The following is a 112,797-nucleotide window of genomic DNA, read 5'->3' as shown; positions in this document are numbered from 1 at the left end:
GCGCGCTTCTCGCAGCCGGAGCTGATGAAGAGCCCCGAAAAGGTCGCCGAATGGATCAAGGCGATGATCGTCGAGGGTCTGACCATCGTCACCGACATGCCCGACAGCAATGAAGGCCTGACCGAAACCGTCAAGCTGATGGGGCACGTGCGCTCGACCTTCTTCGGCGAGTTCTTCGACGTCAGGACCTATATCAACCCGACAAACACCGCCTACACGGCCAAGGCGCTCGAACTGCACACCGACACGCCGGCGGAGGAGCATGCCCCGGGCATCCAGTTCCTGCACTGCCGCGCCAATTCGGTCGAGGGCGGTCTCAGCATCTATTCCGACGGCGTGGCGGTCGCCAACGACTTCCGCAAGATCGACCCGGAAGGCTTCCGGCTCCTGTCGGAAATCGACATTCCCTTCTATTGCGAACACGACACCTATGACATGCGCTCGCGCCAGCGGGTGATCGAACTCGACAAGCATGGGGAAGTGTCCGGCCTGACGATCAGCCAGCACATGGCCGACATCTTCGACCTGCCGCAGACCGTGCTCGACGACTACTATCCGGCGTTTTGCCGCTTCGGGAAGATGCTGCAGGACGACAAGTACATGATGCGCTTCCTGATGAAGGCCGGTGAATGCATGGTGTTCGACAATCACCGCATCGTGCACGGGCGCCTCGCCTACTCCGCCACCAGCGGCGACCGCTACCTGCGCGGCTGCTATGCCGACCGCGAGGAAATGCGGTCGACCTATCGGGCCCTGACGACCGAAGGACGGTTCAAATGAACATGCAGGTGCATTCCCGCGACCTCACCGGCGACGAGGTGCAGCAGCTCCGCGTCGACCTCGCGGCCGCCTTCCGGCTGACCGTCGAGTTCGGATGGCACGAATCGGTCAGCAACCACTTCAGCGCCGCCATATCGGCCGACGGCAAGAAGTTCCTGATGAACCCGAAGTGGAAGCATTTCGGCTCGATCAAGGCGAGCGACCTGCTGCTCCTCGACGCGGACGATCCGGACGTGATGAAGCGGCCGGATGCGCCCGATCCGTCGGCCTGGACCGTGCACGGCACGATCCATCGCGAGCGGCCGTCCGTGCGGGTCCTGCTGCATTGCCATCCGCCCTATTCGACGGCGCTGTCGACACTGAAGGATCCGTCGCTCAAGCCGCTCGACAACAACACGGCCCGCTTCTACGGCGGCGTCGGCATCGACCTCGGCTTCGGAGGGATTGCCGACGAGGCCGAGGAAGGCCTGCGCCTCGCCCGGTCTCTCGGCAACCACAAGACCCTGCTCATGGGCAATCACGGCGTCTCGTGCTCTGGCGACACAGTGGCGGAAGCCTTCGAGGATCTCTACTTCTTCGAGAAGGCGGCGACCACCATGATGCTCGCCTATGCCTCCGGCCAGCCGCTCAACGTGCTTTCCGACGAAGTCGCACAGAAGACGGCGGAAGGCTGGCACGCCTATCGCGGCATGTCCTACGCCCATTTCGACTATCTGAAATCAACACTCGACAAGAAGGACCCGTCCTACAGGGACTGACGGGACAACCGTTGACGGCACATGTTCGCGTCGGAAGCGTGGCCCCCAGAGGACGCCTAAAGATCTGAAAAGACCCGCCGATCCCCTCGGCGGGTTTTATGATTCGGGACTCCAAACGCTCTGGCGGAGCGGAGCCATTGCGTGTTCAATCCCGCCGACACTATCAAAGGCGAAAGGGTTGGAGGCAGAAAGACGATGAGAATCCTATCACTCAATGTCTGGGGCGGCATGCTGCATGCGGCGCTGATGGATTATCTCGTGAAGGCCGATGCCGACATCTACTGCCTTCAGGAGGTACCGCGCGCACCGTCCAGCCGGTCGGAATGGCTCGTCTATCGCGACCACGGCGTGGAACTTCAGCAGCGTGCCAATCTGTTCGATGAGATCGGGGCCGCTTTGCCCGGACATGACGGCTTCTTCTGTCCCACCGCGCGCGGCGAACTGTTCGACGGAGAGGCCCGTTGCTGGCAGGAATTCGGGCTGGCGACCTTCGTGCGGAGTTCCCTGCCGGTCATCGGCCAGGCGATGGATTTCGTCCACGGCTCCTTCTCTTCCGACGGATTCGGGGCCCATCCGCGATCACGCAATGCCCATTGCATCCGGCTGTTCGACTACGAGGCCGGCCGCCCGTTCAGCGTTGCCCAGATCCACGGCTTACGCGACACAGTCGGAAAGGACGACACGCCTGCCCGGGCGCATCAGGCGGCGGCCTTCAAGACGTTGATCGAACGCGTCTGGCGACCCGACGAACCGCTCGTCGTCTGCGGCGACTTCAATGTCCTGCCGGGGAGCGCGACGTTCCAGACGCTGGGCACACTCGGCCTGGTGGACCTGATCACGTCGCGCGGCCACCGGGATACCCGTACCTCGTTCTACAAGAAGGAGGGCCGTTTCGCCGACTACATGCTGGTGACGGCGGATATCGACGTGAAGCGCTTCGACGTGGTCCGGACGCCCGAAGTCTCCGACCACTGCCCGCTGCTTATGGAATTCTGAGGCGCCGCCGGCAGGCCATCACGCAAAAAGGCCGCCCGGTGGGCGGCCTTATCGTATGCGATCTTCCTTCGAAGATTATTCGGCGTCGCCTTCGGCGGCCTTCTTCTTCGGAGCAGCCTTCTTCTTCGGTGCGGCCTCTTCGCCTTCAGCAGCGGCCTTCTTCTTGGCGGATGCCTTCTTCGCCGGCTTGTCTTCGCCGTCCTCGTCGTCAGCGAGCAGCTCGTCCTTGGAGACCTTCTTGTCGGTCACGGAGATTTCGGAGAGCAGCTTGTCGATGACCTTCTCTTCGAAGATCGGAGCGCGGAGCGAAGCGGAAGCGCCGGGGGTGTTGCGGAAGAAGTCGAGGATCTGCTTCTCCTGGCCCGGGAACTGCTGCAGCTGGGCGAAGAGCGCGCGCTGCATTTCGTCGTCCGACACTTCGACGCCGGCCTTTTCGCCGATTTCCGAGAGGACGAGGCCGAGACGGACGCGGCGCTCGGCGAGCGTGCGGTACTCGTTGCGGGCTTCTTCTTCGGTGGTGTCTTCGTCAGCGAAGGTCTTGCCGGACTGGGCGAGATCGGTGTTGATCTGGCGCCAGATGTTGTCGAACTCGGCATCGACGAGCTTGGACGGGCTATCGAACTTGTAGAGAGCGTCCAGCTGGTCGAGGATCTGACGCTTGACCTTCTGGCGGGTGACGTTGCCGTACTGGCTTTCGATCTGGCCGCGAACGATTTCCTTCAGCTTCTCGACCGATTCGACGCCGAGCTTCGAAGCGAGTTCGTCGTTGATTTCAACGGCAGCCGGGGCTGCAACGTCCTTGACGGTGATGTCGAAGGTGGCTTCCTTGCCGGCCAGGTTTGCAGCCGGGTAGTCAGCCGGGAAGGTCACGGTGATGACCTTTTCGTCGCCAGCCTTGAGGCCGACCAGCTGGTCTTCGAAGCCCGGGATGAAGCGGTTCGAACCGATGACCAGTTCGGCATCCTCGTCCTTGCCGCCGTCGAAGGCGACGCCGTCGACCTTGCCGAGGTAGTCCATGGTGACGCGGTCGCCTTCAGCGGCCTTGCCCTTCTTCGTTTCGTAGGAACGGGCGCTTTCGGCGATCTTCTCGATCTGCTCGTTGACTTCCTCGTCCGACACTTCGACGACTTCGCGGACGACCTTGATGCCGTCGACCGGCTTCAGTTCGATCGCCGGAATGATCTCGTAGGAGAAGCTGAATTCGAGGTCAGCCTGCGCGGACAGGATCTTCTCGGCTTCGGCCTCGTCCTCGGTCATGGCGATTTCCGGCTGGGTCGCCGACTTTTCGCCGCGCTCCGACAGGATCGCGCTCGGCTTTTCGCGGATGATCTCGTTGACCAGCTCGGCCATGATGGACTTGCCATACATCTTCTTCAGGTGGCCGACCGGCACCTTGCCCGGACGGAAACCGTTGATGCGGACCTTGTCCTTGGCGTCGGCCAGGCGCTCGTTCATGCGAGCTTCCATGTCCTTGGCCGGAATGACGACCTTGATTTCGCGCTTCAGCCCTTCAGCGAGCGTTTCGATAACCTGCATCTTCTTACCTTCATGTCGTGGCGGCCGTGCTCGGACAGCCGGTTGTTTCACTGAGCACGACGCCGGAATCTCAATTGTTCCCGGACGTGGCTGCGTCGCAATCCTCAAGCATTCTGCCTGGCAAAACGGTGAAAGGAGTGGCGGGATGGTCACCCGGTCCGTCTCGCACCGACCCGCTCGGCAATCTGGTGCGGGTAGAGAGACTTGAACTCCCACGCCTTGCGGCACCAGAACCTAAATCTGGCGTGTCTACCAATTTCACCATACCCGCGTCCCAAGAAAACGCATGCAGCCCTTGCGCATGCCCCCTCCGGAGCGCGCGTCTCTATATCACCCGTTTTCCCTCACGCAAAGGAAAAATGACAGCCATCCCGCGCCGTCCGGCGGGAATCTCCGAGTGACTTGTCGCCGCGCTTCGGCATTGCGGCCAAGGCTTCAGTAGAGCGGTTCCGCATAGAGGGCCTTGCCGTCCATCCGGAGTTCACGGATCTGAGCCTTGCCGTTCGAACCGACCCGGGCCGCGACCGTCAGCGCGCCTTCGTTGCGGGCCATCTCGATGTCGCGGCCCTCGCCTTCCGGCACGTAATAGCGCTCGATTCCGTAGTCGACACGCAGCTCGCCGTTGTCGGCGGCATCCGGCATCGCGTAGTAGCGAAAGCGCTGGGTGGTGAGAACGACGCTACCCTCGGCGGGCGCCAACTCGCCGAAGGACGCTTCCGCCACGGTCCAGAATCCGTCCGTGCCGGGCTTTAGCCGGACCTGCATGGTCTGCCAGCCGCTCTCGGCCGGACGTTGCCCGGTCACCAGCGCCGCGGGGATCGCCGACACGTCATAGGACAGGATCACATAGTCGCCTCGGAACAGATCACGCGGGTCGACCGGTGCGGTCTTGAGCAAGATCTCAGTGCCGGAGCGCAGGACGCTTGCCCGCGACTCGATCATCCAGCCGAGAATACCCGTCTGAAGGATGACAAGCCCAAGAGCGATGGCCAGATAACGAAGGGCGCCGGGTCGGGCAGCTTGATTGGTCATGGCGTCGTCTCCCCTGCACGCTTGGCAAACAGTTTCTCGAGCTTGACGACAATGCCCGCCAGTACGGCCACGACGAGGCCGGCCAGCAGGAAGAAGGTCGACGTGCCGAGAATGGAATCGATGGTCACGTAGGACAGATAGAGAACCTCGACGGCAAAGGCGCCATAGGCCAGGAAGCGCACGGCGCCGTTGTCCCGCCCCTCGAGCGCCAGCGCGACGAGGGAAAGCGCAATGGTCGTCACCGCCAGAACGGCGAGCGGCAGACCTTCCTGCCACTCCGTGTGGAGGAGTGCGAGACCGATCAGGGCGAGCACCAAAGCATAGAAGGCGAAGGCGGGTTCATGACGGCGCAGGAACACGGCGACCGGAGAGACCGGCAGAGTCGCAACAACGAAGGCAAACGAACCGGCAATGACGAAGGCAATCGCCACCTCGATGTCGGTCGACAGCGAATAGATCCAGCAGAACCAGCCGATGAACAACAGATAGATGCAATGGCGGGCGCGGTCGGCGCCCGTCCAGACGCTGAGCGCGCCAATCACCACGCCGGCCAGGATAGGCCACCAAGAATAGAGCCCGTGCCACTCCGCGTCGAACTGGTCAAGGAAAGCAGCAGCAACCGCGAAGGAAAGCAGCCCGGCCATGATGGTCAGCGCCTGCGAGCGGAAGGCGGCGGCAGAGAGCGCCGTCATGGCGAACCACAGCAGCATGGCGTCAAAGGCATCGCCCGAGAGGTGGTAGAGTTGGCCGATGAGCGCGATCGCCCCCCCGAAGCTCGCTGCACCGAGTAGGAGCAAAGCCCCGGCCAGCCGATCGGCACCCCGAGAGAACATCACCGCAGCCAGAAGGTAGAAGACCCATATGAGGGCAATGATGCCGCCAACCTTAACGAGCCGCGGGATGGCCTCCCAGTTGGCGGCGACGAGCAACAGGATCGAGGCGGCGATCAACACCGCGGCCAGCACCATCAGCACGCCGCCGATGCTGAACGAGGACCGACGCGAATCGACATCCTTAAGCAGCGCATCGGCAACCGTCTGATCTATCAGGCGTTTCTCGACCCAGATTTCCAGGTCCCGTTTCAGTCTGCCCCGATACATAAATGCCCACTCCCCTCATCCGACGCGGCCAAAGGACGCGCACCGGCCTTTCATCGGCGACATTCTTGATCCGAGTGCGCAGAAAAGACAATGAGGTCAGCTGGATAGACCCGTTTTTCGTCAAGTTCCGGGCGCCCATGCAAAAGGCGCATGGCTTCCATGATGATATTGCACTGCACAAGATCGCTGATTTCGCTATAGTCGGATCCAACGAAGCCGGAACGAAATGAATTTGTTTTGGCTTCAGGCGGCTTCCGCCACATAGAGCTTCGAGCCTGCACACTCCTCCTCCCAGTGCAGGGTCGAACTGACCGACGACACTCCTCCTCCCAGTCGTTGGTCTCCCAAAATGACGCTCACCGGATCCTCCTCCCCCGGTGAGCGTTATTTTTTTTGACCTCCCGCCAAGTCATCCCCGACGAACGCCTCCTCTTCGCCACCCGGAGCTGATCTTGCGCGCTGCACACATGCCGCGCAGACACCCGCTCGACGATCAGGCGACTGCCGCAAATTGCGTCAGTTTACCACGGGTTAACCATCACCCCATGCGTAGCTCGCATAGGTGTCATACGAGATCATCACTACAAGTTTTTCGCACCGCAGCATATATTACGATTATCGAATTCAGGCAGGCACCACCTCCCAGGTTGCCGCGGAAAGAAAGAGGCAAGACCATGAACATCGCTCGCTCGCTCAACAACTGGCGCAAGTACCGTCAGACCGTCACCGAACTCGGCCGCATGTCGGACCGCGAACTTCGTGACCTCGGCATCGGCCGCGAAGACATCCGCCGCGTTGCACGGCATGCTGTCGCCGGTTGATCCGGTTCAGCTTAGACCTTCTTAAAGGCCTCCCCTCCGGGAGGCCTTTTTCGTTGTGACCACGGCAAACGCCCTGCCTTTCACCGAATGCCCGCTTTTTGAGCTTCGCCCAAACAATCGCCAGACCCCTGCACATTTGCATAGCAGTCGCTCATTATTTGCACTGCACAATCTTGTTTTACGAGCGTATAAAGCGGTCAATCGCTGATGTGGAGAGAACCACAAGATCGGCGCACAAGATTTGACCCGAGGAAACGACCATGAACCCGATCCGCATTGCAAAGAACTGGATGAGCTACCGCCGCACGCTGGCCGAACTGGGCAACCTGTCCAACCAGGCCCTCTCCGACATCGGCATCACCCGTTACGAAATCCGCAACATCGCTTCGCGCTCCTTCCGCTAATCGCGGACGTCGAGCAGCAAAGTTCGGAAACGGCACCTTAGGGTGCCGTTTTTGATTCCGGCCACGCGTAACGATCCCGCCCCTCTCGCCGGGCCGACGGGTGCCATAAATGATTGGCCGGCGGGCCTGCTCATGCTAATGAGCCGCCCATGACGAAAATCTCCACATCCCCCATCCACGTTGTCGGCGGCGGGCTCGCCGGTTCGGAAGCCGCCTGGCAGATCGCACAGGCCGGCGTCCCGGTCATCCTCCACGAGATGCGCGGCGTGCGCGGCACGGATGCGCACAAGACCGACGGCCTTGCCGAGCTCGTCTGCTCGAATTCGTTCCGGTCGGACGACGCGACATCGAATGCGGTCGGCGTGATCCATGCGGAAATGCGCCTCGCCGGTTCGCTGATCATGGCCTGCGCCGACAAGCATCAGGTCCCGGCCGGCGGCGCGCTTGCGGTCGACCGCGACGGCTTTTCCGATGCCGTCAGCGCGGCCATCGACGGTCATCCGCTGATCACCGTGGTCCGCGAGGAAGTGACGGGGCTTCCGCCGAAGGAATGGGGCCTTTCCGTCATCGCGACCGGCCCGCTGACATCGCCGGATCTTGCCGAATCCATTCGCGCCGAAACCGGCGAGGATGCGCTCGCCTTCTTCGACGCCATCGCCCCGATCATCCATCGCGATTCGATCAACATGGATGTCTGCTGGTACCAGTCCCGCTACGACAAGGTCGGGCCGGGCGGCACGGGCAAGGACTACATCAACTGCCCGATGGACGAGGCTCAGTACAATGCCTTCATCGACGCCCTGATTGCCGGCGACACCGTCGGCTTCAAGGAATGGGAAGGCACCCCCTATTTCGACGGCTGCCTGCCGATCGAAGTCATGGCCGAACGGGGCCGCGAGACTTTGCGCCATGGACCGATGAAGCCGATGGGTCTGACCAACGCGCATAATCCGACGGTCAAGGCCTATGCGGTCGTGCAGCTCAGGCAGGACAACGCGCTTGGTACCCTCTACAACATGGTCGGTTTCCAGACGAAGCTGCGCTACGGCGCGCAGTCGGAGATCTTCAAGATGATCCCCGGCCTGGAGAACGCGGAATTCGCCCGCCTGGGCGGCCTGCACCGCAACACCTACATCAATTCCCCGGTGCTGCTCGACCGGTCGCTGCAGCTCAAGAGCCGGCCGGGCCTTCGTTTCGCCGGCCAGATCACCGGTTGCGAAGGGTATGTCGAGAGCGCATCGATCGGCCTTCTCGCCGGCCGCTTCGCCGCAGCCGAGAGCAAGGGCGAGGACGTCCGCCTGCCGCCTGCAACGACGGCACTCGGCTCGCTCCTCAACCACATCACCGGCGGCCACCTCGTCAGTGACGAGGAGCCGGGCAAACGCTCCTTCCAGCCGATGAACATCAATTTCGGACTGTTCCCGGAACTTGCTCCCGGTTCGATCGTCAAGCCGGAGGGTATCAAGCGCTTCCGCGGCAAGGACAAGACGATCATGAAGCGCCAGCTGATGGCCGAACGGGCGCTAGCCGATTGCCGGACCTGGCTCGACCTCGCCTGAACGGTTACCTCGCCTGACGACGCGCCGATGCCTGTCAGGCGCTGGGCTGCGGCGGAGCGCCGGCGAAGTCGCGCTCCGCATTGCTCACATAGTTTCCGAGCAGCCACAGCGAAACCTCGGCAGCTTCCGCCGGGCTTGCGAACGTGTATTCCCCATTGTGGAAGGGTGCGTCGAGAAATTCGATAACAAAGCCCCGACCGTTCGCCGACTGGCGCACCCGGACGGTGCCGGGTTCGATCAGATGGCAGGCATAGTGGCTGCGCATGTTGCGCATGAAGCCGGCCTTGTTGTCATGCAGGCGCACAAACACGGCACGGCCGTCCGCGGTGACATGCAGGCTGCGAATGGCTTCGTTGGGGAAGGCGCGGCCAAATTCGACGATGGCGAGACCGGTGTCGTACAGGCCTTCCTCGTTCGAGCGCTTGGCAATGCGCGTCGAGAAATAGGCGAACACAACAACCAGTCCGAAAATCAGCGCCCAAGTGATCGCAGCCACACTCTATCTCCCATGGGGATCGGCCCAACCCGGCCCTCCGGACATTTCTAGTATACGAGGCTTGCGCGAATTTGGCGGCGGTCAGACCCGGCCGGTTATCGCCGCTCCGAGGAGCTTCAACTGACGGCGCCATTGGGCCGGCCTCGGCGAGCTGTCGAACACAGCCGATCCATGTTTCCCCGCTGCGACGAGCACTGCCTCGGAAAGCACGACCGGGAGGAAGGCGGGCACGAGGATCTTGGGGATCGGACCGGCCGCACGCGCCTTTGCGAGATGATCACGTCCCAGCCCGGCAAAAGCCTCGACGGCCGCAGAAATCCGGTTTCGGTCCTCTCCGGCCAGGAAGCTCTCGCGGTCGAGGCCGGTGGCGGAGAGAATCTCAAGCGGCAGGTAGACCTGTCCGCGGGCACGGTGAACCGGCATCAGCAGGATGGCGCCCGCGATTGCCTGAGCCACGCCGGCATGACCGGCGATCGTGGCGGAGCTTGCGGCCGCGCCGGGATCGAGAACGAGGCTCACCAGCTGGATGAGCGCCGCAGCCGTTTCTCCGGCATAGCCCTCGAACATCGCCGTCGTCTCGATCGGATCGTCGTAGAGGTCGAACACCCGCGCGTCGATCATGGAAACGAGCGGTGCCGTCGGTAACCGGTGCGCACGGATGGTCTCCAGAAGCGCCGCGGCAATCGGGTTCGCCTCGGTCGAACCATGGGCGGCGCCAGCGATGAGATCGCGCCAGTATTGCAGCCTCACCTCGCCCGGCAGCGGCTCGCGCACGACGTCGCGGACACGGGCGAGTTCAGCATTGATGGCATAAAGCGCGGCAACCGCGCCGCGCTTCTCCGCCGGCGTGAGCAGGCAGGCGAGATAGCGGTCGCGGTCCGTGTCGCGCAGGCCGGAAAGCGCCAGATGCTGGTTTGCAGTCAAGGCTTCGCTCAAGACCCGTATCCCGGTTTCACACGGCGATCAGGGCGGCGGCAACCGCCCGCTGCTCGGCAAGCATGATGTTATAGGTTCTAACCGCCGCACCTGTGCCCATCGGATCGCTGGCGATGCCCTTGGCCTTGAGCGCTGCCTTCAATTCGGCCGGGATCGGATGCAATTGCCTGCCCGTGCCGACGAGAAGCACCTCTATGCCGACGGAATCGTCAAGCACCCGGAGGAACTTGTCGACCGTCAGCGCTGCCCCCTCCTCCATGTCCCATCCGTAGATGCCGGAGGGCAGAAGCAGGAGAGAACCGCGATGCGACATGTCAGCAAAACGAAAACCGCCGTCGCCATAGGCATCTATCGGAGCCCGGCCCGGAAAATGGGCCTGCCGAACGACGATACCATTGCCGGACGGCCCGAGCGCCATGCTCAGGCCTCCACCTTGCCGGATACCGGACGCGCCGCTTCCGTCTCTTCCTTCTGGAAGGCATCCGGACGGAGCTTGAAGGCGATCAGGATCGGCGCGGCGATGTAGATCGACGAGAAAGTGCCGACGAGAACGCCGAAGAGCATGGCAAGTGTGAACGACGCAATGACCTCTCCACCGAAGAGATAGAGCGCGACGAGGGCCAACAGCGTCGTCGAACCGGTCAGAACCGTACGCGACAGCGTCTGGTTGATCGAAGTGTCGATCAGCACATCGAGCGGCATCTTCTTGTAGCGTCTGAGGTTTTCACGCATTCGGTCGTAAACGACGACCGTGTCGTTCAGCGAATAGCCGATGATGGTCAGGATCGCCGCGATACTGGTGAGGTTGAACTCGATGCCGAGCAGCACGAACAGGCCGAGCGTCAGGATGACGTCGTGAAGCGTCGCGATGATCGAGCCGAGGGCGAACTGCCATTCGAAGCGGAACCAGATGTAGATCAGGATGAAGAGCAGCGACACGGCGACACCGATCGTCGCTGTCTGGGTCAGTTCTCCCGAAACGGCCGGACCGACCACCTCGACGCGGCGGAACTCATAGGCATCCTCGAGCTCGCCGCGCACCATGGTGATCGCCGATTGTTCGGCATTCTCTCCACCCTCCTGGGCCTGGATGCGGATCAGCACGCTCGACGGATCGCCGAAGCCCTGGGCCTGCACTTCGCCAAGATTGAGCTCGCTCAAGCGGTCGCGGATGTCGGCGATGTCGGCGGCGCCGCTGCGGGCCTTGACCTCGATGATCGAACCGCCCTGGAAGTCGATGCCGAGATTGAGGCCGACGGTGGTGAAGGCGATCAGCGAGGCGAGAGACAATGCGCCGGCGACAGCGAACGTGTAGCGCCGGATCGCCATGAAGCGGATGTTCTGAGTATCGAAGATGCCGGTGCGAATACCCTTGGGCAAGTGCTTCGGGCGGCGCCAGCGGAACCAGACAGCCATCAGCCAGCGGGTCATGGTGAAAGCGGTGAAGACGGTGGTGACAATACCGACGGCGAGCGTCACGGCGAAGCCGCGAACCGGACCGGAGCCGAGGAAGAACAGCACAAGCGCCGCGATCAGCGTCGTCAGGTTGGCATCCACGATCGTCGCGAAGGCCTTGTTGAAACCCGTCTCGATCGACTGGACCAGGGACCTCCCGCTCTTCACCTCTTCACGAATACGCTCGTAGACGAGAACGTTGGAGTCCACCGCCATGCCCATGGTCAAGACGATACCCGCGATGCCAGGCAAGGTCAGCGTGGAGCCGATCAGTGACAGGACGGCAAGGATCATCACCACGTTGGCGGCGAGCGCAATATTGGCCATCACGCCGAAGGTGCCGTAGAAGCCGAGCATAAAGACGACGACGAAGATCGCACCGATGCCGCTTGCGAAGATACCGGCATTGATCGAGTCCTGGCCGAGGCCCGGACCGACCGTGCGCTCCTCGACGACGGTCAAGGTGGCGGGCAGAGCACCGGCACGAAGCAGGACGGCAAGGTCGTTTGCGCCCTCGACCGAGAAGTTACCGGAGATCTGACCCGAACCGCCGATGATCGGCTCGCGGATGACCGGAGCCGAGATCACCTGATCGTCGAGGACGATGGCGAAGGGGCGGCCGACATTTTCCTGCGTTGCCTGGGCAAAGCGCTGGGCGCCTTTGCTATCGAAACGGAAGGTGACGACCGGTTCGTTTGTCTGCTGATTGAAGCTTGCCTGCGCGTCCACCAGATTTTCGCCGGAAACAAGCGCGCGCTTCTCGACGAGATAGGGAACGGCGGGGTCGTCCTGCGAATAGAGAACTTCCGAGGAAGCCGGCGGGCGGCCGTTGATCGCTTCCGTCACCGGCATGCTCGCATCCACCATGTGGAAGGAGAGCTTGGCGGTCTGGTTCAGCAGCGACTTCAGGCGTTGCGGATCCTGGAGGCCCGGGACCTGCACGATGATGCGATCGGTCCCTTGGCGCTGGATCATGGGCTCGGTGGTGCCGAGTTCGTCGACGCGGCGACGTACGACTTCCATAGACTGGGTGAGTGCCGAGGACGAACGGTAGTCGATGCCCGCGTCGGTCAGGTTGAAGCGCAAAAGCGTTCCGTCTTCCTGAAGCGTGATCTCCTGGATCGTGCCGCCCGTCAGGCCGCCGGCGCTGACCGGCTGTGTCAGGCTGGAGAGCGCTTCCTTGGCGGCCTCGACCTTGTCGGCATCCGTGATGCGGACCTGCACCTGTTGGCCTACGCCGGACAGGCCGGTGTAGCGGACGCCGGCGTCACGCAGGGTGGCGCGAATATCACCCACAGTCGTTTCGAGCCGTTCCTTGACGATATCGGCCCGCTCGATCTTCAGCATGATGTGCGAGCCGCCCTGCAGGTCGAGACCGAGGGTCACCTGCTTGGTCGGAAGCCATGACGGGAATTTCGCGAGCTGCTCGTCGCTGAAGAGGTTTGGCAACGCCACCAACATGCTCACAAAAACGGTGAGCCAAATGAAGATCGTCTTCCAGCGCGAATTATACAGCATGAAACTCTCGAATTCAGATGAAGGCCATCAGAAAGAAGCGACCGGCAATGCCGGTCGCTGAAACACTCAAGCGGCGGTTTCGGTCTTGACCGGCTCGCCCTTGACGCGAACTTCGGCAATGTAGCTCCGCATCGCGCGGACCTTCACGCCTTCGGCGAGTTCGACTTCGAGTTCGTTGTCATCGATCACCTTGCTGACCTTGCCGACGAGGCCGCCACCGAGGACAACCTGGTCACCGCGACGGATTGCGGCAAGCGTCTCGGTGCGCTTCTTCATCTGCTGACGCTGCGGGCGGATCAGGAGGAAGTACCAGATCAGCATCAGCGGCGCGAAAAGGAACAGCATCTCTAGGCCAGAACCGAAAGCACCGCCAGCTGCTGCGGCGCCGTCCTGGGCGAAGGCTTGCGTAACGAACATGGAAAACTCCCTAGACTGCAAAGTGAGCGGGCAGCCTTGCCCCCGCATCAGGTCGCCGGAATATAGTGACGAAGGCCCTGAATGCAACAGAAACAGCGGGCCTGCGTACCGATTTAGAGCCTCTTACCCTTTCGGCTGCCAAAAGGCCATGCTACCCGCCGGTAAAATGGCGCGTGTCCGGACTGCATTTCTTGCGCGCCGAGGAGGTATCGATGTCCGACGACTTGAACACGCAACTGCTCGCCGAACTGCGCCGCCTGACCCTGGCGGTCGAGCGGCTTGCCGGACCGGCACCGATCGAAAACGACTGGTCGGCGTCCGACTGCTTCGTCTGGGCTCCGGCCCGCATGCATCTGCAGCCAGTGAAGCGGCCGAATCGCGTTGCGCTGTCGCTCATCCGGGGCGTGGACCATGTCCGCGACATCCTGCATGAGAACACGCTCCGCTTCACGGAAGGATTTCCGGCCAACAACGTGCTGCTGTGGGGCGCGCGCGGCATGGGCAAGTCGTCTCTGGTCAAGGCGGTCCATGCCGATGTCCGCGCACAGACCGGCGTGCCGCTGAAGCTCATCGAAGTGCATCGTGAAGACATTTTCTCCCTGCCAGTCCTTCTCGACATCCTGAAGGACACGCCGCAGCGCGTCATCGTCTTCTGCGACGACCTCTCCTTCGACCATGACGACACCGCCTACAAGTCGCTGAAGGCGGCCCTCGACGGGGGCGTCGAAGGTCGCCCGGACAATGTCTTGTTCTACGCCACGTCGAACCGCCGCCATCTTCTGCCCCGCCACATGATGGAGAACGAGCAGTCGACGGCGATCAACCCGTCGGAAGCAGTCGAGGAAAAGGTCTCGCTGTCGGATCGCTTCGGGCTCTGGCTCGGCTTCCACAAATGCAGCCAGGACGACTATCTTGCGATGATCGACGGCTACGCCGCGCATTTCGAGCTCCCACTTGACCGTGAAAGCCTGCATGCAGAAGCGCTGGAATGGGCGACCACACGTGGGGGCCGGTCGGGCCGCGTGGCCTGGCAGTATATCCAGGACCTTGCCGGTCGCCTCCGAATCTCGATGAACCGCGCCTGAAAACGAGAAAAGGCCCGGGGTTTCCGGGCCTTTTCGTCGCTTGCCTGGGACGCAATACCTATTCCAGGAAAGTCATCGGGTTGACCGGGGTCGCATCCTTGCGGACCTCGAAGTGGAGCATCGGGCGCTTGACGTTGCCGCTCATGCCGGAGGTGGCGAGCTGCTGGCCGCGCTGGACCTTCTGGCCGCGCTGAACCGAAAGCGCATCGGCATGACCGTAAACCGTGACGGTACCGTCGTCGTGGCGAACCAGAACGGTGTTACCAAGTTCCTTCAAGCCGTTGCCGGCGTAGATGACCACACCATTTTCGGCAGCCTTGACCGGAGTGCCGGCGGGGACCGAGATATCGATGCCGTCATTGCGCTTTCCTTCGACATTGGCGCCGTAGCCAGCGACAACCGCGCCGCGGACCGGCCAGCGATACTTGCCAATTCCAGTTGCTTCCGGTGCCGATTCTTTGGTGTCGACGGAGGCGACTTCGCTCACCGACTGGGTTGCGGCCGGCGCCTTGTAGCCTGCGGGGGCCTTGTCGCTCTTGGCGGCCGGGATCGTGGCAGTCTTGAGCGGATCGGTCGCCGGGGCGGAGGCCGTCTGGGCGGCAGAGCCACCAGCGGGGATCTTGAGGGCCTGGCCGACGCGGATGTTCGCGGACGTCAGTCCATTCGCAGCCTTGAGCTTGTCGATCGGCGTGCCGGTCGCCTTGGCGATCTTGTTGAGCGAATCGCCGGGCTTCACGACATAGGTGCCCGGAGCCGCACCCTCGCCTGCCCCGGCAACCGCCTTGCCGGTCGCGCTGGAGGCCGGAGCCTGCGACTTGTCACGCGAGGTCGGGACCGTCGGCAGGACGGCGACGTTCTGTTCCGGCGACTGTGGCAGCATCGGCTTGCCGCTGCCATCCGGAAGGCCGGAGGCATTGGCCGCGGCCCGAGCAGCATTGGTCTGGCCGGAAAGATTCGGGATGATAACCAGCTGGCCGGCCGCCGCATCGGAAGAATGAGTAAGGCCGTTGGCTTTGAGGATTTCGCGCTCCGGCACACCGTAGCGCTTCGAAAGGCTCGCGATCGTCTCACCCGGACGAAGCGTGACGCGGGCAGCGGCCTTGCCGGTTGACCAGCCATTCTGCGTAGCGGTGGAACCGGTCGTCAGATCATCCCCAGCCGTCGGGCGCGCCAGGGCGGCGGCCTGCTGGCCGGACGGAGCAGCCGGGAACGGCTGTGCCAGGGCGGCGGCGCGTTCGGCGGCCTTGTCTGTTGCAGGCCTGGCACCGGTCGGGGCAGCGAGCTCGGCGCGCTGCACGGAAACCGGGGTTGCGGCACCGCGGGCAACCGACGACGGCTGATAGCCCGGCTGGCTCGGATAGGGCTGATTCATCGCCTGCTGGCGATTGGTGTAGTCCGACTGGCTCGCGACCTGGCCACCACCGATCGTGGCGGACGGGACCGGCTGCTCCACGACACTGCGCCGCGGAATGGACGCGGTGGATATATTGTCAGTGGAGAATACGGAGCTGAAGCGCGAGGCGTCAGAGCTGCAGCCGGTGGCAGCGCTTGCGAGCAACATCGCCACAAGGATACGGGCGACGGGCATTCCGGATTTCGGCGATACACTCTTACGCATAACTCGACCCACATATTACGCAACTTGATGTGGCTATGATTAAAGCGCGTTAGTGTTACTGGTCAGTTAACCGACTGGAATCGCCGTGAACTATTTTCGAGAGCGCGAACATTCGCGCGCCGCAGAGCAGCCGTTCGCAAGCGATCAGAGGAACGATGCCATCTTCGGAACGAGCGGCAGATAAGGCACTTCGAACAGGTCCTCCCGATCGAAGCGGCTGCCGGTTTTGGTCAGGCGGACGATTATGCAGCTCTCCTCGCCCGTCATCAGCGGCGCAAGCAATACGCCGCCCGAAACCAGCTGTTCGGCAAAGAAGCGCGGCATGGTGGGAAAGGCCGCCGTCGAAAGGATACGGTCGAAGGTACCCTCGCCCGTCAGGCCATGACTGCCGTCGGCCTGGCGCAACACAACATTACGAAGCCCAAGATTGTCGAGCCGGCGCTGCGCAGCGGTGATGAGCGTCTTGTAGCGGTCGATCGACATCACCCGCTCGGACAAACGGCCGAGCACGGCCGACATGAACCCGCTTCCAGTGCCAATCTCGAGCACCCGCTGGCCGGGCTTTACGTGAAGATGAGCGAGCAGGCGGACCGCCAGGTCGGCCCCCTCCATGAAGGCCCCACATTCGATCGGGATCGAACGGCTCGAATAGGCCTGATCTGCGTATTGCGGCGGAACGAAGAGGGAGCGCGGCGTCTGCTCGACGGCGGTCAGGAGATCGAGGTCGTTGATCCCCTCGGACCGGAGCCGCAGGACGAGGGCCGCGAAACCCTCCTTTTCCACCATGGCGGACTTCAACCGGCGACCCCGAAGCCGAGCGCCCGGGCAATGCTGTCCTGAGCGGCATAGTCGGTCATGTCGAGCTTGAGCGGGGTGACCGAGATCTTGTCTTCCTTGAGCGCCTGAAGGTCGGTTCCCTCGCGAAAGCGGCTGCCGCGATCGCCGAAGCGGAGCCAGTAATAGGGGAAGCCGCGACCATCGGCGCGTTCCTCAACCTCGAGGCCGAAGTCGAGCTTGCCCTGGGCCGTCACCTCGATGCCCTGCACCTCGGATGGTGCGCAGCGCGGAAAATTGACATTCAGGAAGGTGCCGGCCGGAAGCTCTGCCGTAATCAACTGGGCAAGAAGCTTGGGTGCCAGTGTCTCGGCCACCTCCCAGGGGATCACCCGTCCGCCGTTCGTGTAATCGTAGAGCTGGCTGAGCGCGATCGAACGGACACCCTGCAGCGTGCCCTCGATGGCTCCGGCAACCGTTCCCGAATAGGTCACATCGTCGGCGAGGTTGCCGCCGGCATTGACACCGGACAGGACGAGATCCGGCTTCTCCGGAAGGATCTCGCGAACGGCCATGATGACGCAATCGGTCGGCGTACCGCGCAACGCAAAGCGCTTGTCGGCCACCTTGCGCAGCCTGAGCGGCTCGGAAATCGTCAGGGAATGCGCAAGCCCGCTCTGGTCCGTCTCCGGTGCGACGATCCAGACGTCGTCCGACAGGGTGCGGGCAATGCGTTCCAGCACGGCCAGACCCTCGGCGTGGATCCCGTCGTCATTGGTGAGGAGAATGCGCATGCGTATCCTCCCGGGCTCAGGCCGCCTTCTCGATCTTCGTGATGCCGCCCATATAGGGGAGCAGCACGTCCGGAACGGTGATCGATCCGTCTTCGTTCTGGTAATTCTCCATGACGGCGATCAGAGCGCGGCCGACGGCTGTGCCCGAGCCGTTCAGGGTGTGGACGAAGGTCGTTCCCTTGCCGTCCTTGCCACGATAGCGGGCATTCATGCGGCGGCCCTGGAAATCACCGCAGACCGAGCAGGACGAGATCTCGCGATAGGTGTTCTGGCCGGGCAGCCAGACCTCGAGATCATAGGTCTTGCGCGAACCGAAGCCCATGTCGCCGGTGCAGAGCGTCATCGTGCGGAAATGCAGGCCGAGCCGCTTCAGGACTTCCTCGGCGCAGGCCGTCATGCGTTCGTGTTCGTCGATCGCGCTCTCGGCATCGGTGATCGACACGAGTTCGCACTTCCAGAACTGGTGCTGGCGGAGCATGCCGCGGGTATCGCGGCCGGCGGAACCTGCTTCCGAACGGAAGGACGGGGTGAGCGCCGTGAAGCGCAGCGGCAGCTTTTCCTGCTCCAGGATCTCCCCCGAGACCAGGTTGGTCAGAGTCACCTCGGCGGTCGGGATCAGCCAGCGGCCATCCGTGGTCCTGAACAGATCCTCGGCGAACTTCGGCAGCTGGCCGGTGCCGTACATGGCCTCGTCACGGACCATCAGCGGCGAGGAAACTTCGGTATAACCGTGCTCGGTGGTGTGCAGGTCGAGCATGAACTGGCCGAGCGCGCGCTCAAGCTTGGCGAGCGGGCCGGTCAGGACCGTGAAGCGCGCACCGGAGAGCTTGGCGGCACGCTCGAAGTCCATGTAACCGAGTGCTTCGCCGAGATCGTAGTGTTCCTTGGCCGGATGGTTCCAGCCGGGTTTCTGGCCGACGACGCGCTTGACCACGTTGTCATGCTCGTCCTTGCCGACCGGCACGTCCTCGAGCGGAATATTGGGAATGCGCGACAGCTGGTCGGTCAGTTCGGCGGTCAGCTGACGTTCCTCTTCCTCCGCGCCCGGCATGACGTCCTTGAAATGGGCGATCTCGGCCTTCAGCTTCTCCGCAAGTTCCATGTCCTTCTTGCCCATCGCCGCGCCGATCTCCTTGGAGGCAGCATTGCGGCGGGCCTGCATGTCCTGCAGGGACTGGACGACGGAGCGGCGCTTCTCATCGAGGGCAATCAGGCTGGCAGCCAGCGGATCAGCGCCACGCTTGGCCAGCGCGGCATCGAGGGCTTCGGCATTGTCGCGGATCCATTTGATATCAAGCATCGTCGTTCCAGGTCATTTGTCGTGATCGTCGGATCGGACCTGGCGGGTGCCCTGTCCGGCCCCATGGATGCATGCTCGGGAGTGGAGGAGAACGGACGGCGCCGTTATGCGTCGTCCTGCTCGCCCTTCTGGTCCGCATCGTCCACCGCCACGAGGGAAGCGGTGGCGCGACGACGTTCCACGAGTCGCGCAGCATAGATGGCTACCTCGTAGAGAAGGATCGTCGGCAAAGCAAGGCCGATCTGGGAGATCGGGTCGGGCGGCGTCAGCACCGCGGCGACCACGAAGGCGACGACGATGAAATACTTGCGCTTGTCCGCCAACCAACCGCTTTCCAAAAGGCCGACGCGGGCCAGCAGCGTGGTCACGACCGGCAGCTGGAACACCAGGCCGAAGGAGAAGACCAGCGTCATGATGAGGCTCAGATACTCCGAAACCTTGGGCATCAGAGAAATGGCCACGTCCCCCTCGCCCGGCGCCTGCTGCATCGCGAGGAAGAACCACATGACCATCGGAGTGAAGAAGAAGTAGACGAGCGCGCCACCGAGCAGGAACAGGATCGGCGAGGCCACCAGGAATGGCAGGAAGGCCTGGCGCTCGTTCTTGTAGAGGCCAGGTGCCACGAACTTGTAGATCTGCGCGGCGATCATCGGAAAGGCGATGACGAAAGCGCCGAACATAGCGACCTTGACCTGGGTGAAGAAGAATTCTTGCGGCGCCGTGTAGATCAGTTCAGCCTTGCTTAGGTCGAGACCGGCCCAGAGCACGGCCCATTTGTAGGGCACGACCAGCAGGTTGAAGAGTTGCTTGGCGAAATAGAAACAGACGATGAAAGCCACGAAGAACGCGCCGATCGCCCAGATCAGGCGCGAGCGCAGTTCGATCAGATGCTCGATGAGCGGCTGCGGCTTGTCTTCGATATCGCCGCTCATGCGGTTTCCTCGTTCTTCGGCTTACGGGGTTTCTTCGGGGCCGCAGCTTTCTGGTCCGCCATAGGCTCGGTAGTGCCGACCTTCGCCTTGGCGCGTGTCACCTTGGCCGGCGCGGCGGCCTTGGCGGACGCGGGCTCTGCCTTGGCGGCGGCCGGAGCCTTCGTCTTGCGTGGCGCAGCCTTGGCGGTCTTCACCGCAGCGGGCGCAGGATCGGATATAGCGGGCACGAGATCGGCCGGTACGCCGACCAAAGCCGACGGCATGTCGGGCAGGCTCGTCGCGGCAGGCTCCGGTGCAGGGGCGGTAGGCGTCGCAGCTGCGGGTGCCGCCGGCGGCGTGGCCGCCTTCTGCAGGTCAGCCTTGATCTCGTTACCCATCTGGCGGAGCGGATTGATCGCATCGCGCAGCGAGTTGGTCGGATTGAGACGGCGAACATCCTCGACCGATTGGCGGAGATCATCGAGTTCAGCCTCGCGCAGCGCTTCATCGAACTGGGCGCGGAACTCGCCGGCAGTCCGTCTCAGGCGCGCCGTCATCTTGCCGAAAGCGCGGATCATCGGCGGCAGGTCCTTCGGACCGACCACGACGATCAGGATCACCGCGATGACAAGCAACTCGGTCCAGCCTACATCCAGCATTCAACGGGCTCCTGACGCCATTTTCCGGAAGGTGCGTCGCAGCTCTGAAAGCTGCCGCTCCACCCAAACCACCTGACATACTGCAGTGCCCAATTCATGGCAAAGCAGCAAAGGCCGGCAAGGCCGGCCTCAGGTCCATACGGGCTTACTTGGTTTCGTCGGCCTTGTGGTCGACGGTCTTGCCCGGTGCAGAGCTTTCGGTGTCGTCGTCCGACATGCCCTTCTTGAAGCTCTTGATGCCCTTGGCAACGTCGCCCATCAGTTCCGGGATCTTGCCGCGGCCGAAGAGCAGCAGAACGATCGCCAGAACGATCAGCCAGTGCCACATGCTAAAAGAACCCATTACAGTTACTCCCTGTTTTCCGTTTCCCCGATGTAAGGGGTTTCAGACTCTTTTTCAAACACCAAAATGTCCTGCGGGTTTACCGAAATCGTGACGTCGCGCAGGCCCTGCGGCAGTATGTCCGCCCGCATCCGCGAACGCACCGGGCGCTCGCTTCCGGGAATTGCAAGTTCCAGAAGCTCGACCACACCGAGGAAGCGGCGCGACACAACACGAGCCGGAATGATGCCGCTGTCCGGGCTCACACCGACGCCGGAAAGGCGCACGGCGATCGACACCGGCCTGCCCTCCGCAAACCCCGGCGCTTCGGCAAGGCCGAGCGGCGTGACGACGCGACCGTTGCGGACAGTCCCTGAGAACTCGTTGATTTCAGAAAAGAAAGCGGCCGTGAAGAGATCCTTCGGCCGGCGATAGAGATCGTCCGAGGTTCCCACCTGGACCAGCCGACCGTCCCTCAGCAGGGCGATCCGGTCGGCCATGCGCATCGCCTCCTCCGCATCGTGGGTGACCACGACCGCGGTGGCGCGAGTTTCGCGCAGGATGGCCAGCGTGTCGGCCCGGATGGTGTCCTTCAGCCGCGAATCGAGACCCGAAAAGGGTTCGTCCATCAGAAGCACGCCGGGACGTGGCGCCAGCGCGCGGGCCAGCGCGACGCGCTGCTGCTCGCCGCCCGACAGCGCATGGGGATATTTCTCCGCATAATGCGCTAGGCCAACGCGCTCCAAGGCCAGCATCGCCTCGGCAAGGCCTTCCTTCGCCGGCAGCGCGGTGAGCCCGAAGCGGACGTTCTCGACGACGCTCATATGCGGAAAGAGGGCAAAGTCCTGAAACATCAGGCCGATGCCGCGCTTTTCCGGCGGCACGAAGCCGGCAGGTCCGGCCACTTCGCGATCGTTGACCAGCAGGCGGCCGGAAAGCTGAGCCTCGATGCCGGCCGCAATCCGCAGAAGCGTGGTCTTGCCGGAGCCGGAGGGCCCAAGCAGGCACAGAACCTCGCCCGGCTCGGCCGTCAGCGACACGCCCCTCAGCGTCTCGCGGCCGTGATAACCGTGGCGAATATTCTCGAAACTCAGTCGAGCTGCGAAAGTGACGCCTGCCGTGCGTCTCGAGCTGCCGCGTTGCGTGGTATCCGAACTCATTCCACCGCCCGAATGGCTGTCAATCGCGGATGTGCCGGCGCCGTCGCCTTTGCCATCCGGACACCGCCGGGTTACCGTTTAAAAACCTGATGCTATTCGTCCGCTTCTCCGCCCGGTGTCAAGAGGCCAAGTTCCTCCAGATCGAGCTGGGTGATCGGATCCTCGTCTTCGGCGAGGTCGTCGCCGGTCAAGGGAAGCGGAATGTTGAAGTTCGCCGGAATGCGCCCGGACAACAGGCCGGCGCCTTTCAGCTCTTCGAGACCCGGCAGGTCGCGCAGTTCCTCCAGACCGAAATGGTCCAGGAAATCACGGGTGGTGCCGAGCGTCACGGGACGGCCGGGCGTACGCCGGCGGCCACGGAAGCGCACCCATCCGGCCTCCATCAGCACGTCGAGGGTGCCCTTCGACGTCTGCACACCGCGAATATCCTCGATCTCGGCGCGTGTCACCGGCTGATGATACGCGATGATCGCCAGCACCTCGAGTGCTGCGCGCGACAGCTTCTTGACCTCGGTCTCGTCTTTGCGGATGGCAAAGGAGAGGTCGGCCGCCGTCCGGAAGGCCCAGTGGTCGTCCACCTGCACCAGATTGACGCCGCGGCCGGCATAGTCGTCCTTGAGCTGCATCATCAGCGCCCGCACGTCCATGTCACGCGGCAGGCGGTCGGCGATGAAGCCTTCCGAAACGGGCTCCGCCGACGCAAAGACCAGCGCCTCGGCGACCCGCAGCGCCTCGCGTTCGCTGCGAAGGCGCGCCGGATCCGGAACTGCGACCTCCTCATCGTCGCCGATCAGGTCTTCGTCCTGCGGTTCACCCATCGTCATTCCACCGAAGCCAGTTCGCCGGCACGGGGGCCGCTGCGCAGATAGATCGGCTGGAAGGCGCCCTCCTGGCGGATCTCCAGGCGTCCCTCGCGCACCAGTTCGAGCGAGGCGGCAAAAGCGCTGGCGATCGCGGTCACGCGCTCGGCCGGGGTCGCCAGGTATCGGAGCAGGAAGTTGTCGAGCGCCGTCCAGTCGCCGATCTCGCCGATCATCCGGGTCAGGATGGCGCGGGCATCGGCCAGCGACCACACGCGACGGCGGGCAATCGTCACCTGCGTCGTCGCCTGGCGCTGGCGAAGGGCCGCGTAGGCGGTCAGGAGATCATAGAGCGATGCCTCGTAGGCATTGTCCACGCGGGTCGGCACATGTTCGGGAGCGCCCCTCGGATGGACGTCGCGGCCAAGACGATTGCGGTTGATCAGGCGCGTCGCGGCCTCGCGCATCGCCTCAAGGCGCTTCAGGCGAAAGGCGAGCGTCGCCGCCATCTCCTCGCCCGACGGACCTTCATCCTTGGCCTGCTGGGGGATCAACAGGCGAGATTTCAGATAGGCGAGCCAGGCGGCCATCACGAGATAGTCGGCGGCCAGCTCCAGGCGAATACGGCGGGCGCTTTCGACGAATTCGAGATACTGCTCGACCAGCGCCAGCACAGAGATACGCGCCAGATCGACCTTCTGGTTACGCGCCAGGAAAAGCAGAAGGTCGAGCGGCCCTTCGAAACCGGCAACGTCGATCACCAGCGCCGGTTCGCTGGTCAGCCGCTCGGCGGCGGTGTCCTGCCAGAGGCTGTCCATCGGCGTCGATGCGTCGATCGGGGGGGCCTTGATAGGGGCTGCGGATGTGCCGGCCGGTCTCGACATCAGGCGGTCGCCCTCAAGCCGTCGAACTCGGCGCGGATCGCTGCCTCGTCCGCACCATCATCAGCACCGAAGGCCGTCTCGACGGCGTCGGCACGTTCACGAGCCCTGCCCTCCAACAGTGGCGCCTCGGCCACGACCGCGCGCATCTCGTCCATCACGCCGTTGCAATGGAGGATCACGTCACAACCACCCGCCGCGATCGCCGCGGCACGTTCGCCGATCGTGCCTTTGAGGGCATTCATCGAAACATCGTCGGACATCAGTAACCCATCGAACCCGATAGAGCCGCGGATGATCTCGTCGATCACCTTGCGCGACGTCGATGCCGGATGATCCGGATCGATGTCGGAGTATACCACATGGGCGCTCATCGCCATCAGTTCACCACGCAGCCGCCGGAAAGGCGGAAAGTCGTGGGCTTCCAGCTCAGCGCGCGGCGTAGTCACCACCGGCAGTTCGAGATGTGAGTCCGCCATGCCGCGGCCATGGCCCGGCACGTGTTTCATCACCGGCATGACACCGCCGGCCTTAAGGCCGGCCGCTGCCGCCTCGCCCATCTCGCCAACGGTCACCGGGTCGTTTCCGTAGGCACGGTCGCCGATAACGTTGTTGGCGCCCTCGACCGGCACGTCGAGCACCGGCAGGCAGTCGACGTTGATGCCAAAGCGCAAGAGATCAAAGGCGTGCAGGCGAGACATCAGCCAGGCCGCCCGAAGACCAAGTGCCTTGTCGCGCCGATAGAGCTCACCCAGCACGGCGGCCGCCGGATAGCGGGGGGCCATCGGCTCGCGGATACGCTGGACCCGCCCCCCTTCCTGGTCGATCAGCACGGGCGCGTTGCGGCCTCCGACCGTCTCGCGCATCTCGGCGACCAGATCGGAGATCTGTGCCGGCTCCTTGAGGTTGCGGGCAAAGACGATGAAGCCCCAGGGCTGTTCGTCGCAATAAAGAGCCTTCTCGTCGGCCGTCAGCGCGGTTCCGCTGCAGCCGAGGATCATTGCTTTCGCCGGGGTATGGGTTTTGGTCATGGCCGAATCATAAGAGGCCGGACTGTAAACCCGAAGCGCTGCGTTGCGTCATACACAGGAAAAGAGGCGGAAACCTTGGGTTCCCGCCTCTTCTCTCTCGTTTCCCTGGCGCAAGAGCCTACTTCGTGACGAGGCAGCTTCCACCGGCCGACTTGTAGCGCTCGCAAAGGGCGGCGGCATCAGACTTGCTGCCGGCGGCGATACGGACACGGTAGTAGGTGCCCTTGCCGGCGATCTCCGCCTTCTTGATCTCGTGAGCGCGGCCGCCGACGACGCTCGCGAACTTCCCGGAAATGCTCTTGTAGGATTTCTCAGCCTCTGCCTGGGACGGCAGCGAGGCGACCTGGATGAAGTAGCTGCCTGCGGCCGGTGCGGGTGCAGCGGCCGCAGTCTCTGCAGCTGGTGTCGCCGGAACGGCAGCCGCCATCTCGGCAGCGGGTGCAACGGGCTCTGCAGCCGGGCGCAGGTCGGTCTGTTCGGCTACCGCGGGCTTGGCCGGTTCAGGCGGACGGGTCGTCGGAACGGGGGCAGCAGCCTTCGCAGCAGTTTCGGTGGCGGGAGCGGCCGGTGTAACGGGAACGGTTGTCGTCTTCACCGGCGTCGGTGCGGGTTCGTTCGACGGGGCGGCGAGCGCCGGCTTCGCCGCCGGTACTTCGGCGGGCACAGCAGGCGGCTGGCTGCTGCTCTTCGCGGCGGTTTCCTGCGGCGCCGGGGCAGGCTCCTCGGGCGCCTCCTGGGCGACCAACGTGCCGTCCGGGCGTACGATCATGGTCCGGACCTTGCGCGGTGTAATCGTCGGCTGCTCGCCCGCATCGGCAGCCGCCGGCTGCTCCGCGGCTGTGTCACCCGGCAGAAGACGCGGATCCTCAGTCTCGCCGACGGGCGTGCCCATGGCTTCGACGTCGTTCTCGCCTTCCAGCGGAAGGGTCTCGGGGATCAAAGTCTTCTGTACGACGTCAACCGGCTCCTCGCTGGAGGAGATCAGGCTCTCCTGCTTCGGATCAGCAACACCCGCGCCGGCAACGCTGTCATAGACGGCCTTGTCCTGGTTCGGCACGGCCTTGCCGCCCTTGTCCTCGGGCACGACCTTGACCGGATCCTTGTCGGCGGCAATTACCGGCGGCTCGCCGGACGTCAGAAGCGACGAACCGCTGCTGTTCAGCAAAGCATAGATGGCACCGCCAGCGAGAAGCACGGCGACCGTTGCGGTGCCGGCCATCAGCAGGTTGCGCGGCCGCAGGAAGGCGAAGCGCGACAAGCCCTTCGGCTCGACGGGAATGTTAATTCGGCCGGGGTTCTGGCTCGCATAGTCCGACGGGCTCGACAGCGTGTGGCGGAAGTCCTCCTCCAGCGCACGCTCGAAGGCATCAAAATCGTCCATCGGCGGGAGAGAAGACGACGCGGCTGGCGCCGGAGCGGGTGCAGCGGCCGGGGCCACCGGAGCGGCCGGACGGGTCGGCGTCGCCTGAGAAACGGCAGGCTTGGCCGGAACTGCGGCGTGCGAGGTCGATGGTTCGTCGAACAGCGATGCAAGCTCGCTGTCGATGTCCAGGTCGTAGTCGTGTGAATAGCTGACCGGCTCGGCTTCGGCCTCGGGCTGGGGCACCTCCGGAACATCCAATCCGGCAATCGACTCCAGGTGATCGTCCTGCTCGGAAATCTCCGAGGGATCGAAGGCCAGAGGCTCGTCAGAGAAGACCGGCTGTGGCGCGGGGCTGACGGGCGGCGGGACGACGACCGGTACCGGCTCGCGTGCGACCACCGGGGCGGGTGAAGGTGCAGGCGCTGGTGCGACTGGCGCATAGGAGCGCGCGGCAGCGAAAGCCGGCGCGGCATTGGCAAAGACGGCCGGGACGGCAGGCGCAACGGCAACAGCCGGCACGGGCTCCGCATTCCGTGACGGCACCGGCGATCCTTCGAAATCTTCCTCGATGTCCGACAGATCAAGCTCGATGTCATCGAGCTGGATATCGAACTCTCCCTCCGAGAAGGGATCGAACTCGGCCTCGTCGATCGACGCACGGGTTTCCATCGGCGGCTCGGCGCGCTGCGGCGCTTCGTGCGCCGGTGCATGCTGGACGGGGGCAACGGGCGTGCCGGCCGAAAAGTCCTCGTCAGCAGCAAGATCATCGGCGAACGAAAAATTGAACGACGGCTCACTGCGCGGCTTGGCGGCCACCGGTTCAACGGCGACAGCGTGGACCGGACGGGTGCTTGTTATAGCAACCAGGTCGTCGAGCGCGAAGGGATCCTCGTCTTCGACTGCGGGCGCGGTTGCTACCTGTTCGGCAACGGGCGTTTCCGACGGAGCAGCCTCAATGGTCGGCGTCGGCCAGTCGAAATCGGCTTCAGACAGGAAGCCCTCGGCGGCAAAGCCGGCCTCGGCGGAGGGCGCAGCCGGCTCGACCGGTGCCGGAGAAGACATCGGCGGCTCGACGCGGGCGACAGGGGCCGGCGCGAAATTGGCAAGCGGAAGCCGGAGGCGCGGCTCGGCCTCTACCGGCCTCCACGGCGCCTCATCGACCTGTTCGGCAACGGCAAGTTCCAGTTCGTCGGCGAGGTCGGTCGAAAAGGATGGCTCTTCGCGCGCCGGCTGTGACACGGCGGCGGTAACTACAGGAGCCTCGACACGGGGCTCGATGACCGGCTCGGGAAAGAATACGTCATCGAACTCGGCGACGTCATCCTCGTAGGCCGGTTCGGTATTGAGGGACGGCTCTGGTACGACGGGCTCGGCCACCGCGGGCTCGATGCGCCGGTGCGACGGCGCATCATAGTCATCGAACTCGCGCATCAGTTCATCTTCGAGGTTGAACTGATTTATCTCGGGTTCTGCCTGACGGACCGGAGCGGCACTGCGCTCGACCGGCGGTTCAAAACCGACGATCCGGGCAAGTTCCGCCAACGGATCATCGTCCGCGAAACTATCCTGCCCAAATCGACTGCCGAAAGCGGCCTGCTTCTGTACCATTACTGATTCCACTTACCCTACGCGACAAAACGCTTGCCAGTGCAATGTGGGTAAATGGTGACGATACTATCGCATTTCTACCGGAGCATCAGTGCCTGTAACGAACAGACCGGACTTCAACACGGAGGCGACAGCATGCACCAGCCCAAGCCTGGCAACGGTCAATTGTCTATGTTTATCGTTAACAAAGCGTAATTCGGGCGAATCCTTACCCTTGTTCCAGTGGGCATGGAACGAACTTGCCAGATCATAGAGGTAAAATGCAAGCCGATGCGGCTCCTGCGACTGGGCCGCAGCCTCGATAATCCGGGGATATTCCGCAAGCTTGGCGACGAGCTGCAGCTCGGTGGGGTCGACGATCTGTCCGTCAATAGCGCCGGCAAGGTCGACAGTCTCGAGATCGAGGTCGGGGAAGGCTTCCCTCGCCTGCCGGAAGACCGACATGCAGCGGGCATGCGCATACTGAACGTAGAAGACCGGATTGTCCTTCGACTGTTCCGTCACCTTGGCAAAGTCGAAGTCGAGCGGCTCGGAGCTCTTGCGATAGAGCATCATGAAACGCACCGAATCGCGGCCGACTTCCTCGACGACCTCACGCAGGGTGACGAAGTCGCCGGAACGCTTCGACATCTTGACCGGCTCGCCGTCGCGGAACAGCTTGACCAGCTGGCACAGCAGGACGGTGAGCTTAGACTTGCCCTCGGATACCGCGCGATTGACCGCCTCGAGGCGCTTCACATAGCCGCCATGGTCGGCGCCCAGCACATAGATCATCTCGGAGTAGCCGCGATCGAACTTGTCCTTGAGATAAGCGACGTCGGCAGCGAAGTAGGTGTAACTGCCATCCGACTTCATCAGCGGACGGTCGATGTCGTCACCGACTTCGGTCGAGCGGAACAGGGTCTGCTCCCGGTCCTCCCAATCCTCGGGCAACTGGCCCTTCGGCGGCGGCAGCGTGCCACGATAGACGTGGCCCTTGAAGGTCAGGTCGTTGATCGCCTTGCGGATGCGGGCTGCACCGTCCGCATGCAGGGTGCGTTCGGAGAAGAAGATGTCGTGATGCACGTTGAGGGTTGCGAGATCGTCCTTGATCATCACCATCATGGCCTCGATGGCGCGATCCTTGACGATCGCCATCCACTCCTCTTCCGGCATATTGTGCAGCCGAACGCCGAATTCCTTTGCCAGCGCCTGACCGACCGGGACGAGATAATCGCCCGGATAGAGACCGGAGGGAATCTCGCCGATCTTCTCGCCGAGCGCCTCGCGATAGCGCAGGAAGACCGAGCGTGCGAGCACGTCGATCTGCGCGCCGGCATCGTTGATGTAGTATTCCTTCGTGACGTCGTAACCGGCAAAGGCGAGCAGGTTGGCCAGAGCGTCGCCGACCACGGCGCCGCGGCAATGACCGACATGCATCGGGCCGGTCGGGTTGGCCGACACATATTCGACGTTGACCTTGCGGCCCTTACCGAGGGTCGAGCGGCCGAAGTCGGTGCCCTCGCTGATCATGGTGGCGAGCAGACGTTGCCAATAGCCCGTCGAGAGACGAATGTTGATGAAGCCCGGCCCAGCGACCGTCACCTCGTCGATGTCGGCATCTTCCTTGAGCTTTTCGCCGATCACCTCGGCGAGCGCCCGCGGATTGGTGCCGAGCGCCTTGGCCAGCACCATGGCCGCATTGGTCGCGGCGTCGCCGTGGCTAGGATCGCGCGGCGGCTCGACGATGATGCGGCCGAAATCGAGGGAGGAACGCTTCTCCTTGATGAGGTCGATCTGCTCGAGGGCGTTCTTAATTCTCGTTTCGAAGTCGGCGAAGAGGTTCATGTCTTTTACCCGCGCAAGCGGCTGTCATAGCCAGCAAATGGAGTGGAATTGCTGCGCTGCCTATCGCAATTCGGGAGTCCGGTCAAACAGCTCCCTGTGGGTACGCACCGCATAGGTGTCGGTCATGCCCGCCAGATAGTCGCCGACATGGCGCGCCTTGGCGGAAGAATTCAGGCCGGCGATGTGGTTGACCCAGTAGTGGCTCTTCATCAGGCCGGGATCGGCCATGTATGCGTGGAAAAGGTCGGTGACGATCTGTGCGGCACCAGCCCGGATACGCATGATGTCGGGATGGCGATAGATGCGGCTGAACAGCAGTTTCTTGATCTGCCGGTCGGTCTCGGCCATTCCGTCCGAGAAGGTAGCGATGGTACGGTCGGCACCGCGAACATCTGCCGCACTCTGCGGCTTGAGTTCGGCAAGCCTTGCTTGCGCAACGCCGATGACGTCCTCGACCATCCGGGTGATCTGCCGCCGCATGATCTCATGGGTGAACCGGTCCGGATCGAGGTGTGGGTAACGATCGTGCACTTCGCGCATCAGGCCGGCGAGGAACGGCACGTCTTCCAGCATCTCGAAGCTCAGATAACCCGAGCGCAGGCCATCGTCGATGTCATGGGTGTTGTAGGCGATGTCGTCCGCGATGGCCGCGACCTGCGCCTCGAGCCCGGCATAGCTCGCAAGCTCGAGGTCGTGAAGCTCGCAATAATCCAGGATCGGCTGCGGAACCGGGCCGCGGGTGCCCTCGCCCGCCTTCGTCAGCAAGGGACCGTTGTGCTTGACGAGGCCTTCGAGCGTCTCCCAGGTGAGGTTCAAGCCGTCGAATTCGGCGTAGCGGCGCTCAAGCTTGGTCACGATGCGCAGAGACTGGGCATTGTGGTCGAAACCGCCATAGGGCTCCAGCACTTCGTGCAGGGCATCCTCGCCCGTGTGGCCGAAAGGGGTGTGGCCGAAATCATGCACCAGCGCCACGCCCTCGGCGAGATCCTCGTCGAGCTTCAGGGCACGGGCCAAGGCACGGGCGATCTGGGCCACTTCGATGGTGTGCGTCAGGCGGGTGCGGTAGTGGTCGCCGTCGGGGCCGATGAAGACCTGGGTCTTGTGCTTCAGCCGGCGAAAGGCCGTGGTGTGGACGATGCGGTCTCGGTCTCGCTGAAAGTCGGAACGCGTCGGGCTGCCTCCTTCGGGGAAAAGCCGCCCCCGCGTGGTCCAGGGGTCCGTGGCATAAATCGCCCGTTCCCCGGTTCCGAAACCCAATGCACTCTTGTCGATCGTCATTTCGCGTCCTTCAGGCTCCCCATTGACGCCCATCGTCGGCCTTCATACCTATAGCCAACGACGCCGCAAGGTCGCTTCCTTATAACACGTTCGGAGCGCGCGGCCGTCACATTGACGGAAGTCTTGCCACAGGCATGTGTCAAGGCGTTGAAATTGCAGATGTTACACCCGGTTTTCCACGGGCCTTGAACCCGTCAGGAGGCAGACATGACCACCGAAAGCGTCACTCTTTCCGAGGCGGCGGCAAAACGAATCGCCGCAATCGTCGCCAGCGAGGCGGACAAAAGCGCCCTGCGCATCTCCGTCGAGGGCGGCGGATGCTCCGGCTTTTCCTACAAGTTCGACCTCGACCAGGGGCCGCAGGATGACGATGTCGTGATCACCCGCGACGGCGCGACGCTGCTGATCGACCCGATGTCGCTGATCTACATGGCAGGTTCGGAAATCGATTTCGTTGACAATCTGCTCGGCCAGTCCTTCCAGATCAACAATCCGAATGCGGTTGCAAGCTGTGGCTGCGGAACCAGTTTTTCAGTCTGACAGCCCCAGGCTCTCCTCATAGACCGGCCGGTCCAGGCAAAGCGCCCGGGCCGGCCGTTTTCGTTTTCAGTGGCCGCCATCGGCAGCGAGTGCCGCTTCACGCACGTCGGCATCCGAGGCCTTCTGGGCCCCGTTGAAGAAGATGTTGAGCAGCACCGCGGCAATCGAGGCGAGCAGGATGCCGGAGTCGATCAGCGGATGAATGGCGTGGGGCATCCACTGCTTGAAGTTCGGGGCAACCAGCGGGATCATCCCGAAGCCGATCGAGACGGCGACGACGAAGAGGTTGTTGCGGCTCGACTTGAAGTCGACGGAGGAGAGGATGCGGATACCGGTCGCAGCAACCATGCCGAACATGACCAGGCCGGCTCCACCGAGCACCACCGTTGGCAGGGACTCGACGAGGGCCGCCATCTTCGGCAGCAGACCGAGCACGATGAGGATGACACCCCCAGTCACGCAGACGAAGCGGGAGCGCACGCCCGTCACGCCGACAAGGCCGACATTTTGCGAGAAGCTCGTATAGGGGAAGGTGTTGAAGATGCCACCGATCAGCGTGCCGAGGCCGTCGGTGCGTAGACCGGCTGCAAGCATCGGTCGGGTCACCGGTTTTCCAGTCATGTCGCCGAGCGCCAGGAACATGCCGGTCGATTCGATCATCACGACGATCATGACGATCGTCATCGTGACGATGAGCACCGGATCGAAGATCGGCGTCCCGAAATGGAAGGGCATGACCGGGGCGAACCAGGCCGCACTCGCGACCTTGTCGAAATGCATCATGCCGGCGGCGGCCGCGACAATGCCGCCGATCACGATGCCGAGGAGAACCGAGATGTTGGCGACGAAGCCCTTGGCGAACCGCGCAATGAGCAGGATCGACACGAGGACGATCGCCGAGACGGCGATGCCGGACAACGGCGCGTAGGCTCCATTCGGGACGCTCGGCGCGAGCGCGAGCTTGGCCGGGATTTCGGGAATCGTTCCTGCACCGGTCGCGGCAAGGGCCTTCACGTCCTCCAGCCATTTGGCATGGGCCGGGTCGAGAATGCTCGGGGCGGTCGGTCCGACAGGATTGCCGAAGATCCAGTTGATGCCGATGCGCATCAGCGACACGCCGATCACCAGGATGATCGTGCCGGTGACGACCGGCGGAAAGAAGCGCAGCAGGCGGCTGACCAGCGGCGCGATCAGGATGCCGACAAGGCCGGCGCCGATGATCGAGCCGAAGATCAGGCGTGCCCCGTCCGGTCCGCCGGTGACGTTGGCCATGGAGACCATCGGCCCAACGGAAGCGAAGGTGACGCCCATCATGACGGGCAGCCGGATGCCGAACCACTGCGTGACGCCCAACGACTGGATCAACGTGACGATCCCGCAGGCAAAGAGGTCGGCGGAGATAAGGAAGGCAACGTCTTCCGGCGGCAGCTTGAGCGCGCGGCCGACGATGAGCGGCACGGCGATGGCCCCTGCATACATGACGAGAACATGCTGGAGGCCGAGGGCGGCGAGCCGCGACAGCGGCAGCACTTCGTCGACCGGATGGGTCTGGCTTGGAATTTCCGACATTGAGCTGGTCCCCTTGTTCTTGGTGGAGCAGGCCTTCCCTCCCAACAGGCCGGCAATGCGAGCATGATCGAGAACCGTGAATTGTCAAAGCGTGATGGACGGAAACACCGCAAAGACGGTGGCAAATGACGCGTCATCGGCTATGTAGGGGATCGGAAAAGGGAACCATGTCCATGAAGATCGCCACCTGGAACATCAACGGCGTCAAGGCGCGAATCGCCAATCTCTGCGAATGGCTGGAGAGTTCGGCCCCGGACGTGGTGTGCCTGCAGGAAATCAAGTCGGTCGATGAAGGCTTTCCCCGCCTCGAGATCGAGGCACTCGGCTACCATGTCGAGACCCACGGCCAGAAGGGTTTCAACGGCGTGGCGATCCTCTCCAAGATGAAGCCGGACGAAGTCAGCCGCGGCCTGCCCGGCGACGATCAGGACGAACAGGCGCGCTTCATCGAAGCCGTGTTCTCGATCGACGGCGGTGTCGTGCGGATCTGCTCGCTCTACCTGCCCAACGGCAATCCAGCCGACGATCCGGTGAAATATCCCTACAAGCTCAACTGGATGGAGCGCCTGAAGGCATTCGCCGAGAGCCGGCTCGCGCTCGAGGAACCGTTCATCCTCGCCGGCGACTACAATGTCATCCCCGAGCCGCACGACTGCCGCGACCCCAAGCTCTGGGAGGGTGACGCCCTGTTCCTGCCGAAGACCCGGCAATCCTTCCGCCGGCTGGAAAATCTGGGGCTCGTAGACGCCGTCCGTGCGACGAGCGACGATCCCCTACTCTACTCCTTCTGGGATTACCAGGCGGGTGCCTGGCAGAAGAACAACGGCATCCGGATCGATCATCTGATGCTTTCGCCCGAAGCCAGCGACCGGTTGCTTTCGGCATCGATCGAAAAGCATGTCCGCAGCTGGGAAAAGCCCTCGGACCACGTTCCTGTGGCTGCTGTCTTCGACTTCTGAGCGGCCCGGAATTCCCAACAGCTTGAGGCGTGAAGGCTCGCACCGAGGCAAGGCCTGGGCAAGTCCTCGACGCTAAACCCCATTATGAGCCCGTGCGGGAACGAACTCGAAAGAGCTCGGCGGACAATTGCGTCCTGCCGATATTCCGCTGCCGGCGACAGAAAGCGGGATATTTCAATGGTTTCATCTATCAATTCTGCCCAGCTTGCGACCACCCAGATCCTCCTCAGGGTCTTGAAGGAAGAAAAGCAGTCCACCGCAAGCAGCAGCAGCAGCGGCAGCGGTGGAAATGACAACTATTACAGTTCCGCCCTCAGCAGCCTCATGGCCGGCTACGGTCAGGACGACGACAGCGAAGTCGAAACCTATGACACCAGCCTCCTGCGCGCCATTGACGCCGCCGGCGGCACGGAGGACAGCACGGAAGTGAAAGCCGCGGTCTCGGACGACATCCAGACGGCCTCCTTCATGGACGGGCTGAAGGCGAGGCTTGAGGAAATGACGACCTCGGGCGATGCAGCTTTGAAAGCCAAGGAAATGCTCGCCGCACTCGAAGACGGGACACTGACGGTCACGGATGCCGTCAACGGCCGGCAGATCAAGGCCTGGGACGCGGAAGGCGAAGAGGGCGACCGGACGGCGGATGAGATCGCCCGCACCGACTGGTCGAGTTTCCTCAAGAGCCAACTCAGCCGGGACAAGACCGGCGGCTACGAGCTGACAGCGACGGGCGCCCATATAGACAAGACGACTGGGGAAAGCGCCAGTTTCCTGACCGTCGACGGGACCTATGTCTATGTCACCTGGCCGACCGCCACGGACGCCGCCTGACAGGATATCAGAATGCGAAAGGCGCCCGCCGGGCGCCTTCTCTAAAGATCGACGGGCTGGGTAAACCCCACTCCCATCGTCATTCGGTCTGGCTGTAGACCTGCGGCGCGAGAGCGACCGCGACACGGCGGTCTTCCTCGTTGGCGATGGAGAAGGCCTGCTCCTGCAGGTCCTGCATCCAGCCGCAGTCCTTGGGCGGACACTTGTCGAGTGCCGCCGTCAGGAATGCCAGACCTCGAACCGTCTGGCCTTCCTGGAACAGCACGTTGCCGAAGATCGACATGGCACCCGGATGGCCGCTCTTGCGGGCAAGGTTGAGCCACTTCTTGGCCTGCTGGACATTGGTCTTGCCGCCCTCGCCGGCGAGGATCATCCGGGCCAGCTGGAACTGTGCTTCCGGCACGCCGAAGGTGGACGCGGCCTGGAAATAGAGCTGGCGCGCCTGGGTGAGATCGATCTGGACGGGGCTGCCCGGGATGCCCTGGCGATAATAGCGGGCAAGCGACAGCAGCGCGTTGACGAAGAAGCCGGTGTCCTCGGAGCCCGGTTCGACGCCCTGGCTGGCGATCTCGGCATAGATCTTGAACGCGGCAAAGTCGTCCTCGACCACGCCGTCGCCGTCCGCATACATGTTGGCGAGCGCCCAGCGCGACCCGGTGTGGCCCTTTTCGGCCGCATAGCGGTAGGCTTCGACAGCCTCCTGCTTCTGGCCGTTCTTGTAGGCCTTGAAGCCGAACTTGAAGAGGTCGAAGGGTCCGGACTCCTTGCTGACGCCGGCATTGATGTCGAATGCGTGTCCGGCCGTCCCCGCCATCAGGAACAGGAAGGCGGAGAGAAGCAAGGTAGCCGGAGACTTCCAGTCTGTTGTCTGCATAATCCCGAATTTCTTCCACAACACTGCAGACATCAGCAGGCCCATTCGTTCGTCATCGAAGGCGCAGCCTTGTCTGTAAGTAACTCTGGCATCGAACGATGAACATCCGGTTCATCATCCCGCCACGCGTCCGTATCCGTCGTATTTCCGACGATCAGCTTTCCGTAAGCGACGAAATGGAGCTTATTTCTCGTTTCGGGCAAGACTGCGACTGTATCTCGACAGACCGCGCCAGAAAGGCCTGAGACCGCACCCAAACCCGGCGGCACGCCTTCGACACTTGAATTTCGGGAGTTATTTCGACTGCCTTGCCCCATGCCCACTCACGCCACGCTTACTCAAAACTGCACACCCGCGCTTTGTTCCTAGATCGCTGCGCTTCGTTTGTGGCGGGAAATGGACAAAATTGGCCGATGCGGGGCGCCGCGACGAGGATTCAGGCCCTGTTGTAAATCCGTCACATTCCGGCACACGGCCCCATGCCCCCGTTTACGAAAAAAGCCCGGGCAAGCCGGGCTTTCTCCAAAGGTCCGATCGTCGATCTTTAACGATCTCAGAAGGTGATCCGGTAGGAACCGGAGATCGCATAGGCCCAGTCGCCATCCGCGGTCGCGTTGTAGGTTGCAGCAGTCGAGGTCGACTGGCTGCCTTCGGTCAGGTAGCTGACGGCACCACCGAAACGCAGTTCGCCCGGGCCGTGCTTGACGGACACGCCTGCACCGAAAGTCCAAGTGTCGGTGTAGATGTCGGCGCCGGTGTCGACGCCCTTGTCCCAGGTCACATTGACCGTGCCGGCGAACTTTTCCGAGAAGGCGTGAGCCACACCGGTCTGGATCGTCCAGCCGTCCTGCCAGTTATAGACGTCCTGACGGTTGACGGTGCCACCACCGAGACCGGCCGGGCGGCCGAACTGGTAGTTCAGCGACTGCATGACGCTCCAGTCGGTCCACTTGACCGAACCGTAGACCATCCAGCCCGGCGCGACGCCGCTCTGCACGGAAAGCTTCACAGACTGCGGAAGCGTACCGGTGCCACTGGCGTCGGTCGTACCCATGCCCATCGACGTCCAGTCGAACGAGCCTTCGTCGGCATTGTGCTCAACCTTGGAACGATACATCAACTGCGCGCGGAGGGCGTATTCCGGAATGTCGTAGCCGACGCCGAAGCGGTAGCCGAATGCCGACTCGTCCTTAAGGTTGAGAATACCCTTCTGCACGCCCGGCATCAGCGCGGTGATGTCGCTTTCAGCCGTGTACTCGAAGTCCTGCATGAACACGCCACCCAGGAAATGAAGACGCCCCTTGCCAGCCTGCATGCTGACGTCGCAGGTCGCGCCGTATTCGTTGGTGATGAAGTCCTTGTGGATCGATGCACCGGCCGCCTGGGCCTGCGTGCCGTAATCCGCGTCAGCACCGAAGGGCTGCGTATAGGTCAGCGCGCAGCCGAAGTTCTCAGTCGCCTGGAACTTGAACGCCATGCTCGGGATCCAGTACTTCTGCGAGAACGCATCGTCGGTCGCGTCGACACCCTTGATCGTATCGAACTGACGATGCGGAACCACGAGGGTCGCACCTCCGCGCATGACATACTGACCGTCCTCATAGAGGATATCCGTATCGGCCTCGCCGCGGTTCCAGCCGCCTGCCTGGGCGCCCGTTGCCAGCGCGCTTACGCCGAGCAAACACAAAACCGCCGTCTTCTTGAGATTGGTTGCCATCTCTCTCCCCACTACTGGCATCAACTGGCTGTCAGTGTATCCACGTCTCAGCGAATGACAATCTACCGCAGGCACCCCTGATCACGGGGATTTTACATCGAAATTTACGTAAACATTCTTACGTGCACGTAAGATTGCATCGACCATAGAAATTATTTCTACTCCGACACGGTTAAGAATTCGTTCTTGGATTTTATTTCCAACGCATCGCCAAACCGTTGCCCGACTGCCACAAATCTCAATTTGTGTGCGAAAGATCACAATTCACAAAACCGAGCGGATGAAGACAGCCGCGCTCGCACAATTCCGGGCAAACGGTTGATTCGAGTGGAGATTCGGGAATGGTTTCGACGTTTCGACGCCGATTCTTCACAACTTGCCCACGAGCAGGGCTTGCAGGCGGCGGATCCAAGCCCGCCGCCCGAGCGTCGGCCTCAGCCGGCCTCGACGACCCGCTTCAAGGCGGTGTCCAGACTGGCCTTCTGGGCTTCCAGTTCGTTGTAACGCTCGCGCTCGGCGGCAACCACTTCCGGATTGGCGTTGGCGACGAACTTCTCGTTGGCAAGCTTGCCGGCGATGCGCACCATCTCCTGCTCCACCTTGGCGATCGCCTTTTCGAGGCGGGCCTTTTCGGCAGAGAGATCGATCAGCGTGCCGAGCGGCAGGCAGGCGGTTGCCTCACCGACCACGATCTGGGCAGCGCCCTTCGGAGCCTCGTCGGCCAGTGAAATGCTCTCGACGCGCGCCAGACGCTTGATCGAGGCCTCGTGACGGGCGAGCCGGTCGCGGGTCACGCCGTTTGCCGCGACCATGACGAGTGGCGCCACGGCACCCGGCGGCACGTTCATCTCGGCACGAACCGAACGGATGCCCGAAACGAGATCGACCAGCCAGTTGATGTCGGCGGCCGCCATCTCGTCGGCGAACTCGGGCGCCGGCCAGGCGGCATGGCAGAGCAGCGTATCACGGGTCCTGCCCTCACCGGCCGTGTGGGCCCAGAGCTCCTCGGTCATGAAAGGCATGAACGGATGCAGGAGCTTGTAGGTTTCGTCGAGGACATAGGCCGCGCAGGCCTGCGCCTCGGCTTTGGCCTTCTCGTCGTCGCCGGAGAAGACGGGCTTCAGCAGTTCGAGATACCAGTCGCAGAAGCTGTTCCAGACGAAGCGGTATAGGCTGCCGGCGGCGTCGTTGAAGCGGAACCCGGCGATCGCCTCGGTCACCTCTGTCTCCGTGCGGGCAAGCTCGGTCAGGATCCAGCGGTTGATCGCAAGCGTCGTGGTCTCCGGCAGGAAACGCGGATCGCTCTTCGCACCGTTCATCTCGGCAAAACGGGTCGCGTTCCACAGCTTGGTGCCGAAGTTGCGATAGCCGGCAATGCGGGCCGGATCGAGTTTCACGTCGCGTCCCTGCGCCGCCATGATGGCGAGCGTGAAACGCAGCGCGTCGGCGCCGTATTCGTCGATCAGTTCGAGCGGGTCGATGACATTGCCCTTCGACTTCGACATCTTCTGGCCGTTCTTGTCACGAACCAGCGCATGAACATAGACCGTGTGGAAGGGTTCGACCGGGTTTCCGGCATCGTCCTTCATGAAGTGCAGCCCCATCATCATCATGCGGGCAACCCAGAAGAAGATGATGTCGAAGCCGGTGACGAGCACGTCCGTCGGATAGTATTTGGCGAGCTCTGGGGTGGAGCCCGGCCAGCCGAGCGTCGAGAAGGGCCACAGCGCCGAGGAGAACCAGGTGTCGAGAACGTCCTCGTCGCGGGTCAGGATCTCGCCCGGCGCGAAGTTTTCGAGCTTCTCCTGAACCCAGGCCTTCCACGGACCTTCATGGGCCAGATAATGCTGGACGGCGGCGTCGAGCGCCTCTTCTTCGGTCTTCTCAACGAAGACCTGGCCATCCGGACCGTACCATGCCGGGATCTGGTGGCCCCACCACAGCTGGCGCGAGACGCACCACGGCTGGATGTTCTCCATCCATTCGAAATAGGTCTTTTCCCAGTTCTTCGGGACGAACTTGGTGCGGCCCGCGCGAACGCTTTCGATCGCCGGCTTGGCCAGCGTCTTGGCGTCGACATACCACTGCTCGGTCAGGCGCGGCTCGATCGGCACACCGCCGCGGTCACCGTGGGGAACCATGTGTTTGTGCGGCTCGATCCTGTCGACCAAACCCTCGGCCTCGAGGATCTCGACGATCTTCTTGCGCGCTGCAAAGCGATCGAGGCCCTCAAGTTCGCCCCAGACCATTTCCTGCTCACGGTTCGGCGTCAGGCCTTCGAGGAAGTCCTCGTCGCCGATGATCGCAACATTGCCCTCGACGGTCAGGACGTTGATGGCACGAAGGCCCGCGCGCTTGCCGACCTCGAAGTCGTTGAAGTCGTGGGCCGGGGTCATCTTGACCGCGCCGGTGCCGGCTGTCGGATCCGGATACTCGTCGGCGACGATCGGGATCTTGCGACCGACAATCGGCAGGATGACCTGCTTGCCGACGATTGCCTTATAGCGTTCATCCTCGGGATGGACGGCAATGCCGGTGTCGCCGAGCATGGTTTCCGGACGCGTCGTCGCGACGACAAGGTAGTCGCGCGTTTCATATTCGGTCGGCTTGCCCTCATCGTCGAAGGCAACCGGATGCTGGTAGGTGACACCCTCTTCCAGCGGATAGCGCAGGTGCCAGAGATTGCCGTTGACCTCGACCTGCTCGACCTCGAGGTCGGAGATCGCCGTCAGCAGCTTCGGATCCCAGTTGACGAGGCGCTTGTCCTTGTAGATCAGGCCTTCCTTGTAGAGCGAGACAAACACGTCGAGGACCGCCTCGGACAAGCCTTCGTCCATGGTGAAGCGTTCGCGTGACCAGTCACAGGATGCACCGAGGCGCTTCAGCTGGTTGAAGATCAACCCACCGGATTCCGCCTTCCACTCCCAGACCTTGTCGATGAAGGCGTCGCGGCCCATGTCACGGCGGCCCGGCTGCTTTTCAGCCGCCAGCTTGCGCTCGACGACCATCTGGGTAGCGATACCGGCATGGTCCATGCCCGGTTGCCACAGTACATCCTTACCGCGCATCCGTTCGAAACGGATCATGATGTCCTGCAGCGTATTGTTGAGCGCATGGCCCATATGCAGCGAACCGGTCACGTTCGGCGGCGGAATGACGATCGTGAAAGTGTCCTCGCCAGGCTTGGCATTCGCCCCGGCGCGGAAGGCATCCGCCTCTTCCCAGGCCTTGGCGATCTTCGGTTCGACGGCGGCGGAATCGTAGGTCTTTTCGAGCATTTTCTGACCAGACTTCGAGGTTCTTGTTGCGGTTTGTAAATAGGATGGCCGATCACGAGTCAATAAAAAAGCCGCCCCGGGTGCCGGAGCGGCCTTGACCCTGCGCTCGGCACAAAATCAGCGGCGCGGGCCCCGCGCCACGCGTTCGATCTCTTCGCGCACGAGCCGCTCGACGAGCGTCGGAAGGTTGTCGTCGAGCCATTCCTGGAGCATCGGGCGCAACATTTCCTCGGCCATCTCGTCGATCGAACGGTGCTGCTGGCCATCAAGGGCTGCGGCGAGCTCGCCGAAGGAGCGCGACACCTGCTCGACGGTCGCAGCCGATACGATCGCCTTTAGGTCCTGGCCTACCGGCTGAACAACCGGCTCGACGGCGGTAACGGCCGGAGCCTCCGGCTCGGCGACAGCAACATCCGCCAGTGCCGCGGCTTCGAGATCGGCCTGTTCGGTGACCGCCAGCGGCTGGTTCGGCATCGGAATTTCAAGTCGTGGTTCCGCCGGCCGCGGGGTGGCCGCGCGCAGCTCGATCATGCGCGTCGTCATCACGGGGCTCTCGGCCCGCGGGGTAACGGGCGTAGCGACGACCGGAGCAGGTGCGGCGGCCACAGGTGCAGCCGGCGGCTCGACCGCCGAAGCACGCTCGACCCGCTCCGAGGCGGAACGAACCCGGGCGGCGAGGTCGGCAAGCGAAATGCTCTTCACCTTTTCCGCTTCTGCGGAAGCAGTCTGAGCAGGAGCGGCCGCGAAGGACGGCCCGGCATCGTTGGCGGCGACCATTTCCGCGGCGGCATAGGCGTCCTCGTCGTCGATCGTCAGGCGGATGTCGCCTTCCGCCTCTTCCTCGTCGCCGCCGTAAACCGGCGGAAGCGAGGCGGAGACCGACTGGCTGCCGCCCGGATCATTGCTTTCGATGATCCGCCGGATCGATGCCAGGATCTCTTCCATGGACGGTTCACGCGCTACGCTAGGCTGGGCCATATTCATCCCCGTTGGTCCCCGAAATCTGCGGCAGGCGGCAAAAGGCCGGGCCGATTTCGAATCACCTTAGGATACTCGTTCGTTGAAAAAAATCACGCCGGGCGCACTAAATCCGACTGATGCACAGCTTTGTTCGGGCGGCCGCCGGCTCAGCGGCCGTCGACCGTGCGCAACCCAAACCAGGCGTCCTTGACCGCTTCATAGTGCTCTTCGGACCGATACTCTGCGACCTGAAGCCCCTGGCTCTTGACCGTCAGGCGGCCGGATGCAGCAAGCACCCCATAGCTCGCAACAACCGAGTTGCGCTGATAGCTGACGAGGCTTTCCTTGGCCTCCAGAACGCTCTGCTGGGCGTTCAGCACGTCGAGCGTGGTCTTCTGGCCGACATTGCGCTCCTCGATGACACCCTGCAGGGCGAGGTTGGCGGCCGAGAGCTGCTTGCGGGCGGCGGCGATGGCCGCGATCGCGGCTTCCATCTGCGCATAGGCGGAGGTCACCTGCTGCTGGACGCTGGCGCGGGCCGAGTCGACCAGGATGCGCTGCTCGCCGAGCGTCTCCTTGGCCTTGCGCACGCTGCCGTATTCGGCGCCGCCCTGATAGATCGGAACCTTCAGCTGCGCGGTAATGCTGGCCACGCTATTGTCGGGGCTGGTCACACCCGGCAGGCTGCTGGGCTCGGTCGTCCAGTTACGGCCGACATTTCCCTGGATCACGATTCCCGGCAGCAGCCTGCCTTCCGCCGACTTGACCTCGTAACCGGCAGCATCGACGACATGCAGCTGGGCGAGCACCGATGGATGTTCGCGGATGGCGATCTGGACAGCGGCATCGACGCTGGGCGGCAGCGACTTGGTCGCCGGCGACGGCTGCTTAATGCCCTTCGGCGCTTCGCCGACGATCTGGACATAGGTCGCCTCGCTCTGCTTCAGCTGCGCGATCGCCGCGGCAAGCAGAGCCTGCGATCCGGCGAGCTGTGCCTCGGCCTGGCTGACGTCGGTGCGGGTGCCCTCGCCCACCTGGAGGCGCGCATTGGCGGCGTTGAGCTGTTCCTGAAGGAAGGCCAGGTTCTGTTTGCGGATCACCACGATCTGCTGGTCGCGCGAGACGTCGGCATAGGCCTGGGCGGCCCCGAGCAGAATGGCAATTTCGTTGGCTCGCAGTCCCTCGCGGTTGGCGAAAACGCCGGCCTCTGCGGCCCGCACATTATTCAGCGTCTGAAAGCCGTCAAAGATCTGCTGGGTGATCGAGACACCGACGCTCTGCGTGTTGTAGCTGAAATCGGACCCGGCCGGCCTGGTGATGTCGGTGACGCTGATCGCGCTCGCCGTCGCGGTCGCTTCGACCTGTGGCCGCATGCCGGCCTTGGCGATGGTGACGTTCTCGTCGGTGGCGCGCAGTGCCGCGCGGACAGCATTGAGATCCGGATTGTTCTCGTAGGCCTTGGCCATGGCCCCCGTCAGCGTTTCCGCAGAGGCATGCCCAGCCACAAATATCATCAAGGGAGCAAGAGCGGCGGCGAGAGCGGTTTTCCGGATGATCGACACAGGTCACTCCACTTCTGGTAGCGGCAGGCCTGCCTCCCGCAGTCCTCGCCCGACGATCGCCCGCGGGAAAGAACGCAAGACGACACGTTAAAATTTTCTTCCAATCCCTGCATCCCTGCAACATTTGCGACGGCGGGAACGCCGCCGGACCAGGAGAATCGGTTGGAACGTTGCTCTTCGGCAACAATTTCATTCGAAAATGATTAAATTCATGCCGGGTACCGACCGTACCCGGCCCGAAATGCGTCTGCCGTTCTCAGAAGATGAATTCGGCGGCCTTGCGGAAGCCCGGCAGCGGCTTCACCGCAGCGTTGAAGTATTCCGTGAAGGAGAAGGACGCACCGGCGCGGATATAGAGGCGGGTGCGGGCCGCATTGCCGTAGCCGACCACGGCAACCAGGCGACCGCCTTCGCGCAGCTGGCCGAGCAGGCTTGCCGGCAGTTCCTCGACGGCGCCGTTGACGAAGATCAGGTCATAGGGCGCCTCGGCGGCATAGCCCTTTTCGAGTTCGCCGACGACGACGGCGACGTTGTCACAGCCAAGTTCGGTCAGGGTGGCGGTCGCCTTGTTGGCGAGCGTCTCGTCGCTTTCAACCGCAACGACCGAACCGGCCAGCTGCGACAGGAGGGCCGCGGCGTAGCCGGCACCGCAGCCGATCTCGAGCACGACGTCGTCCTTGCCGACCGCTGCGAGCTGCAGCAGCTTGGCGAGCGGCGACGGTTCCATGACATAGCGGGCGGGCTTGCCATCGGTCGCGGCTGCCACCTGCATGTCCTCGTCGATGTAGGCGAGCGGGCGCAGGTTCTGCGGAACGAAAGCTTCGCGCGGCACCGAGAGGAACGCGTTCAACACCGAATGCGACGTCACGTCTGTCGTGCGGATCTGGTTGTCCACCATCTTGGTGCGTGCTGCTGCGAAGTCCATCATGTCAGTTCGTCCCACTTCCGGCCGGGTTTGTGTCTGCAGTGTCTTAATTGCAGGGCGTTCGGCTTTCAAGACGGGTCGATGCGGCGGGAACAGATTATCGCGAAGGCAGTCTCACACGACCTGCCGTCCCGCCGGCGCGGCATGCTTATTCCTCGATCTCGTATTCGTCGCTCTCGCAGAGATCGATCTTGTTGCTGACGTCATAGAAGCTGTCGTCTTCGAAGACCGCACGAGTCGTGAAGACGCAGGCGTCCGAGCTGTCATTGATGGTCAGCTTGCGCGACTTGCCGGCCCACAGCCCCTTCTTGTTGAGCAGCTCGACCCGCTTGCCGCCACCTTCGGGCGTGGCGAAGAACTTCACGATCATGTGCGAGGTGCTGTTCTGCAGCGTCAAGGTCCGGCTTTCGGCAGAGGCAGAAACGGGCATGAGCGCGGCCGAAGCGATCAGGGCGAAAGTGGCGAGGTGGCGCATGGTGGGCTCCTTGTTGATACAGGAGCCGCTTTAGCCGAGCGTCAGGCGCGGGCAATGGGCGTGATCGGCCAAATCTGTGCCGACCCGGCGCAAAGGCGCGATCGGTCCAGTTTTGGCCGGAAGGTGCGTCGAGGATCAGCTGAAACAAGAAGGGAATGGAGGCCTCGCCCGGGAATGGGTATGTCTCTGGTACGATCTGCCGCGGCATATCGGAAGGCGTGGCAGATCCTCGGGGATGGAAGCAGTTCGCGAAACGGCTGCAACTCTCAAGCTGGCTCCGCTCCCCTCGACTTGCGCTGCCCCTGTAAGCTTGGCAGATCTCTTTGGACCGGCACGCGGTCAGTCTGCTCCGAGATGCTTCCTCCCAATCGCCTGATATAGCGCGAACAGCCTGTCATGGGCCTCACGCGCCAACTCGTAGAACTCCGGATCTATAACGATCGATGGATGAGCGAGGAGGTGACGCGCAACATCCTCCACCAACAAAGAAGATACGTGCAGAACCTCATGACAACCGAATGAGCCGGGTGCAAATTTCGGGAGTTCTGACACTTCGATCTTCGCAAGGTCGGCGAGTCGCTCTTGTTCAGTTTCGGATTTCATGGCGTGACGTTTCCTGTGCCAAGACTTTCCAGGATCATAGACCAATCACCCCACCGAGATCGAGCCGATAACGGGACCTTTTCTATCCTTTGACCGCGCGCGCTTGACGCACAGACAGATTTCCAAGGCACCGCGACGGTCACTTGGAGCTTCAATCAGATCTGGCGGCTGGGCACGCGAAATACCGCGCAATGCGCGGCGTAAAGAAGCCGAGCCTACACGGTCAAACGGGATCCGGTCCGTACGCAGCCGCTGGCTTCGGAAATAGGAAACTTTAAGCGACTGAATATTCAGAGGCCGAGAACGATGCTGGTAAAAAACACATGACCACCGCGAAAAAGCGTTTCTACATGCAACTAAATTTGCAATCTATAAAAGAAGGGAATGGAGGCCTCGCCCGGAATCGAACCGGGATGCAAGGATTTGCAGTCCTCTGCGTAACCACTCCGCCACGAGGCCATTCCGATGTAAGTGCGAGCGGTGCGGGGCGTTTAGAACGGATCTGAAGTGAGCGCAAGGGGCTTCTTCCGTCACCCGGGAAATTTTGTGCGGCCATCACCGCGAGTGACCACCGCGACCTCGGCCAGACCCAGGAGGTGCCGCGCGTCAGCGTTTTCCCGCGCGGTTCACCGCCGGATAGCGTTTGCGCCACCAGATCGCCATGCGGCGGCGGCGGCGGCGCACGGCGGGAAGATCGTGAGACAGGACGAAGAGACCGAGCGGCACCATCCAGAAGCCGAGCACGGGCAGGAATCCGAGAATGCCGCCCCCGATCAGTGCGGTGCCGGTGATGATGCGTCCGACCCTGTTTCGCGGGAAAGGAAGCTCGAAACGGTCAAGCACAATCCTGCCCCGGTCCGTATCGATGCGATATTTTCGTTTTTCAACAGCCATGCAAAACCCTTGTCTTGCCGGGCAAACATCGGCTTTCCCGGCTCCACAGAGATGGGATGCGGGCAAAATAAAACAACCTCGTCACATTTTTTTTGAAAAACCGCTTGGCAAATCGAACCAGCATTTGTATTACCCCGCTCACACCGCGCCAAGCGGCTGTTCCCTGGTAGCTCAGCGGTAGAGCATTCGACTGTTAATCGACAGGTCGCCGGTTCGAATCCGGCCCGGGGAGCCATCTAATTCAAGGCCTGCGCTGACCAAGCGCGGGCCTTTTTCTTTTTCCGCGCCATGCTGCGACACTTCTCGCCCCGCGTGAAACCCCCTCTTCATTTTTGCCTGTTATCAGTTCCGCATACTTAGTGACTGTCAGGAGAATGATATATATGTGGCTCGAGCTTCATGACGGGGACGGTTTCCCCTTCTTCGTGAACATGAACAATGTCGTGGACTTTCGCTGGTACGAGCGCGAAAAATACACCTGCCTCCTGACGAATGCCCCGGTCGCGGAAAAACTGCACCGGCTCTACGTGCGCGAGAGCGCAACCGAGATCATGCAGATGCTGAACGGCGGCGAACCGCGTCGGGCCAAGATCGCTGCGGCGTCCTGACCGCGATCGCGCCCCGTTCCGGTCGACCTGCCGATCGCGGCGATCCGCATTTTCTGAATTTTGGCCGCGGGCGCTAGGCGCGGGCGGCAAATCGTGTCACTAGGCACGAGGGACGCGAGCGCCGTAATCTATAGTACGGGCTCGGGCGAGTTGATTGACGTCTCCTCACGCTGCAGCGCGATCACGCTGCCGTCCTTCTCACAAACCCTCCGACACCCATCCTGCCGATCTTTCGAATAAACGCCGATTGGCTGTGATCCTCGCGAACGAATCGATCGTATACTGTGCAGACGCATACGATACGAGCCGCATCCTGATGAATTCCCGCGACAATTTCCCGATCATTCTGTGGTTCCGCAAGGACCTGCGGCTCGACGACAATCTGGCACTTGCCTGTGCCGCGGAAAGCCTTCGGCCGGTCGTGCCCGTCTATATCCTCGAACCGGATGTCGCCGGCAACGGCCCGCTCGGCGCGGCTCAGGCCTGGTGGCTTCACCATTCGCTCGAAGCACTTTCGGCTTCGCTCGCCAGGATCGGCAGCCGCCTGGTGCTCCGCCGCGGCCCGGCCGATGCGGTCCTCGGCGATCTGGTGGCAGAGACCGGGGCCAGCCATGTGTTCTGGAACCGCCGCTACGATCCGCCCGGCATCGCCATCGACACCCCGATCAAGGAGGAGCTGACGCGAAGCGGGCTCACCGTGCGCAGCTTTGCCGGTCAGCTGCTGCATGAGCCGTCGCGACTGAAGACCGGCGCCGGCGGTCCCTACCGCGTCTACACACCCTTCTGGCGCGCACTCGAGGCCGCGGGCGAGCCGCCGGAGCCGGTCGCCGCGCCGGAGAGACTCGCACCACCGGCCGACTGGCCGACTTCCGAGCGGATCGCCGACTGGGCGCTCACGCCGACCCGGCCCGACTGGGCGGCCACTTTTTCCGCCGTGTGGACGCCCGGCGAGGCGGGAGCCGCCGAGAGGCTCGAACGCTTCGTCGACGAGGACCTCGACGGCTACAAGTCGAAGCGCGACTTTCCGGCGCTGCCGCACACGTCGGGCCTGTCGCCGCACCTGGCGCTCGGCGAGATCTCCCCTGCCCGCGTCTGGCACGCGACCCGCGGACTGACCGCCGCGATCGCCGCCGAAGACGTCATTCACTTCCGCAAGGAACTCGCCTGGCGCGATTTCTCCTATCACCTGCTGTTCCACTTCCCCGACCTTGCGACGAAGAACTGGAATTCGAAGTTCGACGCCTTTCCCTGGCGCCATGCTCCGGACGATTTGAAGCGCTGGCAACGCGGGCAGACGGGCTATCCGATCGTCGATGCCGGCATGCGGGAGCTCTGGCAGACCGGCTTCATGCACAACCGGGTGCGGATGATCGTCGCGTCCTTTCTGATCAAGGACCTGCTGATCGACTGGCGGGAGGGCGAACGCTGGTTCCGCGACACGCTGGTCGATGCCGACCCGGCGTCGAATGCGGCAAGCTGGCAATGGGTCGCCGGCTCCGGCGCCGACGCCGCCCCCTTCTTCCGCATCTTCAACCCGATCACGCAGGGCGAGAAATTCGACCCGGATGGCGATTATGTCCGCCGCTTCGTGCCGGAGCTGAAGGACATGCCGGCCAAGTTCATCCACAAGCCCTTCGAGGCGCCCCTGCTGGTATTGAAGGAAGCAGGGGTGAGCCTCGGCAAGACCTATCCGCTGCCGATCGTCGATCACGGCAAGGCTCGTGACGCGGCGATGGCGGCGTTTCAGGGGTTGAAGGAGTAGTGAGGAGTGGCAGACAAAGATACCTTCTTTGGTCCAGCCAACTAACTCTCCCGAAGATAAAGGAACTTCAGAATTCCGACACTCAAACCAAAAATAAGAAAGCCAACGACCCAATAAACTATAGCGCCAAAAAAGGGAAAAATCGGCCAAAGCAGTATGCGCGTCATGCCCGGCCAGCGCGGATCAACCGGCTCACCCACGTCGATAAACGCCATGAAAAACAGAGAATACCCAAAAGCAACCTGCAAAATCAATATAATTACAATATTTCCATTTACCGGTTTACATTTACCAGCTGCGACAACCTTGTTCCAATACACGCGGCCAATAAAAGCGGTGATTATAGGAATAGAGACGGCACCAGAGATCACAGTTGCGATGAAACCAACGTAAGACAGGTGATCTGACCGCTTCAAATATGCAATTCTACCCTCGAAGAAAGGAATTAAATCGCCTATGTGCGAAATGATGTTTTCTGGCGAAAGAGCGACTAAATACGTAAACGCTACGCAAGCAGGGATTGTTAAAATCGCAAATTTACGAATAAAATTCTCGAATTCAACACACTCACCGGGCGGAATTTGACCGTTTTCATACACAAATTTACTGGAAGATCCTTGTTTAGACACTGCATGAATCCCAAGAAACTGAAACATTATGTAAGCTATGAAATCGGCCTTTTCCGATTTCATAGCTTACAGCGAAACCCTAACAAAGCCAGTCATTGCCCAACACAATCCTCCCCGAGCATGAGAGTAAGCGGCGAAGACAAGCCATCAAAGACCGATCCTTTGAGGGTGGCGCCTTATCGGCTGACGAGAACGCCCCCTCCCCCGAACGCATTTTCCTTCCCCCTGCCCCTGCGCGAAAAGCCATTCCTTGCCTTTGACTACCGCTGGGCCGAAAAAAGCGGTTCAATCCCGCGCCAACCGCTTCACCCGCATAATCTTGTCCAGAAGGACAAAATCTCCGTTGTGAACGGTTTTCTTCCCTCGCGCTTTTGTTTCTACTGTCCGCAGAAGACGAAAAGGCTGACATCATGACGTTTCACCCCTCCGTTCTCGAAGCGATCGGCAATACGCCGCTCATCCGGCTGAAGGGCGCCTCGCAGGCGACCGGCTGCACGATCCTCGGCAAGGCCGAATTCCTGAATCCCGGGCAGTCGGTCAAGGACCGTGCGGCGCTGTTCATCATCCGCGATGCCGAGCGGCGTGGGCTGCTTCGCCCCGGCGGCGTGATCGTCGAGGGCACCGCCGGCAATACCGGCATCGGGCTGACGCTGGTCGCCAAGGCGCTCGGCTATCGCACAGTGATCGTCATCCCTGAAACCCAGAGCCAGGAGAAGAAGGACGCACTGAAGCTGCTCGGCGCCGAACTGGTCGAAGTGCCGGCCGTTCCCTACAAGAACCCGAACAACTACGTGAAGCTATCCGGCCGGCTGGCCGCCGAACTTGCCAAGAGCGAACCGAACGGCGCGATCTGGGCCAACCAGTTCGACAACACGGTCAACCGCGACGCCCATATCGCGACGACCGCCCGCGAGATCCACGACCAGACCGGCGGCGAGGTCGACGGCTTCATCTGCGCGGTCGGCTCCGGCGGCACGCTTGCCGGCGTCGGCATGGGCCTTCGCCGCATGAAGCCCGAGGTCAAGATCGGCCTTGCCGACCCGGAAGGGGCCGCCCTTTACGAATACTACAAGAACGGCGAACTGAAATCCTCCGGCTCGTCGATCACCGAGGGCATCGGCCAGGGGCGCATCACCGCCAATCTCGAGGGTTTCACCCCGGACTACGCCTACCAGATCCCGGATTCCGAAGCGCTGCCGCTCATCTACGATCTCGTCGAGAACGAAGGGCTCTGCCTCGGCGGCTCGTCGGGCATCAACATTGCCGGTGCGATCCGGCTTGCGCGCGACCTCGGACCGGGCCATACCATCGTCACCGTTCTTTGCGACTACGGCAACCGCTACCAGTCGAAGCTCTTCAATCCCGACTTCCTGCGCTCCAAGCAGCTGCCGGTTCCGGGCTGGATCGAGAAAGAGGCCGACTACGCGGTGCCGTTCCAACCAACCGAGTGAGCCATGCCAACCACTGCCCTCTACCGCGACGACTTTTATCTCTCCACCGCGGAGGCCGTGGTCACCAACATCCTGGAAGACGGTTCGATCGAGCTCGACCAGACCGTCTTCTATGCGACCTCCGGCGGGCAGCCGGGGGATATCGGTAAGTTCGAGCGCGCCGACGGCTCAACCATCCAGATCGCCCTGACACGGCACGGCGAGACCAAGGACATCATCCTGCACCAGCCCGCCGAGGGCGAGCCGCGCCCCGAGATCGGCGAGAAACTCGTCCTACATGTCGACTGGCCGCGCCGCTACAAGCTGATGCGCATGCACACCGCTTGCCACCTGCTCTCGGTCGTCTGCCCCTTCCCGATCACCGGCGCCGCCGTTGGCGAGGATGAAAGCCGTGTCGATTTCGACATGACTGAGACCATCGACAAGGAACAGGTGACGGCCGACCTGATGCGGCTCGTCGGAGAGAACCACCCCGTCTTCCTGCAATGGATCACCGACGAGGAACTCATCGCCAATCCGGGCATCGTCAAGTCGAAGAATGTCCGGCCGCCGATCGGCATGGGGCGCGTGAGCCTCGTGTGCATCGGGGAGAATTCGAGCGTTGACAGCCAGCCCTGCGGCGGCACACATGTTTCGGAGACCCAGGAGGTCGGTGCGATTCACATCGTCAAGATCGAGAAAAAAGGCAAGGAAAACCGCCGGTTCCGCATTCGTTTCGGCACGCCGGAGACTTCCGCCTGACGAGAGCATTTGGGAGAAGAGCATGCCTGCCGAGAAAAGCCGTTTCGTCGTCTCCGCCGACTGGGTGGAAAAGCAGCTCGGCGCACCCGAATTCAAGATCATAGACGCCTCGTGGTACCTTCCGGCGCACAACCGCAACGGTGCCGCCGAATATGCCGCGGGCCATGTCCCGGGTGCCGTCTTCTTCGACCAGGACGCAATCGCCGACCAGGCGACCGGCCTGCCGCATTCGCTGCCCTCGCCGGAGTTCTTCGCCGCCGAACTCGGCAAGCTCGGCATCGCCGACACCGACACGATCGTCGTCTATGACGGTCCCGGCATGTTTTCCGCGCCACGCGTCTGGTGGATGCTGCGCGTCATGGGCGCCGAGCGCGTCTACGTGATGGATGGAGGTCTCGACGGCTGGAAGAAGGAAGGCCGCCCGCTCGAAACCGACCTGCCGGAGCCGGCACCGGCCATCTTCAAGGTCGCCTTCGACCGCAGCCGTATCACGACTTTCGCCGAAATGAACGAAATCGCCGCCAAGGGCGGGCGCCAGATCGCCGATGCGCGACCGGCCGGCCGCTTTACCGGAGAAGAGCCGGAGCCCCGCGCCGGCATGCGCTCCGGCCACATGCCCGGCGCCCGCAGCGTGCCCGCGGTCTCGCTCTCCGAAAACGGCCACCTCAAGGATCTGCCGACCTTGCGCACGATCTTTGCTGAGGCCGGCATCGACCTGGCGCGGCCTGTCGTGACCAGCTGCGGCTCGGGCGTCACGGCCGCTGTGGTCACGCTTGCGCTGGAATCGCTCGGCCATGCCGACAATTCGCTCTATGACGGCTCCTGGTCCGAATGGGGCAGCAAGGCCGACACGCCCGTCGAGACCGGCGCGGCAGAGCCCCTGCCCGCGACCTCGCACGGACCGATCTCGGCGCATGTCACCCGGCTCGAGATGACCGCGCCGCCAAAGGCCAGCCTTCCGGTTCCGGTCAACATCCAGACGGCGATCATGCGCACGCACGAGATCCCGTTGGCCTTCTACCGCTTTCTTCACCGCCAGGTCGGCGCCCGCTGGCACTGGTACAAGCGGCTAAGAATGACCGACGGCGCGCTCAAGGCCGCTATCCACAGCCCGAAGGTGACGATTTCCGTCCTCTACGTTCATGGTGCGCCGGCCGGCTTCTTCGAACTCAACCAGGAAAGCGACGACGTCGTCGAGCTCTCCTATTTCGGCCTGTTCGAGCATGCCCTCGGCCTTGGGATCGGCAAGTGGTTCCTGCTGCAGGCACTCTACACCGCCTGGCAGCTCAATCCGCGCAAGGTGACCGTCACCACCAACACGCTCGACCATCCGCGCGCGCTTCAGCTGTACCAGCAGTTCGGCTTCTCGCCGGTCGAGACCTTCGAGGCCATGGTCGAGCCGTTCAGCGAAGCAGAGCTCCTACAGATGATCCGCCGGGACGCCGCCGCCTTCTGACGGCGGCATGGCGGCCCGGCCGAACCCTATTTCTTCTTGTTCTTCTTTTCCTGGCGCTCGCGCTCGAAGAATCCGTCGATCAGCACCACGTGCTGGAGGGCCATCTCGTAGCAGAAGGTGATCTCGCGCTCTTCCGGATGCCAGTAGGCATTCGGCTCGCCGCAGGCCTTGCCGGTGAAGCGGATGCCGTCATCGAGCTTGTAGATCTCCGAGAAGCTGTCGGCCACCACCTCGAGCACCTGAGCCTCCTTGAGAATGTCGGCAAAGGGCTGGAGCGCTTCGTCGCCGGCCGGCTGGTAGCTGACCGTGATCTTGGCCTTGCCGCTTTCCCTAAGGTGAGGCTGCAACAGACCGAACCAACTCTGCTTGGTGCGCTCGTATTCGTAAGCGCATTCCTCACGTCTTGAGTCAGGAAAATCGAGCGAGTCCGCAAATTTCTTGAAATATTCCGCATCGGCGCCCGTCATCATGCAGACGATCTGATAGGCACGTTGGCGGTCGAGCGCATGGGTGTCGAGGAAGTCGCTGTCGCCGATTTCCTCCTTGCTCTCGTCGAGCAGGAACCAGCCGTCGGCGGAATCCTGAATCGCCTTGTCGAACTCGTCGCTGTCGGATTCCAGCATCAGGATTGATGAAAGCGCGTCGACCGCATCCTCCTCGCGGCCGAGCACGGGAAGGCCGAATTCCGAGATCAGCATGTGCCCGGCTTCATGGAAGAGGATGAAGATCGCGTTGTTGACGGTGAAGGTCCGTGCCTCCTCGATCTGTTCCGGAGTCGGCTGGGTGTCCTCTGCCCCCGCCGTCGTCATCCCGGCAGCCAGGGCCGCCGAGACGGCAAGGCCCGCAATAAAACGTGTGAAATGTCCCCGCACCCTTGATCCCCTCTTGAAGCGTGGAAAAGCGCCGGAACGCTAGCCGATCGCCGTTTTGCGGGAAAAGACCAATATTGGGCCGACTTTTCCGCCATGCGGCAGGAATCGGGTGGCGGGCGTGTCGCCATCGTCCGATGCTCGCGGCTCGAAAGGGAGACTGCCATGACGACCACCATAGCCTTCACCGCCATGCCCACAGCCGATGCGGAGCACTTGAGACGCGGCGGCGCGGATGCCTACGGCCTGACGCCGGAACGACGCATCGCCCAAGGTGGCGGATATCCGTGCCGGCATTGCCTCGACTTCATCGAGGATGGAGCCGCCTATCTCACCCTTGCCTATAGGCCGTTCCCTGCCCTTCAGCCCTATGCCGAGACCGGGCCGATCTTCATCCATGCTGATCCGTGCCCGCGTTATGCGGCAAGCGAAGCCAAACCGCCGGTACTTGGCGACAGCCCGGACTTCATCCTGCGCGGCTATGGCGCAGACGACCGCATCGTCTACGGTACCGGCGCGGTCACGCTCAGGGAGAATGTCGAGGACCGTGCGCGCACGCTGCTGGCACTTCCGGAAATCGCCTATGTGCATGTGCGCTCGGCCCGCAACAACTGTTTCCAGTGCCGGATCGACCGCAGCTGAAGGCGGGAAATGAAAAGAGCCGGCCCGATGGGAAGGGCCGGCCCTTCGACCGCGTCAACGCATTACATTTGCGGACCTGACGTAACGTGATGCGGGTCGAAACAACCCCGGCGTCGCTCAGGCGACGCTGAGGACCTTTTCAGGTGCGTGCATTTCATAACCGAGGGCCTCGGCCACCGGCTGGTTGGTGATGCGGCCGCGATGGACATTCAAGCCATTGCGCAGGTGCCGGTCCTCGGCGATCGCACGCAGGCCGCGGTCGGCGAGTGCCAAGCCGTGAACGAGCGTGGCATTGTTCAGCGCATGGGTCGAAGTGACGGGAACGGCACCCGGCATGTTGGCGACGCAGTAGTGCACGATACCGTCGACCTCGTAGGTCGGATCGGAATGCGTCGTCGCATGCGAGGTTTCGAAGCAGCCACCCTGGTCAATCGCCACGTCGACGATCACCGCACCCTTCTTCATACCAGAAAGCATTTCGCGGGTGACGAGCTTCGGGGCGGCGGCACCCGGGATCAGTACGGCGCCAATGACGAGATCGGCGGCAAAGACTTCCTGCTCAAGCGCGTCGATCGTCGAGTAGACGGTGCGGACACGTCCGGCGAACAGGTCATCGAGCTGGCGCAGGCGGGGCAGCGAGCGGTCGATGATCGTCACATCGGCGCCGAGACCTGCGGCCATGCGGGCGGCATGGAGACCGACGACGCCGCCGCCGATGACCGCGACCTTGGCAGGCAGCACGCCTGGAACGCCGCCGAGCAGGATGCCGCGACCGCCATGGGCCTTCTGGAGCGCCGTCGCACCGGCCTGGATCGCCAGGCGGCCGGCCACTTCCGACATCGGCGCCAGCAGCGGAAGGCCGCCTCGGTCATCCGTCACGGTCTCGTAGGCGACCGCCGTCACGCCGCTCTCGACGAGGCCCTTAGTCTGGGCCGGATCGGGCGCGAGGTGGAGATAGGTGTAGAGGATCTGCCCCGCCCTGAGCTGAACCCATTCGGAGGGCTGCGGCTCCTTGACCTTGACGATCATGTCCGATTTCTCGAACACGTCCTTGGCCGAGGCGGCGATCTTTGCGCCGGCGGAGATATAAGCATGGTCATCCGCGCCGATGCCGGCGCCGGCGCCGGTCTCGACCAGAACATCGTGGCCATGGGCCACATATTCGCGCACTGCGCCGGGGGTCAGGCCGACGCGATATTCATGATTCTTGATTTCCTTGGGGCAGCCTACGCGCATTCGTGTTCCTCTCGTGCCGGCTTTTCGCCGATCGTTGCGTTGCGGCAGGAATTGAAACACCGCTCTTCGCCGAATGTCCTTGCGAATTCGGATTGCGGAACATAAAAATTTGGAGAACATTGCGTATCTCGTCAATTTTTCGCAGGATCTTCGAATGTCGGAGCTGGATACCATCGATCTTGCCATCCTTCGTGCCCTCCAGCACAACGGTCGCATCACCAATGCGGAGCTCGCCCAGAAGGTGGGCCTGAGCCCCTCGGCCTGCTCCAGACGGCACGATCTGCTCGAGCGTTCCGGCGTGATCAGCGGCTATCACGCGCGCCTCTCGCACAAGGCGCTCGACTACAAGATGATCGCGATCGTGCACATCTCGCTTTCCGGTCAGTTCGCCAAGACGCTTTCCGAGTTCGAGACAGCCGTGAAGAAGTGCCCGAATGTCCTTGTCTGCTACCTGATGTCGGGCGAATACGACTATATCCTCCGTGTGGCGGCGAAGGATCTGGAGGATTACGAGCGCATTCATCGCGACTGGCTTTCGGCGCTGCCGCATGTGGTGAAGATCAATTCCAGCTTTGCCCTGCGCGAGGTGATCGAACGTTCCAATGTCGGGCTATGATCTGGCCATACTGCGTCGTCGCGGCAGGCTGTGCCAAATTTCGCAGATCGCTGCAATTTGACCTTTCAGATTGAACCGGATGCAAGGCTTTTCAGCCATCCTCACCGCAAACGAACAGGATGGGGGTAGCGATGCAATCCAGACTTCAGATCGAAGGTCGCAAATCCACACGCAGCCGCGTGCGCATGAGGAGCAAGGTGAAGCACCTCAATCAGGAGGTCGAAAGCCGGATCTACAACATTTCCCGCACAGGCGTCGGCCTCGAGATCTATGGCAAGCTTCACGCCGCGCGCGGTAGCAATGTGGTCATTCAGACCGAGGACCTTGGCATGATCGAGGGCACCGTGCAGTGGGCCTATGGCGGCTATCTCGGTGTCCAGATCCGCCAGAATTCCAATACGCTGGCGCAGATGTCCGCCTATTTCCGCAACTTCCACCAGGAAGTCCGGCCCGTTCTCACGCGCTAACCGCGCCCCCTTATCCCGACCGCCCTCCACGGCGCGCGCCAGAAACGGCACGCGCCGTTTTCGCATTTGCAGGCTTGTGCTCCGGCCCTCCCCTTGCCGCGCCGAATCGGTCGCCGCTCCGCACCTTCAGGCGCATTTCGCGCTCGAAGCTTTGGAACGCCAGTAACAGAACCCGACCCTTTCTAGATGTTCAGAATATCATAAAAAATATATACTGACATTTGCGATTTATGTGTGAAACGTCCAAATACCATACTTCGATATCGCAAATATATACCGACATATCGGCGATCGATAAACGTTAATGTACTTTTCGAAGCTTTGATCAATTTCTTTGCGCCTGCGATAATTAAATTTCCATTTACTATATTAAGAACGAGAAATTTAATTAGCGCAAATAGAGGCAGCGACGGTCGCAAGACGCCACGCATCCGGTGCAGGCTCAGGGGCACTCTTCGTTTTCTTCATCAGGTGGTGGATATCCGGGTGATCGACATCCCGCATCGGGGGATGGCGCTCGAACTCCACCGCTGGGTCGAGGCACGACACGGCAGCAGCGTCGAGATCAAGACGACGGAGTTCGGCCGCACCGAAGGTATCGTGCGCTGGTACCGGGCCGGCAAGATGGGCATCCAGAGCGACGAGACAAGCAATACGGCTGCGCAGATCGGCGCCTATTTCAAGAACTTCCACAAGATGCAGACGCTCGGAGCTGCCTGATCGGCATCGCTTGCTCCGTACCGAACCGGAGGCAACTGATGCCGAACGGTTGAGGGGCGGGACATACCCCCGTCATTTTAAGGATGCACGAATAAGGAAACCCACCTAGTCTTGCCCCGTCGAGCGCGTACTGACCAAGGAGCCCCCTCATGTCGTCCCTGATCGATCTTCATCCGATGTCCCGCCGTGCCTTCCTCGGTGGCTTGGCCGCCACGACCGCCCTCATCACCCTTCATCCGTTTGCGGTGCGGGCCAACGGCAACGCGAACCAGGCGCATCTCCGGCTGATGGAGACGACGGACATCCATGTCAACGTGATGCCCTACGACTATTATGCGGACAAGCCGAACGATACGATGGGGCTCGCCCGCACGGCGTCGATCATAGACCAGATCCGCGCGGAAGCCGGCAATTCCATGCTGGTCGACAACGGTGACCTCCTGCAGGGCAATCCGATGGGCGACTACATGGCCTACAAGAAAGGCATGAAGGCGGGCGACCTCCATCCGGTCATCAAGGCGATGAACGTGCTCGGCTACGACTGCGGCACGGTCGGTAATCACGAGTTCAACTATGGACTCGACTTCCTGTTCAACACGCTCGGCGGGGCCAATTTTCCGATCGTCTGCGCGAACCTCACGAAGGGGGAACTCGCCGCGGATCCCAAGCAGGACGCCCTGCATTTCAAGCCCTATGCGATCATCGAAAAGACGATCAAGGACGGCGGGGGAGCCGAGAGCGCGATCAAGGTGGGCTTCATCGGCTTCGTGCCGCCGCAGATCATGGTTTGGGATCAGAAGAACCTCCACGGCAAGGCCCAGACGCGCGACATCGTAGAGGCCGCACGCGCCTGGGTTCCGGCGATGAAGGAGGAAGGCGCGGACATCGTGATCGCGCTTTCCCATTCCGGCATCGATGGTCATGGCCTCACCGAACGCATGGAAAACGCGTCGCTCTATCTCGCGGGCGTCGAGGGAATCGACGCGGTCTTCACGGGACATCAGCACCTCGTCTTCCCCGGCCCGAAGGATTTCGTCGACGTTCCGGGCGCCGATCCGGTCAAGGGCACGCTGCTCGGCAAGCCCGCCGTGATGGCCGGTTTCTGGGGCTCGCATATGGGTCTCATCGACCTGATGCTCGAAAAGGACGGCAGCGGCTGGAAGATCCTCGACTTTACTTGCGAGGCGCGACCGATCTATCACCGCGACGACGGGCGGAAGATCGTCGCCAATGTCGGCGACACGGTGGCGGTGGTGGCTTCGGTCGAGCCCGAGCACAAGGCGACTCTCGACTATGTGCGCACCCCGGTCGGCAAGACCTCGGCGCCGCTCTACTCCTATTTCGCCCTCGTGGCGGACGACCCGTCCGTTCAGATCGTCTCCAACGCCCAGACCTGGTACATTAGGGACATGCTGAAGGATGGCCCCCACAAGGATTTGCCAATCCTCTCTGCGGCGGCTCCCTTCAAGGCCGGCGGACGCGGCGGGGCCGAATACTATACCGACGTCCCGGCCGGCGACATCGCCATCAAGAACGTCGCGGATCTCTATCTATACCCGAACACCGTGCAGGCGGTGGTGATCACCGGCGAGCAGGTCAAGAACTGGCTGGAGATGTCGGCCGGCATCTTCAACCAGATCGTGGCGGGCGCGCAGGACGCCCCCCTCATCAATCTGGATTTTCCCTCCTACAATTTCGATGTGATCGACGGGGTGACCTATCAGATCGACCTGTCGAAGCCGGCGAAATACGACAAGGACGGCAAGGCCGTGCACCCGGAAACGAGCCGTATCGTCAACCTGCAATTCGGTGGCAAACCGATCGAGCCCGGCGGCAAGTTCCTTGTCGTCACCAACAACTATCGAGCCGGCGGCGGGGGGAAATTCCCGGAGATTGGCGCAGACAAGGTCGTCTTCGTCGGCCCGGACACCAATCGCGACGTGATCGTGCGCTACATCGTCGAGCAGGGCACGATCAATCCGTCCGCCGATGCGAACTGGTCCTTCGCTCCGATGGCGGGGACGACCGCAACCTTCGAGACCGGCCCGAAGGGGCGTGACTATGCAGCAGCAGTCAAGGGAGCCAGGATCGAGGATGCCGGCGATGGCGCGGAGGGCTTTGCGAAATTCCGCCTCATCCTCGGCTGACCACCATCCGGCTGCGCCTCAAGGCGTGGCCTTAAGCCTGGTGCCGGAACATTGGCGGAGCTTCATTGATCTTGGCCATCGCGTCCGACATGGTATCGGGGCAATTGGAGAGCATTTGCCCCATCAGGTCCAGCAGCCAGCGACCCGCGGGACCAGGCGGGTTTGCCGCACGCCACTGCGCGGCCAGCGGATACTCGAAGTGCTCGTATGGTTCGACGTCGAGCCGGACAAGATGCCCGGCGCGCAGGTCTTCTTTTATCATGGCGAGAGGCACGCCGCCCCAGCCAAGCCCCGCAAGAATCAGCTGACGTTTGGTGTTCATGTCGCCGACACGCCAGATCCGGCGCGAAATGATGTTGAAGCCTTTGCTTTCCATAGGACTGGTGGTGTCCGTTACCACGATCTGGATCTCATCGATCACATCGGAAATCGACAGGGTGCGGTCGAGCCGCGTCAACCGATGATCGGGAGCGGCCACAGGAACGATGAAGGAGTGACCGATCTTGCGATCGGAGATGCCGTTTCGTCCCTCTTTCGTAGCCCCACCAAGACCGACATCGGCCGTGCCTTCATCGACCATCCGCGCCACCTGGAAAGGCGATCCGACCGTCAACTGCAGAGGAACGGTCGGAAAACGTTGCTGGAACTCGCCGAGCATCTTCATCACCGCATCGTCCGGCACCATGACGCTGACCGCAATCGACAGTTGGGCCTCCAGGCCCTCCGTCAACGCCTTGCTGCGGGCGCGGAGGCTGTCGAGATGGGCGATCATTCGCCGCGCATCCTCCAGAATGACGCGTCCGGCGTCGGTCAGGACCGGCTGGCGCGAACCGCTGCGATCCAGGAGCGTCAGCTGCAGCTGTGCCTCAAGGTTGCCGATGGTGTAGCTGATCACCGACTGGGCGCGGTTGAGCTGGCGGGCGGCGGCCGAGAAACTGCCGGTCTCGGCGACAGCGACGAAGACCTGCAACTGGTCGAGGGTGGGATTGGGCAACACGCTAGGGCATCCATTTTATCGATGAAACTGATCCAGTTTATCACAGTTTTTTCGATGGCAAAGCACCTCTATTTATGACGCACCGCAACAGCCCACCCCCGGCCTACGCGGATAGCCATTCAGACCAAGAGGTGTCCCATGTCCTCCATCCTTCTCATCACCGGCAGCACGCGCGGCGACGATTCACTTTCCAACAAGATCGCCCGTCAGCTCGTTGACGATCTCGCCTCGAAGACCGCCGGTTCCGCCGTGGTCGAACGCGACCTCGCCCGTGACCCCCTGCCCCATATCGGCAGCGACTTTTCCTCGGCGATCCGCCTTGCCCCCGAAGACCGCAGCGCGGCACAGGCTGAAGCCATCGCCGTGTCGGACGCAGCCGTCGACGAACTGCTGGCCGCCGACACGATCGTCATCTCGACCGGTTTCATCAACTTCGGCGTTTCGTCGATCGTCAAGTCGTGGATTGACCACGTGGCCCGCGCCGGCCGCACCTTCCGCTATGGCGAAAACGGCCCGGTCGGCCTCGCCACCGGCAAGAAGGCCTATCTGGTGATCGCTTCGGGCGGCATCTACTCCTCCGGCCCCGCCGCCACGCTCGACTTCGCCGAGCCGTATCTGCGGTCTGTCCTCGGTTTCCTCGGCATCACCGACGTCGAGACGATCCGCATCGAGGGCGTCGCCTATGGTCCGGAAGCCGCGGAGAAGGCAGTCTCCGCGGCTGAAGAAAAGGCCCGCGAGCTGGCGCGCGCCGCCTAAGTGTTCGAAGTGTCCGGCCGCCCGACCACCCGGTTGCGGCCGGCATTCTTGGCCTTGTAAAGCCGCTCGTCGGCCTCGGCCAGGAGGGCGTTGAAGCTGCCGCCATCCTCCGGGGCGGCAGCCACGCCAAGACTGATCGTCACGGCCTCGCCCGCAGGATTGCGGATCACGCTGCCCAGTAAGGCGCAAAGCCTGCGGCCGCGCTCCATGGCCTCGTCATAACCCGCGTCCGCAAACAGAACGACGAACTCCTCACCGCCATATCGGAACAGGTGATCGGCATCTCCGATCCCTCCCTGAAGCGCATTGGCAATTTCCCTCAAAAGCTCGTCGCCGCTCAGGTGGCCGAAGCGGTCGTTGATCGACTTGAAGTGATCGACGTCGACGATGGCAAGGCTGATCGGCTTTCCGGATCGGAGGGCTTCGCGGACCAGACGCGGGACCTCGATTTCCATGCGGCTGCGATCGTAGACGCCGGTGAGCACGTCACGCCCCGTCCGGGCCAACAGATCCTCGTAGCGTTCGCGAAAAGTCAGATCACTGAAGACATCCTTGATCGGCCTGCGCGAATGCAAGGCACCATTGCCGCGAAATGCCATCTGATAGGCTGCGAAGAGACATGAATAGAGCGCCGCGGCAGCCATTTTCGCCTTCCAACCGCCGAGGAAGACTGAAAGTGGCGCATCATAGAGGTGGTTGAGGAGAGCATAGAAGCCCAGTTGATCGAAGCTCAGGACCAGAACGCCACTCACGGTGAAGCGCAGGATCGTCCAGCGCGGCATGAACCGACCCAGCCGCTCATAGAGCAGGATGATGCCGAGCGCATCGATGTAGAGCAGCGTCGTGCCCCACAGCATCAGCAGTCCCATGTCGCTCAGGAATCCCATGTCGGCCGCCTGCCCGGGAGCCGGCTCGACGGTCTGGTGGAGCACGAGGAGCTGGGCGATCGCCAGCGTCACCAGATTGCCGAGAAAGAGGCCGTAGATCGGCTGACGGACCGTCGAGGCGTCTTCCTGGATGTAGAGCATCAGGATCATCATCAGCTTGCCAGCGAAGAAGACAGACGAGCCGGGTGAGACCACGCCGAAGGGCAGCGATACATAGAAGACGGCGGCCAGATAGGTCTCGACGAAGTGCATCACACCGAGCGCGGTCAGGAACACGCCGAGACCGATGCGGTGGCGCAGATGCAGGAGCGTCGTCATCAGGGCGAAGTATAGGATCGCCTCGCAGACAAACAGGATCAGGTTCCAGCTTTCCATCATTGTCTCAGCCCGCCATGCTTTCCATCGCAAGAGGCGGAGCCTCGATGAGGGTTCGTCCGGACGAACCCGTGAGGACCACGGCCACGGAAGCCGGGATCGTGCGGACCCGCTCGTCAAGCGCAACCGGCTTGCCGAGCAGATAGCCCTGAAGTTCATCGCAACCGGCCCGCGCCAGGAACAGGGCCTGCTCGATCGTCTCGACACCTTCGGCCACGACCTTGATGCCCAGCCGTTCACCGAGATCTATGATGGTGTTGACAATCACCGCCGCGCTCTCGTCGAGGCCGAGATTGCTGACGAAGCTGCGGTCGATCTTGATCGCGTCGAACGGATAGCGGCTGAGATAACTCAGTGAGGAATAGCCGGTGCCGAAGTCGTCGAGCGCGATGGTGAAGCCCACGGCCTTCAACTCCTTGAGGATCTGAAGCGCTCGCCGGTCATCGTCGATCAGCACGCTTTCGGTGATCTCCAGTTCGATGCGGCGCGGATCGACCCCGGACGCCCTGACAATCTCGCCGAGCCTGTGCTGGAAGTCGCTGTGGCGGAACTGGAGCGGGCTCACATTGATCGAAAGCCGCTCGACCTCCGTCCCGGCGAGGATCCGGCAGGCCTCCTCGATCACCCATTCGCCGAGCGCGATGATCTTGCCGGAAACCTCGGCAACGGCGACGAAATCGACGGGGCTTACCAGTCCGCGCTGCGGATGGTTCCAGCGCAGCAGCGCCTCGTAGGAGTGGATCTTCGCCGTCACCGCCGAGACGCGAGGCTGAAGGAAGAGTTCGAACTCGCCACGAGCCAATGCCGCGTCCATGTCGATCTCCAGCGCCCGGCGCTTCTCGATCAGCTCGTTCATGCCGTTCTTGAAGATCTTGTAGGTATTCCGACCGGAATTCTTGGCATGGTAAAGGGCGATGTCCGCCCGCCCGACAAGCTCTTCGGAACTTTCCGCATGCTCGGGCGCGATGGCGGCACCGATGCTGACACCGCATTTCAGCCGCTCGCAGCCCTCGATCTCGAAGGGCCTGCGAAATGCCTGCGCAAGCCTGCGGCAGAAATCCTCGACCTGCGCGTGGAAATAGACATTGGCGAGGATCACCGCGAACTCGTCGCCGCCGAGCCGGGCCGCGACGTCGTGGCGGGACATTGCCTGTTGCAGGCGATGGGCGGTCTCGCGAATGACCGCATCGCCGGCGGGATGGCCATGCAGGTCGTTGATGTCCTTGAAATGGTCGATGTCGACCATGACCACGGCGCAACCGGCGCCCTGGCGCGCCATGACGACGCTTTCCGCAAGCTTCTCGTTGAAAAGAGCGCGGTTCGGCAGACCGGTCAGCGGGTCGTGGAGGGCGAGGTATCGGATATGGCTCTCGGCGAGCTTGCGTTCCCGCAGGTCAACCAGGCAACCGATACGCATCCGCTTGCCGCGATAGACGATCTCCCGTCCCCGCGCCTCGATGGGCACGAGTTCGCCATCGGCCCGCTTCAGGTTGATCTCCCGGTTGAGCTCGGCACCGGCAGCGACCGCCTCGGTCAGGACATCCATGTCCGGCGGCGGGAGGAACTCGAAAATGGAACGCCCGATGAGCTCCTCGAGCGGCAGCCCGGCAAGCTCGGAGAGCTGCTTGTTGCCGTCGACGATGCGGCCCTCGTCATGGATGACGATCGCCTCGAAGGTGGCGTTGGCAAGCGCGGTGACGCGTTCCGCCTCTTCGGTGTCACGTTTCAGGGCGCGCAGCTCCTCGCGTGCGCGCTCCTCCGTCTCGATGTTGTCCATCAGCCGGTTGAACAGCGTCGTCAGTTTTTCCGCATCGTCGCCCGCCTCCACCGGCAGCCGGTGTCCGAGCTTCGTGGTACCGTCGACCAGGCCGGCAAGCGCTTCTTCGACATGGCCGATCCCGAGGCGGCTTCCGTGCTCCGAAACGTTGAGGCCGATCTCCTCGACCTCGCTCGTCACGCGGATCGGCATGAAGCGGTCGAGCACGGCGAAGAACAGGTAACCGAGGCCGAAGGACCAGTAGAAGTTCAGGCCGGCGCCGAAGATCTGGATATAGAGCTGATCGAAACGCGAGCCCGCCGGCAGGCGCTCAACCGGGGCCAGAAGCGCGAGCAGCAGGGTTCCGGCAACACCAGCGAAGGCATGCACGCCGATCGCGCCGACGGCGTCGTCGATTTTCAGCCGCCGCTCGATAAAGTCGTTGCCGGCAATCGCGACCAGGCCGCCGATCGCCCCGATGAGCATCGCACCGGCCGGTTCCAGCACGTGGCAACCGGCCGTGACCGCCACGAGCCCGCCCAGCATGCCGCTCAGCGACTTTTCCGGCAGGACGATGCCGTCCTGGATGTGCCCGAGCACGTAACCAACGCAGGTGCCGACCCCACCGGCGAGAACGGTGTTCAGGATGATCGGCGCAACGGCCTCGGACGCCTGAAGCGTGGAACCGCCGTTGAAACCGATCCAGCCGAAGAAGAGCAGCAAGGCGCCGGTGGTCGACAGGACCGGGCTGTGGCCGGCGATGCGAACGGGACGGCCATCGGCACCGTAGCGGCCGATGCGCGGACCGATCACCATACAGGCGGCAAGCGAGATCCAGCCTCCGGTCGAATGCACCACGGTCGACCCGGCGAAATCGACGAAACCGAGATTGCCGAGAAAGGCGCCGCTATTCGCTCCAAGTGCTGCACCCCAGGTCCAGTGAACGAAGATCGGATAGATAAACGCGGACAGCACGACCGAGCCGAGCACATAGGCGCTGAGCTTCATCCGCTCGGCCACTGCGCCGGACACGATGGTTGCCGCCGTGCCGCAAAACATGACCTGAAACACGAAGAATCCGGCCTGCCAGGTGTCCACGTTGCGGAGGAAAAGAAAGTCGGAATCGAAACCGAGCGGCAGCCAAGTCGAGCTTCCGAAGGCGACCATGAAACCGATCGCCGCAAAGGCCACCACGCCGAAGACGAAATCGAGAAGGTTTTTCTGAGCGACGTTGATGGAGTTCTTGGAGCGCACCATGCCGGCTTCGAGCAGCAGGAAACCGACCTGCATCATCATCACCAGCGCGGCGGTGCCCATGACCCAGACGAGGTCGATATGCGCGGAAAGCGTCGCCGTGTCCGCCTGCGCCGCCAGGGCATCGTCGGAGAGCCCTACTGCGGCAAACGTTCCGACTGCCGTTCGCGGCAGCCGAAAGCCCAGCCGTTGAGGGAAATGAATAGGAGAACGCACAAAGAAATCCCGCTGAAGTACCAGGACTTCATAAGAGCGAAAATCACTTAACAATGCGTGTTCGTCTTAACGGGATTTTCAGCATAGAATGCCCGGCCCACAAGGCTTTCCAGCCCGTTCGGCCGGTCCCGGTCAGACCGCGCGCGACTTCTCGCGGTCGGCGAAGAGCGCTGCGCCATTCTGATCGATGATCTGGCGGCCCTTGCGGAAGGTGCATTCCAGCGCGTCATCGAGCGAGGTGAAGACATCGGCGCGGATGAAGAGCCGCTGAAGGGTTTCGCCATCGACCTGCTTCTCGATCCGGCCGGCCAGCCGGTACTGGCTACCCTCGCGGATCGGCTCCGCATAGATCAGGCAATCCTGATGCGCCTGCGGTTCGGCTGCGGGAGCAGCTGGAGCGCTGGACTTGGAACCACCGGTAAAAACGGACAGAATGCTGGACAAGATCGACATGGCGTCTGGCTAGCACATCGCCGACCCGAGAAAAAGTCCCGCCGGTCGCGATTTGCGGGAAGACGTCGAATGCCCCTCTCTCCGGCCTCGATATCCGGCGCTCTCTGGCGGCCTCGGCAGGCTTGCCTTTGCACAGCGGTCGGTTAGGTTCGATGAGGACCCCGACGATGAGAACGGCCCACCCATGCCGAACCGTTTCGCCCAAGCCATTTTGCGTCGGCGCGCCCACCCGCGCCTCTCGCCCGCCGTGGTCGACACCGATGTCGAAGCCTATCTTGACGCCGCGGAGGCGAAGTTCTCCGACATCCGCCCGGGAACCCGCAAACAGATCGTCTGGGCCGATCATCAGACGAAGTCGAAAACCCCAATCGCTATCATCTATGTGCACGGTTTTTCAGCCTCACCAGCTGAACTGCGCCCCCTGCCCGACCGGGTCGCCGCGTCGCTCGGCGCCAACCTGATGTTCACCCGGCTCGCCGGCCATGGTCGCTCGCCGGATGCCATGGCTGAGGCTGACATCGGTGACTGGCTGAACGACCTCGAAGAGGCCCTGACGATCGGCGAACGGCTCGGCGACAAGATCGTCGTCATGGCTACCTCGACCGGCGCCTCGCTTGTTACCTATGCGTTGACGCTCGACAGGTTCAGGGAACGTATCTCTGCCGTCGTCTTCCTGTCGCCCAACTACCGGATCTCCGATCCGCTCGCCTTCGCCCTCACCTGGCCGTTCGCGCGCGGTCTCGCGCGCCTGGCGATCGGCAAACGGAGGGGCTTTGATCCGATAAATGCCGCCCATGCCGCCGGCTGGACGACGAGCTATCCAGTCGAGGCGCTCCTGCCGATGGCGCGAATCGCTGCGAACGCCCGTCGAAGCGCGGTCGAGCGGATCCGGATCCCGGCCCTTTTCGTCCGGTCGCCGAGGGATCAGGTTGTCGATCCGGCCGCGACAGATCGGGTGGCGGCCCGCTGGGGCGGACCACATGCGGTTCTTGACCCCGGCCCCGTCGGAGATCCGTCGTCCCACGTGATCGCCGGAGACGCGCTCTCGCCGGAAACGACCGGGCCGCTCGCAGAGGCGATCACCGCATGGCTCAGGAACCTGCCGAGCCTCAGATGATGAGGTTGGCGAGAATCTCGTTTTCGGTGATGTCCTCGTAACCGAGGCCGGCTGCCTCGAACCGCCCCAGAAGGTCGGCAAAGTTCCGGCGATCGCGGGTTTCGATGCCGATCAGGATCGAGCCGAAATTGCGGGCCGATTTCTTCAGGTATTCGAAGCGGGCGATGTCGTCGTCCGGACCGAGCAGGTTGAGGAAATCGCGCAACGCACCGGGACGCTGCGGCAGGCGCAGGATGAAGTATTTCTTCAGCCCGGCGTAGCGCATGGCGCGTTCCTTCACGTCGGGCAGGCGTTCGAAGTCGAAATTGCCGCCGCTGACCACGGCTACGACCGTCTTGCCCTCGAGCTTGTCTCGCTCGATGAGGTCGAGCGCCGCGATCGACAGCGCACCAGCCGGTTCCAGCACGACGCCCTCGACGTTCAGCATCTCGGTGATGGTCACGCAGATGGCATTTTCCGGCACGATCATCACCTGATCAGCGGAGAAGGACCGGAGGGCTGCGAAATTCAGGTCGCCGATCCGAGCGACGGCGGCGCCATCGACGAAATTGTCGACCTTGGGCAGCGTCACCACCTTGTCGGCTTGCAGGCTCCTCTTGAGGCTCGGGGCGCCCGCGGGCTCGGTGAACAGGAAGGCCTCGGGCTGCAGGCGGTCGGCCAGGTAGCCGGTCACGCCGGCCGAGAGCCCGCCGCCGCCGACCGGCACGATCACCAGATCCGGCATCACGCCCTCGGGCAACTGTTGGACGATCTCGGCGGCAACGGTCGCCTGGCCCTCGATGATGTCCTCGTGGTCGAAGGGCGGCACCATGTAGCCGCCGATCGCCTCCACATGCTCGCGGGCCGCCGCATAGCACTGGTCGAAGATGTCGCCGAACAGGCGGATGGTGATGAATTCGCCGCCGAAAATGCGGGTCTTTTCGATCTTCTGCTGCGGGGTCGTCACCGGCATGAAGACGATCCCGGGCACACCGAAATGGCGGCAGGCGAAGGCGAATCCCTGGGCATGGTTGCCGGCCGAGGCGCAGACGAAGGTCTTGCCCGCAGTGTCGTCGCCGACGATCTTGCGCAGGAAGTTGAACGCGCCGCGGATCTTGTAGGAGCGGACCGGGGTCAGATCCTCACGCTTCAGATAGATGCTGGCGCCATAGCGGGCGCTCAAATGCTCGTTGAGTTGAAGCGGGGTCGCGGGAAACAGTTCCCGCAAGGCCTCGACCGCGGCATCCACGTCCTTCTGCGTCACGACTTCCATCCGTTGAATTTTGAACCGGCTCCCGCTATGGCATAGACGAGAGCCGGAGACAAAGTCTCTTTGTGCGGCAAACACAGCGGGACCCATCTTGAACGCAAGCCTCTTCCGGTCGATCGTCTATATTGCCGCCCTCTGCGGTCTTTATCTCTCGACAGCAATGCTCGTCCCGGCGATGGTGGACCTCTATTACGGTCACAGCGACTGGCGGGTCTTCGCGACCTGCGCCTTCATGGTCGGCGGCCTTTCGCTCATGGCGGCGCTCGCGACGCGCGGCACACCGCCCACCTTCACGAAGAAGCTCGGCTTCCTGCTGGTCAACGTGCTCTGGGCCGTCTTTTCCGTGGTCGGCGCGATCCCGCTGATGTTCTCGGGACCAGATCTTACATTCGCCCAGGCGTTGTTCGAATCGATCTCCGGCATCACCACAACCGGCTCTTCGGTGATCGTCGGGCTCGACCACATGCCACCCGGGATGTTGATGTGGCGCTCCCTGCTGGCGTGGCTCGGGGGTATCGGAATCGTCGCCCTCGGGCTCTTCGTCCTGCCGTTCCTACGTGTCGGCGGCATGTCCTTCTTCAAGATGGAATCGTCCGACACCAACGACAAGCCCTTTGCCCGGCTAGCCACCTTTACCCGTGCTTTCATGGCGGTCTATGTCGGCATTACCCTCTTGTGCGCGATTGCCTACGACTTCGCCGGCATGAGCCATTTCGACGCGATAAACCACGCTTTTTCGACCGTCGCGACAGCCGGATTTTCGACCCATGATGCTTCGTTCGGCTATTTCCAGAGCCACACGATCCTCTGGATCTCGACTTTCTTCATGACCGTCTGCAGCCTGCCTTTTTCGATCCTGATCGTGTTCATCGTGCGTGGTCGCCTCGATGCGCTGCGGGATCCGCAGATCGCCGTCTTTTTTGGTTATCTCTGCGCCTTCTCCGTGGCCGTCGCTCTCTACAACCACCTGACGAACGACGTGAGCCTGCCGACCGCACTTACCCACGCCTTCTTCAACTTTTCGTCGATCCTATCGACAACCGGCTTTGCCAGCCAGGACTACCTGTTGTGGGGACCATTCGTCATAATGGCCGCCTTCTTCGCCACCTTCATGGGCGGCTGTTCCGGCTCGACCGCCGGCGGCATCAAGGCCTATCGCTTCGTGATCCTCTTCAACGTCATTGTCACCGGGTTGAAGAAGCTGGTTTATCCGAACGCCGTTTATTCGGTGCGCTACGGCAAACAGACCGTCGACGCGGAAACACAGCGCACCATTTTTCTGTTTTTCAGCGCTTATGTCTTCCTTTGGGTGGTCGGCAGTCTCGCCCTTTCCGCCCTCGGCTATGACTTCATGACCTCAACCTCTGCGGTCATCACAGCGCTCTCGAATGTCGGCCCCGGCGTCAGCGCCTTGATCGGGCCGGCCGGCAACTTCTCGACCTTCAACGCCCCGGAGCTCTACATCCTCTCACTGATGATGCTGCTCGGCCGTCTCGAAGTCCTTTCCGTCCTGGTGCTTCTGATGCCCATTTTCTGGCGAAGCTGACGAGAGCGCTTGACGAGCGCCTGCATTTTTTCCGACTGTACTCATGTCTAATGAAGCAGGGGAACTCGCGGATGCGCAGGCTGGCATTTTGGGAAGCAGGGATATACCCGGCGGTCGTTGGGCTGTTCGTTCTCTTGCTCCCGACGCTAACCTTGCCGAATATGGCGTCTGCCGGCCAGCTGGTGGAAGCGGCACGGCAAGCAGAAGAGAAGGCCGCGGCCGGCGACGTGACGGGTGCCTATGACACCATTCGCGACGCCTTCGGCAGCTTTGCCATGGAGCTGCCCTTCACCGTCGGCAAGGCCGTCTTCGTGACCGAGAAGCCGAAGGCCTACGGCGCCTATGCCGCCAAGGCGGACAACAGTTTCAAGCCCGGCGAACCGCTGATCACCTATGTGGAGCTCATCGGTCTGAAATGGAAGCCGGTCGGCAAGGGCCTGCAGCAATCCAACTTCACCGTCGATTTCGAGATCTCGGAGCCCGGTGGCAAGGTACTTGCCAACCAGAAGAATTTTGGCGAGTTCACCTTCACCGGCTTCGTGCGCAACCAGGAGATCTTCACCCATCTGACGCTCGACGTCACGGGAGCGGACCCCGGTGACTACGTGATCAAATATACGGTCAACGACAATGTCGGCAACCATTTCGCCGCCTTCGAACAGCCGTTCACGATCAAGGCCAAATAGGTCGGAGATGACCGGCCGGCAGCGGACCTGACAACGCTATTGAGGCAAAGCGAGGGGCGAAAGCCGATCAGTCTGACGCCCGCCTTGTCCTTGACCTCTCAGTTCGAGGCCTTGAAGTCTCCCGGGAACTCCTCGGCGTAGGCCCTGAGATGCGTGTCGCAGATCATCACCTTGTTCTCAAATTCCTGGTCCATCGTCCGCGTCGCCATGTAGGTGAAGACGGCGCTCCGCTGGCTGTCGATCGCGCCGCGGGCCACTTCGCCGGCGGTATCCAACGCCTCCTGCTGCGGAATGCCGCGATCGACCATCAGACGGTTGACCGAGAGCGCGAAGTGAATGTTCATGGCATCCTTCACCGCCTGGGCGTCGGGACGCTTTGCCGTCTCGGCCCATTCGCCGAGCACCTTGAGACGCCCCGCGCAGTAGGCAAGGGTGTCCCACCATGGCCCCTCGAAGGTCTTGCCGCCCACGTCCTTGTAGACGTGTCTCCGGTCCTCGGCCATTGCCGACAGCGTCCCCAGGCAGAGCAGGACGGTCGCAGCTGAAAGAATGCGCTTCATGAATACCCCCATGTATTGTCGAAAACTGTCCCCGCACCATCGATAACATTCCCTCAGAACAAGGCAAACTGTTCTTGCGTCCATCATTTTTTGTTCGTTGCCCCGCCGGCGACCTGCCGCTTTTGCACACTGTGCCCTTGACCCGACGACGCAAGTGCAGGACATAAAGGCCGCGCGCGGACGTGGCGAAACTGGTAGACGCAAGGGACTTAAAATCCCTCGGCCTTAGGCTTTACGGGTTCGACCCCCGTCGTCCGCACCAAATCCCGTACATTGCCGGAAACGGCCAAAGCGCTTCCGGCGCCGCCTCGCGCCAGTGCGCACCCTCATCTTCACAAAACGATCACGAAAGCATCGTTCCCCCGTAACGAAGGATCGCTACGGCTTTGCTGCGTGCAAGCCAGCGGGCACCAGGGAGGGACAGAACGCCTCACGCTCCCGGTGCATGTCGGGCGACCTGTCGCGCCGAACCATTTTGCAACCATACGACTTTTCCGGCGCCGATCCGCGCGCTGGCCAACCCCTTTGTCCAGAAGAGTGCTACGATGAATCTGATTTCAAACTCCGGTGTGCTTTCGCGCCGCAACCTCCTTAAGGCCTCCGGCTCGGTGGCCGCCCTTGCCGCCCTCGGCCTGCCGGGTCTTTCGCTAGCCGCCGAGATGGCCGACTGGGCCGCCGCTCCGGACCTCGAAAAGGCCAAGGAAGAGGGCAAGCTGTTCAACACCTACGGCATGCCGGCGAGCTGGGCGAACTACGGCGAAATCATCCAGGCACTCGGCAAGGCCAACGGCTTCACCCCCGAGCATGCCGACACCGACATGAGCTCGCTCGAGGAAATCACCAAGTTCGACGCCGAGAAGAACAATCCGGTGGCGATCGCCGCCGACATCGGCATCCTGTTCGGCAAGGTCGCCGAGGCACAGGGCGTGGTGCCCGACTACATGCCGCCGAATGCCGCCAAGCTTCCGGTCGGCCTCAAGGGCGAAAAGGGCGGCTGGGTTGCCACCTTCACCGGCGTCCCCGCCATGGTCGTCAATGCCGACGTCATCAAGAACGTGCCGAAGACCTGGGACGACCTCTTGAACCCGGAATATACCGGCAAGGTCGGCGCGGTGAACGCGGCCGGTGGCGGCGGCACGGACATCGCCATCTTCCTCGCCTGGGCCTTTGCCCATGGCGGCAGCGATACGGATCTGACGCCCGGCGTCGAGTTCGCCAAGAAGATGGCGGCGCAATATACGACGGCTGCCACCAATGCCCAAACGCTCGAGCGCGGCGAGGCCCCGATCCAGATGAAGTACGACTTCAACTGCATCGCCGCCGCCGACGCCCTGAAGAAGAAGGGCATCAACGCCCAGGTCGTCATCCCCGGCGTGTCGGTCTACGCCCCCTCGGCCCTGATGCTCAACCGCTACAACCTCGCCAAGATGAACGTCGCCAAACTGCTCATCGACTTCGTTCTCTCCGACGAAGGCCAGCGGCTCTATGCCAAGTTCGGCGCGCGACCGATCCGCTGGGTGCTTGGCGATCTCGACCTTCCGGCCGAAGCGAAAACCAACTGGCTGCCGGATGCCGATTATGCCCAGGTCAAGCAGGTCGCCGACTGGTCGAAGGTGGACATGGAAGCCATCGTCACCGCCTGGCAGGAACAGGTGCTCGGCGGCTGATGTCGAGCCTCCGTTTCGAACACGGCCCGTCGCCTGCCGCTCCGGCAGGCGACGGCGCCCCTGCGCGCTTCAACCGGCATCCTGGCTTCTCGATCATCTCCTTTCTCGGCGACTGGGCGCTGGCGCTGCCGCTCATCCTGGTGGCCGGCACGGTTCTGCTCGTCCCGTGCTTCGCCATGATCCTGTCGAGCTTTTCGGCCGCTGACGGCAGCCTGACGCTGAAAAACTGGACCGACACCTTCGCCTCCAAGACCGCCGTCGACGCCATCACCGGCAGCCTGCTGCTTGGCTTCACGGTCGCGACGATCGCCGCCGCGGTCGGCATACCGCTCTCGCTGATGATCGCCCGCATGCCGGGGCTCGGCCGCTCCATCAACATGGGCATCCTCAATGTCGCCTCGCATTTCGGCGGCATCGGCCTCGGCTTCGGCTTCATTGCCGCGCTCGGCACCTATGGCATGGTGACGCTTTCGCTCAACGCGCTCGGCATCCCCTTCGTGCCCCCGAAACAGAACGCCTTCTGGGGTCTCGTCATCGCCTATGAGTATTCGAACATCCCGCTCTTCGTCATTCTGACGCTGCCGGCGGTTGCGGCACTGAGGAACGAATGGTGGGAGGCGGCCCAGACCGCATCGGCAAGCCACCTGCAGTTCTGGCGCCATATCGGCCTGCCGATCCTCGGTCCGTTCTTCATCGGCTCCTGGCTGCTGATCTTCACCTGGGCGGTCGGGCTCTACGGGCTCCCCGTGGCGCTCAATGGGTCGGCGCCCGGCTCGTTCCGTCTCATCACGCTGGAAATGGCCAAATCCCTCACCGGCTCCTTCTTCGGCAAGAACTACATGCCGGTCTATGCCGTGGTGCTGATGATATCCGCCGGTGTGACGCTCGGCCTCTACCAGATCATTCTTCGCAGGGGCACACGATGGCTGAAGTGACATCCGCACCACCGATGCTGTCGCCGGTGCTTTCGGGCAGCCGGGCCTTTCCCTTCGGCCTCAGCCTTGCCGCCCGCTGGCCCTCGGCGCTCATCCTCACGACCTATCTGCTGTTTGTGGCGATCCCGATCGTCGCGGTCATTCTCTACAGCATCGCCACCCGCTGGACGACCTCGATCCTGCCGGACGGCTACACGCTTGCCCACTGGCTTGAAGCCGCGCGCGATCCGCGCTTCGTCGCGGTTCTCCTGCGCACCTTCCTGCTGGCGGTCGCCGTCGCCGTCTTCACCGTCGCGCTGGTGACGCCGGCCGTCTACTGGCAGCATGTCCGCAATCCGCGCATCCGCACCGTGCTCAGCCTGCTTGCCGGCATCCCCTTCTCGCTGCCCTATGTCGTGATCGGCTTCGGCCTGCTCAAGGTCACTGGCGAGTTCGCGCCGTGGCTGCAGGGGACGGCCGGTCTCCTGCTCGTCGCCCAGGTGTCGGTTGCCTTCTCTTTCGCCTATTGGTCGATCGATGCCTCGATGACCGCGACCAATGTCGTTGCGCTTACCGAGACGGCACGCACCTGCGGGGCCGGCCTCTTTCAGACGCTGCGCCATGTCATCCTGCCGAATGTTCGCGCCGGCATCGTCAGCGGCGCGATCCTCGCCTTCGGGGTGAGTTTCGGCGAGCTGGCGCTGGTGCAGATCCTGGTCGGCAGCCGTTTTGAGACCCTCGAACTCTACATGCTGAACATGTTGAAGAGCGCCGATGCCAATTTCAACATTCTGGCGGTGATCACCATGATCAGCTTCGTCATCACGCTCGTGCTGACGGCCGCCGTTGCCTATGTGTCGCGCGACGGCGGCAGGGCCGTTTCGCGCGGCGTGTCCACCGACAGGAAGACAGGACGATGAGCACCATCACCATCCACGAGGTCAGTAAGACCTATGGCCCGAAGCGGGCGCTCGACAGCCTGTCTCTCGACGTGCATTCCGGCGAGATGATCGCCATCCTTGGTTCTTCCGGCTGCGGCAAGACCACCTTGCTGCGGTGTCTGGCGGGGCTCATCGTGCCCGATGCCGGAAGTATCCGCTTCGGCGGCGAGGATGTGACGCGCCTGCCGCCGCAGGAGCGCCCGATCGGCATGGTATTCCAGAGCTATGCGCTCTTTCCCAACATGACGGTTGCGGAAAACATCGGCTTTCCGCTGAAGGTTCGTGGCCGCGCGCCCCGGGAGATCGCCGCGCGGGTCGAGGAACTGCTCGATCTCGTCAAGCTCACCGCCCTCGCCGATCGTCACCCCAACGAGCTTTCGGGTGGCCAGCAGCAGCGGACAGCGCTCGCTCGGGCGCTTGCTCCCTCACCGCAGGTTTTGCTGCTCGACGAACCGCTCTCGGCGCTCGATGCCGTCGTCCGCGACAACCTGCGCGACGAACTTAGGCGCATCCAGCAGAAGGTCAGGACCACGGCGCTGATCGTCACCCACGACCAGGCCGAGGCGCTGGCGGTGGCCGATCGCGTGGTGGTTATGCAGGATGGCAGGATCGAGCAGCTCGCGACGCCGGAAGTGCTCTACGAGCGGCCGTTAACGGCCTTCAGCGCATCCTTCATCGGAAATCGCAATGCCTTGAGGCTGCCGGTCGTCGAGGGGGGCGTCCGCCTCGGCAAGGCGCTGACGCTCGAGACCGTGCCGGCAGCGGCCACCGCCGCACTGTTCGTGCGGCCCGAGGACGTCCGTCGGGTGGGTGCGGAACACGGCGAACCCGCCTATGTGGAAAGCCGCATGTTCCAGGGACAGACCACGCGCTTCTATCTTCAGCTGCAGCGGGAGGGCGAGACCGTGCATTTGAGGGCGGACTGGCCGGCCCGCGAGGTCGCCGACATCCGGGTCGGCGATACCGTGCATGTCGCACTGACGCCGGAGGACGTGCACGTCTTCGAGGCCTGAGACCTATCGGCTGGAGCCGCGGTTTTCGTCGTTCAACTGGCGATCTTGAAGGCGACGCCCAGTTCCTTGGGCGTGCGCCACTTGACGTCGCAGGCGTGGGTGCTGCCGTCTTCGAAATTGAGGGTGAAATCGTTCGGGACGCCGATCGTCGTTTCCAGCACGATCTTGGCGCCGGCGGAAGAAAGGTTCCTGACCGTGCAGTCGAATGTGGAAAAGCCACCCGGCAACACGATTCGGGCCGCCTTCAACGCGCGCAGCCTCGGACTTGCTCTTCTTTCTTCCATGCCATTCACCTCTGCATTTCGCCCAGAGATTATTTTCAAATTTGCTAATTTTTCGTTTCGCCGAGAGGGTGTTTTCTTGCCCGTGAACACAAGAAAGCCGGGGATCAGATCCCCGGCTTTCCCGACCTTCAATTCTACCTCAGGCTCAGGCGAGCTTGGCAGCGATCTTGGCGACGTGCGCGCCCTGGTAGCGAGCTGCTTCCAGTTCGATTTCCGAAGGCTGGCGCGAGCCATCGCCGTCGGTGATCGTCGAGGCGCCGTAGGGCGAGCCGCCCTTGACGGCTTCTACGCCCATCTGACCCTGGAATGCATAAGGCAGGCCGACGACGGCCATGCCGTGGTGCAGGAAGGTCGGGATGAAGCTCAGGATCGTGGATTCCTGGCCGCCATGCTGGGTTGCCGACGAGGTGAAGACCGAGCCCACCTTGCCGACCAGCTTGCCGTTGAACCACAGGCCACCGGTCTGGTCCCAGAAATTGCGCATCTGCGAGGCGACAGTGCCGAAGCGGGTGCCGGCGCCGACGATGATCGCATCGTACTGGTCAAGTTCGGCGGGCGTGGCGATCTCGGCCTTCTGGTCGATCTTGAAGTGCGAAGCCTTGGCGACATCTTCCGGAACCAGTTCCGGAACGCGTTTGACGGTCACTTCTGCCCCGGTCGACTTCGCGCCTTCGGCGACTGCATAGGCCATGGTTTCGATGTGGCCGTAGGAAGAATAATAAAGAACCAGTACCTTAGCCATTTTCTTGTCTCCGTTCCAAGGGCGCGGCGAGCGCCGTCGATGAATCTGATGAGTCCAATGTAGCTCACTGCCGATCAGGTACCAGCCGTCGCGGCGGCGACGGACTGTTCACCTACTGGATACGGAACAATCGAATTCGCGTCATATTTTGTGAACGAAAGGAAGGCTGAAGCCGGACCCTTGCCAAGCCCCGGAGACCCGCTAGAACTCATCTGCAAAACGATCGGGATACGCTCATGACTGCCGCCAACCTCAAGACCGCCGCTATGCTCGCCATCGGTGACGAACTGCTCTCCGGCCGCACCAAGGACAAGAACATCGGCCATCTCGCCGACGTGCTGACCCTTGCCGGCATCGACCTCAAGGAAGTCCGCATCGTCGCGGACGAGGAAGAAGCGATCGTCGAGGCCCTCGACGCGCTCCGGGCCCGATACACCTATGTGTTCACCTCCGGCGGGATCGGCCCGACCCACGACGATATCACGGCGGATGCGGTCTCGAAGGCCTTCGGCGTGCCGTGCCGCCATGACGCGGAGGCGATGAAGCTTCTCGGGGCGATGTACGAGCGCCGCAACATGGAATTCACCGAGGCGCGACAGCGCATGGCGCGCATGCCCGAGGGCGCCCGCCACATTCCCAACCCGGTCTCGACGGCACCGGGCTTCGTCATCGGCAACGTGCATGTGATGGCGGGTGTCCCGCAGGTGTTTCAGGCGATGCTCGACCACGTCGTCTCGACGCTGCCTGCGGGAACGCGGATGCTGTCCCGGTCGATCGCCTGCCCATTCGGCGAAGGCGACATCGGCACCCTGCTCGGCGCCATCCAGAATAATCATCCCGAAACCTCGATCGGCTCCTACCCGCAGTTCGACGGCAAGCGCTTCTCGACGGAGCTGATCGTCAGGGCCCGCGACGAAGCCGTCCTGGCGGCGGCCGCCGCTGACGTCGAGGCCATGATTTTGGCGCTCGAGGCAGAGCGCGACGGCAACCGACCGAAGGATCTCGGCACGGGCGAACTTGCCTGAGATCGCCATCACGGGCCGCCACCGCTATTGACCGAAGTCAAGGAACGGCCCAAGGATTGGCGCCATTAATTGCTTATGCGGGATGCCTCAGTCACCGCTCGAGGAGAATTATCATGGGCTACAAAACACTTCTTGCCGTTCTGGACACCACCAAGAATGCGCAGCAAATCACTGATTTTTCCATTTCACTCGCCGAACATTTCAAATCCCACGTGATCGGGCTGCATGCCGAGGCGCTGGCAACCGTGCCGCTCGTGGCACCGATGGAAATCCCGGATCCGTCGACCGTCCAGGCGCTTCAGGACATGGCCCATGCCGAGACGCTCGATGTCGAAAAGGTCTTCCGCGAACGCGCCGAACGCAACGGCACCTCGTTCGAATGGCGCAGCTTCGTCTCCTCCGCCGGTTATAGCGCCTCCTCGCTCGTCGACAGCGCGCGTTGCGTCGATCTGGTCGTCGCCGCCCAGGGTGAGAACAGCGTGCTTTCGGAAAGCCGCTCCGACCTCGAGACCTTCCTTTTCGAAAGCGGCCGCCCGGTCCTCCTCGTGCCCTACATCCTGAAGCAGCCGAAGCCGATCAAGCGCGTGCTGATCGCCTGGAACGGCTCGCGCGAGGCAGCGCGCGCCACTTTCGACGCCCTGCCCTTCCTTGTCGCCGCCGAGTCGGTCGAGGTCTTCTCGGTCGATCCGCCGGAAAACCGCAGCCAATCGGCTGCCATGGCTGGCGCCGAGATCGCGGCGACCCTCTCCCGCCACGGCGTCAACATCACGGTGGTGCGTCAGGAGTCGGATCACCTGCCCGCCTCGGCGGCCATCGAGAACCGCCTCTCCGACAGTTCGATCGATCTTCTTGTCATGGGCGCCTACGGCCACAAGCGCTGGTGGGAAATGCTGTTCGGCGGCGTTACGCGCACCGTCCTCGAGTCGATGACCGCACTCACGCTGCTGTCGCGCTGAGCGCAAGGGCCGGGCCTTGCCTTGCCCCCCTGAATGCCGCTAATAGCAGCGGACTGGACCCAAGCCCTTGTGGGCAGCATGCGCGCGGCCTCGTCCGCGCGCTTAGCGTTTGGCCTTCGCCCCAACGCTGACGCGCCGGCACGAGCGACGGGTCCCGACGCTTTCGGCCGACCGGCCACCAGACAAACCCCTTGCCTTCGCGGAGCCCGAGATCGATGTCCCTGCCAGATAAAGCCTTCCCCGTTTCCTGGGATCAGTTCCACCGTGATGCCCGTGCGCTCGCCTGGCGGCTCGCCGGCCTCAACCAGTCGTTCCGCGCCATTGTCTGCATCACCCGCGGCGGCCTCGTGCCGGCGGCGATCATCTCGCGCGAGCTGAACATCCGCCTGATCGACACGGTCTGCATCGCCACCCGCCACGACTACGTCAACCAGGGCGAGACGCAACTCCTCAAGGGCATTTCCCCCGACCTGCTGGCGGATGGCGGCGCCGGCGTTCTCGTGGTGGACGACCTCACCGACACCGGCAAGACGGCGCTGGAAGTCCGCGAGATGCTGCCGAAGTCCCATTTCGCCTGCGTCTATGCAAAGCCCTCCGGTGTCCCGACAATCGACACCTTCGTCACCGAGGTCTCGCAGGACACCTGGATCTATTTCCCCTGGGACATGGGCTTCACCTACCAGGAACCGATCGCCAAGGGCCACAAGGGCTAGAGGCAAGGTATCGACGGGTAGCAAAGGTCGCTGCCCTGAACGTCCGACCGAGAGAAGGCGCGGCGTCCCCGCGCCTTTTTTTTCGTTTCCGTCGCGAGAATTTTTTCGGTCCGCTAAGGGAGAGCAAAGCCGGCCACCCGACACATTTTGTGACAGCGCAAGACCTCTTCGTGAACCGGCCTTATCCCCCGGAATTAGACGTCGGGCGATTCGGTCGCACTAGATATGGTTAAAACGGTGGAGAACCGAGCCATCGCCGAGGTCGCCGCCGCTGCCCTTTCGTCCATGAGAGACATCTAATTGTGGCGCGCAACTGCCGCCCATGATGCGGCCGGGAACGAAAAGCCGAGCGATTACATCTACATCGGTCCTTTCCCCGTTTTCCACAGCGGAAAACTACAATATCTTGTACTCATAATTTCGTCATAACCCACCCCTTGACGGAATCGGGCCTTTCAAAGTTAATGCTTCCTTATGTTGCGGCGGCGACTGAACCGGACATAACGAGGCCGGTTCACTCCTGAAAATCGCGAGGCGTATGCACGGGTCCGGGCCATGATCAGCCTTAAGCCCGGCGGCATTTTTGCGCGGTTCAAGGCTGCCGAAACAAGATGTGGGGACTGGCGGCAACAAAGTGTTAATACTATATATTGTAGGCTTGCAGCCATAATCAGCACAAGATACAGGGTCATCATCTCCGGATGAATCACCCGACGGACGAGACAGATGGCCGGCTGCGCGCTTAGACACGTGTGGCTGGACGGGGCTTTTTGCGCCGATTGGCGCTTGAGATACGAGGGACGACGATGCGCATTGAAAGACGTTTCACCAAGCCGGGCCAATCGCCATATGCGGAGATCGAATTCCGCAAGGCGGTGAGCGAGATCAAGAACCCCGATGGTTCGATCGTCTTCCGGCTCGCCGACATCGACGTGCCGGCCCAGTTCAGCCAGGTCGCGGCCGACATCCTGGCGCAGAAGTATTTCCGCAAGGCTGGCGTGCCGAAGGTCCTCAAGAAGGTCGAGGAAAACGACGTCCCGTCTTTCCTGTGGCGCTCCGTGCCCGACGACAAGGCGCTGGCCGCACTTCCGGAAAACGAACGCTTCGGCTCGGAAACCGACGCCCGCCAGGTCTTCGACCGACTCGCCGGCACCTGGACCTACTGGGGCTGGAAGGGCAAGTATTTCACCTCGGAAGAAGATGCGCTGACCTTCCGTGACGAACTCGCCTACATGCTGGCCACGCAGCGGGTCGCCCCGAACTCGCCGCAGTGGTTCAACACCGGCCTGCACTGGGCCTATGGCATCGACGGTCCCGGCCAGGGCCACTTCTATGTCGACCCCTTCACCGGCAAGCTCGTCAAGTCGAAGTCGGCCTATGAGCATCCGCAGCCGCATGCCTGCTTCATCCAGTCCGTCGGCGACGACCTCGTCAACGAAGGCGGCATCATGGACCTGTGGGTCCGCGAAGCCCGCCTATTCAAGTACGGCTCCGGCACCGGCTCGAACTTCTCCTATCTGCGCGGCGAAGGCGAAAAGCTGTCCGGCGGCGGCCGCTCGTCCGGCCTGATGAGCTTCCTCAAGATCGGCGACCGCGCCGCCGGCGCCATCAAGTCGGGCGGCACGACGCGCCGCGCCGCCAAGATGGTCGTGGTCGACATCGACCATCCGGACATCGAGGAATACATCAACTGGAAGGTCAAGGAAGAGCAGAAGGTCGCGGCGCTGGTGACCGGCTCGAAGATCGTCGCCCGTCACCTGAAGGCGATCATGAAGGCCTGCGTCAACTGCACGGCCGACAACGACGCCTGCTTCGATCCAAACCAGAACCCGGCCCTGAAGCGCGAGATCCGCGCCGCCAAGAAGGACCAGGTTCCGGAAAACTACGTCAAGCGCGTCATCCAGTTCGCCCAGCAGGGCTACAAGGACCTCGAGTTCAAGACCTACGACACCGACTGGGATTCGGAAGCCTATCTCACCGTCTCGGGCCAGAATTCCAACAACTCCGTCTCGCTGAAGGACGACTTCCTGCGCGCCGTCGAAAATGACGGTGACTGGCACCTGACCGCCCGCAAGGACGGCAAGGTCATGAAGACGCTGAAGGCCCGCGCGCTCTGGGAACAGATCTCCTATGCCGCCTGGGCATCGGCCGATCCGGGCCTGCACTTCAACACGACGATGAACGACTGGCACACCTGCCCGGCCGCCGGCTCGATCCGTGCGTCGAACCCGTGCTCGGAATACATGTTCCTCGACGACACGGCCTGCAACCTTGCTTCTCTCAACCTCCTGCAGTTCAAGGATGCGGCGACCAAGAAGATCAACATCGGCGACTACGAGCATGCCGTCCGCCTGTGGACGGTGGTCCTCGAAATCTCGGTGATGATGGCCCAGTTCCCGTCGCGCCAGATTGCCGAACTTTCCTATGAATACCGCACACTCGGCCTCGGCTACGCCAATATCGGCGGCCTGCTTATGTCGTCCGGCATTCCCTACGATTCCGCAGAAGGCCGTGCCATCGGTGGTGCGCTGACCGCGATCATGACGGGCGTCTCCTATGCGACCTCTGCCGAGATCGCTTCGGAACTCGGCCCCTTCCCGGGCTATGCACCGAACCGCGACAACATGCTGCGCGTCATTCGCAACCACCGCCGCGCCGCTCACGGCCAGACCACCGGCTATGAAGGCCTGTCGGTCGATCCGGTCGCGCTCATCCATTCGGACTGCACCGATCCGGCGCTGATCGCCCATGCGACCGCCGCCTGGGACAAGGCGCTCGAACTCGGCGAGACGCACGGCTACCGCAACGCGCAGGTCTCGGTCATCGCGCCAACCGGCACGATCGGTCTCGTCATGGACTGCGACACCACCGGCATCGAGCCCGACTTCGCTCTCGTGAAGTTCAAGAAGCTCGCCGGCGGCGGTTACTTCAAGATCATCAACGCTGCCGTTCCGGAAGCGCTGCGCACGCTCGGCTATTCGGAGAGCCAGATCGCCGAGATCGACGCCTATGCCGTCGGCCATGGCAACCTCAACCAGGCGCCGGGCATCAACCCCTCGACGCTGAAGGCCAAGGGCTTCACCGACGAGAAGATCGAAGCCGTCAACGGCGCACTCAAGGCCGCCTTCGACATCAAGTTCGTGTTCAACCAGTGGACGCTCGGCGCCGACTTCCTGAAGGAAACCCTCAAGGTCTCCGACGAGCAGCTCGCCGACATGTCGTTCAACCTGCTCGAGCATCTCGGTTTCTCGAAGAAGGACATCGAAGCCGCCAACATCCATGTCTGCGGTGCGATGACGCTCGAAGGCGCGCCCTTCCTCAAGGCCGAACACCTGCCGGTCTTCGATTGCGCCAATCCGTGCGGCAAGATCGGCAAGCGTTATCTCTCGGTCGAAAGCCACATCCGCATGATGGCGGCCGCCCAGCCGTTCATCTCGGGCGCGATCTCCAAGACGATCAACATGCCGAACGAGGCGACCGTCGAGGATTGCGGCGCGGCCTACATGCTGTCCTGGAAGCTGGCGCTCAAGGCCAACGCGCTCTATCGCGACGGCTCCAAGCTCTCCCAGCCGCTCAATGCCTCGCTGATCGAGGATGAAGCGGACGAGGACGCGATCGAGGATCTGATCCAGCAGCCGGTTGCCGCCCAGGCGGTCACCGTCACGGAAAAGATCGTCGAGCGGATCATCGAGAAGGTGGTGCGCGACCGCGAGAAGCTGCCGAACCGCCGTCAGGGTTACACCCAGAAGGCCACCGTCGGCGGTCACAAGGTCTATCTGCGCACCGGCGAATTCGGCGACGGCCGCCTTGGCGAGATCTTCATCGACATGCACAAGGAAGGGGCTGCCTTCCGTGCGATGATGAACAACTTCGCCATCGCGATCTCGCTCGGCCTGCAGTACGGCGTACCGCTCGAGGAATATGTGGAGGCCTTCACCTTCACCAAGTTCGAGCCGGCCGGCATGGTTCAGGGCAATGACGCGATCAAGAACGCCACGTCGATCCTCGACTACGTGTTCCGCGAGCTGGCCGTCTCCTATCTCGGCCGTCACGACCTCGCCCATGTCGACACGTCGGACTTCTCGAACACCGCGCTCGGCAAGGGTATCCAGGAAGGCAAGACCAACCTGATCTCGACCGGCTGGACCCGCGGTTACAAGCCGACGCTGGTTTCCAGCGGCAATGTCGACCGCTCGCTCGCCGAGCCGAAGGGTGCAGCAACAGCCGCCCCCGCCAAGGCTTCGTCCGGCGGCAGCGTCACGGCCTTTGCCGGCTCGGCCGCCCGCAAGCTCGAGGTGACGACCGCCATCTCGACCTCGGAAATCGTCGCCTTCAAGCGCGACTACGAGGAACGCGCTGCCGAACTTGCCGAAGAGATCGCCGACGAGACGCTCGCCAGCGAAACCGACCAGGCCGCAACCGCCCTCTTCTCCGACAAGGCCGCAGCCGACGCCGCAGCCGCCAAGACGGAAGCCAAGAAGGTCGAAGCCGAACGCCGCATGCGCTCGATCGCGCAAGGCTACACCGGCAACATGTGCTCGGAATGCCAGAACTTCACGATGGTTCGGAATGGAACGTGCGAGAAGTGCGACACGTGTGGTGCGACGAGCGGGTGCTCTTGACGAGTTGAAGATGCTCAAAGAGCATCTTGATACCAGCCTTGTGGAGGCGAGCCAGCAATGGCTCGCCTCTTTGCTTTCTGCCCATATCGCGGTGTCATGCGGCGCCCCGTGGCTGGTCGACGTGGCTTCCGGGTCCACGATTCATCGACCGGATCCGTTGGCATGACCTGAACGTCCGGCGTGCCCGATGTGGGCTTGATCGTGGATCCTCGGGTCAGGCCCGAGGATGACGACCCTTCATAGGAGGCCTTTGCGGCCCCTGCCCCTTTCAACTGCTCATGTCGGCCTCTTGCCCCCTTGGCAAACCCGCCTCCCTTTCCACCGGCAGAGACGTGTCTGCCACAACCGACGCCACCCCACACCCCGTCATCCTCGGGTTTGCCCCGAGGATGAGGACCCACGCTGTCAGCCGCCGATCACCTTCAACACCTGACCGGCGGCGCGTTCGCCGCTGAGATAGGCGCCGTGCACCGTGCCGTGGAACTCGAAGCCGGTGTGTTCGCCGGCGAGAAACAGCCGTTCGCCGACGGGATCCGCGAGGCAATCGAAATCGGCGGGCTTGGCGCCGACCGCGGGGAAGGAATAGGCGCCGAACGCGAAGGGGTCGCGCGACCATTGCGAGGCGACGAGACCGGTTGCGGGCCGCGCCGCCCTGCCGAACATCTCGGAGAGGACGGTGGCAATGTCGGCCTCGAGTTCGGCCTTCGTCATCCCGTCGGCCTTGACGGCATGGTCTCCGGTCGCGATCAGCGTCAGGACATCGGCATCATTGACCGGCTTCAGGCTGACCATGGTCGGCCACCGGCCGCGCTCGCGGGCGGCATAGCTCAGGAATTCGACGTCTTCCGGCCAAAAGCAGGCGTCGAAGCGCATCGAGACGCGCGTCACTGTGCCGAAGCCGATCGCGGCGACTGCATCCGCCTGCGCCTTCGGCAACGGCGGATCGAAGAGCACATTGCCGGCCTTCATCACGCCGAGCGGCAGTGTCGAGATGACATAGGCGCCCGAATGCGATCCCTTCGACGTCTCGACCGTCACCCCGCCGCCGCCATGAGTGATGCGGCGAACCGGTTCGCCGAGGCGAATATCGAGCCCCTTAGCGAGAGCCTCCAGCACGCCGGCATAACCTTCGGGCAGTAGAGCATCCGGGCCTTCGTAGATGCTGTCCTCACCGTAATGGGCGGCCGAAATCTCCGACAGCGGCGCACCGGCGTCATCCTCGATCTCGCTCGACAGCATCCAGCCGGAGAGCGGATCCTTGAGCGCGCCGGGATCGAGCTGGTCGATGGCGTCGAACATCGAGATGTCGGCATCCTCGTCCGCCTCGTCGGCGGCCTTTTCGACGATGGTCTCGAAGGCATCGAAGACATCCTCGATCTCCCAGTCCTCCGGGCGCTCGCCGCCGGGCAACCAGACCTGGTAGTCGTCGTAGTCGCTGAAGAAGGTGGTGATGCCCGCGTCGCGGACGCGGGTTGCGACCGGATTGCCGTTGAAGCCGTGCACCCAGGCCGCTCCGCGTTCGACAGGCGTGCCGAGACTCTCGTCGGTGTCGATGCGGCCGCCGATCCGCTCGCGTGCCTCGATGACGACCACGGCGAGCCCGCGGTCGGTCAGCATGCGGGCGGCTGCGAGACCGGCGATGCCGGCGCCGACGATGATGACGCGCGGCGGGGCCGCAGTGGTTGCGGCGGGCTTGGAGGCGGCCACGGCCGGATTAAGGCGCGGGCCGCCGAGAAGCGCGCCTGCGGTCCCGGCCGACAGGGCCAGGAGGCGGCGGCGGGAAAGCTCAGGCCGCATGGCTCGCCCCGGAGCTTGCGGATCGTGCCGCGCCAGACGACTGATCGGCGGCGAACAGCGCCCTGCCCCGCCCGCCCTCCTTCGAGGCATAGAGCGCGCGGTCAGCGGTCGCCATGATCGCATTGGCGCCGGTCGCATCGTCGGGAGCTACCGCAATGCCGAGGCTGATGCCGACGTCGGTTGTCACACCGTTGTCGAGGGTGATCGGGGCACCGACCGCGCTCATCAGCCGGCTTGCCAACAAGGAGAGCCTTGGACGGTCGCTGAAACCATTGACGAGAATGACGAATTCGTCGCCGCCGATGCGGCCGACCAGCCCGTCGTCGCCGACGGTCTCGGCAAGACGGCTGGCGACCGTCTTGATGACGAGATCGCCGGCGGCGTGGCCCCAGGTGTCGTTGATCGCCTTGAAGCGGTCGAGGTCTCCGGCAATCACCGCGAAGCGCGAAGCGGCCGCCTTGCCGGCAGCATGCTCCAGCGCCTCAGAAAAGCTCAGGCGATTGGCAAGGCCGCTCAGGGGATCGTGGAGGGCAAGCTCTCTGTTGCGCTGCTCACTTTCCTCGAGCTGCAGCGAGAGCGACCGGATATGGCGAACGATGAACAAGCTGGCAAGCGCCAGCACGCAGGACAGGAACAAGGCCACCGGCACGACCACCGCCCAGATGTGCGAGCCGGGATGCGCCCCGGTCCAGTCGAAGCTGCCGATCACACGACCGGAAGCCGAGCGCAGCGGCACCTTGCCGCCGGCATCCGGCCCGAAGGCCACATCGGCGAAGTCGAGCTGGGAGTTGAGGTCGCGCACCAATTCGATATCGATCGGCTTGGCGGAAATGACGATGTAGGGCGCCCCTTCCGGCAGCACCACTTCCTCGTCGTCCGGCACGATCGCCATCGCGCTAACGATCATCGGTTCGCCGTCGATTTCAGCAAAAGCGAATTCGGCGATCTTCGCGACATCGATGCTGGTCACCTGCTTCTGGCTGAAGCCACCCTGCACCGCGACGCGGTTGGCGTTGTGGCGTTCGACCGCCTTGCGAGCGATGAAGGCGATGTCGCCCTCAGGATCAGGCGTGCGGCGGGTGAAGTCGACGCGTTCCTCCTGACCGGACATGACGATCTGGCCTTCCGGATCGACGAGGAAGGTGCGGTCCTGCCCGAAGTCGTACCACAGCGAGGACACGAACTCGTCCTCGACAAAAGCCTCGCGGAACTTGAGGGCGATGTATTTGACCGAGCGGTCCCAGCGCGCCATGCTCAGCTGGTCGCGGGCCAGCAGGCTCTGGCGGTCCCTCAGCGCGTTCTCGAAGAGCTTGAGTTCGGTGACGGCAGCCTGCTGGTCGGCCTCGTCGGAGGCGATGCTGCCGACATAAAGCAGCGACAATGCCGACAGGGTTATCAACGTCGCGGCAAAGACCAGAACGAGCCGCGACAACCGTCTTGGCGACACATTTCCCCGAATGCCGACCATTTCATCTGCGGCCATGATCTCACCCACCATCCCCTTAGTCGCGGAAAGTGTGACGGCGGGCCTTTAAGACCGCCTTAAATGGGGTGACCCAAACGACTGCAACCTGCAGTCATGCTTGACGAATGATGAAGTTGGGGGGATCGCGGCAAAAAAAGAACCCCGCTGGAGGAGCCGGGGTTCGGGGAGCAGAAGGGGAATGGTGGAAGGCCTTTATAGCCTTCCTTGTCGAAAGAGCCGGATTTCGTCAGGCTTCTACGGGGCCAAGCTCGCCGCGTTCGCGCCGGTAGCGTAGCCTGAGGCGTGGTGCGATGTGCCGGGCGATAAAGGGCGAAATCGCAAATGCCAGCACCACGACGGCGGGCAACAGGTACTTGGCATTCTCGTTAAGCGCCGGGACCGAAAGAACGGTGATCGCGCCGATACCGAAGACGACGGCGTTGGCCATCATCGCTACGCATATGGTGATAAAGGTGTCGGTCTTCATGGAACATGCTCCTTGCGGTGGATCGCTTACGGTCGAACGCCGCGATCGGCGGTTTGTTCCGAAAAAGGTCCGCATTCATCAAGATCCGGCGGGTTCGCCCCAACCTTTCCTTAACCCACTTAGTGTATATGAGCGATACTGAATTTAATTGACAGGACGAGCAGCCGGATGTCCAAACCGACCTTCCGCTTTACCCATTACGATATGAAGGAACAGCGTGCCGGAGCGATCATCGAAGTGACGTTGTCCGCCGTGAACAATGTGCGGCTGATGAATGCCGGCAATTTCCAGCGTTTCAAGGAAGCGCTCGATTTCAAGTATGTCGGTGGGGTTGCCAAGAAGTCGCCGGTCAAGCTCGTCATTCCGGAACCAGGCCACTGGCATCTGATCGTCGACATGGAAGGGCATCACGGGCTGGCGGATTCGTCGGTGAAGATGCTCGCTGCACCGGCACCGGCCAAGCAGCAGAAGGCGTCCTGACACCCACCTAGAGCATTGCCGGCGAAAACGGAGCGCCTCCAATGTTCGATGTCATTGCTTTAACGCCATTGCGGACGCAAAACCGCTTCACACCTTTGCTGGATCTGCTCTAGCTGTTGCGCTCACGCCTCAGCTTCGCCCACCAGTCCAGCCGCTTGCGGATCTCCCGCTCGAACCCGCGTTCTGGCGGATCGTAGAAGGTCTTGCGCCCCATCTTCTCCGGAAAATAGTCCTGGCCTGAAAAGGCGTCCGGCTCGTCGTGGTCGTAACGATAACCTTCGTTGTAGCCCTCGGCCTTCATGAGCTTGGTCGGGGCGTTCAAAATATGCTTGGGCGGCAGCAGCGAACCGTGCTCCTTCGCCGCCCGCATCGCCGACTTGAAGGCCGTGTAGACGCCGTTCGACTTCGGTGCGGTGGCGAGATAGACGCAAGCCTGTGCCAGCGCCAGTTCCCCCTCGGGCGAGCCAAGATAATCGTAGGCATCCTTGGCGGCATTGCAGACGACCAGCGCCTGAGGATCGGCAAGACCGATATCCTCGACCGCCATGCGCACCAGGCGCCGGCCGATGAACAGCGGATCCTCGCCCGCGTCGAACATGCGGCAGAGATAATAGAGCGCCGCATCGGGATCCGAGCCGCGCACCGACTTGTGCAGGGCGGAGATCAGATTGTAATGGCCGTCCTGGCCCTTGTCGTAGACGGGGGCACGGCGCTGGACGATACGGGCAAGGCCCTCGGTGTCGAAGACTTCGCCCGGACGGGCGGCGCGCCAGACTTCCTCGGCCAGCGTCAGGGAGGCGCGGCCGTCGCCATCCGCCATGCGGATCAGGCTCGCCCGGGCATTCTCGTCCAGCGGCAGTGGGCGGCCCTCGGCTGCCTCGGCGCGTTTGAGCAGCGTCTCGATGCTCGCCTCGTCATGGGACTTGAACGTCAGAACGCGGGCGCGCGACAGAAGTGCGGCATTGAGTTCGAAGGACGGGTTTTCCGTCGTGGCGCCGACGAGGATGACGGTGCCGTCCTCCATGACCGGCAGAAAGCTGTCCTGCTGGGCGCGGTTGAAACGATGAATCTCGTCGACGAAGAGCAGCGTCTGACGCCCCTCCATGCGGCGCATGCGAGCCGCCTCGAACACCTTCTTGAGATCGGCCACGCCGGAAAAGATCGCCGAGATCTGCTCGAAGGCAAGCCCCGCCTCGCCGGACAGCAGGCGCGCGACCGTGGTCTTTCCCGTACCCGGCGGTCCCCAGAAGATCATCGACCCTAGCGAACCGGAAGCGATCATACGGGCGAGCACGCCGTCCTCCCCGGTCAAATGCTCCTGGCCGGTGACCTCGGCCAGAGATTTCGGCCGAAGCCGGTCGGCCAGCGGCCGGCGGGCCTCCACGTCCTTCGGCACATGCGGGGCGAAGAGATCGCTCATCGGAAGATCTGCCGGATGCGCTGACCGTCGCGTTCGATCTCGACCCGCCAGAAGCCAGGATCGGAGTCCGCGACCTCCGCCATGCCGGCCGTGCTGGTGACAGCAACGCCATTCACGGAAACGATAATGTCATGGGGCTCGAAACCGAGCCGGGCTGCCGGCGATCCTCCGACGACGTCAGTAATCACCACGCCAATGACTTCGGAGGGCATCTTCAATTCATAGGCAAGCTTCGGCGAGAGATTGGCGACCTTGGCGCCGGCAAAGGGGCTGCGTCCTTCGATGAGACGTTCGTCGCGCGGTGTGGTTTCCGGCGCGCCCGAGAGGGTCATGGAGATGTCCTTCTCATTGCCATCCTCGCGAACGGTGAGCGTGACCGGCTTGCCGAGACCCGCCGTGGTGAGGCGATAGCCGAGCGCGTCGGGATGCTCCACCGGCATGCCGTCGACCGCGATGACGACCTGGCCCGCCTTCAGGCCTGCCTTGGCAGCGGGACCGTCATCTAGAACCCTGACAACAAGTGCGCCGCGCACGGTGTCGAGACCCAGCGCCTCGGCAACATCTGAGGTCACCGGATCGAACGTCGCGCCCACATAGGGACGCTCGAAGCTCGCGGCACCGCCTTCGGCAGCGTTCAGGAAGACCTTGACGAGATTGGCGGGAATGGCGAAGCCGACGCCGTTCGAACCGCCGCCCTTGGAAAAGATGGCAGTGTTGATGCCGATCAGCTCACCCTTCATGTTCATCAGCGCGCCACCGGAATTGCCCGGATTGATCGCCGCGTCGGTCTGGATGAAGAAGCCGAAATCGCCTTCGTTGATGCTGTTGCGGGCAAGACCCGAAACGATACCGCTCGTCACCGTCTGGCCGACACCGAAGGGATTGCCGATGGCAAGCACCAGATCGCCGACCTCGAGACGGTCGGAATCGCCGATCGCGAGGGCCGGAAGCTCTTCCTTCGCATCGATCTTGAGGACCGCGAGGTCCAAGCGATCATCCTTCAACACCACCTTCACCGGAAATTCGCGGCCGTCGGAGAGCGCGACCTTGATGTCGTCAGCTCCGTCGATCACGTGGTTGTTGGTCACCACCATGCCGTTGGCACCGACGATGACGCCGGATCCGAGCGAGGACTGCTTCTCGGTCCGGTTCGGCATCTGCTGGCCGAAGAAGTGTTCGAAGAAGGGGTCACCGGCAAAGGGGGAAGCCCGCCGCTGGACCAGGCGCTCGGCATAGACGTTCACCACCGCGCCATGGGTCTGCCTGACCAGCGGCGCGAAGGAAAGCTGCATCTCGGTTGCCGTCTGCGGAACGCGGAGCTCCTCGGCGCGCACTGACAAGGGCGCGCACATCACAAGTGCCAGCGCCGAGATTGCGACACCACGAACAAAACCCTGCATGGAATTCTCCTGCCTGAAAGATAGGACGTTTTAGCGCCCGGAGCGGAAAAGGAAAGCACGCTGAGGCGGCACCGGACGGCGCAGCACCAAAGTTAGTGGCGATTTGAACTTTTCCAAGGCGAAGACGTTGGCGAACCACAGGGTATTCGAAGCAGGAGCCAATGCCGATGTCAGTAACCAGCCGTCCCGGCCCCACCGTCACCGCGCTGTTGACCGCTGTCCCCATTCTTGCGTTTTCGAGCGCAGCCTCGGCCGCGAGTTTCGACTGCAACAGGCAGGGTTTGGCCGCGGACGAGGTGGCGATCTGTGAAAACCGCGACCTCAATGACCTCGATGTGAAGATGGTCACGACGTTCGAGTTGATCTCCGGTCTCCTGCCGATGGGAAACCGCGGCGAACTGCAGGACCAGCAGTCCGCCTGGTTGAGACAGCGCCAGGACTGTGGCGCAGACGTCGATTGCCTGGAAAGGGCCTATGAGGACCGCATCACTCAAATCAACCGCGTCTACGACACGATCGAAAAGACCCAGTGATTTCGCTAGATAGTTATTTCGCTATTCAGCTAAATACACTTCTTAACTTCCGTATCTTTCAAGACTTGGCGCCCGCTCTAATGCCGCGCATTGCGAATGCGAACAGAAGCAACGTAACCACAACATGATAAAGAACTCGCGGATCCGCCGGATTTCCGATGACAAAACCGAAGGACAGGACAACGGCCAGCCAGCCGGCGCAGCCGATGGCAGCGAGCGCGGACAAGGCCCGATCCGATTGCCGGCGCGCCCGCAAGCCGCAAAGCAGCGCAAGAAGGACGGCAAAGCCGCTCGAGCCGAGAGACCAGACGAGCTCGGGACTTCCCCAGCCAAAGGTGAGGAAAGATCCGTAAGCATGCAGAAGCGCGCCGATGAACAGCACCAAGGACAGGACGAGTTCAGCAATCATCATTGAAACATACCTTTTTGAAAAAACATGAGCGATCGTCAATCGGCAGCGTTTCTCCGCCCCGCCAAGGCACGATAACGGGAAACTCATCGACCGCAATGCCGGAACGAGTGCCATCGACCGGGTAGAACGACCGGACGATTCCAGCATGGAGCGGACCGAGCTTCGGCAGGCGGTGATGTGTCCCGGGACCGAAGGGACGCGGAATTGCCGGGGGATATTGCGCCTCTGCTTCAAAACCCTCTGCCATCGACCCTCAATGTTGGGCTAGGATGAAGCCCGTGCCCCCCAAGATATTTCAGAGACACGGTATTTCGGGCCGGGCTGTCCCGCCTGCCCTTCGGAGTGGTTTTATTGAGTTTTGATCAGTTGTACGAGGCAGGCGGCCGCGCGATGGCGACGGGCCGCAGCATTCTCATCACGGGTGGCGCCGGTTTTCTCGGATCGCACCTTGCCGAAAGGCTCGCTTCAAGGGGCGCTCGCGTCTTCTGCCTCGACAACTTCGTCACCGGTCGGCGCGACAATCTGCTTGACGCGCAGAAGACCGGGGACGTCACGATCGTCGATCACGACATCACCGACGGCATCCCGGACGCCCTGCCGCGCTTCGACGAGATCTACAATCTCGCCTGCCCCGCCTCGCCGGTGCACTACCAGGCCGATCCGGTCGCGACCGCATTGGTCAACAGTCACGGTACGCTAAACGTGCTACGCCGGGCTGAACGCGACGCGGCATGCGTTTTCCATGCCTCGACCTCCGAAGTCTACGGCGATCCGGAAGTGCATCCGCAGCGGGAGGACTATCGGGGTAATGTCAATCCAGTCGGCCCCCGCTCCTGCTACGACGAGGGCAAGCGGTTTGCCGAAATGCTCTGCGCCGATTTCGCCAGAACCCGCGGCCTCACGCTCAGGATGGCGCGGATCTTCAACACCTACGGCCCCCGCATGCGCGAGGACGACGGACGTGTCGTCTCGAATTTCGTCGCCCAGGCGTTGCGCGGCGAAGCGCTGACGATCTATGGCGACGGAAGGCAGACGCGATCATTCTGTTATGTCGATGACCTCATCCGCGGCATCGACCTCCTGATGCACTGTCCCAAGGCCGACGGCCCCGTCAATCTCGGCAATCCTCAGGAATTCACCGTGGAGGCGCTGGCACGCCTCGTTCTCGACATCACCGGATCGCGCTCGCCGATCGTAAGCCTGCCCCTTCCCGTCGACGACCCGAGGCGCCGTCGGCCGGATATCGGCAAGATGGCCAGCCTGACCGGCTGGCATCCGGAAACGGCACTCGAAGCTGGAATTGGGAAAACGGTCGCCCACTTTGAGCACGAGATCCACAAAAGTGCCGGCGAGACGGTCGGCAGGACAGCGGAGCGCCTGGCATGAGCTGGTTCCGGCGCGCCAACAACGGCATCAAGGCGTTGACGATCAACCCGCCCAAGGAAAGACCCGGACGGCACGGTATCGCGATCGCCGCCTGTGTGAAGAATGAGGAGCCTTACATCGCGGAATGGCTGCGCTTCCACCGGGCAGTGGGGGTTCGCCATTTCATTCTCTATGACCACGGATCGGAGGACGATACGGTCGAGGAGATCCGCCGGGTCCTGCAGCCGGACGAATTGACATTGCTGCCATGGGCCGGACGGATCGTCGCCACGAAGACCGACCTTCTGATCGACTGGCAAGTGGTGGCCTTTGCCCATGCAATCCAGAATTTCGGCGCAGATTTCCGACGCATCGCCTTCATCGACGCCGATGAGTTCCTCCTGCCCAGGCAGGCCTCAACAGTCGAAGAGGCGCTCGCTGCGGCCGGCGACTTCCCCAACATCGCGCTTCCCTGGCACATGTTCGGCACCGGCGGACACAAGACCAAGCCGGCGGGACCGGTTGCCACGAGCTACACGCTGCGCAGCTCGGATCCGATGAGCCGGCTAAAGCATGCGAGCAATTTCAAATGCATTGTTGACCCGTGCGAGGTGACGCAGGTGAGCGTGCACAGCTTCGAAACGCGTAGCCACGGCAACGTGGCGTCGAATGACGCCGGACGGCGGGCGGCCGGCAACGACCGCAAGAAACCTGAGTTCTATTCCAACGCCTTCCTGCAGCTGAACCACTACTACAGCAAGTCGGAGGCGGAATTTGCCGCCAAGCTTGCACGCGGGGCGATCTTTTCGCTGACCCGCAACCACATCCCCGACCGGATGACCACGACGATCCGCAATATCGAGCGGTCCCAGGTCGAGGACCGGGCCATGGTGGAGTTCATCAAGCGGCAAGGCATCGAGCTCGAGGACGCTCCCGGCGCTGCCTATCAAGCACGTTAGGCGTCGCGGTCTTTGCGCAAAAAAGAACGCCGGCGGCAATAGCCACCGGCGTTCGTTTCAGAAATTCAAACTTCTCCCGGCTTATTCCGGCAGGATGCGCACCGCGCCGCGGTCGGCGGAGCTGGCGAAGGCGGCATAGGCCTTGAGCGCGGTCGTCACGTTGCGCTTGCGCGGCGTTGCCGGCTTCCAGCCAAAGGCGTCCTGCTCGGCGCGGCGACGGGCGAGTTCGTCCTCGGCAACAGCCAGGTTGATCGTACGGTTCGGGATGTCGATCTCGATCGTATCACCGTCACGGACCAGACCGATCATGCCGCCATTCGCCGCTTCCGGCGAGGCATGGCCGATGGAGAGACCCGAGGTGCCGCCGGAGAAGCGGCCGTCGGTGATCAGAGCGCAGGCCTTGCCGAGGCCCTTCGACTTCAGGTAGCTCGTCGGATAGAGCATTTCCTGCATGCCGGGGCCGCCCTTCGGGCCTTCGTAGCGGATGACGACGACGTCGCCGGCGACGACCTCGTTGGACAGGATCGCCTTCACGGCCGCATCCTGGCTTTCATAGACTTTGGCCGGGCCGGTGAATTTCAGGATCGACTCGTCGACGCCCGCCGTCTTCACGATGCAGCCGTCGAGCGCGATGTTGCCCTTCAGAACCGCAAGACCGCCGTCCTTGGAGAACGGGTGTTCGACCGAGCGGATAATGCCCTTTTCGCCGTCGGTGTCGAGTTCTTCCCAGCGCGCATTCTGCGAGAAGGCAACCTGGGTCGGTACGCCGCCGGGTGCCGCCTTGAAGAATTCGCGAACCGTCTCGGAATTGGTGCGGGTGATGTCCCACCGGTCGATCGCGTCGCCGAGGGTGGCAGCATGCACGGTCGGGCACTCACGGTTGATCAGGCCACCGCGCTCGAGCTCGCCGAGGATGCGCATGATGCCGCCGGCGCGGTGAACGTCTTCCATATGGACGTCGTTCTTGGCCGGAGCGACCTTGGAAAGGCACGGCACCTTGCGGGACATGCGGTCGATGTCGTCCATGGTGAAGTCGACTTCCGCCTCGTGGGCGGCCGCCAGGATGTGCAGGACCGTATTGGTCGATCCGCCCATCGCGATGTCGAGCGCCATGGCATTCTCAAACGCAGCCTTGGAAGCGATGGTGCGCGGCAGGACGGTGGTGTCCTCCTGCTCGTAGTAGCGGCGGGCGAGATCGACGATCAGATGGCCGGCCTCGACGAACAGGCGCTTGCGGTCGCCATGAGTGGCGAGCGTCGAGCCGTTGCCCGGCAGAGAGAGGCCGAGCGCTTCGGTCAGGCAGTTCATCGAGTTGGCGGTGAACATGCCAGAGCAAGATCCGCAAGTCGGACAGGCCGAACGCTCGATCGCCTGGACGTCCTCGTCGGACACGGAGTCGTCGGCGGCGGCGACCATTGCGTCGACGAGATCAAGCGCGTGCTTCTTGCCGTGCAGAACGACCTTGCCGGCCTCCATCGGGCCACCGGAGACGAAGACGGCCGGAATATTGAGGCGAAGCGCCGCCATCAGCATGCCGGGGGTGATCTTGTCGCAGTTCGAGATGCAGACCATGGCGTCGGCGCAATGGGCGTTGACCATGTATTCGACCGAATCCGCGATCAGTTCGCGGCTCGGCAGCGAATACAGCATGCCGTCGTGGCCCATGGCGATGCCGTCATCGACGGCGATCGTGTTGAATTCCTTCGCGACGCCGCCGGCGGCCTCGATTTCGCGGGCGACCAGCTGGCCGAGATCCTTCAGGTGCACATGGCCCGGAACGAACTGGGTGAACGAGTTGACCACGGCGATGATCGGCTTGCCGAAATCGCTGTCCTTCATGCCGGTGGCGCGCCAAAGGCCGCGCGCACCCGCCATGTTGCGGCCGTGGGTGGTGGTTCTCGAACGATAGGCTGGCATCGGTGTTACCTCGGATTTGTTCTGTCGCGCGGAATGACCCGTCGGCATGCCCGGCCAAAGGCCCTGGACATGCCCGCTTTTGCGATCTTTCGTAAAGGATCAGGCTCGGGCTGTCACTATCGGCAACCGGCAATTCGGTACGCCAGAGGATAACAGCTGGCAGGCCGGGATTCCAGCCGCAACTCACCCCCCCCGCCGGTCCGGACAGAGCCTCCAATGGCTCAAGGCCCGTCACGCCCTCGCCTCGCCAGAGGCGGGGGCCGCGTCTTCCCCGACCGGGGAAGGCTTTGAATTTCGCACAGGTCAGGCGACGTTGCGCGGAGCTTCCATCTCGTGCACGGCCTTGCGGATTTCCGCCCGGAATGCCGGCGTGTCATGCTCGCCGTGAACCGACACGGCATGCACGACGGCAGCATTGACGAGTTCGTCCATGCTGTCGGCGGAAATGGCTACGGTACACTTCATTTCGCTCGGGAACTCCCGGCAGTCGATAAATTTGCGGCCCATTTTGTCCTCCCTGACAAGCCTTGCCTTCGAGAAACCCAGCCCGCAAACATTCTACTCCCCTTGCCGGGCGACGACAAACGACAAAGCCGGTCAGGCCCGATCGGAGCGTCCCGCGGCGGGTATACCCCGGGGGGCGGGCGACTACACGAGATTGTGGTCGAAAGTTTCTTTTCGTCGGCGTGAAACTCTGCTCTCTTCCCTTACGTAATAGGGTCAGAGACCTGAACCACAGCGAAAGAGCATCGCCATGTCCCGCTATCGTCCGCCCCGCATCGCCTCGAGCGAAGTCACCCCGCAGTCGCTCTACATCAACCGACGGAGTCTGATCGGCGCAGCGGCGAGCGGACTGGCCTTCGCGGCGGCGCCGAAAGCGTTTGCTGCCGCGCTTTCCGCATCACCCAGCCGCTACGTGCTGACGGAAAAACAGACGACCAAGGAAGACGCGACCACCTACAACAACTTCTACGAATTCGGCACCGGCAAGTCCGACCCGGTCGCCAATTCCGGTTCCTTCACGACTCGGCCCTGGTCCATCGAGGTCGGGGGACTGGTCGCGAAGCCGCAGATCATCGACATCGAAACGATCCTCAAGGACTTCGCCATGGAAGAGCGCGTCTACCGGATGCGTTGCGTCGAAGCCTGGTCGATGGTGATCCCGTGGATCGGCTTCCCGTTGTCGGCCCTTCTCGACCGCGTCGAACCGCTCGGCAGCGCCAAATATGTTGCCTTCGAAACGGTGGTGCGGCCAGAGGAAATGCCGGGCCAGAGCGGGCTCTTCCAGCCTCTGCCCTGGCCCTATGTGGACGGGCTTCGGCTCGACGAGGCGCGTCATCCGCTGACGATCCTCGCGACCGGACTCTATGGGGAGACGCTTCCCAATCAGAACGGCGCGCCGCTTCGCCTCGTCGTACCGTGGAAATATGGCTTCAAGGGCATCAAGTCGATCGTGCGGATCACGCTCACCGAGAAGGAACCGCCCTGCTCGTGGAACATCGCGGCCCCGAGCGAATACGGGTTCTACGCCAATGTGAACCCGGCAGTGGACCATCCGCGATGGAGCCAGGCGAGCGAACGGCGTATCGGCGAGGCCGAGGGGCTGTTCGGCGGCGCGCGCATCGCAACACTTCCGTTCAACGGTTATGCCGACGAGGTCGCGAGCCTCTATACCGGCATGGACCTGGCGAAGTCGTTCTGAGATGGCCGGTCTTGCCCTGCCCGCGCGTCTCAAGCCAGCATCCGTCTGGACGCTCTATGCGGTTGGACTGCTGCCGGGTCTGTACGCTTTTTATCTCGGCATTTTCGGAGGTCTTGGAGCCGATCCGGTCCGGGCATTCGAGCACCTGCTCGGCCTCTGGGCCTTGCGCTTCCTTTGTCTCGGGCTCGCCGTCACGCCGCTTCGCGACTTGTTAGGCATTAACCTAATTAGCTACCGACGAGCACTCGGCCTCCTGGCCTTCTATTATGTGCTCGCCCACTTCACCGTCTACCTGACGCTGGATCGCGGGTTGATCTTCTCATCGATCCTCGGCGACATCGCCAAGCGGCCCTATATCATGCTGGGCATGGCCGGACTGCTGATGCTGATCCCGCTCGCAGCGACGTCCAACCGGTGGTCGATCCGGCGACTCGGACAGAACTGGAACCGGTTGCACAAGCTGGTCTATGTGATCGCCGCCGCCGCCGTCCTTCACTATGCCCTGTCGCTCAAGGCTGTGACGGCCGAACCCGCCTTCTACATCGCCGTCGTGACCGTGCTTCTCGCCTACCGCCTGGTGCGACCGAAGGTGACGGAATGGAAGCGCGGACGGCGAAGGACAGATGGCGGCGGGGTGACGGTACGGCACGTGAGGTGACACATTCCCCATCTGTGTTTCGTTCGCTGCCGGAGAGCCGTCATGATCTGCCCTTCCCGCGTATTCGTCCTCGCCCCACGGTCACCATGACCAGGCCGGCGATCAGTCCGAAAGCCATGAAGGGCCAAAGAATTGCAAAGGACAGTTCATCGCCGCTGGCGGGCCAGCTGGGGGGACCCATGCGAACATCGCACGCCGTAGCGCCAAACGCGAAGATACTGAACGACAATTTGACGGCAAAAAACGTCTGCCAAAGCAGTACAGGCAATGCGGGCCCGCAGAGCAGAAATGCCAAGCGGAAATTCCTGCTTAGGAACAGTGAGACAAGGGAAATCAGATAGAGCACAATTGACAGCACTACACCCCAAAGCTCATGCGCCGCGCCGCCGGTACATGTGCCGGATAGGCCGGCCAACAGTGTATTGAGCGCAGCGGAGTACATGGTCAGGACAGCAATGACGTTCCATATCATCTGAGCACTTCCCTAAGCCCCCTGAACGGTGAACGCCGCTTATGTATCGAGCTCGCTGGTCAACCATAGTGGCAAGCCAACCGGCGCCTTGCCCGTCACGGCGGCCCCAGCGCAATCGGCGAGGCCGGCGAAGCGGACCTGCTTTCCACTCAGTCCGGGGCCGTAATGGGCGTATTTTCCGGAATTGGTCAGGATGGTCCGGGCGTTCGGCGGGACGATAGGCTGCATGACCGTGCACCAGCAGGCGTCGCAAACGAAGGTCGCCCCGAAGGATTCGAGGTCCCCGGCAATGCCCGCCTCGATCACCCGGGCGTGGGTGGCGCGGCTGACGGTAATCGTCACGGTCACGTCCGGGTTCTTTGTCCGCCCGGCAAGAAGATCGGCGAGTGCCTTGCATTCGTCGAAGGAGAAATGCGGATTTCCGAACGCGACGAGATCGATTGGCTCGCCCGTCGTCGGATTGAAGTGATGCCAGTCGTCGGCGAGGTCATGCCGTGTGACTCCGACAGTCGGCAGATCCGCGCCTCCGGTTGCCTGTGCCAGCGACGCCGCTTCGGGCGTCACACCAACAATGTGGAACATCGGCGCTGCGGACGTGGTGGCGAAGGCCGCGCCGAAGGCCTTCAAGTCGTCGGCGGACGGGCGGGCATCCTCCAAGCCGGTGATCGCCGGGATGGCGTTGGGCGCAAGCGTACCGATACGGTAGCCGAGCAGCGGCCAGAAGCTGTCGTCGCGGCCATCCATCTTCTCCACGTCGACGACCACGCGGGCCCTGCGGTTTTCCATCAGATGGCAGCCCGCATGGGGCGCACGGCCGGTCAACGCGATACAGATATCGAGAAAATCCGGATATTTCATCGTGCGGGCGCCTAGCACGCTGTTGGCATAGACGACGGCATTGGACTCGGCCCAGGCGACATCCTCGCCCGCGGCGGGTGCGCTGTCGAGCTGGTAGGGCGCACAGGTGAAGGTCGGCCGGGCACCCATTCGCACATAGGCGTCGGCGAGTGCCCCGGCCGCGGTGGAGAGAACCGGATCGGTGCCCTGCTCGCGCCAGCGGGCCTGATCGACGGAGATCGCATTGAGCGATGTCGGAACGACGACCCTGCCGCCCCAGTCAGCGAGTTTTTCGGCGAAATCGAGGCTCGCCGGACCGGTGTAGATGCAGCCGTCGACATGGACCTGGGTGACGTCGATCAGTTTTTCCGCACCCAGCAGGTCCGCCATGCGGCGGACGATCCGCATGGCCGTGCGGGTTGCCTTCGGGGCATCCTCCGACAGGAGCGCGAGATCGGACGCGGTCAAGGCAACCGAGGACGACGGCTTCGCCGGCAGCACCGGGACGGCAGGCGACGTGGCGCCGGGTTCATGGACCAGACCGTTTCCGATGTAAAGACGCGCCACTCCCTCAAGGTCGGCGAATGCCGCAGGCGTGATCACCGCGATCGGCAGGGAACGGTCGTACATCTCCTCGGCAACAATGACCCCAAGGGTGAGGATTTCCTCGTTCTGACAGAAGACCATGCCGGCCGGCGCCGTGCCGGCAAGGATGAGCTGCATCAGCACGGCGCTGCCGGTGCAGGAGCCGCGGCCGCCGGGAATGGCAAGGATCGCCCCCTTCAGACACTTGCCGTGCAGCGGATGTGCCTGGTCGATGACAATGCCGGTGTCCGGATCGACGCCGCCCCAGAAACTGAGGGCGGTGTCGGACCAGAGGAGAGGTCCCTCGGCCACGCCCTCGATCAGCATGCGTGCGGTGGAGGCAAACGGCGCCCGTTCGATTTCGGCAGACATACGCTTCTCATCCTCCAGAATTCCGGCCTCAACCTTCCGATACCGAGCTCAAGGCATTTAACTCGACTACCATGCCGGCGGAGCAAATCAAGCAGAGCCCCTTGTCTCAACCGTCGGCATCGGATGTCATGCGCCGGGGGGAACAGTTTCCTGAAGAAAAACTTTGAAGGCATGTCGAATCCGGTCACGGCCGTTCGTCATAGGATCATGCGCCAGGGAGCGCGGATCGGAAACCAAGGAGAAAAGCAATGCGTGTCATGGTGATGGTGAAGGCGACGGAAGACAGCGAAGCCGGCATCCTGCCCTCCAACGAGCTCGGCGAAGCGATGGGCAAGTTCAACGAGGAGCTGGTCCAGGCCGGGATCCTTCTGTCCGGCGACGGGTTAAAGCCCACCAAGTTCGGCAAACGGATCGCCTTCGACGGCGACAGCCGCCGGGTCATCGACGGACCCTTCGCGGAAACGCGTGAACTCGTGGCCGGATACTGGGTCTGGGAGGTACGTGACATGGACGAGGCTGTGGAATGGGTGAAACGCTGCCCGAACCCGATGCCGGGTCCGAGCGAGATCGAAATCCGCCAGTTCTACACGATCGAGGACTTCGCGGAGACGCTGACGCAGGAGACGATCGATCTGCATCACCGCAATGCCGACACGCTGGCCAGGCAGCAGACAGAGAAGAGCTGAGGGAGCAAGGCACATCATGAGCAAGATGATCTTCATCAACCTGCCGGTCACCGACCTTGGCGCCTCGCCCCGGTTCTACGAGGCGCTCGGGGCGACCCGAAACCCTCAGTTCTCCAACGAGAACGCCGCCTGCATGATGCTCTCCGACACGATCGGCGTGATGATTCTGACCCACGACTTCTACCGCACCTTCACCAGCCGGCCGATCGCGGATGCCCGGGCGACGAGCCAGACGCTGCTGGCCCTGACGGTTGCGGAGCGGGCCGAGGTCGACCGCGTTCTGGAAGCGACTGTCTCGAGCGGTGGGCGCGCCGATCCGAACCCGCCTCAGGATCACGGCTTCATGTTCAGCCGCTCGGTGGAGGATCCGGACGGCCATGTCTGGGAGATCTTCTGGATGGATCCGGCCGCAGCCGGCGGCGACGCGCCGCCCGCATAACGCGCGATCCGGATTGACTGGCATGGGCCGGTGTCCATAATCCCGGCCCATGCAGCAAGCCGAAACCTACAAAACAACGGAAACCGTCTTCCGGATGGAACGCGCTCGGCTGATCGCCGCTCTAGCGAAACTGGTTCGTGACGTCGGATTGGCCGAGGAACTGGCGCAGGATGCCCTTGTCGCAGCCCTTGCCGAGTGGCCGAAGCGCGGCATACCGGACAAGCCCGCAGCCTGGCTGATGGCAGCCGCGCGCCGTCGCGCGATCGACGGCTTCCGGCGCCAGCGGATGATCGCCCGCAAGAATACGGAAATCGTCACCGAATTCGGGACGGATCACCACGACCCGGCTACCGAAATCGAGGCGGCCATGGACGACGACATCGGTGACGAGCGCCTGAGTCTGATCTTCACTGCCTGCCATCCCCTGCTTTCGCTCGACCAGCGCGTGGCGCTGACACTCAAGCTGATCGGCGGGCTGACGACGCAGGAGATCGCGCGGGCCTTCCTGTCGAGCCAAACGACGATCGCCCAGCGCATCGTCAGGGCCAAGAAGGCGCTCGGATCGGCCGGGCTCCCCTATGCGGTGCCTCAGGCCGACGAACTGCCTGCCCGCCTCGCCCCCGTTCTTGAGGTGATCTATCTGATCTTCAACGAGGGCTATGCCGCCAGCGCAGGCACGGACCTGATCCGCCCGCAACTCTGCGCGGAGGCGTTGAGACTGGGGCGGATCCTGACTGGGCTTCAGCCGGACGAGCCGGAAGTTCAGGCATTGCTTGCGCTCATGGAAATCCAGGCCTCGCGCCTTCCGGCACGGGTCGGTGCCGACGGCGTGCCGTTGACCCTTGCCGAGCAGAACCGGGCGCGCTGGGACCATTTACTGATCCGCCGCGGGCTGGACGGACTGGACCGCGTGGAACGCCTCAACGGCGCCGAAGGCAGCTACGCCCTTCAGGCGGCGCTCGCGGCATGCCACGCCCGGGCAATGCGCTACGAGGATACCGACTGGCACCGCATCGCCGGGCTCTATGACAGGCTGCTTGATGTCACGCCCTCGCCCGTTGTTGCGCTCAATCGCGCAGTCGCACATGCAATGGCCTTCGGCCCGGAGAAGGGGCTCGCCTTGGTCGCAGATCTGGAACAAGAACCTGCACTCGCGGGCTATGCGCCGTTGGCCGCGGCACGCGCCGACTTCCTGTTCAGGGCCGGGCGGCAGGCCGAGGCGAAAGCAAGCTATGAGCGGGCGGCAGCGCTATCCGGCAATGCCGGGGAGCGGGCCTTCCTGATGCGTCGCGCCGAACAGTGCGTGGCGTTATGACCTTGGGCGGGCGCAGGCGGGCTTGTTATTGCGGAATGTGGATCTTCTCACGGATATGCTTCAACGAGGCGACGATGGTGAAGGTCATAATCACCAGGAGCGTCCACGAGCTCCATTTGCCGAGATGCACGGTCGACCAGGCCCCGAGCTGATTGGGGTAGTGCCACACCGCGAAAAAGGTGGAGATGTTCTCCGCCAGCCAGATGAAGAAGCCGATCAGGATGAAGGACAGGATCATCGGCATCTTCCTGTCGCGATCGAAAGGCCGGTAGATGACGGTAGCGCGCGCATAAAGGCCGATCGCAAGGGCGGCGATGTACCAGCGATAGTCGCCGATGAAATGATGGGTGAAGAAATTCAGGTAGATCGCGAGGGCGACCAAGGCCGCCATCCAGTAAGGAGGATGATGGCGAATCCGGACATGCAGGAGACGCCAGGCCTGGATGATATAGCTGCCGACGGCCGCGTACATGAAACCCGAGAAGAGCGGCACGCCGAGCACCTTCGTGTAGGCGAAATCCGGATATGACCAGGACTGGATGGCGCCGGAAGTCTTGAACACCTCCAGCGCGAAGCCGACAACATGGAACAGACAGATCGCCTTGAGTTCGTCCAGTGTTTCCAGCTTTGCCCAGACCATCCAGATCTGAATGGCAAGGGCGATGACCAACAGGAGATCGTAGCGCGGAATGCCGAACAGCCCGTCCCGTGGGGTGACGAAGATCGACACGAAAAACAGGCCGGCGAAAAGGCACGCGCGCGCCTCCTTGATGCCAAAAAGCAAGAACTCCGCGATGAAGCGTCGGAAAACGGAGAGTTCCGGGGCCGGCGGCGGATCCATCAGAATACGATCGAGATCTTCGAGCCGCGGCAGGCTCCGCATGGGAAAAGTCGTCATCTGGCTGATAGATCCCTCGTCTGCACTTGCCTGTCCATCCACTCAAGCTAGAAGCAGCCTATGGACAAATTGAAGGCAAGATCGTCAAACCGCCTGAAACCGCTGGCCGCCGCCGCGCTGGTCATCGCCGCCGGCACGACGTTGCGCCTCACCGGTTATGAAGCGGGCCTCCCCTACGCCGTCGTGAAATATGGCGGATCGCTGCTCTGGGGGGCCATGGTGTATCTGCTCGTGACGGCGGCCTTGCCCGCCCAACCGCGCTTGCGGATCCTGGTTTCGCTTATCATTGCGATGGCCGTCGAGCTGTTCAGGCTCTACCACACACCCTGGCTGGATGCCTTCCGCCTGACGCTCGCCGGAGCCCTGCTGCTCGGCCGCATCTTTTCCGTCTGGAACATCGTCGCCTACATCGCCGGGATCGCGGTCGCCGCAGCAATCGCCGGTGTCCGCCGCCAATAGCCACGACGCGAAAAAGCCGGGTGGTCGCCCACCCGGCTTTTCGTCAAGTCTTTCCCTCGCGGGAAAAAACTCAGGCGGCTTCGGCAGCTTCTGCTTCGGCAGCAACGCGAGCCTTGTCGGCTGCGCCCTTGGCATCGACGTCGCGCTCGACGAATTCGATGACGGCCATTGCAGCGTTGTCGCCCTGGCGGAAGCCGGCCTTCATGATGCGCAGGTAGCCGCCGTTACGCGAAGCGTAGCGGGTGGCGATGGCATCGAACAGCTTGCGGACGGCGTCCTGGTCCTGGATCTGCGAGATGGCCTGACGACGAGCGTGCAGGTCGCCGCGCTTGCCGAGAGTAACCAGCTTCTCGACGATCGGGCGGATTTCCTTCGCCTTCGGGAGCGTGGTGACGATCTGCTCATGGGTGATGAGCGAAGCAGCCATGTTGGCGAACATCGCCTTGCGGTGGCTGGCGGTACGGTTCAGCTTGCGGCCGGCTTTCTGGTGGCGCATTGCTATTCTCCTTTAAGTGCAGGCTCTCTCTCAGAGGCTGCCGTTTCCTGACACATACAGGCATTCGCCTGCAGTTTGACTGGAAAAGGCAGAGATCAACCTGCCTTTTTTATTGGTTAGTACTGGTCTTCGTAGCGCTTGGCGAGATCTTCGATGTTCTCGGGCGGCCATGCCGGCACTTCCATGCCGAGGTGCAGGCCCATGGAAGCGAGAACTTCCTTGATTTCGTTCAGCGACTTGCGGCCAAAGTTCGGAGTACGGAGCATTTCTGCTTCGGTCTTCTGAATGAGGTCGCCGATATAGACGATGTTGTCGTTCTTCAGGCAGTTCGCCGAACGAACCGAGAGCTCGAGCTCGTCGACCTTCTTGAGGAGCGCCGGGTTGAACGCGAGTTCGGTAACGGCTTCCTCTTCGACTTCCTTCTGCGGCTCGTCGAAGTTGACGAAAACGCCGAGCTGATCCTGAAGGATACGGGCAGCGAAGGCGACAGCGTCTTCACCGGTTACCGAACCGTCGGTCTCGATCGTCATGGTCAGCTTGTCGTAGTCGAGAACCTGTCCTTCGCGGGTGTTTTCCACCTTGTAGGACACCTTCTTGACGGGCGAGTAGAGGCTGTCGACCGGGATGAGGCCGATCGGAGCATCTTCCGCACGATTGCGCTCGGCCGGAACATAGCCCTTGCCGTTGTTGACGGTGAACTCCATGCGGATCTCGGCGCCCTCGTCGAGCGTGCAGATCACATGGTTCGGGTTGAGGATTTCGATATCGCCAACCGTCTGGATGTCACCGGCGGTCACAACGCCCGGACCCTGCTTGCGCACGACCATGCGCTTTGCGTCGTCGCCATCCATCTTGATGGCGATTTCCTTGATGTTGAGCACGATGTCGGTCACGTCTTCCCGGACGCCCGGGATCGACGAGAACTCATGCAGCACGCCGTCGATCTGGACGGCGGTCACGGCAGCGCCGCGCAGCGACGACAACAGAACGCGGCGCAGCGCGTTACCGAGCGTCAGGCCGAAACCGCGTTCCAGCGGTTCTGCGACGAGGGTGGCCTTCGTGCGGCCGGACGAGGTGAACTCCACCTTGTTCGGCTTGATCAGTTCCTGCCAGTTCTTCTGAATCATGATTTTACCTTCCGTTCGTCGTCACCATCCAATCGTGACGACCGAGCTAACATCGAGAGGAGCGCACAAGGCGCTCGTCGACGGGATGAAAGATGATCAGACGCGACGCTTCTTGCGCGGGCGGCAACCATTGTGCGGGATCGGGGTCACATCGCGGATCGAGGTGATCATGAAGCCCGCAGCCTGCAGAGCGCGCAGAGCCGATTCACGGCCGGAACCCGGACCGCAGACTTCGACTTCGAGCGACTTCATGCCGTGTTCCTGAGCCTTCTTGGCGCAGTCTTCAGCAGCGATCTGGGCGGCAAACGGGGTCGACTTACGCGAGCCCTTGAAGCCCTTGGCACCAGCGGACGACCAGGCAATCGCGTTGCCCTGTGCGTCGGTGATGGTGATCATGGTGTTGTTGAACGTCGAGTTGACGTGGGCAACGCCCGACGAGATGTTTTTGCGTTCGCGACGGCGTACGCGGGTGGCTTCCTTGGCCATGATTTCCCTTTCGTTGATCTAAACACCGCCGTAGTTCCAGCGGCTACACCGGAAAGGGCCGGAACAGCCCCTTACCAAACTCAAAGAAGGCCGGCACTGACGCGCCAGCCTCCCATTCCGGAAAAACCGGAAATTACTTCTTCTTACCAGCGATCGCCTTCGCCGGACCCTTGCGGGTGCGGGCGTTGGTGTGGGTGCGCTGGCCGCGAACCGGCAGACCACGACGGTGGCGCAGGCCACGGTAGCAGCCAAGATCCATCAGACGCTTGATGTTCATCGAGGTTTCGCGACGCAGGTCACCTTCGACCTGGTAATCGCGGTCGATGGTTTCGCGGATTGCCAGGACTTCAGCGTCGGTCAACTGGTGAACGCGCTTCTCGGCCGGAAGACCGACCTTCTCCATGATTTCCCGTGCGAACTTCGGGCCGATCCCGTGAATGTAGGTCAGCGCGATAACAACGCGCTTTGCCGTCGGGATGTTGACGCCAGCGATACGTGCCACGCCTATTCTCCTTGCTTCCAGTTGCCATCCGGCAAGTGGTGTCTCGTTACACGGCCCGAATGGGCCGCAATTACAAATCGGGTTCTCAACAAGTCAAAACGATCGAACCCGGTCTTCCAAGCTGGAAGAACGCGCCGATCGCTTCAATGTCGCGAGTTGGCGCGCTATTTAGCGGAATCAGCTGCCGAAAGCAACCGGTCCCACGAAGATTCTTGCGGACCCGCCAAGTCAGAGCTTGGCGAGGATCCCTTCTATTTCCGCCGTGACCGCATCGATCTCGGCCATACCGTCCACCGACTTCAACTTGCCCTTGGCATAGTAGTAGCCGATCAGCGGCGACGTCTTCTTGTAGTAATCCTGGAGACGCGTGGTCATCGTCTCGGCGTTGTCGTCCGGGCGACGCTTGAACTCCGTCGAGCCGCACTTGTCGCAGACGCCCTCAACCTTGGGCTTCTGCAGTCGGTCGTGGTAGCCCGAGCCGCACTTGGCGCAGGTATAACGACCGGAGACGCGATCGACGAGGACCGAATCATTGACCTGGAGCTCGATCACCACATCGAGCTTCATCCCCTTGCCGCCCAGCATAGCCTCGACCGAATCGGCCTGGACAAGCGTGCGCGGATATCCGTCGAGGATAAAGCCATTCGCACAGTCGGGCTGGTCGATGCGCTCGGAAACGATGGCATTGACGATGTCGTCGGACACCAGGTTACCGGCATCCATCACCGCCTTGGCGCGCTTGCCCACATCGGTCCCCGCGCTGACGGCGGCGCGCAGCATGTCACCAGTCGACAATTGCGGAATGCCATGCTTCTCGACAATTCTCTGGGCCTGCGTCCCCTTACCCGCTCCCGGCGGACCCAAAAGGATAAGTCTCATCGTCCCCTCTTTCCTCCACGCAACTTGGACTTCTTGATCAGCCCCTCATATTGCTGGGCAATCAGGTGACCTTGGATCTGTGCTACAGTATCGAGGGTAACGCTGACAACAATCAAAAGAGAAGTACCACCAAGGGATAATGGTACGCCGGTCTCGGCAACCAGGATCTCAGGGAGGATACAGACGAAGACGAGATAGATCGCACCGATCACGGTGATGCGGGTCAGCACGTAATCGATGTATTCCGCCGTGCGCTCACCGGGGCGGATGCCCGGAATGAAGCCGCCATGCTTCTTCAGATTGTCGGCCGTATCCTTCGGATTGAAGACAATGGCCGTGTAGAAGAAGGCAAAGAAGGCGATCAGGGCCGCGTAGAGCACCATGTAGAGCGGCTGGCCGTGGCCGAGCGTCGACACGATCGTCGTCGCCCAGGAAGGCAGCGTCGAGGTGCCGGCAAAGCCTGCAGCCGTTGCCGGCAGCAGCAGCAGCGACGATGCGAAGATCGCCGGGATGACGCCGGAGGTGTTGAGCTTCAGCGGCAGGTGCGAGGTGTCGCCCTGGAACATGCGGTTGCCGACCTGACGCTTCGGATACTGGATCAGCAGACGGCGCTGGGCGCGCTCGACGAAGACGATCAGCGCGATCACGCCAATGGCGACGACGATGACCGTCAGAATCAGTACGGTCGACAGGGCGCCGGTTCGACCGAGGTCGAGGGTGTGCGCAAGAGCGGTCGGAAGCCCGGCGGCAATACCGGCGAAGATGATGAGCGAAATGCCGTTGCCGATGCCACGCGAGGTGATCTGCTCACCAAGCCACATCAGGAACATGGTACCGCCGAGCAGCGTGACGACCGTCGAGATGCGGAAGAAGACGCCAGGATCGGCGACCATCCCCTGCCCGCTCTCGAGGCCGACGGCAATGCCGTAGGCCTGCAGCGTGCCGAGAAGCACGGTGCCGTAGCGGGTGTACTGGTTGATGATCTTGCGGCCCTGCTCGCCTTCCTTCTTCAGGTTTTCGAGCGCCGGCACGACCGAGGTCATCAGCTGCACGATGATCGATGCAGAGATGTAGGGCATGATGCCGAGGGCGAAGATCGCCATGCGCTCGACAGCACCGCCGGAGAACATGTTGAAGAGGCCCAGAATGCCGCCGGCCTGGCCCTGGAAGGCCGCCGCATAGGCTTCGGGGTTGAGGCCGGGCAGCGGAATGTGAGTGCCCAAGCGATAGACAAGCAAGGCGGCCAGCGTGAACCACAGTCGCTTCTTCAGATCTTCCGCCTTGGCGAAAGTCGAGAAGTTGAGGTTCGAGGCCAATTGTTCCGCTGCAGAAGCCATGAAATTCTCCGCAAAACCAAATCCGGCGGCGCGGAACGCCGAAACCGGAGGCTATCGTCCAATGTTTTTAAGAAAACCGGGCGTGGAGGAGATTGCGCTGCAACCGCATGCCTCACCCTTGTTTTCCAGAATCTCCCGGAAGACGAAACGACGTCACTCCGTCCTAGGATCGTGAGGCTCACATATGGGAGCAAGATCGCCCGGAGTAAACACCCCGGGCGATCCGATTGAAGACTTATTCGGCAGCTTCAGCAGCGGCGGCGAGCAGCTTGATCGAGGCGCCGGCCTTTTCGATCTTCTCGACGGCGGTCTTAGACGCGCCAGCAACCTCGATGGTCACCTTGGCTGTCAGTTCGCCGCCGGAGAGAACGCGGACGCCGTCCTTGGCGCGACGGATGACGCCGGCAGCCTTGAGGGCAGCAGCATCGATCGTTGCCTTCGGGTCGAGCTTCTTGGCATCGATCGCGGTCTGGATACGGCCGAGCGAAACGGTCACGTATTCGGAAGCGAAGATGTTGTTGAAGCCGCGCTTCGGCAGACGACGATAGATCGGCATCTGGCCGCCTTCGAAGCCGTTGATCGCAACGCCCGAACGAGCCTTCTGACCCTTGACGCCGCGGCCACCGGTCTTGCCCTTGCCAGAGCCGATACCGCGACCAACGCGGATACGGTCCTTGGAGGCGCCTTCGTTGTCCTTGATTTCATTCAGTTTCATGATGATTTCCCCCGTCTCACTTCTCGTCGACGACGCGAACGAGATGCTGGACAGCACGGATCATGCCGCGAACCGAAGGAGTGTCCTCCAGGGTGCGGACCCGGTGCATCTTGTTGAGGCCCAGACCGATGAGCGTCTTGCGCTGCACTTCCGGACGGCGAATGGGCGAACCGATCTGCTCGACCGTGATCGTCTTTGCTTCAGTCTTCTTCGTAGCCTTAGCCATGGGTCAGACTCCTCTTATTCTTCCGAGGCATTGCCGGAAGCGGCACGGCGAGCCTGAAGCGTAGCATACTTGATGCCGCGCTGAGCTGCGATGTCCTTCGGGTGAACCTGGTGCTTCAGGGCGTCGAACGTGGCGCGAACCATGTTGTACGGGTTCGAAGAGCCGGTCGACTTGGCGACAACGTCGTGCATGCCGAGCGTTTCGAAGACGGCGCGCATCGGGCCGCCTGCGATGATGCCGGTACCGGCCTTGGCCGAGCGCAGCAGAACCTTGCCGGCGCCGTGGCGACCGTTGACGTCGTGGTGCAGCGTACGGCCGTCACGCAGCGGTACGAAAATCAGTTCGCGCTTGGCAGCTTCGGTTGCCTTGCGGATCGCTTCCGGCACTTCACGTGCCTTGCCGTGGCCGAAACCGACCCGGCCCTTCTGGTCGCCGACGACGACGAGGGCTGCAAAGCCGAAACGACGGCCACCCTTCACCACCTTGGCGACGCGATTGATCGCGACCAGCTTGTCGACAAATTCGCTGTCGCGCTCTTCACGGTTCTGGCGGTCTTCGCGCGAACCACGCTTTTCCTGTGCCATTGTCCTTTTCCTTTTTCTTTTCCGGGTGCAATCGGCAGATTACGAAAAACTCCGCCCTGCCCTTTCCGGGCGGTGGCGGAATCCGGGGACCGGCTAATGCCGGAAATCCGCCCGGACCGCAAGGTCCGGGCGGAATTTATTAGAAGTTCAGACCACCTTCGCGGGCTGCTTCTGCCAGGGCCTTGATACGGCCGTGATAGATGAAGGCGCCACGGTCGAAGACGACTTCCTTGACGCCAGCCTTGGCGGCACGCTCGGCCACGAGCTTGCCGACAGCAGCAGCTGCTGCAACGTCGGCGCCGGTCTTCAGAGCGCCCTTGAGGTCCGCCTCGAGAGTCGAGGCGGCTGCAACGGTCTTGCCAGCGACGTCGTCGATGATCTGAGCGTAGATGTTCTTCGACGTGCGATGTACCGACAGACGCGGACGGCCATTGGCCACCGCCTTGATCTGACGCCGTACGCGATTGGCACGACGAACAAGTGCTTCTTTTCTGCTTGCCATTTCGCGCGTTCCTTACTTCTTCTTGCCTTCTTTGCGGACAATCCGCTCTTCGGCATACTTGACACCCTTGCCCTTGTAGGGCTCGGGGCCGCGATATTCGCGGATCTCAGCAGCGACCTGACCGACCTGCTGCTTGTTGATGCCGGAGACGATGATTTCCGTCGGCTTCGGAACGACGATCGTGATACCGACCGGCGGTTCGTAGACAACGTCGTGGCTGAAGCCGAGTGCCAGCTGCAGGTTCTTGCCCTGCAGCGACGCGCGGTAACCGACGCCGTTGATCTCGAGCTTGCGCTCGTAACCGTCCTTGACGCCCTTGAAGATGTTTTCGATCATCGTGCGGGACATGCCCCACTTCGAACGAGCATCCTTGGAGTCGTTGACCGGCAGAACAACAACAGCGTTGTCTTCCAGCTTCACGGAAATTTCGTCATTCGCGACGAAGAAAAGTTCGCCCTTGGGGCCCTTTGCAGTCACCTTCTGGCCGTCAACGGTGGCCGTGATCCCTGCAGGAACCTGAACGGGCTTTTTACCGATACGAGACATGTTTCAATCCTGTCTGTTCGCTAGGAGATCACTGCTCAGTCTTAGAAGACCGAGCAGAGAACCTCGCCGCCTACGTTCTGTTCGCGAGCCTGGTGATCGGCCATCACACCCTTCGGAGTCGAAAGGATGGTGATGCCGAGGCCGTTCGCGACCTGCGGAATGGACTTCACCGATACATAAACTCGGCGGCCCGGCTTGGAGACGCGGCCGATTTCGCGGATGACCGAAGCACCTTCGTAGTACTTCAGTTCGATCTGCAG

Annotated in this window: 108 protein-coding genes, 4 tRNA genes and 1 pseudogene (2 of these 113 running past the window's edge); 44 read left to right on the top strand and 69 right to left on the bottom strand. The window is 62.5% G+C overall.

The annotated features are described in order from the left end of the window. The 3 genes from ACX93L_RS15675 to ACX93L_RS15665 form a co-directional block, all read left to right on the top strand. Positions 1-780 carry the 3' portion of a TauD/TfdA family dioxygenase gene (locus tag ACX93L_RS15675; RefSeq protein WP_459405683.1) on the top strand. It extends 357 nt beyond the left edge of the window, so only the last 780 of its 1,137 coding nucleotides appear in the window; the start codon falls outside the window, past its left edge; the stop codon is at positions 778-780. Continuing rightward, positions 777-1,538, top strand: a complete 762-nt coding sequence (locus tag ACX93L_RS15670; protein WP_459405682.1) for a class II aldolase/adducin family protein — start codon at positions 777-779, stop codon at positions 1,536-1,538. The genes ACX93L_RS15675 and ACX93L_RS15670 overlap by 4 nt, the downstream gene beginning before the upstream one ends. Before the next feature lie 195 nt (positions 1,539-1,733). Beyond that, a complete protein-coding gene (locus ACX93L_RS15665; RefSeq protein WP_459405681.1) occupies positions 1,734-2,534 on the top strand; it encodes an endonuclease/exonuclease/phosphatase family protein in 801 nt (266 codons plus the stop codon). Positions 2,535-2,609: 75 nt separating this feature from the next. Here the strand turns inward: ACX93L_RS15665 and tig are convergent, their stop codons facing one another. The 4 genes from tig to ACX93L_RS15645 form a co-directional block, all read right to left on the bottom strand. Next, positions 2,610-4,070, bottom strand: coding sequence for a trigger factor (tig, locus tag ACX93L_RS15660; RefSeq protein WP_459405680.1), 1,461 nt, complete (start codon positions 4,068-4,070; stop codon positions 2,610-2,612). A 186-nt stretch (positions 4,071-4,256) separates the two neighbouring features. Then, positions 4,257-4,341, bottom strand: a tRNA-Leu gene (locus tag ACX93L_RS15655). A 164-nt stretch (positions 4,342-4,505) separates the two neighbouring features. Next, positions 4,506-5,102: a GDYXXLXY domain-containing protein gene (locus tag ACX93L_RS15650; RefSeq protein ID WP_459405679.1), complete on the bottom strand. Its 597-nt coding sequence runs from the start codon at positions 5,100-5,102 to the stop codon at positions 4,506-4,508. Further along, a complete protein-coding gene (locus ACX93L_RS15645) occupies positions 5,099-6,202 on the bottom strand; it encodes a DUF2157 domain-containing protein (RefSeq protein WP_459405678.1) in 1,104 nt (367 codons plus the stop codon). Before ACX93L_RS15645 ends, ACX93L_RS15650 begins: the two co-directional genes overlap by 4 nt. 674 nt (positions 6,203-6,876) lie before the next feature. Here ACX93L_RS15645 and ACX93L_RS15640 point away from each other — a divergent pair. The 3 genes from ACX93L_RS15640 to trmFO all read left to right on the top strand — a co-directional run bounded on the left by ACX93L_RS15640 (position 6,877) and on the right by trmFO (position 8,986). Then, complete coding sequence (locus ACX93L_RS15640) at positions 6,877-7,023, top strand: DUF1127 domain-containing protein (RefSeq protein ID WP_115670237.1); 147 nt, start codon at positions 6,877-6,879, stop codon at positions 7,021-7,023. A 260-nt stretch (positions 7,024-7,283) separates the two neighbouring features. After that, complete coding sequence (locus ACX93L_RS15635; protein WP_169588455.1) at positions 7,284-7,427, top strand: DUF1127 domain-containing protein; 144 nt, start codon at positions 7,284-7,286, stop codon at positions 7,425-7,427. Positions 7,428-7,576: 149 nt separating this feature from the next. Continuing rightward, positions 7,577-8,986, top strand: a complete 1,410-nt coding sequence (gene trmFO / locus ACX93L_RS15630; protein WP_459405677.1) for a methylenetetrahydrofolate--tRNA-(uracil(54)-C(5))-methyltransferase (FADH(2)-oxidizing) TrmFO — start codon at positions 7,577-7,579, stop codon at positions 8,984-8,986. 34 nt (positions 8,987-9,020) lie between these two features. On the opposite strand, the gene ACX93L_RS15625 is transcribed toward trmFO, so the two are convergent. From ACX93L_RS15625 to yajC, 5 genes are all read right to left on the bottom strand, one after another. Then, the gene (locus ACX93L_RS15625; protein ID WP_459405676.1) at positions 9,021-9,482 is read right to left on the bottom strand and encodes a hypothetical protein; all 462 of its coding nucleotides are present in this window, start codon (positions 9,480-9,482) and stop codon (positions 9,021-9,023) included. Positions 9,483-9,563: 81 nt separating this feature from the next. Further along, a complete protein-coding gene (locus ACX93L_RS15620) occupies positions 9,564-10,418 on the bottom strand; it encodes a phytoene/squalene synthase family protein (protein WP_459405675.1) in 855 nt (284 codons plus the stop codon). Positions 10,419-10,434: 16 nt separating this feature from the next. Next, positions 10,435-10,836: an Mth938-like domain-containing protein gene (locus tag ACX93L_RS15615; RefSeq protein WP_459405674.1), complete on the bottom strand. Its 402-nt coding sequence runs from the start codon at positions 10,834-10,836 to the stop codon at positions 10,435-10,437. Between the two features lie 2 nt (positions 10,837-10,838). After that, complete coding sequence (gene secDF, locus ACX93L_RS15610) at positions 10,839-13,391, bottom strand: protein translocase subunit SecDF (RefSeq protein ID WP_459405673.1); 2,553 nt, start codon at positions 13,389-13,391, stop codon at positions 10,839-10,841. Between the two features lie 66 nt (positions 13,392-13,457). Then, on the bottom strand, positions 13,458-13,808 hold the full coding sequence (gene yajC / locus ACX93L_RS15605) for a preprotein translocase subunit YajC (RefSeq protein ID WP_169588467.1): 351 nt from the start codon (positions 13,806-13,808) through the stop codon (positions 13,458-13,460). A 212-nt stretch (positions 13,809-14,020) separates the two neighbouring features. On the opposite strand from yajC, the gene ACX93L_RS15600 reads away from it, so the two are divergent. Further along, positions 14,021-14,893 (top strand): ATP-binding protein, encoded by an 873-nt coding sequence (locus tag ACX93L_RS15600; protein WP_459405672.1) that lies wholly within the window; start codon positions 14,021-14,023, stop codon positions 14,891-14,893. A 58-nt stretch (positions 14,894-14,951) separates the two neighbouring features. Here ACX93L_RS15600 and ACX93L_RS15595 read toward each other — a convergent pair whose 3' ends face one another. The 14 genes from ACX93L_RS15595 to ACX93L_RS15530 form a co-directional block, all read right to left on the bottom strand. Next, the gene (locus ACX93L_RS15595; RefSeq protein WP_459405671.1) at positions 14,952-16,511 is read right to left on the bottom strand and encodes a peptidoglycan DD-metalloendopeptidase family protein; all 1,560 of its coding nucleotides are present in this window, start codon (positions 16,509-16,511) and stop codon (positions 14,952-14,954) included. Between the two features lie 144 nt (positions 16,512-16,655). Continuing rightward, positions 16,656-17,297 carry a protein-L-isoaspartate(D-aspartate) O-methyltransferase gene (locus tag ACX93L_RS15590; RefSeq protein WP_459405670.1) on the bottom strand — a complete coding sequence of 214 codons (642 nt, stop codon included), beginning with the start codon at positions 17,295-17,297 and terminating at the stop codon, positions 16,656-16,658. 8 nt (positions 17,298-17,305) lie between these two features. Continuing rightward, positions 17,306-18,079: a 5'/3'-nucleotidase SurE gene (gene surE / locus ACX93L_RS15585; protein ID WP_459405669.1), complete on the bottom strand. Its 774-nt coding sequence runs from the start codon at positions 18,077-18,079 to the stop codon at positions 17,306-17,308. 16 nt (positions 18,080-18,095) lie between these two features. Beyond that, on the bottom strand, positions 18,096-19,379 hold the full coding sequence (serS, locus tag ACX93L_RS15580; RefSeq protein ID WP_459405668.1) for a serine--tRNA ligase: 1,284 nt from the start codon (positions 19,377-19,379) through the stop codon (positions 18,096-18,098). A gap of 104 nt (positions 19,380-19,483) precedes the next feature. Beyond that, positions 19,484-20,311: a twin-arginine translocase subunit TatC gene (gene tatC / locus ACX93L_RS15575; RefSeq protein ID WP_459405667.1), complete on the bottom strand. Its 828-nt coding sequence runs from the start codon at positions 20,309-20,311 to the stop codon at positions 19,484-19,486. After that, positions 20,308-20,949, bottom strand: a complete 642-nt coding sequence (gene tatB, locus ACX93L_RS15570; protein WP_459405666.1) for a Sec-independent protein translocase protein TatB — start codon at positions 20,947-20,949, stop codon at positions 20,308-20,310. The genes tatC and tatB overlap by 4 nt, the downstream gene beginning before the upstream one ends. A gap of 145 nt (positions 20,950-21,094) precedes the next feature. Then, positions 21,095-21,292, bottom strand: coding sequence for a twin-arginine translocase TatA/TatE family subunit (locus tag ACX93L_RS15565; protein WP_459405665.1), 198 nt, complete (start codon positions 21,290-21,292; stop codon positions 21,095-21,097). Positions 21,293-21,297: 5 nt separating this feature from the next. Further along, complete coding sequence (locus ACX93L_RS15560; RefSeq protein ID WP_459405664.1) at positions 21,298-22,431, bottom strand: ABC transporter ATP-binding protein; 1,134 nt, start codon at positions 22,429-22,431, stop codon at positions 21,298-21,300. Between the two features lie 92 nt (positions 22,432-22,523). Next, entirely contained in the window at positions 22,524-23,249 is a 726-nt protein-coding gene (gene scpB, locus ACX93L_RS15555; protein ID WP_459405663.1) for an SMC-Scp complex subunit ScpB, read from the bottom strand. 2 nt (positions 23,250-23,251) lie between these two features. After that, positions 23,252-24,115, bottom strand: a complete 864-nt coding sequence (locus ACX93L_RS15550; protein WP_459405662.1) for a segregation and condensation protein A — start codon at positions 24,113-24,115, stop codon at positions 23,252-23,254. Further along, positions 24,115-25,143 (bottom strand): beta-N-acetylhexosaminidase, encoded by a 1,029-nt coding sequence (gene nagZ, locus ACX93L_RS15545; RefSeq protein ID WP_459405661.1) that lies wholly within the window; start codon positions 25,141-25,143, stop codon positions 24,115-24,117. Before nagZ ends, ACX93L_RS15550 begins: the two co-directional genes overlap by 1 nt. Positions 25,144-25,261: 118 nt before the next feature. Next, positions 25,262-28,114, bottom strand: a complete 2,853-nt coding sequence (locus tag ACX93L_RS15540) for an SPOR domain-containing protein (protein WP_459405660.1) — start codon at positions 28,112-28,114, stop codon at positions 25,262-25,264. Between the two features lie 66 nt (positions 28,115-28,180). After that, positions 28,181-29,941: an arginine--tRNA ligase gene (gene argS / locus ACX93L_RS15535; RefSeq protein ID WP_459405659.1), complete on the bottom strand. Its 1,761-nt coding sequence runs from the start codon at positions 29,939-29,941 to the stop codon at positions 28,181-28,183. A 60-nt stretch (positions 29,942-30,001) separates the two neighbouring features. Next, positions 30,002-31,219: a deoxyguanosinetriphosphate triphosphohydrolase gene (locus tag ACX93L_RS15530; protein WP_459405658.1), complete on the bottom strand. Its 1,218-nt coding sequence runs from the start codon at positions 31,217-31,219 to the stop codon at positions 30,002-30,004. 207 nt (positions 31,220-31,426) lie between these two features. Here ACX93L_RS15530 and erpA point away from each other — a divergent pair, with 207 nt between their 5' ends. Beyond that, positions 31,427-31,759, top strand: a complete 333-nt coding sequence (gene erpA, locus ACX93L_RS15525; RefSeq protein ID WP_459405657.1) for an iron-sulfur cluster insertion protein ErpA — start codon at positions 31,427-31,429, stop codon at positions 31,757-31,759. 66 nt (positions 31,760-31,825) lie between these two features. On the opposite strand, the gene ACX93L_RS15520 is transcribed toward erpA, so the two are convergent. Further along, positions 31,826-33,328, bottom strand: a complete 1,503-nt coding sequence (locus ACX93L_RS15520) for a nucleobase:cation symporter-2 family protein (RefSeq protein ID WP_459405656.1) — start codon at positions 33,326-33,328, stop codon at positions 31,826-31,828. 173 nt (positions 33,329-33,501) lie between these two features. Between ACX93L_RS15520 and xth the strand changes: the two genes are divergently transcribed. Together xth and ACX93L_RS15510 are read left to right on the top strand one after the other, a co-directional pair. After that, the gene (gene xth, locus ACX93L_RS15515; RefSeq protein WP_459405833.1) at positions 33,502-34,287 is read left to right on the top strand and encodes an exodeoxyribonuclease III; all 786 of its coding nucleotides are present in this window, start codon (positions 33,502-33,504) and stop codon (positions 34,285-34,287) included. A 177-nt stretch (positions 34,288-34,464) separates the two neighbouring features. Next, positions 34,465-35,118 (top strand): hypothetical protein, encoded by a 654-nt coding sequence (locus ACX93L_RS15510; RefSeq protein WP_459405655.1) that lies wholly within the window; start codon positions 34,465-34,467, stop codon positions 35,116-35,118. A 79-nt stretch (positions 35,119-35,197) separates the two neighbouring features. Here the strand turns inward: ACX93L_RS15510 and exoR are convergent, their stop codons facing one another. The 10 genes from exoR to ACX93L_RS15460 form a co-directional block, all read right to left on the bottom strand. Beyond that, complete coding sequence (gene exoR, locus ACX93L_RS15505) at positions 35,198-35,992, bottom strand: exopolysaccharide production regulator ExoR (RefSeq protein WP_169588502.1); 795 nt, start codon at positions 35,990-35,992, stop codon at positions 35,198-35,200. 553 nt (positions 35,993-36,545) lie between these two features. Continuing rightward, positions 36,546-37,709: an OmpP1/FadL family transporter gene (locus ACX93L_RS15500; protein WP_459405654.1), complete on the bottom strand. Its 1,164-nt coding sequence runs from the start codon at positions 37,707-37,709 to the stop codon at positions 36,546-36,548. Positions 37,710-38,143: 434 nt separating this feature from the next. Beyond that, positions 38,144-40,987, bottom strand: coding sequence for a valine--tRNA ligase (locus ACX93L_RS15495; RefSeq protein ID WP_459405653.1), 2,844 nt, complete (start codon positions 40,985-40,987; stop codon positions 38,144-38,146). 117 nt (positions 40,988-41,104) lie between these two features. Then, a complete protein-coding gene (locus ACX93L_RS15490) occupies positions 41,105-41,965 on the bottom strand; it encodes a PopZ family protein (RefSeq protein ID WP_459405652.1) in 861 nt (286 codons plus the stop codon). A gap of 149 nt (positions 41,966-42,114) precedes the next feature. Further along, entirely contained in the window at positions 42,115-43,509 is a 1,395-nt protein-coding gene (locus ACX93L_RS15485; protein ID WP_459405651.1) for a TolC family outer membrane protein, read from the bottom strand. A 256-nt stretch (positions 43,510-43,765) separates the two neighbouring features. Beyond that, a complete protein-coding gene (locus ACX93L_RS15480; protein WP_459405650.1) occupies positions 43,766-44,437 on the bottom strand; it encodes a protein-L-isoaspartate O-methyltransferase family protein in 672 nt (223 codons plus the stop codon). A gap of 145 nt (positions 44,438-44,582) precedes the next feature. Continuing rightward, the gene (locus ACX93L_RS15475; protein ID WP_459405649.1) at positions 44,583-44,909 is read right to left on the bottom strand and encodes a hypothetical protein; all 327 of its coding nucleotides are present in this window, start codon (positions 44,907-44,909) and stop codon (positions 44,583-44,585) included. A gap of 339 nt (positions 44,910-45,248) precedes the next feature. Then, complete coding sequence (locus ACX93L_RS15470; RefSeq protein WP_459405648.1) at positions 45,249-45,512, bottom strand: hypothetical protein; 264 nt, start codon at positions 45,510-45,512, stop codon at positions 45,249-45,251. 385 nt (positions 45,513-45,897) lie between these two features. Beyond that, positions 45,898-45,971: transfer RNA gene (locus tag ACX93L_RS15465), tRNA-Cys, on the bottom strand. A gap of 147 nt (positions 45,972-46,118) precedes the next feature. Then, positions 46,119-46,406: a hypothetical protein gene (locus tag ACX93L_RS15460; protein WP_169588512.1), complete on the bottom strand. Its 288-nt coding sequence runs from the start codon at positions 46,404-46,406 to the stop codon at positions 46,119-46,121. A 160-nt stretch (positions 46,407-46,566) separates the two neighbouring features. Here ACX93L_RS15460 and ACX93L_RS15455 point away from each other — a divergent pair. The 3 genes from ACX93L_RS15455 (at position 46,567) to ACX93L_RS15445 (ending at position 48,776) form a co-directional block, all read left to right on the top strand. Next, positions 46,567-46,641 (top strand) — tRNA-Asn (locus ACX93L_RS15455). Positions 46,642-46,789: 148 nt separating this feature from the next. Continuing rightward, positions 46,790-47,014, top strand: a complete 225-nt coding sequence (locus ACX93L_RS15450) for a hypothetical protein (protein ID WP_169588513.1) — start codon at positions 46,790-46,792, stop codon at positions 47,012-47,014. Between the two features lie 316 nt (positions 47,015-47,330). Then, the gene (locus ACX93L_RS15445) at positions 47,331-48,776 is read left to right on the top strand and encodes a cryptochrome/photolyase family protein (protein WP_459405647.1); all 1,446 of its coding nucleotides are present in this window, start codon (positions 47,331-47,333) and stop codon (positions 48,774-48,776) included. 41 nt (positions 48,777-48,817) lie between these two features. Here the strand turns inward: ACX93L_RS15445 and ACX93L_RS15440 are convergent, their stop codons facing one another. Further along, a complete protein-coding gene (locus tag ACX93L_RS15440; RefSeq protein WP_459405646.1) occupies positions 48,818-49,405 on the bottom strand; it encodes a hypothetical protein in 588 nt (195 codons plus the stop codon). Between the two features lie 410 nt (positions 49,406-49,815). Between ACX93L_RS15440 and ACX93L_RS15435 the strand changes: the two genes are divergently transcribed. Genes ACX93L_RS15435 through sseA form a run of 3 tightly spaced genes read left to right on the top strand, consistent with a single transcriptional unit; the run spans position 49,816 to position 53,053 of the window. Next, complete coding sequence (locus ACX93L_RS15435; protein WP_459405645.1) at positions 49,816-50,856, top strand: cysteine synthase A; 1,041 nt, start codon at positions 49,816-49,818, stop codon at positions 50,854-50,856. 3 nt (positions 50,857-50,859) lie between these two features. Further along, entirely contained in the window at positions 50,860-51,597 is a 738-nt protein-coding gene (locus tag ACX93L_RS15430; protein WP_459405644.1) for an alanyl-tRNA editing protein, read from the top strand. Positions 51,598-51,619: 22 nt separating this feature from the next. Further along, a complete protein-coding gene (sseA, locus tag ACX93L_RS15425; protein WP_459405643.1) occupies positions 51,620-53,053 on the top strand; it encodes a 3-mercaptopyruvate sulfurtransferase in 1,434 nt (477 codons plus the stop codon). A gap of 26 nt (positions 53,054-53,079) precedes the next feature. Here the strand turns inward: sseA and ACX93L_RS15420 are convergent, their stop codons facing one another. After that, positions 53,080-53,925 (bottom strand): DUF4344 domain-containing metallopeptidase, encoded by an 846-nt coding sequence (locus ACX93L_RS15420; RefSeq protein ID WP_459405642.1) that lies wholly within the window; start codon positions 53,923-53,925, stop codon positions 53,080-53,082. A 162-nt stretch (positions 53,926-54,087) separates the two neighbouring features. Here ACX93L_RS15420 and ACX93L_RS15415 point away from each other — a divergent pair, with 162 nt between their 5' ends. After that, the gene (locus tag ACX93L_RS15415) at positions 54,088-54,564 is read left to right on the top strand and encodes a DUF1203 domain-containing protein (RefSeq protein ID WP_459405641.1); all 477 of its coding nucleotides are present in this window, start codon (positions 54,088-54,090) and stop codon (positions 54,562-54,564) included. A gap of 117 nt (positions 54,565-54,681) precedes the next feature. Here the strand turns inward: ACX93L_RS15415 and ald are convergent, their stop codons facing one another. Beyond that, the gene (gene ald / locus ACX93L_RS15410) at positions 54,682-55,800 is read right to left on the bottom strand and encodes an alanine dehydrogenase (RefSeq protein WP_459405640.1); all 1,119 of its coding nucleotides are present in this window, start codon (positions 55,798-55,800) and stop codon (positions 54,682-54,684) included. A 154-nt stretch (positions 55,801-55,954) separates the two neighbouring features. Between ald and ACX93L_RS15405 the strand changes: the two genes are divergently transcribed. The 4 genes from ACX93L_RS15405 to ACX93L_RS15390 all read left to right on the top strand — a co-directional run bounded on the left by ACX93L_RS15405 (position 55,955) and on the right by ACX93L_RS15390 (position 59,750). After that, positions 55,955-56,416 carry an Lrp/AsnC family transcriptional regulator gene (locus ACX93L_RS15405; protein WP_459405639.1) on the top strand — a complete coding sequence of 154 codons (462 nt, stop codon included), beginning with the start codon at positions 55,955-55,957 and terminating at the stop codon, positions 56,414-56,416. A 131-nt stretch (positions 56,417-56,547) separates the two neighbouring features. Continuing rightward, on the top strand, positions 56,548-56,883 hold the full coding sequence (locus tag ACX93L_RS15400) for a PilZ domain-containing protein (RefSeq protein WP_459405638.1): 336 nt from the start codon (positions 56,548-56,550) through the stop codon (positions 56,881-56,883). 234 nt (positions 56,884-57,117) lie between these two features. Further along, entirely contained in the window at positions 57,118-57,603 is a 486-nt protein-coding gene (locus ACX93L_RS15395) for a PilZ domain-containing protein (RefSeq protein WP_459405637.1), read from the top strand. 149 nt (positions 57,604-57,752) lie between these two features. Further along, positions 57,753-59,750, top strand: a complete 1,998-nt coding sequence (locus ACX93L_RS15390) for a bifunctional 2',3'-cyclic-nucleotide 2'-phosphodiesterase/3'-nucleotidase (protein ID WP_459405636.1) — start codon at positions 57,753-57,755, stop codon at positions 59,748-59,750. 31 nt (positions 59,751-59,781) lie between these two features. Here ACX93L_RS15390 and ACX93L_RS15385 read toward each other — a convergent pair whose 3' ends face one another. Then, on the bottom strand, positions 59,782-60,522 hold the full coding sequence (locus ACX93L_RS15385; RefSeq protein WP_459405832.1) for a substrate-binding domain-containing protein: 741 nt from the start codon (positions 60,520-60,522) through the stop codon (positions 59,782-59,784). A gap of 84 nt (positions 60,523-60,606) precedes the next feature. Then, a pseudogene (locus ACX93L_RS15380) lies at positions 60,607-60,747 on the bottom strand (helix-turn-helix domain-containing protein); the annotation flags it as partial. Positions 60,748-60,885: 138 nt separating this feature from the next. Here ACX93L_RS15380 and ACX93L_RS15375 point away from each other — a divergent pair. Continuing rightward, complete coding sequence (locus ACX93L_RS15375; RefSeq protein WP_459405635.1) at positions 60,886-61,503, top strand: FMN-dependent NADH-azoreductase; 618 nt, start codon at positions 60,886-60,888, stop codon at positions 61,501-61,503. Here the strand turns inward: ACX93L_RS15375 and ACX93L_RS15370 are convergent. The 3 genes from ACX93L_RS15370 to ACX93L_RS15360 all read right to left on the bottom strand — a co-directional run bounded on the left by ACX93L_RS15370 (position 61,500) and on the right by ACX93L_RS15360 (position 66,444). Next, positions 61,500-62,768, bottom strand: a complete 1,269-nt coding sequence (locus tag ACX93L_RS15370) for a GGDEF domain-containing protein (protein WP_459405634.1) — start codon at positions 62,766-62,768, stop codon at positions 61,500-61,502. The genes ACX93L_RS15375 and ACX93L_RS15370 overlap by 4 nt on opposite strands. A 4-nt stretch (positions 62,769-62,772) precedes the next feature. Next, positions 62,773-65,991, bottom strand: coding sequence for an ammonium transporter (gene amt, locus ACX93L_RS15365; protein WP_459405633.1), 3,219 nt, complete (start codon positions 65,989-65,991; stop codon positions 62,773-62,775). Positions 65,992-66,123: 132 nt separating this feature from the next. Beyond that, entirely contained in the window at positions 66,124-66,444 is a 321-nt protein-coding gene (locus ACX93L_RS15360; protein ID WP_459405632.1) for an HlyU family transcriptional regulator, read from the bottom strand. Positions 66,445-66,628: 184 nt separating this feature from the next. Here ACX93L_RS15360 and ACX93L_RS15355 point away from each other — a divergent pair, with 184 nt between their 5' ends. Continuing rightward, positions 66,629-67,561, top strand: a complete 933-nt coding sequence (locus ACX93L_RS15355) for an alpha/beta hydrolase (protein ID WP_459405631.1) — start codon at positions 66,629-66,631, stop codon at positions 67,559-67,561. On the opposite strand, the gene ilvA is transcribed toward ACX93L_RS15355, so the two are convergent. Continuing rightward, entirely contained in the window at positions 67,554-68,804 is a 1,251-nt protein-coding gene (gene ilvA, locus ACX93L_RS15350) for a threonine ammonia-lyase (protein WP_459405630.1), read from the bottom strand. The genes ACX93L_RS15355 and ilvA overlap by 8 nt on opposite strands. Before the next feature lie 97 nt (positions 68,805-68,901). Between ilvA and ACX93L_RS15345 the strand changes: the two genes are divergently transcribed. Together ACX93L_RS15345 and ACX93L_RS15340 are read left to right on the top strand one after the other, a co-directional pair. Further along, entirely contained in the window at positions 68,902-70,356 is a 1,455-nt protein-coding gene (locus tag ACX93L_RS15345; protein WP_459405629.1) for a TrkH family potassium uptake protein, read from the top strand. 161 nt (positions 70,357-70,517) lie between these two features. Continuing rightward, a complete protein-coding gene (locus tag ACX93L_RS15340; protein WP_459405831.1) occupies positions 70,518-71,042 on the top strand; it encodes a hypothetical protein in 525 nt (174 codons plus the stop codon). A gap of 98 nt (positions 71,043-71,140) precedes the next feature. Here the strand turns inward: ACX93L_RS15340 and ACX93L_RS15335 are convergent, their stop codons facing one another. Then, entirely contained in the window at positions 71,141-71,602 is a 462-nt protein-coding gene (locus ACX93L_RS15335; RefSeq protein WP_459405628.1) for a hypothetical protein, read from the bottom strand. Between the two features lie 176 nt (positions 71,603-71,778). On the opposite strand from ACX93L_RS15335, the gene ACX93L_RS15330 reads away from it, so the two are divergent. The 5 genes from ACX93L_RS15330 (at position 71,779) to ACX93L_RS15310 (ending at position 76,137) form a co-directional block, all read left to right on the top strand. Then, positions 71,779-71,864, top strand: a tRNA-Leu gene (locus tag ACX93L_RS15330). 283 nt (positions 71,865-72,147) lie between these two features. Continuing rightward, positions 72,148-73,269 carry a substrate-binding domain-containing protein gene (locus ACX93L_RS15325; protein WP_459405627.1) on the top strand — a complete coding sequence of 374 codons (1,122 nt, stop codon included), beginning with the start codon at positions 72,148-72,150 and terminating at the stop codon, positions 73,267-73,269. Beyond that, entirely contained in the window at positions 73,269-74,204 is a 936-nt protein-coding gene (locus tag ACX93L_RS15320) for a hypothetical protein (protein ID WP_459405626.1), read from the top strand. The genes ACX93L_RS15325 and ACX93L_RS15320 overlap by 1 nt, the downstream gene beginning before the upstream one ends. Continuing rightward, positions 74,192-75,103, top strand: coding sequence for an ABC transporter permease (locus ACX93L_RS15315; protein WP_459405625.1), 912 nt, complete (start codon positions 74,192-74,194; stop codon positions 75,101-75,103). The genes ACX93L_RS15320 and ACX93L_RS15315 overlap by 13 nt, the downstream gene beginning before the upstream one ends. Then, positions 75,100-76,137 carry an ABC transporter ATP-binding protein gene (locus ACX93L_RS15310; RefSeq protein WP_459405624.1) on the top strand — a complete coding sequence of 346 codons (1,038 nt, stop codon included), beginning with the start codon at positions 75,100-75,102 and terminating at the stop codon, positions 76,135-76,137. The genes ACX93L_RS15315 and ACX93L_RS15310 overlap by 4 nt, the downstream gene beginning before the upstream one ends. 32 nt (positions 76,138-76,169) lie before the next feature. Here the strand turns inward: ACX93L_RS15310 and ACX93L_RS15305 are convergent, their stop codons facing one another. Both ACX93L_RS15305 and wrbA read right to left on the bottom strand, forming a co-directional pair. Then, on the bottom strand, positions 76,170-76,421 hold the full coding sequence (locus ACX93L_RS15305; RefSeq protein ID WP_169588566.1) for a PilZ domain-containing protein: 252 nt from the start codon (positions 76,419-76,421) through the stop codon (positions 76,170-76,172). 145 nt (positions 76,422-76,566) lie between these two features. Beyond that, entirely contained in the window at positions 76,567-77,163 is a 597-nt protein-coding gene (gene wrbA / locus ACX93L_RS15300; RefSeq protein ID WP_459405623.1) for an NAD(P)H:quinone oxidoreductase type IV, read from the bottom strand. 236 nt (positions 77,164-77,399) lie between these two features. Between wrbA and ACX93L_RS15295 the strand changes: the two genes are divergently transcribed. The 4 genes from ACX93L_RS15295 (at position 77,400) to ACX93L_RS15280 (ending at position 84,479) form a co-directional block, all read left to right on the top strand. Further along, positions 77,400-78,188 carry a competence/damage-inducible protein A gene (locus ACX93L_RS15295; RefSeq protein WP_459405622.1) on the top strand — a complete coding sequence of 263 codons (789 nt, stop codon included), beginning with the start codon at positions 77,400-77,402 and terminating at the stop codon, positions 78,186-78,188. Positions 78,189-78,301: 113 nt separating this feature from the next. Continuing rightward, a complete protein-coding gene (locus ACX93L_RS15290; protein ID WP_459405621.1) occupies positions 78,302-79,144 on the top strand; it encodes a universal stress protein in 843 nt (280 codons plus the stop codon). Positions 79,145-79,359: 215 nt separating this feature from the next. Then, positions 79,360-79,857 carry a xanthine phosphoribosyltransferase gene (gene gpt / locus ACX93L_RS15285; protein WP_169588574.1) on the top strand — a complete coding sequence of 166 codons (498 nt, stop codon included), beginning with the start codon at positions 79,360-79,362 and terminating at the stop codon, positions 79,855-79,857. Positions 79,858-80,663: 806 nt separating this feature from the next. Next, positions 80,664-84,479: a vitamin B12-dependent ribonucleotide reductase gene (locus ACX93L_RS15280; RefSeq protein ID WP_459405620.1), complete on the top strand. Its 3,816-nt coding sequence runs from the start codon at positions 80,664-80,666 to the stop codon at positions 84,477-84,479. 405 nt (positions 84,480-84,884) lie between these two features. On the opposite strand, the gene ACX93L_RS15275 is transcribed toward ACX93L_RS15280, so the two are convergent. The 3 genes from ACX93L_RS15275 to ACX93L_RS15265 all read right to left on the bottom strand — a co-directional run bounded on the left by ACX93L_RS15275 (position 84,885) and on the right by ACX93L_RS15265 (position 88,228). After that, positions 84,885-86,276, bottom strand: coding sequence for a flavin monoamine oxidase family protein (locus tag ACX93L_RS15275; protein WP_459405619.1), 1,392 nt, complete (start codon positions 86,274-86,276; stop codon positions 84,885-84,887). Continuing rightward, positions 86,266-87,759: a diguanylate cyclase domain-containing protein gene (locus ACX93L_RS15270; protein ID WP_459405618.1), complete on the bottom strand. Its 1,494-nt coding sequence runs from the start codon at positions 87,757-87,759 to the stop codon at positions 86,266-86,268. Before ACX93L_RS15270 ends, ACX93L_RS15275 begins: the two co-directional genes overlap by 11 nt. A 229-nt stretch (positions 87,760-87,988) precedes the next feature. Continuing rightward, positions 87,989-88,228, bottom strand: coding sequence for a hypothetical protein (locus tag ACX93L_RS15265; RefSeq protein ID WP_459405617.1), 240 nt, complete (start codon positions 88,226-88,228; stop codon positions 87,989-87,991). Between the two features lie 168 nt (positions 88,229-88,396). On the opposite strand from ACX93L_RS15265, the gene ACX93L_RS15260 reads away from it, so the two are divergent. Continuing rightward, a complete protein-coding gene (locus ACX93L_RS15260; protein ID WP_459405616.1) occupies positions 88,397-88,708 on the top strand; it encodes a DUF1883 domain-containing protein in 312 nt (103 codons plus the stop codon). A 109-nt stretch (positions 88,709-88,817) separates the two neighbouring features. Here the strand turns inward: ACX93L_RS15260 and ACX93L_RS15255 are convergent, their stop codons facing one another. Both ACX93L_RS15255 and ACX93L_RS15250 read right to left on the bottom strand, forming a co-directional pair. Further along, positions 88,818-90,128, bottom strand: coding sequence for a replication-associated recombination protein A (locus tag ACX93L_RS15255; protein WP_169588588.1), 1,311 nt, complete (start codon positions 90,126-90,128; stop codon positions 88,818-88,820). Next, positions 90,125-91,528, bottom strand: a complete 1,404-nt coding sequence (locus ACX93L_RS15250) for a DegQ family serine endoprotease (protein WP_459405615.1) — start codon at positions 91,526-91,528, stop codon at positions 90,125-90,127. The genes ACX93L_RS15255 and ACX93L_RS15250 overlap by 4 nt, the downstream gene beginning before the upstream one ends. A gap of 167 nt (positions 91,529-91,695) precedes the next feature. Here ACX93L_RS15250 and ACX93L_RS15245 point away from each other — a divergent pair, with 167 nt between their 5' ends. After that, positions 91,696-92,061: a lysozyme inhibitor LprI family protein gene (locus ACX93L_RS15245; RefSeq protein WP_459405614.1), complete on the top strand. Its 366-nt coding sequence runs from the start codon at positions 91,696-91,698 to the stop codon at positions 92,059-92,061. 58 nt (positions 92,062-92,119) lie between these two features. Here the strand turns inward: ACX93L_RS15245 and ACX93L_RS15240 are convergent, their stop codons facing one another. After that, the gene (locus ACX93L_RS15240; RefSeq protein ID WP_459405613.1) at positions 92,120-92,512 is read right to left on the bottom strand and encodes a hypothetical protein; all 393 of its coding nucleotides are present in this window, start codon (positions 92,510-92,512) and stop codon (positions 92,120-92,122) included. Positions 92,513-92,863: 351 nt separating this feature from the next. Here ACX93L_RS15240 and ACX93L_RS15235 point away from each other — a divergent pair, with 351 nt between their 5' ends. Together ACX93L_RS15235 and ACX93L_RS15230 are read left to right on the top strand one after the other, a co-directional pair. Continuing rightward, positions 92,864-93,859 carry a UDP-glucuronic acid decarboxylase family protein gene (locus tag ACX93L_RS15235; RefSeq protein ID WP_459405612.1) on the top strand — a complete coding sequence of 332 codons (996 nt, stop codon included), beginning with the start codon at positions 92,864-92,866 and terminating at the stop codon, positions 93,857-93,859. Then, a complete protein-coding gene (locus ACX93L_RS15230) occupies positions 93,856-94,797 on the top strand; it encodes a glycosyltransferase family 92 protein (protein WP_459405611.1) in 942 nt (313 codons plus the stop codon). The genes ACX93L_RS15235 and ACX93L_RS15230 overlap by 4 nt, the downstream gene beginning before the upstream one ends. 81 nt (positions 94,798-94,878) lie before the next feature. Here the strand turns inward: ACX93L_RS15230 and ilvD are convergent, their stop codons facing one another. Next, complete coding sequence (gene ilvD / locus ACX93L_RS15225; RefSeq protein ID WP_459405610.1) at positions 94,879-96,714, bottom strand: dihydroxy-acid dehydratase; 1,836 nt, start codon at positions 96,712-96,714, stop codon at positions 94,879-94,881. 303 nt (positions 96,715-97,017) lie between these two features. Further along, positions 97,018-97,221 carry a DUF1059 domain-containing protein gene (locus tag ACX93L_RS15220; protein WP_169588598.1) on the bottom strand — a complete coding sequence of 68 codons (204 nt, stop codon included), beginning with the start codon at positions 97,219-97,221 and terminating at the stop codon, positions 97,018-97,020. A 247-nt stretch (positions 97,222-97,468) separates the two neighbouring features. Between ACX93L_RS15220 and msrP the strand changes: the two genes are divergently transcribed. Continuing rightward, the gene (gene msrP, locus ACX93L_RS15215; RefSeq protein ID WP_459405609.1) at positions 97,469-98,416 is read left to right on the top strand and encodes a protein-methionine-sulfoxide reductase catalytic subunit MsrP; all 948 of its coding nucleotides are present in this window, start codon (positions 97,469-97,471) and stop codon (positions 98,414-98,416) included. A 1-nt stretch (position 98,417) separates the two neighbouring features. Continuing rightward, positions 98,418-99,074, top strand: coding sequence for a protein-methionine-sulfoxide reductase heme-binding subunit MsrQ (gene msrQ / locus ACX93L_RS15210; RefSeq protein WP_459405608.1), 657 nt, complete (start codon positions 98,418-98,420; stop codon positions 99,072-99,074). 40 nt (positions 99,075-99,114) lie between these two features. Here msrQ and ACX93L_RS15205 read toward each other — a convergent pair whose 3' ends face one another. Then, complete coding sequence (locus ACX93L_RS15205) at positions 99,115-99,546, bottom strand: hypothetical protein (RefSeq protein ID WP_459405607.1); 432 nt, start codon at positions 99,544-99,546, stop codon at positions 99,115-99,117. Positions 99,547-99,585: 39 nt separating this feature from the next. Further along, complete coding sequence (gene lhpI / locus ACX93L_RS15200) at positions 99,586-101,340, bottom strand: cis-3-hydroxy-L-proline dehydratase (protein WP_459405606.1); 1,755 nt, start codon at positions 101,338-101,340, stop codon at positions 99,586-99,588. Positions 101,341-101,588: 248 nt separating this feature from the next. On the opposite strand from lhpI, the gene ACX93L_RS15195 reads away from it, so the two are divergent. The 3 genes from ACX93L_RS15195 (at position 101,589) to ACX93L_RS15185 (ending at position 103,780) form a co-directional block, all read left to right on the top strand. After that, positions 101,589-102,026: a YciI family protein gene (locus ACX93L_RS15195; RefSeq protein WP_459405605.1), complete on the top strand. Its 438-nt coding sequence runs from the start codon at positions 101,589-101,591 to the stop codon at positions 102,024-102,026. A 16-nt stretch (positions 102,027-102,042) separates the two neighbouring features. Continuing rightward, positions 102,043-102,465 (top strand): VOC family protein, encoded by a 423-nt coding sequence (locus tag ACX93L_RS15190; RefSeq protein ID WP_459405604.1) that lies wholly within the window; start codon positions 102,043-102,045, stop codon positions 102,463-102,465. A 94-nt stretch (positions 102,466-102,559) separates the two neighbouring features. Then, on the top strand, positions 102,560-103,780 hold the full coding sequence (locus ACX93L_RS15185; RefSeq protein WP_459405603.1) for an RNA polymerase sigma factor: 1,221 nt from the start codon (positions 102,560-102,562) through the stop codon (positions 103,778-103,780). A gap of 25 nt (positions 103,781-103,805) precedes the next feature. On the opposite strand, the gene ACX93L_RS15180 is transcribed toward ACX93L_RS15185, so the two are convergent. Beyond that, complete coding sequence (locus tag ACX93L_RS15180; protein ID WP_459405602.1) at positions 103,806-104,678, bottom strand: DUF817 domain-containing protein; 873 nt, start codon at positions 104,676-104,678, stop codon at positions 103,806-103,808. A gap of 60 nt (positions 104,679-104,738) precedes the next feature. Here ACX93L_RS15180 and ACX93L_RS15175 point away from each other — a divergent pair, with 60 nt between their 5' ends. Next, positions 104,739-105,137 (top strand): ribosomal maturation YjgA family protein, encoded by a 399-nt coding sequence (locus ACX93L_RS15175; protein ID WP_459405601.1) that lies wholly within the window; start codon positions 104,739-104,741, stop codon positions 105,135-105,137. A 70-nt stretch (positions 105,138-105,207) separates the two neighbouring features. On the opposite strand, the gene rplQ is transcribed toward ACX93L_RS15175, so the two are convergent. From rplQ to rpsH, 12 genes are all read right to left on the bottom strand, one after another. Beyond that, positions 105,208-105,633 carry a 50S ribosomal protein L17 gene (gene rplQ, locus ACX93L_RS15170; RefSeq protein ID WP_459405600.1) on the bottom strand — a complete coding sequence of 142 codons (426 nt, stop codon included), beginning with the start codon at positions 105,631-105,633 and terminating at the stop codon, positions 105,208-105,210. 116 nt (positions 105,634-105,749) lie between these two features. Next, positions 105,750-106,760 carry a DNA-directed RNA polymerase subunit alpha gene (locus ACX93L_RS15165; protein ID WP_459405599.1) on the bottom strand — a complete coding sequence of 337 codons (1,011 nt, stop codon included), beginning with the start codon at positions 106,758-106,760 and terminating at the stop codon, positions 105,750-105,752. 96 nt (positions 106,761-106,856) lie between these two features. After that, complete coding sequence (rpsK, locus tag ACX93L_RS15160; RefSeq protein ID WP_015915761.1) at positions 106,857-107,246, bottom strand: 30S ribosomal protein S11; 390 nt, start codon at positions 107,244-107,246, stop codon at positions 106,857-106,859. Between the two features lie 133 nt (positions 107,247-107,379). Next, a complete protein-coding gene (gene rpsM, locus ACX93L_RS15155) occupies positions 107,380-107,748 on the bottom strand; it encodes a 30S ribosomal protein S13 (RefSeq protein ID WP_169588617.1) in 369 nt (122 codons plus the stop codon). Between the two features lie 228 nt (positions 107,749-107,976). Beyond that, complete coding sequence (locus tag ACX93L_RS15150) at positions 107,977-108,627, bottom strand: adenylate kinase (RefSeq protein ID WP_459405598.1); 651 nt, start codon at positions 108,625-108,627, stop codon at positions 107,977-107,979. Next, positions 108,624-109,964 (bottom strand): preprotein translocase subunit SecY, encoded by a 1,341-nt coding sequence (gene secY, locus ACX93L_RS15145; RefSeq protein ID WP_459405597.1) that lies wholly within the window; start codon positions 109,962-109,964, stop codon positions 108,624-108,626. Before secY ends, ACX93L_RS15150 begins: the two co-directional genes overlap by 4 nt. Positions 109,965-110,199: 235 nt before the next feature. After that, the gene (rplO, locus tag ACX93L_RS15140; RefSeq protein ID WP_459405596.1) at positions 110,200-110,679 is read right to left on the bottom strand and encodes a 50S ribosomal protein L15; all 480 of its coding nucleotides are present in this window, start codon (positions 110,677-110,679) and stop codon (positions 110,200-110,202) included. 16 nt (positions 110,680-110,695) lie between these two features. Next, positions 110,696-110,905 (bottom strand): 50S ribosomal protein L30, encoded by a 210-nt coding sequence (rpmD, locus tag ACX93L_RS15135; protein ID WP_169588625.1) that lies wholly within the window; start codon positions 110,903-110,905, stop codon positions 110,696-110,698. 14 nt (positions 110,906-110,919) lie between these two features. Further along, positions 110,920-111,489 (bottom strand): 30S ribosomal protein S5, encoded by a 570-nt coding sequence (rpsE, locus tag ACX93L_RS15130; protein ID WP_099057569.1) that lies wholly within the window; start codon positions 111,487-111,489, stop codon positions 110,920-110,922. Positions 111,490-111,628: 139 nt separating this feature from the next. Further along, the gene (rplR, locus tag ACX93L_RS15125) at positions 111,629-111,991 is read right to left on the bottom strand and encodes a 50S ribosomal protein L18 (protein ID WP_459405595.1); all 363 of its coding nucleotides are present in this window, start codon (positions 111,989-111,991) and stop codon (positions 111,629-111,631) included. Between the two features lie 12 nt (positions 111,992-112,003). Beyond that, positions 112,004-112,537, bottom strand: a complete 534-nt coding sequence (gene rplF, locus ACX93L_RS15120; protein ID WP_169588629.1) for a 50S ribosomal protein L6 — start codon at positions 112,535-112,537, stop codon at positions 112,004-112,006. Positions 112,538-112,578: 41 nt separating this feature from the next. Further along, positions 112,579-112,797, bottom strand: the 3' portion of a protein-coding gene (rpsH, locus tag ACX93L_RS15115) for a 30S ribosomal protein S8 (protein WP_169588631.1). The gene runs 180 nt beyond the window's last position; only the last 219 of its 399 coding nucleotides appear in the window; the start codon falls outside the window, past its right edge — the gene reads right to left on this strand; its stop codon occupies positions 112,579-112,581.

It is taken from the genome of Rhizobium sp. CAU 1783 (genome assembly GCF_054551725.1).
This window is presented reverse-complemented; position numbering and strand designations above follow the sequence as displayed.

Excerpts from the sequence above, each read along its gene's own strand:
- trmFO (WP_459405677.1), top strand. The coding sequence starts at position 7,577 with ATGACGAAAATCTCCACATCCCCCATCCACGTTGTCGGCGGCGGGCTC.
- ACX93L_RS15320 (WP_459405626.1), top strand. The coding sequence starts at position 73,269 with ATGTCGAGCCTCCGTTTCGAACACGGCCCGTCGCCTGCCGCTCCGGCA.
- ACX93L_RS15185 (WP_459405603.1), top strand. The coding sequence starts at position 102,560 with ATGGAACGCGCTCGGCTGATCGCCGCTCTAGCGAAACTGGTTCGTGAC.
- argS (WP_459405659.1), bottom strand. The coding sequence starts at position 29,941 with ATGAACCTCTTCGCCGACTTCGAAACGAGAATTAAGAACGCCCTCGAG.
- serS (WP_459405668.1), bottom strand. The coding sequence starts at position 19,379 with ATGCTTGATATCAAATGGATCCGCGACAATGCCGAAGCCCTCGATGCC.
- ACX93L_RS15230 (WP_459405611.1), top strand. The coding sequence starts at position 93,856 with ATGAGCTGGTTCCGGCGCGCCAACAACGGCATCAAGGCGTTGACGATC.
- ACX93L_RS15415 (WP_459405641.1), top strand. The coding sequence starts at position 54,088 with ATGACGACCACCATAGCCTTCACCGCCATGCCCACAGCCGATGCGGAG.
- ACX93L_RS15475 (WP_459405649.1), bottom strand. The coding sequence starts at position 44,909 with ATGCGCCACCTCGCCACTTTCGCCCTGATCGCTTCGGCCGCGCTCATG.
- ACX93L_RS15445 (WP_459405647.1), top strand. The coding sequence starts at position 47,331 with ATGAATTCCCGCGACAATTTCCCGATCATTCTGTGGTTCCGCAAGGAC.
- xth (WP_459405833.1), top strand. The coding sequence starts at position 33,502 with ATGAAGATCGCCACCTGGAACATCAACGGCGTCAAGGCGCGAATCGCC.
- ACX93L_RS15315 (WP_459405625.1), top strand. The coding sequence starts at position 74,192 with ATGGCTGAAGTGACATCCGCACCACCGATGCTGTCGCCGGTGCTTTCG.
- ACX93L_RS15650 (WP_459405679.1), bottom strand. The coding sequence starts at position 5,102 with ATGACCAATCAAGCTGCCCGACCCGGCGCCCTTCGTTATCTGGCCATC.
- rpsK (WP_015915761.1), bottom strand. The coding sequence starts at position 107,246 with ATGGCCAAGGAAGCCACCCGCGTACGCCGTCGCGAACGCAAAAACATC.
- tatB (WP_459405666.1), bottom strand. The coding sequence starts at position 20,949 with ATGCTGGATGTAGGCTGGACCGAGTTGCTTGTCATCGCGGTGATCCTG.
- tig (WP_459405680.1), bottom strand. The coding sequence starts at position 4,070 with ATGCAGGTTATCGAAACGCTCGCTGAAGGGCTGAAGCGCGAAATCAAG.
- msrP (WP_459405609.1), top strand. The coding sequence starts at position 97,469 with ATGTCCCGCTATCGTCCGCCCCGCATCGCCTCGAGCGAAGTCACCCCG.
- ACX93L_RS15280 (WP_459405620.1), top strand. The coding sequence starts at position 80,664 with ATGCGCATTGAAAGACGTTTCACCAAGCCGGGCCAATCGCCATATGCG.
- ACX93L_RS15540 (WP_459405660.1), bottom strand. The coding sequence starts at position 28,114 with ATGGTACAGAAGCAGGCCGCTTTCGGCAGTCGATTTGGGCAGGATAGT.
- msrQ (WP_459405608.1), top strand. The coding sequence starts at position 98,418 with ATGGCCGGTCTTGCCCTGCCCGCGCGTCTCAAGCCAGCATCCGTCTGG.
- scpB (WP_459405663.1), bottom strand. The coding sequence starts at position 23,249 with ATGGGTGAACCGCAGGACGAAGACCTGATCGGCGACGATGAGGAGGTC.
- ACX93L_RS15340 (WP_459405831.1), top strand. The coding sequence starts at position 70,518 with ATGGCGTCTGCCGGCCAGCTGGTGGAAGCGGCACGGCAAGCAGAAGAG.
- ACX93L_RS15295 (WP_459405622.1), top strand. The coding sequence starts at position 77,400 with ATGACTGCCGCCAACCTCAAGACCGCCGCTATGCTCGCCATCGGTGAC.
- ACX93L_RS15250 (WP_459405615.1), bottom strand. The coding sequence starts at position 91,528 with ATGCAGGGTTTTGTTCGTGGTGTCGCAATCTCGGCGCTGGCACTTGTG.
- yajC (WP_169588467.1), bottom strand. The coding sequence starts at position 13,808 with ATGTTCGTTACGCAAGCCTTCGCCCAGGACGGCGCCGCAGCAGCTGGC.
- ACX93L_RS15615 (WP_459405674.1), bottom strand. The coding sequence starts at position 10,836 with ATGGCGCTCGGGCCGTCCGGCAATGGTATCGTCGTTCGGCAGGCCCAT.
- ACX93L_RS15195 (WP_459405605.1), top strand. The coding sequence starts at position 101,589 with ATGCGTGTCATGGTGATGGTGAAGGCGACGGAAGACAGCGAAGCCGGC.
- ACX93L_RS15265 (WP_459405617.1), bottom strand. The coding sequence starts at position 88,228 with ATGAAGACCGACACCTTTATCACCATATGCGTAGCGATGATGGCCAAC.
- ACX93L_RS15360 (WP_459405632.1), bottom strand. The coding sequence starts at position 66,444 with ATGTCGATCTTGTCCAGCATTCTGTCCGTTTTTACCGGTGGTTCCAAG.
- ACX93L_RS15260 (WP_459405616.1), top strand. The coding sequence starts at position 88,397 with ATGTCCAAACCGACCTTCCGCTTTACCCATTACGATATGAAGGAACAG.
- ACX93L_RS15435 (WP_459405645.1), top strand. The coding sequence starts at position 49,816 with ATGACGTTTCACCCCTCCGTTCTCGAAGCGATCGGCAATACGCCGCTC.
- gpt (WP_169588574.1), top strand. The coding sequence starts at position 79,360 with ATGTCCCTGCCAGATAAAGCCTTCCCCGTTTCCTGGGATCAGTTCCAC.
- ACX93L_RS15290 (WP_459405621.1), top strand. The coding sequence starts at position 78,302 with ATGGGCTACAAAACACTTCTTGCCGTTCTGGACACCACCAAGAATGCG.
- surE (WP_459405669.1), bottom strand. The coding sequence starts at position 18,079 with ATGCGCATTCTCCTCACCAATGACGACGGGATCCACGCCGAGGGTCTG.
- ACX93L_RS15235 (WP_459405612.1), top strand. The coding sequence starts at position 92,864 with ATGGCGACGGGCCGCAGCATTCTCATCACGGGTGGCGCCGGTTTTCTC.
- nagZ (WP_459405661.1), bottom strand. The coding sequence starts at position 25,143 with ATGACCAAAACCCATACCCCGGCGAAAGCAATGATCCTCGGCTGCAGC.
- ACX93L_RS15150 (WP_459405598.1), bottom strand. The coding sequence starts at position 108,627 with ATGAGACTTATCCTTTTGGGTCCGCCGGGAGCGGGTAAGGGGACGCAG.
- ACX93L_RS15670 (WP_459405682.1), top strand. The coding sequence starts at position 777 with ATGAACATGCAGGTGCATTCCCGCGACCTCACCGGCGACGAGGTGCAG.
- rplR (WP_459405595.1), bottom strand. The coding sequence starts at position 111,991 with ATGGCAAGCAGAAAAGAAGCACTTGTTCGTCGTGCCAATCGCGTACGG.
- ACX93L_RS15220 (WP_169588598.1), bottom strand. The coding sequence starts at position 97,221 with ATGGGCCGCAAATTTATCGACTGCCGGGAGTTCCCGAGCGAAATGAAG.
- rplO (WP_459405596.1), bottom strand. The coding sequence starts at position 110,679 with ATGAAACTGAATGAAATCAAGGACAACGAAGGCGCCTCCAAGGACCGT.
- erpA (WP_459405657.1), top strand. The coding sequence starts at position 31,427 with ATGACCACCGAAAGCGTCACTCTTTCCGAGGCGGCGGCAAAACGAATC.
- ACX93L_RS15190 (WP_459405604.1), top strand. The coding sequence starts at position 102,043 with ATGAGCAAGATGATCTTCATCAACCTGCCGGTCACCGACCTTGGCGCC.
- ACX93L_RS15500 (WP_459405654.1), bottom strand. The coding sequence starts at position 37,709 with ATGGCAACCAATCTCAAGAAGACGGCGGTTTTGTGTTTGCTCGGCGTA.
- ACX93L_RS15400 (WP_459405638.1), top strand. The coding sequence starts at position 56,548 with ATGCAATCCAGACTTCAGATCGAAGGTCGCAAATCCACACGCAGCCGC.
- ACX93L_RS15600 (WP_459405672.1), top strand. The coding sequence starts at position 14,021 with ATGTCCGACGACTTGAACACGCAACTGCTCGCCGAACTGCGCCGCCTG.
- ACX93L_RS15635 (WP_169588455.1), top strand. The coding sequence starts at position 7,284 with ATGAACCCGATCCGCATTGCAAAGAACTGGATGAGCTACCGCCGCACG.
- ACX93L_RS15355 (WP_459405631.1), top strand. The coding sequence starts at position 66,629 with ATGCCGAACCGTTTCGCCCAAGCCATTTTGCGTCGGCGCGCCCACCCG.
- ilvD (WP_459405610.1), bottom strand. The coding sequence starts at position 96,714 with ATGCCAGCCTATCGTTCGAGAACCACCACCCACGGCCGCAACATGGCG.
- ACX93L_RS15205 (WP_459405607.1), bottom strand. The coding sequence starts at position 99,546 with ATGATATGGAACGTCATTGCTGTCCTGACCATGTACTCCGCTGCGCTC.
- rplF (WP_169588629.1), bottom strand. The coding sequence starts at position 112,537 with ATGTCTCGTATCGGTAAAAAGCCCGTTCAGGTTCCTGCAGGGATCACG.
- ACX93L_RS15450 (WP_169588513.1), top strand. The coding sequence starts at position 46,790 with ATGTGGCTCGAGCTTCATGACGGGGACGGTTTCCCCTTCTTCGTGAAC.
- ACX93L_RS15275 (WP_459405619.1), bottom strand. The coding sequence starts at position 86,276 with ATGCGGCCTGAGCTTTCCCGCCGCCGCCTCCTGGCCCTGTCGGCCGGG.
- ACX93L_RS15165 (WP_459405599.1), bottom strand. The coding sequence starts at position 106,760 with ATGATTCAGAAGAACTGGCAGGAACTGATCAAGCCGAACAAGGTGGAG.
- ACX93L_RS15370 (WP_459405634.1), bottom strand. The coding sequence starts at position 62,768 with ATGATGGAAAGCTGGAACCTGATCCTGTTTGTCTGCGAGGCGATCCTA.
- ACX93L_RS15270 (WP_459405618.1), bottom strand. The coding sequence starts at position 87,759 with ATGGCCGCAGATGAAATGGTCGGCATTCGGGGAAATGTGTCGCCAAGA.
- ACX93L_RS15480 (WP_459405650.1), bottom strand. The coding sequence starts at position 44,437 with ATGATGGACTTCGCAGCAGCACGCACCAAGATGGTGGACAACCAGATC.
- rplQ (WP_459405600.1), bottom strand. The coding sequence starts at position 105,633 with ATGCGCCACCAGAAAGCCGGCCGCAAGCTGAACCGTACCGCCAGCCAC.
- ACX93L_RS15305 (WP_169588566.1), bottom strand. The coding sequence starts at position 76,421 with ATGGAAGAAAGAAGAGCAAGTCCGAGGCTGCGCGCGTTGAAGGCGGCC.
- ACX93L_RS15180 (WP_459405602.1), bottom strand. The coding sequence starts at position 104,678 with ATGACGACTTTTCCCATGCGGAGCCTGCCGCGGCTCGAAGATCTCGAT.
- rpmD (WP_169588625.1), bottom strand. The coding sequence starts at position 110,905 with ATGGCTAAGGCTACGAAGAAGACTGAAGCAAAGACGATCACGGTCGAG.
- ACX93L_RS15175 (WP_459405601.1), top strand. The coding sequence starts at position 104,739 with ATGGACAAATTGAAGGCAAGATCGTCAAACCGCCTGAAACCGCTGGCC.
- ACX93L_RS15325 (WP_459405627.1), top strand. The coding sequence starts at position 72,148 with ATGAATCTGATTTCAAACTCCGGTGTGCTTTCGCGCCGCAACCTCCTT.
- tatC (WP_459405667.1), bottom strand. The coding sequence starts at position 20,311 with ATGAGCGGCGATATCGAAGACAAGCCGCAGCCGCTCATCGAGCATCTG.
- exoR (WP_169588502.1), bottom strand. The coding sequence starts at position 35,992 with ATGCAGACAACAGACTGGAAGTCTCCGGCTACCTTGCTTCTCTCCGCC.
- ACX93L_RS15460 (WP_169588512.1), bottom strand. The coding sequence starts at position 46,406 with ATGGCTGTTGAAAAACGAAAATATCGCATCGATACGGACCGGGGCAGG.
- ACX93L_RS15385 (WP_459405832.1), bottom strand. The coding sequence starts at position 60,522 with ATGATCGCCCATCTCGACAGCCTCCGCGCCCGCAGCAAGGCGTTGACG.
- ACX93L_RS15590 (WP_459405670.1), bottom strand. The coding sequence starts at position 17,297 with ATGGTGGAAAAGGAGGGTTTCGCGGCCCTCGTCCTGCGGCTCCGGTCC.
- lhpI (WP_459405606.1), bottom strand. The coding sequence starts at position 101,340 with ATGTCTGCCGAAATCGAACGGGCGCCGTTTGCCTCCACCGCACGCATG.
- ACX93L_RS15470 (WP_459405648.1), bottom strand. The coding sequence starts at position 45,512 with ATGAAATCCGAAACTGAACAAGAGCGACTCGCCGACCTTGCGAAGATC.
- ACX93L_RS15310 (WP_459405624.1), top strand. The coding sequence starts at position 75,100 with ATGAGCACCATCACCATCCACGAGGTCAGTAAGACCTATGGCCCGAAG.
- ACX93L_RS15490 (WP_459405652.1), bottom strand. The coding sequence starts at position 41,965 with ATGGCCCAGCCTAGCGTAGCGCGTGAACCGTCCATGGAAGAGATCCTG.
- ACX93L_RS15375 (WP_459405635.1), top strand. The coding sequence starts at position 60,886 with ATGTCCTCCATCCTTCTCATCACCGGCAGCACGCGCGGCGACGATTCA.
- ACX93L_RS15495 (WP_459405653.1), bottom strand. The coding sequence starts at position 40,987 with ATGCTCGAAAAGACCTACGATTCCGCCGCCGTCGAACCGAAGATCGCC.
- ald (WP_459405640.1), bottom strand. The coding sequence starts at position 55,800 with ATGCGCGTAGGCTGCCCCAAGGAAATCAAGAATCATGAATATCGCGTC.
- ACX93L_RS15245 (WP_459405614.1), top strand. The coding sequence starts at position 91,696 with ATGTCAGTAACCAGCCGTCCCGGCCCCACCGTCACCGCGCTGTTGACC.
- ACX93L_RS15645 (WP_459405678.1), bottom strand. The coding sequence starts at position 6,202 with ATGTATCGGGGCAGACTGAAACGGGACCTGGAAATCTGGGTCGAGAAA.
- ACX93L_RS15255 (WP_169588588.1), bottom strand. The coding sequence starts at position 90,128 with ATGAGCGATCTCTTCGCCCCGCATGTGCCGAAGGACGTGGAGGCCCGC.
- ACX93L_RS15640 (WP_115670237.1), top strand. The coding sequence starts at position 6,877 with ATGAACATCGCTCGCTCGCTCAACAACTGGCGCAAGTACCGTCAGACC.
- ACX93L_RS15390 (WP_459405636.1), top strand. The coding sequence starts at position 57,753 with ATGTCGTCCCTGATCGATCTTCATCCGATGTCCCGCCGTGCCTTCCTC.
- ACX93L_RS15520 (WP_459405656.1), bottom strand. The coding sequence starts at position 33,328 with ATGTCGGAAATTCCAAGCCAGACCCATCCGGTCGACGAAGTGCTGCCG.
- wrbA (WP_459405623.1), bottom strand. The coding sequence starts at position 77,163 with ATGGCTAAGGTACTGGTTCTTTATTATTCTTCCTACGGCCACATCGAA.
- ACX93L_RS15335 (WP_459405628.1), bottom strand. The coding sequence starts at position 71,602 with ATGAAGCGCATTCTTTCAGCTGCGACCGTCCTGCTCTGCCTGGGGACG.
- secDF (WP_459405673.1), bottom strand. The coding sequence starts at position 13,391 with ATGCTGTATAATTCGCGCTGGAAGACGATCTTCATTTGGCTCACCGTT.
- ACX93L_RS15510 (WP_459405655.1), top strand. The coding sequence starts at position 34,465 with ATGGTTTCATCTATCAATTCTGCCCAGCTTGCGACCACCCAGATCCTC.
- ACX93L_RS15665 (WP_459405681.1), top strand. The coding sequence starts at position 1,734 with ATGAGAATCCTATCACTCAATGTCTGGGGCGGCATGCTGCATGCGGCG.
- ACX93L_RS15595 (WP_459405671.1), bottom strand. The coding sequence starts at position 16,511 with ATGCGTAAGAGTGTATCGCCGAAATCCGGAATGCCCGTCGCCCGTATC.
- ACX93L_RS15405 (WP_459405639.1), top strand. The coding sequence starts at position 55,955 with ATGTCGGAGCTGGATACCATCGATCTTGCCATCCTTCGTGCCCTCCAG.
- secY (WP_459405597.1), bottom strand. The coding sequence starts at position 109,964 with ATGGCTTCTGCAGCGGAACAATTGGCCTCGAACCTCAACTTCTCGACT.
- rpsE (WP_099057569.1), bottom strand. The coding sequence starts at position 111,489 with ATGGCACAGGAAAAGCGTGGTTCGCGCGAAGACCGCCAGAACCGTGAA.
- ACX93L_RS15560 (WP_459405664.1), bottom strand. The coding sequence starts at position 22,431 with ATGAGTTCGGATACCACGCAACGCGGCAGCTCGAGACGCACGGCAGGC.
- sseA (WP_459405643.1), top strand. The coding sequence starts at position 51,620 with ATGCCTGCCGAGAAAAGCCGTTTCGTCGTCTCCGCCGACTGGGTGGAA.
- ACX93L_RS15530 (WP_459405658.1), bottom strand. The coding sequence starts at position 31,219 with ATGACGATCGACAAGAGTGCATTGGGTTTCGGAACCGGGGAACGGGCG.
- ACX93L_RS15565 (WP_459405665.1), bottom strand. The coding sequence starts at position 21,292 with ATGGGTTCTTTTAGCATGTGGCACTGGCTGATCGTTCTGGCGATCGTT.
- ACX93L_RS15430 (WP_459405644.1), top strand. The coding sequence starts at position 50,860 with ATGCCAACCACTGCCCTCTACCGCGACGACTTTTATCTCTCCACCGCG.
- ACX93L_RS15550 (WP_459405662.1), bottom strand. The coding sequence starts at position 24,115 with ATGTCGAGACCGGCCGGCACATCCGCAGCCCCTATCAAGGCCCCCCCG.